The organism is Actinokineospora globicatena, from assembly GCF_024171945.1.
In the GTDB taxonomy this organism is placed as follows: Bacteria; Actinomycetota; Actinomycetes; order Mycobacteriales; family Pseudonocardiaceae; genus Actinokineospora; species Actinokineospora globicatena.
In genome coordinates, this window is the sequence record NZ_JAMTCR010000002.1 from 343356 (window position 1) to 458698 (window position 115343).

The window sequence follows — 115343 nt, forward strand, 5'->3', positions numbered from 1 at the left end:
ATGTTCCCCACTGTGAGCGAACACCGCTCGCGATCCGCCGTGGTGTAAAGGCAGCACCTTGGATTTTGGTTCCAATGGTTCAGGTTCGAATCCTGGCGGCGGAGCAAGTCACACCTGAGTCACTCTCCCAGAACAGCCCTGACTCAGCACCGAGCAGACGCGTACGAGGGGGTGCCGCGCCGCACGTGGACGACGAGCAGCGGGACCCAGGCGAACTGCCCGCGTTGGAGGAGCGCTCCGACGCCTGGCTGGTCGGGCGCGCACGGGAGCTGCTCGCGGTCATCCAGGTCAGCCCGATCGCCGAGCGGATCCGGCACACCGACGAGGTCGACCGGCTGCTCGCCGAGGCCCAGCACCGCGGTGAGCCGAGGATGGTCGCCCAGCTGCTGCGCTCCGCGGTCGCGGTCCGGGTGGTCAACAACGAGCTCGCCGACTCGGCGGAGCCCCTGCTCGACGAGATGCTCGCGCACACCCGCAGGCACGGCCTGGTGGTGCTGCAGGCCGACGCGCACGCGTTGCGCGGCCGCCGGTTGCTGCTGGCCGGTGCCGAGGACGCGGCGCTGACCGAGGCCGCCGTGGCGCTGGCCATGCTGGACGAGGACATCACCCCGGACGTGCTGCTCGGCGGCCGCAACTGGGACATGATCATGGCGGCCACGCTGATGGACATCGGCACCGTGCTCACCCAGCTCGGCGTCTACGAGGTCGCCGACCAGGTGATGGCCAGGGCCAACAAGTGCATCCGGGCCAGCGCCGGGCCGCACCTGATCTCCGTGCACCTGATCAACCGGGCCCGGCTGCTGGTCGGCTGGGGACTGCGGCTCGAGCGCATCGGCGAGGACGAGCGGGCCGCCGAGCGGTTCGCCACCGCGGCGGCGATCGCGGTCGCGGTCGAGGCCCCGTTCCGCGAGTCGCTGTTCCCGCGCGACCCGAACCTCTCGGCCGCCGACCAGAACCCGATCATCGGCGCGGCACTGGCGCTGGCGCAGCCCTCCGGCGCGCACATCAACCGGCTGCAGCGGCTCTCGGCGTCGCTGCGGTACCCGCGCGAGTTGGTCATCGTCGCCGTGTCGCTCGCCAGGTGCCTGGAGCACGAGGGCCGCGAGGACGAGGCGGTCGAGGTGCTCGGCGAGGCGCGGTCGCGGATGTACCACGAGGCGGCCGAACCGACGCTGCGGTTGTGCTTGATCCGCGAGTACGCACGGCTTTCCGGCCCCGAGGGCGGCCAGCGCACCACCGGCGCGCTCGAGCACTACGCGACCGAGTTGGAGGCCCAACTCTGGGACATGCGCGAGTCCCGGATCGCGACGCTCAACACCCGCCGTGAGCACGAACGGCTTTCCCGCATGCACGGCGCCATCGCCCGGCAGGCCTTGCAGGACCCGTTGACCGGACTGCCGAACCGGCGCGCGCTCGACGAACGGCTGGAGACGCTCGCGGGGTCACCGGCCAACCACCCGCTCGCCGTGGCACTGGTCGACCTGGACGGTTTCAAGGGCGTCAACGACCGGATGTCGCACGCGGAGGGCGACGACGTGTTGCGCGTCGTGGCCAGCACGCTGCGCGATGCCTTGCGCGGCAGCGACATGGTGGCCCGCTACGGCGGCGACGAATTCATCGTATTGCTGCCCGGCGCGCCGCTCACCGCGGCCGAGGCGGCGCTGCGCAGGGCCCTGACCGCGGTCGCCGGTCTCCCGCACGACCTCTCGCACGGGGTTACGCTGTCCATCGGCGTGGTGTCCTTGCGTCCACAGGAGACCGCCGTCCGCGCGCTGGCCAGGGCCGACGCCGCGATGTACCAGGCCAAGCGGGGCGGCGGCAACGACATCGTCGCCATCCACGCGGGCGAGGGCGACGGCGGCACCGAGGACGCGAAACCGGACACCGACCGCGCGGACGGCGAGCGGCTGGACCCGGCGTGGGTGCTCCCGGAGACCACGTAGGATTCGGCACCGGTCGCCAGTCGTGCGCGCGATACCCCGCCGACGGCGGTCCCTTCCGCCTTGTCTCGCCAATGCTAGGGAGCGCGATGTCTACAACCTCCCCCGATCGTGCACGCCTGGGTCAGGTCACCTCCGTCATCCTGGCCGCCGGGGAGGGCACCCGGATGCGGTCGGCCACCCCGAAGGTGCTGCACCCGGTCGCGGGCAGGCCGCTGGTCGAGCACGCCGTGCGGGCGGCCGCCGGCCTGGACCCCGACCACCTGGTCGTGGTGCTCGGGCACGGCAGGACCGCCGTGGGCGCGCACCTGGGCGGGGTCGCCGACGCGCTCGGCCGGGAGGTGACCACCGCCGTGCAGGAGACCCAGGACGGCACCGGTCACGCGGTCGCCTGCGGGCTGGCCCCGCTCGGCGCGGTCACCGGCACCGTGCTGGTGACTTACGGTGACGTCCCGCTGCTGGACACCCCCACGCTGACCGCGCTGCTCGCCGAGCACGCCGAGCAGGGCAACGCGGTGACCGTGCTGACCGCGCGGGTGCCGGACCCCACCGGGTACGGCCGGATCGTGCGCGCCGAGGACGGCACCGTCGAGCGGATCGTCGAGCACAAGGACGCCACCGAGGCCCAGCACGCCATCGACGAGGTCAACTCCGGGGTCTACGCCTTCGACGCCGCGGTGCTGGTGGACGGGCTGGCGCGGCTCAAGACCGACAACTCCCAGGGCGAGCTGTACCTGACCGACGTGCTCGGCACCGCCCGCGCCGACGGCCGCCGGGTGGGCGCGCTGGTGTGCGCCGACCCGTGGCTGGTCGAGGGGGTCAACGACCGGGTGCAGCTGGCGAAGCTGGGCACCGAGCTCAACCGGCGCACGGTGGAGGCCTGGATGCGGGCCGGCGTGACCGTCGTCGACCCGGCCACCACCTGGATCGAGCTCGGCGTGACCCTCGGCCGCGACGCGCGGATCGAGCCGAACACGCAGCTGCGCGGCGCCACCACCGTCGGTGAGGGCGCCCTGGTCGGACCGGACACCACGCTGACCGACGTGGTCGTCGGCGACGGCGCGGAGGTCGTCCGCACGCACGGCTCCTCCGCCCTCATCGGCGACGGCGCGAGCGTCGGACCGTTCGCCTACCTGCGGCCCGGCACGAAGCTCGGCGCCCGGGGCAAGATCGGCACCTTCGTGGAGACCAAGAACGCCGACATCGGGGTGGGGTCGAAGGTCCCGCACCTGAGCTATGTGGGTGACGCCACGATCGGTGACCACAGCAACATCGGTGCGGCTAGCGTGTTCGTCAACTACGACGGGGTGAACAAGCACCACACAGTTGTCGGCTCCCACGTGCGCATGGGGTCGGACAACATGTACGTAGCGCCGGTCACCATCGGTGACGGCGCCTACAGCGGCGCCGGGACGGTCTTGCGCCGCGACGTGCCGCCGGGCGCGCTCGCGGTCTCGGGGACCCCCCAGCGCAACATCGAGAACTGGGTGGTGCGCCGCCGCCCGGGCACGGCAGCCGCGGACGCGGCGCAACGGGCACTCCCCGCCGACAGAACCAGCGAGGTCAACGGATGAGCTTCAAGGCCGGTACCCCCAAGAAGAACCTGATGCTGTTCTCCGGCCGGGCGCACCCGGAGCTGGCGGAGGAGGTCGCCAAGCACCTCAACGTCAGCATCACCCCGCAGTCGGCCTACGACTTCGCCAACGGCGAGATCTTCGTCCGGTTCGAGGAGTCGGTGCGCGGCTGCGATGCGTTCGTCATGCAGAGCGCCTGCGCCCCGATCAACCAGTGGGTCATGGAGCAGCTGCTCATGGTCGACGCGCTCAAGCGGGCCAGCGCCAAGCGGATCACCGTGATCATGCCGTTCTACCCGTACGCGCGGCAGGACAAGAAGCACAAGGGCCGCGAGCCGATCTCCGCGCGGCTCATCGCCGACCTGTTCAAGGTCGCGGGCGCCGACCGGATCATGACCGTGGACCTGCACACCGCGCAGATCCAGGGCTTCTTCGACGGCCCGGTCGACCACCTGTTCGCGCAGAACACGCTGGCCCGCTACATCAAGGACAACTACGCCACCGACAACATCGTGGTGGTCTCCCCGGACGCGGGCCGCACCAAGCTGGCCGAGAAGTGGGCCGACGACCTCGGCGGCGTGCCGATCGCCTTCATCCACAAGACCCGCGACCCGCTGCGGCCCAACGAGGTCGTCGCCAACCGGGTGGTCGGCGAGGTCGAGGGCAAGCTGTGCGTGGTCATCGACGACATGGTCGACACCGGCGGCACGATCGCCAAGGCGGTCCGCCAGCTGCTCGACGAGGGCGCAGCCGACGTGGTCATGGCCGCGACGCACGGCGTGCTCTCCGGCCCGGCCCGCGACCGGCTGCAGGGCAGCGGCGCGCGGGAGGTCATCTTCACCAACACGCTGCCCATCCCCGACGACAAGCGCTACCCCGGCATGACCGTGCTCTCGATCGCCCCGCTGCTGGCCCGCGCCATCCAGCAGGTGTTCGAGGACGGGTCGGTGACGTCGCTGTTCGACGGCGACGCCTGAGCGCACCGCGCGGCGGGGCGACCCCCGGGTTCGCCCCGCTGGTGACGCGTGCGTAAACTATTCGAGTTGCCTCGGCGAGGCGGGCATCGCGCCTGGCGTGATCGACGTGGCGGTTCGGTTCTTCGAACCGTGGCGTCTCACTGCCTCCCGTGCCCCTTGCCGCAGGCCACCCGCCCCGACTGTGAAGTCGCGCCCCCGCCGCACTGCTGATCGCAAGGAGAGCACCACCGTGTCCGAGGTACGTCTGGCCGCCGAACAGCGCACCGAGTTCGGTAAGGGCGCCGCGCGCCGCACCCGCCGTGCGGGCAAGATCCCCGCCGTGCTCTACGGACACGGTTCCGACCCCAAGCACCTGGCCCTGCCCGGCCTGGAGTTCGCCCGCGTCGTGCGCGAGCACGGCCAGAACGCGGTGCTGACCCTCAACATCGGCTCGGACACCGAGCTGGCGCTGACCAAGACGGTCACCACGCACCCGCTGAAGAACTACATCGAGCACGTCGACCTGCTGCTGGTCCAGCGCGGCGAGAAGGTCACCGTCGAGATCCCGATCGTGGTCACCGGCGACGCCGTGCCCGGCACCCTGGTCACCCAGGACCTCACCAGCCTGCTGATCGAGGTCGAGGCGCTGCACATCCCCGAGCAGGTCGAGCTCAGCATCCAGGGCGTCGAGGCGAGCACCCAGATCACCGCCGCCCAGGTCGAGCTGCCCAAGGGCGCCGTGCTGGTGACCGACCCGGAGGCCCTGGTCCTCGCGGTCAACCCGGCGCCGACCGCCGCGCAGCTCGAGGCCGAGCTGGACACCGAGGGCGCGGGCGTCGTCGAGGAGCCGAAGTCGAGCTCCACCGAGAGCTGATCCCCTACGCTTCCCCGGTGCCCCGGTCCCCCCGCTCAGGGTCCGGGGCACCGTGCTGTCGGCAGGTGCGCGAGGAGGGGACATGGCGGACGAGGCGCCGATGGTCGTGGTCGGCCTCGGCAACCCGGGGCCCAGGTACGAGGGCAACCGGCACAACATCGGCTTCCTGGTCGTCGACGAGCTCGCCGCCCGGGTCGGCGGCCGGTTCAAGGCGCACAAGGCGGGCGCCGAGGTGGTCGAGGGCAGGCTCGGCGACCAGCGGGTCGTGCTGGTCAAGCCGCGCTCCTTCATGAACCTCTCCGGCGGCCCGGTGGCGGGCGCGGCCAAGTTCTTCAAGGCGGGCCCCGACCGGATCACCGTGGTGCACGACGAGCTCGACCTGCCGTTCGGCACCGTCCGGCTCAAACTGGGCGGCGGCGACAACGGCCACAACGGACTGCGCTCGATCACCAAGTCGCTGGGCACCAAGGACTACTATCGGGTGCGCTTCGGCATCGGGCGCCCACCTGGCCGGATGGACCCAGCGGACTTCGTGCTGCGGGACTTCTCGACCACCGAGCGCAAGGAACTCGCGTTCGAGGTGGACACCTGCGCCGACGCGGTGGCCGCGCTGGTCGAGCAGGGCATCGAGGCGGCGCAGAACACCTTCCACGCGACCTGACGGAGGCCCCGGTTGTCCCTCACCCCCGACGCCGTGCGCGCGGTGACCTTCGACAAGGCCCCCTTCGGCAAGCGCGGCTACCACGAGGACCAGGTCGACGCGTTCCTGGACAAGGTCGAGGCCGCCCTGGAGGGCCGCGGCAAGCTGACCGTCACCGAGGTCCGCGAGGCCGAGTTCGACGCCGCCCCCCTGGTCAAGCGCGGCTACAACGAGGACCAGGTGGACGAGTTCCTGGACTCGGTCGCCGTCGAGTTGGAGGCCCGCGCGGCGGAGGACGCCCTCAAGGTCATCCCGGCCAACTCCGAGGCCCCGTACCTCCCCCTCCCACCCGCACCCCCCGGCACCCGCGGCTACCACCCCACCGACGTCGAGCGCCTGGCCCACCTCCTCGACCGAGCCGCCAACGAACACGGCGCAGGCCCCACCGCCGACCAGGTCGAAAACCTCCGCCTAGGCCTCTCCGCCTACCCCGGCCAGGGCTACCACCCCGACGCCGTGGACGCCATCAAATCCGCCTGGCTAACCGAACTCCGCCGCCGCCGCTAACCCCGCGCCGTTCAGCTCGGTCGGACCAGACGTGGAGAACTCGGGCTTTCCACAACGGCCGCCGCTCTCCCCCGCAGCCCGCCCTCACTACGCACCCACAGCCGGGCCGCCGCTCGCCCCTCTCCATCCTCACAGCCAAGCCAGCGCTCGCCCCGCGCCCGCAGACTGGCCGCCGCTCGCCCAGCTCTGTCTTACAGCGGGGCCACCGCTCCGTCCCCAACACCGGGGCCGCCACTAGTCCCCGCCACGCACCCCTCGGCCGGGCCGCCACCAGTGCCCCAGCGCACCCGCAGCCGGGCCGCCACCAGTCCCAGCTACGCACCCGCAGCCGGGGCCACCGCGCCCTCGCTCCGTCCTACAGCCGGGTGGTCACTCGCCCGCTGCGAATTGTGGCTTGGCCGCCGCCAACTCCGCTCCACACCCGCACCGCCGCGCTGCCTCACCAATCGCACCGCCAGCGATCAACCCATCACTGACCGATCCCTCGCCGTCCCAGCAACCCCAGCGACGCCGCCCCCACCATGTCCGACGCCGTCCCGGCCACGGCCACCCAGGCCCCCATCACACCTTCGGGCGAACCCCCTTGACGACCCCCGCCGCCCCACCACAACCTGGGCCCGGCCCCCACCCTCTCCGGGGGGCGTCCCTGGGCCAGTCTACCGGGACCCACCGACAGGCGATCTTGAAACGGGCCCCGGAGAGATCCACATGTGGATAACTTCTGTCACCCAGCAGAGGGAATTTGACGGCAGCAGCAACCACAGATCCCCAGGTCAGAGCCCCAAGCGCCGACGGCCAACACCCGTCCGACCCCAAGTCGCCCGAATCGGCGGGCGACCGGGGTGGACAAGGCGCTCAAGCGTCCACAGTGGACAGCGGATCAGCTCTCGGCCGACTTGATGGTCGCCGCCACCTGTTCGCCTGCCGCGGCGCGGCGGAGTTTGCCGGAGGGGGTCTTCGGGAGGGAGCCCGGCTTGAGGACCACGACGGCGACGGGGCGGGCGTTGACGGCCTCGAACACCCGGGCCGCGACGTCCTTTCGCAGCACCTTCACCGCCGTGTCGTCTTCGGCGAGGCGGGATTCGACGACCACGGCGAAGCGTTCGCGGCGGGAGCCCGCGTCGATGCGGACGGCGACCGCGTTCCCGGCCCGCACACCCTCCACAGTGGAGGCGGCGCGCTCGATGTCGGTCGGGTAGATGTTGCGGCCGCCGAGGATGATCACGTCCTTGCGGCGGCCGCAGATGACGATCTGGCCGTCGACGAGGTAGCCGATGTCGCCGGTGGCGAGCCAGCCGTCGGCGTCCTGGGTCGCGAGTGGACCGTCGACGGTCAGGTAGCCCGGGGTCACCGCCTCGCCGCGCAGGCGGATCTCGCCGACCTGGCGCTCGCCGAGCACCTCGCCGGTGGGCGACACGATCTCGGCCTCGATGCCGCGCAACGGCTTGCCCAGCACCGCGAACGCGCGCCCGGAGTCCACATCGGCCGGTACGGCGAGGTTGTCGGACTCCAGCTTCTCGGCGTCGACGTGGTCGAGCGTCAGCCCGGTGAACAGCGGCGCGAACGACACCGCCAGCGTGGCCTCGGCCATGCCGTACGCGGGGAAGACGCACTCCGCGCGGAGGCCGAACCGGGCGCCCTCCGAGGTGAACGAGAGCACCGCCTTCTCGTCGATCGGCTCGGCGCCGTTGAGCGCCAACCGCAGCGACGACAGGTCGTACTTGTCCTCGTCGTCCACTCCGGACAGCCTGCGGCCGAGCAGCGCGTAGGCGAAGTTGGGCGCGGCGGTGATGGTGCCGCCGTAGCGGGAGACCAGGTCGGCCCAGATCAGCGGGCCGCCGAGGAACTCGACCGGGGTGACCTTGACCAGCTCGATGCCCGCCGTCATCGGGACGGTCAGGAAGCCGACCATGCCCATGTCGTGGAACAGCGGCAGCCACGACACCATGACGTCGACCTCGGTGTCGATCTCGGCGGTGTCGACCATCGCGGTCAGGTTGGAGAACAGGTTGCCGTGGGTGATCCGCACGGCCTTGGGGTCGGCGGTGGAGCCGCTGGTGAGCTGCAGCAGCGCGGGCGCGTCCTCGCCGACCGGGACGACGTCGGCGAGCGGGTCGCCGGAGTCGAGGTCGGCCAGCCGCAGGTAGCCGATGCCGTGCTCGTCGAGCAGCGGGGCCAACTGGTCGAACGGCGCGCCGAGCAGCACCAGCTTGGAGTCGATCATGGTGAGCACGCGGACCGTGTCGTGCGCCCACTCGGCCAGGTCGGTGCGCGCGGTCGGCTGGTGCAGCATGGTGACGCTGCCGCCCGCCAGCCACACCGCCTGCACCGCGGGGGCGATGGCGACCGGCTCGGCGGCCAGCACCGCCACCGCGCCGTGCCTGCCGAGACCACCCGCGACCAGCGCGCCCGCCATCCGCAGCGCGCGCTCGTGCACCTGCCCCCAGGTGTGGCGGACGGCCTCCTTGGGCTCCCCGGTGGTGATGCCCTTGCGCTCGCCCCTGGTGCGCGCGGTGTCCAGCAGCATGTCGACGAACCGGCTCATACCGCCCAGCCTAGATCAAGGTTACTCCGCGGTATCGGCCAGTTCGAGCCACCGCTGCTCCAGCTCGTCCTTCGACGCCACCACCGACCGCAGCTCGGCGTCGAGTTCGAGCAGCTTGGCCGCGTCGGTGGCCGCCTCGGCGAGCGCGGCGTGCAGCTGGGACTCCTTCTTGTCCAGGTTCGCCACCTGGCGCTCCAGCCTGGCCAGCTCCTTCTGCGCCGCGCGCCGGTCGGCCGCGCTGGCCTTCACCGCGGTGACCTCGGCGGACGGCGCCAGGGCCTTGGCGGGGACCGCGGTGGCCAGCGCCGCGGTCCGCCGGGTGAGGTACTCCTCGATGCCGCCGATCAGCTGGGTGATCTTGCCGTCGCCGAACAGCGCCACGACCCGGTCGCAGACCCGTTCCACCAGGTAGCGGTCGTGGGAGACGACCACGATGGTGCCCGGCCACGAGTCGAGCAGGTCCTCCAGCTGCTGCAGGGTGTCGATGTCGAGGTCGTTGGTCGGTTCGTCGAGCAGCAGCACGTTCGGCTCGGCCATCAGCAGCCTGGCCAGCTGGAGCCTGCGCCGCTCGCCGCCGGACAGGTCGCCGACCGGGGTCCACTGCTTGTTCGCCGGGAACCCGAACCGCTCCGCCAGCTGCGACGCCGACAGGTCCTGCTTGCCGAGGGTGACCCGACGCGCGATCTCCTCGACCGCCTCTAGGACCCGCATCTGGGGCGGCAGCTCACGCAGCTCCTGCGTCAGGTGCGCCAACCGGACCGTCTGGCCCTGGATCCGCTTACCGGCAAGAGGCTCCGTGTCACCTGCCAGCAGCCGGAGCAAGGTGGTCTTACCCGAGCCGTTGACACCAACGAGGCCGACACGGTCACCGGGGCCGACACGCCAGGTCTCGCGGTCGAGGATCGGCTTGTCCCCCGCGCTGACCGACACGTCCTCCAACTCGACCACGGTCCGCCCGAGCCGCCGCTTGGCGAACGCGAGCAGCTCGACGTTGTCGCGCGGCGGCGGCACGTCGGCGATGAGGGCCTCGGCGGCGTCGATGCGGTAGCGCGGCTTCGACGTGCGGGCGGGGGCACCGCGGCGCAGCCACGCGAGCTCCTTGCGCGCGAGGTTGCGGCGCTTCTCCTCCAGCGTGTCGGCCACCCTGGCGCGCTCGGCCCTGGCGTAGATCCAGTCCGCGTACCCGCCGTCGTACTGCTCGACCTGGCCGCCGACGACCTCCCAGGTGCGGGTGCAGACGGTGTCGAGGAACCACCGGTCGTGCGTGACGACCACCAGCGCGGTGCCCCGAGCGATGAGGTGGTCGGCCAGCCAGCGCACACCCTCGACGTCGAGGTGGTTGGTCGGCTCGTCGAGCACCACCAGGTCCAGCTCGCGCACCAGGGTGGCGGCCAGCGCGACTCGGCGGCGCTCACCACCGGACATGGTGTCGACCGGGCTGTCCAGGCCGAGGGTGGTGATCTCCAGGCCGGTGAGGATGGACCGCGCTCTCGGGTCGGCGGCCCACTGGTGGTCCTCGGTGATCCCCAGTGGATCGAGCACGGCGTTGCGCACAGTGGACCCGGGCGCCAACTCCGTGCGCTGCGTCACCACCGCCATGCGCAGGTCGCGCAGCCGCGACACCCTGCCCTCGTCCGCGGGCTCTAGGCCTGTCAGCACCTCGAGCAAGGTGGTCTTACCGCCGCCGTTGAGCCCAACGACGCCGATGCGGTCACCGCGTCCTACACCGAGGGAAACCCCGTCCAGCAGCGGCCGCACACCGAAGCTCTTGCTGACGTTCTCCAGGTTGACCAGGTTGGTCATCTAGCCCCGCACTCCCCGCCATTCGCCGGACACACCGGGGGCAAGCGTATCCACCGTGGCCGGTGGTCGAGCGGGTGCGGGCCGTCACTTTCCCAGTTTTACCGAATATCGAGCGCATTCGGTTGACGACCGGCGGTGAGCGGTTCTGTTCCAGGGCAACCGTTCGGACACGCTCCGTGTGATTCTTTTGACCTGGTAACAAAATTCGACTAGTTACGACATAGAAGTTCGTCTGGAGGTCAAATGTCGTACGTGCGCCGGTTGGCGCGGTTCCCGGTCGCCGCTGTGACCGCGGGCCTGCTGCTCGCCGCCTGTTCGAGCGGGTCCGAGTCGTCGGAGGACACCACCGCCGCCCGGCTCGGTCGCCAGATCGAGATCCGCTCCAGCGGCAGCCCCACCCTGGCCACCCTCTGGCTGGACAGCGTCGTCGCCGTCGACTGCACGGAGCCGGGCAGCCTGCCGCCCAACAACGGCCACTACCTCGCCGCCACCATCGTGCTCAAGACCACGGAGCAGTACCAGCCCGACTCCGGCTGGTGGATGAGCGCGGGCGACTTCGCCACCGAGGACGCCGACGGCAAGACCACCGGCAAGGGCATCGTGACCTCCTGCCTCCCCGAGCACCGCTACCTCCCGGACGACTTCTACCTCTCCGACTCGGGCTACTACGGCGTCGTCCTCATCGACTCCGCCAGCGTCCACGGCACGCTGACCTACAAGCCCCACAACCTCCCCAACAACGCCACCGGCTGGCACTGGGACTACTAGCCCTCGCGCTCCCCGACCCCGCCGACGCCTCTAGCCGCTACCCGCTCAGGCCCGCCGAGGCTCCCAGCGTCAGCTGACCTGCCGCAGCCGCCACGCCTCGACCGCCGTTCAGGCCTCTTGGCCGCCACCACCATCCCAGCGTCGCGGCACCCTCTTGCCCCCGCGCCGTGGCCCCTCTACGCCCCACGGCCCCCACCCCACCCTCCTAACCCGCCACCCAACCGCGCCCTCTAACCCCCACCAGCCGCCCTTACCCCCACCCAGCCCCTTCACGCGCCCGCGCGGGAACCCCCTGCCCGGCCCCCACCCTCACCGGGGGGCGTCCCCAGTGCCAGTCTACCGGGACCCCGGGCGGCGACCCAGAGGTCAGCCGAGCCTGTGGACAACTCCGGGCGTTGTGGACAACGCGACCTGGGCGCGAGCCGGATCGAGCGGGGAAGTTCACCCGGCAGTGGAGTTGACCAGGGGATTCCTGGTGGCAGGCCGGGTCCCCGTAGGCTGGCCGGGTGCTCGCTGTCGTGCCTGCCCCGGTGACCGTCCGGGTGCCGTCGAAGGTCAACCTGCACCTCGCCGTGGGGGACCTGCGGCCGGACGGGTACCACGACCTCGCCACCGTGTTCCAGGCGTTGTCGTTGACCGACGAGGTGACCGTCGCCGTCGCCGACGAGCCGGGGGTCGAGGTGCACGGCGAGGGGGCGGACTCGGTGCCGACCGGCGCGAGCAACCTGGCCTGGCGGGCGGTGCAGGAGCTGGCCCGGCACGTCGGGCGGGACGCGGACGAGCCGAAGGTGCGCATCGTCATCCGCAAGGGCATCCCGGTGTCCGGTGGCATGGCCGGGGGCAGTGCGGACGCGGCGGCGACGCTGGTCGGTCTGGCGGCGCTCTGGCGGCTGGACATCGGTCGCGACGAGCTGGCCAAGGTCGCGGCGCGGCTGGGCAGTGACGTCCCGTTCGTGCTGCACGGCGGCACCGCGCTGGGCACCGGCCGGGGCGAGCAGCTGGTGCCCGTGCTGACCCGCCACACCTACCACTGGGTCCTGGCGTTCGACCGCCGCGGCCTGTCCACCCCCAAGGTCTACGGCGAGCTCGACCGCCTGCGCGCCGAGGGCGACCCGCCCCGCATCGGCGACGTCGAGCCGGTCCTGGAGGCCCTCGCCTCGGGTGACCCGCGCCAGCTGGCCCTGCTGCTGGGCAACGACCTGCAGGCCGCCTCGGTCTCGCTGCGCCCCGGCCTGCGCCGCACCCTCCGCGCGGGTGTCACGGCGGGTGCGCTGGCCGGGACCGTCTCCGGCTCCGGCCCCACGTGCGCGTTCCTCTGCGAGGACGCCGACGCCGCGCTGCGGGTGGCCGCCGAACTCTCCGGCGCGGGTGTCTGCCGCACGGTCCGCGTGGCGCACGGTCCCGTTCCCGGCGCCCGCGTCACCGCGACCGAGGAGCGACCCGTCCCCCCGGAAGCGCACGCCTGATTCACCCGCCCGGAATGGGTACGATCGCGAAATGCGACCTCTTCGGTATTCCATCAACGTCTCGCTCGACGGGTGTTGCGATCACCAGGCGATGGCGGCGGACGAGGAATTGCACCGGCACGCGGTGGAGAACCTGGCCCGGGCGGACGCGCTCCTGTTCGGCCGGGTGACCTACGAGATGATGGAATCGGCGTTCCGGGCGCCCGGCGGCAGGCCTGAGTGGACGGAGCCGTTCGCCAGGACGATCAGCGCGGCCCGGAAGTACGTCGTGTCGACCACGCTGGACCAGGTCGACTGGAACGCGGAACTGGTGCGCGGGGACCTGGGTGCGGCGGTCCGGCGGCTCAAGGAGGAACCGGGCGACGGGTTGTTCGTCGGGGGCGTGACGCTCCCGATGGAGTTGGCGGAGTTGGGGTTGATCGACGAGTACGAGTTCGTCGTGCACCCCAGGATCGTCGGTCACGGGCGGACGTTGTTCGCGGGGTTGTCGCAGTACGTCGATTTGCGGCTAGTGAGTCGCTTCGAATTCAGTTCCGGTGCCGTCGCGATGAGTTACGAGCCGCGCACGTAATCAGGCGGCCCCACACAAGAAATCGCCCGGTCTCGTAGTAGGAGACCGGGCGATTCCAGCGAAGGGATCAGGCAGCGACCGTCCGCGCCAGGCCGACCTGGGGGCGCACGACGCCGCCGCGCTCGGCGATCCAGGTCAGCGACTGGTCGGCCCAACCGCCGTTCACGCCGAGCAGGAAGCGGGCAACCGGGGTCTCGCCGACGCGGGTCAGGCCGCCGCCGATGACCGAGATGGTGCTGCCGAAGCGGGCGGTGGCCTCCGGCAGCAGCGCGCCGACGGCGGCGAAGCCGATCAGGACGACCTCCGCGACCCGGTCGTACCCGGCGGTCGCACCCTTGGGGACGTCGATCGAGGGCAGCAGGGTCCGCGCGACCTGGCTGGCCGAGTCCTGCACCAGCGACAGCAGGTTCCCGCTCTCGGTGACCTTGCCATCCTCGAGCAGCACCACGTCGTCGGCGATCCGGCGGACGACCCCGGCGTCGCTGGTCACGACCAGGACCGTCGCGCCCAGTTCGGCGCGCGCCCGGTCGAGCACGGTCAGCACACCGGCGGCGCCGTCGGAGTCGAGCGAGCGGGTCGGGTCGTCGGCGAGCAGCAGCCCCGGGTCACCCACGAGTGCGCGGGCGACCTCGACGCGGGCGCGCTGGCCGTCGGTCAGCGTGTCGGGGTAGCGGGCGGCCTTGTCGGTGAGGCCGATGAGGTCGAGCAGCTTGCCGACCTTCTCGCGGCGCTGCGGGCCGTCGACGCCCGCCTGCTCGAGCGGGAGCGCGATGTTGCCCGCGGCGGTGCGCTGCGGCAGCAGGTCCCCCTGGGTGACGACGCCGATGCGGCGGCGGGCTGCCCTGAGTCTGCGCGGGTCGAGGGCCGCGGTGTTGAAGCCGTCGACCCGGATGACGCCGCTGTCGGGGCGCTCCTGCAGGGCGACGAGGCGGGCGAGGGTGGACTTGCCTGAACCGGAGGGCCCCACCACCCCGGTGATGGTGCCGGTGGGCACGTCCAGGGTGACGTCATCGATGGCGACGACGGGGCCGGTGTTGCCCCAGAAGGACTTGCTGAGGTTCTCGACGGTGATCACGGTGCTTAACTCCAAGCGGGCGCGACGGCAGACCAGAAGTCCACAGAGGACAGTCTGGTTCCGGGAGGGGTGGTGCGAGAGACGTGGTGCTACGCGAAGATCAGCGGGCTACGCACATCGGTCGACATGCCGTCACGGTTCGCCTGCACTGGTCGATGACCCGGCGTGTGGTGAGGATCTGCATCCGTTCTCACTCCTCCATCGCTCCTGGCGGTAGCACCTGCCCACGATGGGTGGTTGCTGCGGCGTCTACGAGCCAGGTCTCTCGGCCGCTCGGGATGGAATGCACCAAGAGTAGACCCGACCGGGACCGCCAAAAGCAAGCGTGTGAGGTCAAGTTGAGGTCCCGGGTTCGATACATCACACCGGGGGAGTAACGGCGGCGTGTTCGCGCTACTGCACCGGGGTGAACGCCTGGGCTATCCGGACGTAGTCGCCTACCGACAACTGCTCACCCCTGCGCGACGGGTCGACGCCCGCTGAGGTCAGCACCGCCTCGGCCCGCGCGGGCGATCCGGCCCAATCGGACAGTGCCGCGCGCAGCGTCTTGCGCCGTTGGGCGAACGCGGCGTCGACGACGGCGAACACCGCGGCGCGGTCGACGCCCTCAGGACTTGGCCGCCGGGTGAGAAAAACCAACGCCGAGTCCACATTGGGTACTGGCCAGAAGACCGCGCGCGAGACCGTCGCGACCCGACGCGACTCGGCGTACCACGCGATCTTGACGCTGGGCACGCCGTAGACCTTGCTGCCGGGCCCGGCCGCCATCCGGTCGGCCACCTCCGCCTGCACCATCACCAGCACGGTGCGCAGGCTCGGCAGCTCGGCGAGCAGGTGCAGCACGACCGGCACCGCGACGTTGTAGGGCAGGTTCGCCACGAGCGCGGTCGGTTCGGCGCCCAACTCCGCGCGGGTCACCCGCATCGCGTCGCCGAGCACAACGCTGAGGCGATCGGCCAACCCGGGCGCGCGCTCGGCGACCGTCCCGGGTAGACGGGCGGCCAGCACTGGATCGATCTCGACGGCCACCACCGCCGCGCACTCGGGCAGCAGCGCCAGGGTGAGCGAGCCGAGGCCGGGGCCGACCTCCAGCACCACGTCGTCGGCGCGCAGGTCCGCGGTGCTCGCGATGCGCCGGACGGTGTTGGGGTCGTGCACGAAGTTCTGGCCGAGCTTCTTGGTCGGCCGCACCCCGAGTTCGGCGGCGAGCCTGCGCACGTCCACCGGGCTGAGCAACGCCGAACCGGTCATTGCCGAGATGCTACTCGGGACCTGCGGCAATGCGCGCACCGGCCCGTTTCGCACCTATTCCGGAAATGGAAAAGGCCCCCTCCGGTAAAGGAGAGGGCCTTTCGCCGATGATTTAGCCGATCAGGTGGGGAGGCCGAGCTTGCGGGCGCAGCCGGGCCAGGCGGAGTAACCGCCGCGGGCGTCGCGGACCTTGGTCGCGATCGCGATCTGCTGCTCGCGGGTGGCCTGGTGCGGGTAGGCGGCGTACTGGCCGCCGCCGTTGGCGTCCCAGGTGCTCTTGTTGAACTGCAGGCCGCCGTAGTAGCCGTTGCCGGTGTTGATGGCCCAGTTCCCGGTGGCCTCGCACTGCGCGAGCCGGTCCCACGCCGAGCCGTCGGTGATGACCGGCTGCGGGGGCTTCTTGGTGCCGACCTTGACGACCTTGGGCTTGGCCTCGGTGAGCGTCTTCGCGCCGATCTCCTCGCGCTTGACGACCTTGCCGTCCTTCTCGGTGATCCGGTAGGTCACCATGCGCTCGCCGGGGGTACCGGGCTCGACCACGGTCTCCTTGCCCTTGTCCAGCTCCGGGTCGTCGACCTTCTCCACCGGCGGCGCGATGGGCTCGGCCTGGTTGATCACGGTCACCCCGGTCCGGCTGATCCGGATCTCGGCGCCACCGGCCAGCTTGAGGTCGGCGCCGGGCAGGATCGCGTCCTGCGGGCCGAGCGCGAGACCGCGCTCGCTGAGCAGCTCCGCGACGGTCACCGCGGTGGTGCGGACCGGGACACCGGCGTTGCCGCCGTCGTAGAGGGTGATCTCCTTGGCGGTCTTGATCTCGACCGCGATGCCCTCGAGCGGGACCTGGGCGTCGTTGCCGACGGAGACCCACGACCCGGCCACGGGGGCGCCCGCCTGGCGCAGGGCCTCGCCGACGGAGGTCGCGCGGACCCAGACGTCGCGCTGCTCGCCGTCGACCTTGAGGTGCAGCTGGCGGCCGCGCTGGAGCACGATCTTGCCGTCGTCGCCGATCTCGGCGCTCGGCGACGGGCTCAGCGAGTCGTGCGCGCCGACCGCGATGCCCTCTTCGGCCAGGACCTCGCCGACGGTGTCGGAGTAGGTGTTGACCTGCTTGGTCTGGCCGTCGACCTCGACGGTGACCGTGTTGTTCATCGCGATGGCCGCGCCGCCGCCACCGATCAGGGTGACCAGGACGGCCGCGATGGTGGCCTTGAGGAAGGTGCCCTTCCACCGCTTGACCGCGGCCATGAGGCCGGGGGCCGGGGCGTCGGCCTCGCCGACCTTGAGCGGCTGGGCGGCGACGGAGAGGTCATCGGGGATGACCGGCAGGACGGTGGTCTCGGCGTTGATGAGCCGGATGAGTTCGTCGACGTCGACACCGGCGGTGGCCATGATCTCGTCGGCCTGCGGGCCGAGGGCGTGGCGGACGTCGTGGTCGGTGATGCTCAGCGAGGACGAGTAGCCGTCGTCGAACTCGCGGCTGGTGTCGAGGAAGCCGACGGAGGCGAAGCCGGAGAATTCGGGCGCAGACTGACCATCGGGGAAGCTGGGGAGACTCGGGAACTCCGACTGCCACGCGGTGAAGTCGTCATCGAGCGTGGTCTTGTCCGCGAGCGTGACCGGGGTGAACCAGTCGGTGTCGGCGGAGAAGCTGTCGTGCCCAGGGCGGTCGGAACCGCCGGTCTGTTTACCGCTCACAGGGTCGTTTCCTCCAGAGGGCACCAGACCCGGCCGCGCCCCGCAGTGGATGTCGGTCCGGTCTGTCCACCGACGTCCACTCCCTCGCGTGCTCGGCCGCTCTCGCGCCTCGTGTGTGTCCGACGACCCGCAACCAGCCAACCCCGACGGTCAGCGCTGCTGCTCAGTCTGGCTCCGGGCCGACTCGGGGCTGGTGCCCCTAGTCGTACGGTCACGGGACAGTAACGGGGGCCGGGGGGTTGCGCAAACACATCCAGCGATCTCGTGAGTCCTGTCACACCCCCGGCCGCGTTCCGCCATCCCCCGATCATCGCAATCCTTCACCGTTCGGAAGGTCGGATGTCACGGTGCGCAACCGGAACACGCGGTCAGCGGTCCCGGACACCGCGCTCGCCAACTCGGCGACGTCGTCCCCGCGCAGTGCCGCGAGGTCTCGGAGTGTGTAAGCGGCGCAGTACGGCTCGTTGGGCCTACCGCGGAAGGGATGGGGGGTGAGGAACGGGGCGTCGGTCTCGACCAAGAGCTGATCCGCGGGCGTGAACGCCGCCGCTTCGCGCAAGGGGGCCGCGTTGCGGAAGGTCACCGGGCCCGCGAAGGAAAGGACGAACCCGTGCTCCACGCACGCCTTCGCGAACTCCAGATCACCGGAGAAGCAGTGGAAGACGACCGTCTCCGGGGCGCCCTCCTCGGTGAGGACCTTGAGGATGTCCGCGTGCGCGTCGCGGTCGTGGATCATCAGCGGCTTGCCGACGCGCTTGGCGAGGTCGATGTGCCAGCGGAACGCCTCGTGCTGGGCCGCGGGCGGGCTGTAGTCCCAGTAGTAGTCCAAACCGGTCTCGCCCACGGCGACCACGCGCGGCTGTTGAGCCAACCGCTCGATCTCCGCCTTATCCGCGTCAGTGAACTCTGCCGTGCGCGTGGGGTGGATAGCGACAGCGGCGAAGACACGGCTATCCCACGTGGACGCCTCTGCGGCCCACCTCGCCGAGGCGAGGTCATCTGCGACGGTGATGACCCTGTCCACACCGGCCGACTCGGCGCGGTCGAGCATTGTGGACACGTCGTCGGCATCCTTGGCGCCGCAGGCATCCAGGTGGGTGTGGGCGTCGACCACCGGTGCCGGGAGTGGCTCCGGCACCGGTGGTCGCTCACCCTTGCGCGGTGTCACGCGATCGGTGCCCACTCGGGACCGGTCTCGCCGAGCTTCGGGTCGAGCTTGGCGAACAGCGGCTCCGGCTTGGTCAACGGCTTGCCGACCTCGATGTCCACCGACTCCCACGCGGCCTGCTCGCCCGCGTAGTCACCGGTGAGCACGGGGTAAGAGATGGACGGGTCGTCCAGGTCGTCGACCTCGCGCAGTTCCGGTTGTGCTGCCCACACGCCCTTACCGCCGAGCAGCTCGTGCACCTTCTGCGCCGAGTGCGGGAGGAACGGGGTAAGAAGCGTGTTCGCGTCAGAGACCACCTGCAACGCGGTGTGCAAGATGGTGTCGCGGCGCTCGGGGTCGTCCTTGCGCTTCCACGGCTCTTCGTCGGACAGGTACTTGTTCGCTGCCGCGACGACCCGCATGGCCTCAGAGGACGCTGCCTTGAACCGGGACCGGCGCAGGTTGTCGCCCACGGTCGCGAACGCGGCCTTGGCGAGCGCCTTGAGCTCGGCGTCCGCGGCGGTGGGCGCGACCGGGGCGGGGATGGCGCCGACGTTCTTGTGCGCCATCGACACCGACCGGTTGACCAGGTTGCCCCACTCGTTGGCCAGCTCGAAGTTGGTCCGGCGGATGAACTCGTCCCAGGTGAAGTCGGTGTCCTGGTTCTCCGGGCCCGCGGCGGAGATGAAGTAGCGCAGCGAGTCGGGGCCGAACTCCTTGAGGAAGTCGCCGACGTAGATGACCGTGCCGCGCGAGGTGGAGAACTTCGACCCGCTCATGGTCAGGAACTCGCTGGAGACGACCTCGGTCGGCAGGTTCAGCGTGTCGAACGCGCCCGGGGTGCCGCCCTTGTCGCCCGCGCCGTTCTGCCCGAGCAGCAGCGACGGCCAGATCAGCGAGTGGAAGACGATGTTGTCCTTGCCCATGAAGTAGTAGGCCTGGGCCGGGTCGGTCCAGAACTCCTTCCAGGCGTCGGCGTCGCCGGTGCGGCGGGCCCACTCGACGCTGGCCGACAGGTAGCCGATGACCGCGTCGAACCAGACGTAGAACCGCTTCATCGGCGCGTCCCGCCAGCCGTCGAGCGGGACCGGGATGCCCCAGTCCAGGTCGCGGGTGATCGGCCGGGGGCGCAGGTCGTCGAGCAGGTTCTGGCTGAACTTGAGCACGTTCGGGCGCCACTCGGTGCGGGTGGACAGCCACGAGCCGAGCGACTCGGTGAACGCGGGCAGGTCGAGGAAAAGGTGCTCGGTCTCGATGAACTTCGGCACCTCGCCGTTGATCCGGGACCGGGGGTTCTTCAGGTCGACCGGGTCGAGCTGGTTGCCGCAGTTGTCGCACTGGTCGCCGCGCGCGCCGTCGAAACCGCAGATCGGGCAGGTGCCCTCGATGTAGCGGTCAGGCAGCGTGCGACCGGTCGAGGGGCTGATGGCGCCCATCTGGACCTTGGACTGCACGTAGCCGTTGCGCCATAGAGCGAGGAACAGGTCCTGCACGACCTTGTAGTGGTTGCCGGTCGTGGTGCGGGTGAACAGGTCGTAGGACAGGCCGAGGCCCTGGAGGTCCTCGGCGATGACCCGGTTGTACTTGTCGACGAGCTGGCGGGTGGTCAGCCCCTCCTTCTCGGCCTGGACGAGGATCGGCGTGCCGTGCTCGTCGGTGCCGCTGACCATGAGCACGCGGTGGCCGGACATGCGCATGTAGCGGGAGAACACGTCCGAAGGGACACCGAATCCGGACACGTGACCGATATGGCGGGGGCCGTTGGCGTAGGGCCAGGCCACCGCGGTCAACACGGGGGCGCTCATGGGCCAGTAGCGTACGGAGGCGCTCGGCGCCAGGGCCGTCGGGTTGCGCGTGACCACTTCGGGGTGCTCGGGAGGCGGGTATGTCGGCCACTCGGATGCTGGTGCTCGGCCTGGCCTTCTGGGCCGGGAAGGCGCACGGGTACCAGATCAGGGCCGAGCTGCAGAGCTGGCGGGCCGACAGCTGGGCGCGGATCAAGCCGGGGTCCCTCTACCACGCGCTGCGCAAGGCGGTCGCCGACGGACTGCTGGTGGACGCGCCGGAGCAGGGGGACGGCGGGCCGGACCGCACGGTCTACAGCATCACCCCGGCGGGCCGCGAGGAGCTGACCAGGCTGGTCCGGTCGGGGCTGTCGACGCCGGGTGACCCGTGGATGCTCAACGCGGCGATCGCGATGCTGCCGACGCTGGAGCGCGCGGACGCGATCACGCAGGTGAACTCCCGGATCGAGGCGCTGGTGGTGCAGCGCCGCGAGATGGAGGAGTGGTGCTTCGGCGGTCCGCCGATCAAGCCGGAGCACGTCACCGAGCAGGCGCAGCTGTGGTTGGCGCAGCTCGTCGCCGATCTCGAGTGGGCCCGCAAGCTCGTGGTGAAGCTGGCGGCGGGTGCCTACGACATGCGGGTCGGGGACGCGCCGCCGAGTATTCAAAGTTGACTAGTGCCGCTCGGGTGGCGCATGCTGCGCACCAGGTAGTCAAATTTGACTAGAGGGGTGGGCATGATCGAGGCACACGGCCTCGCCCGGAGCTTCCGGGCCAGGGGCAAGGAGATCGCCGCGGTGCGCGGGGTCGATCTCGACGTGGCGGCCGGGGAACTCGTCGGGTTCCTCGGGCCGAACGGCGCGGGGAAGACCACGACGCTGCGGATGCTGACGACGTTGCTGCGGCCGATGGCGGGCCGGGCGGTCGTGGCGGGCCGGGACCTGGCCGCCGATCCGGTCGGGGTGCGCCGCCGGATCGGCTACGTCGCGCAGGGCGGGGGGACGATCCCGGAGTCCAGGGTGCTGGAGGACCTGGTCATGCAGGGTCGCCTGCACGGGATGGGCAAGGCGGACGCGACCGCGCAGGCCCGCGCGGTCGGTGAGCGGCTGGACCTGGGCGAGCTGCTGGAGCGCCCGGTCAAGTCCCTCTCCGGCGGGCAGCGGCGCAGGCTCGACATCGCGTTGGGCCTGGTGCACCGGCCGGACCTGGTGTTCCTGGACGAACCGACCTCCGCGCTCGACCCGCGCAGTCGAGCGAACGTCTGGGAGCACATCCGGGCACTACGCGCGGACCTGGGAACCACGGTGTTCCTGACGACGCATTACCTAGACGAAGCGGACGCGTTGTGCGACCGGGTGCTCGTTATCGACAACGGCGAGATCGTCGCCACCGGCTCCCCCGCCGAACTGAAGGCGAAGGTGTCCGGGGACTTGGTGTCGGTAGGAGTGCCGGAGTTGGCTCTTAGCCGTACGGCGGAGATCGCGGGACGCATCGCTGGCGGTGACGCGGTGTCTACTAGCGACAACACTGTCGAGTTCCGCGTCCCGCGTGGGGATCTAGCGCTACCTGAGCTGCTGCGCGCGCTCGACGCCGCTGGCATCAGCACCACTTCACTGCGTGTCCACCAACCGACGCTGGACGACGTCTTCCTCACCCTGACCGGTAGGACCATCCGCGACGCCGAGGAGGCCGAAGTTGCTGCGTGAAACCTGGCTCGTCTTCTCCCAGGCGATGCGGCTGTCGCTGCGCAACCCCGCGTGGGCCGTGATCGGCGTGATGCAGCCGCTCCTCTACCTCTTCTTCTTCGGTCCCCTCCTGGAGCGGATGACCGCGAACACCCCCGGCTTCCCGCCCGGCACGTCGTGGCAGATCCTCACCCCGGCCCTGATCGTGCAGCTGGCCCTCTTCGGCGCATCGTTCGTCGGGTTCGGGTTGCTCGCCGAGCTGCGGATGGGGGTGGTCGAACGGATGCAGGTCACCCCGGCCAGCAGGCTCGCGTTGCTGCTCGGGCGGGTCCTGCGGGACGCGGTGCAGACCCTGGCCCAAGCGGTGCTGATCCTGATCCTGGCGTTCACCGTGTTCGACCTCCGCGCCTCAGTGGGGGCGGTACTGCTGACTCTGGTGATGGTCGCCTGCTTGTCGCTAGCGCTGTCCTCGTGCTCTTACGCGCTGGCGTTGAGCTTGCGCAACGAGGAGGCGTTCCCGGCGATCCTCAACACCGTGCTGATGCCGATCTTCCTGCTGTCCGGCATCTTCGTCCCGATCACGCAGGGCCTCGCCCCGGATTGGCTCTACACGCTGTCGCGGTGGAACCCGTTCGCGCACGTGGTCGACGCCGAGAGGGCGTCGTTCCGCGGCGAGTTCACCACCGACGCCCTGCTCACCGGGTCGGTCGTGCTGTTCGTGATGACCGCGTTGAGCCTCTACTGGGGCGCGCGGACGTTCCGCCGGGAAAGCGCCTAGGACAGCTCTGCCCGCATGAGGTAGACGTTGTAGGACTGCCAGAGCGACATCGTGAAGTAGATGACCGGGCCGTGCGCCGACGCTGGGTGGAAGAACCCGCCATAGAGACCGGGGTAGTCCCGACTCGTGGCGACAGCCCTACCTTCGCTCCACGGCCCGGTCAGGGTCTTGGCGCTCCGCAGCACTATGGCGCCCAGCGCTTCATCCAGGTGGAGTGCGAGCCAGCATCCAAAGTGGACCGAGTAGATGACCGACAGCTCGGCAACGTTGCCCTGCATCACCGGTACGGCGCGGAACTCGTCACGCGGATACCAACCGGCGCCGTTCCAGTAGTCGTACGCACGCCTGTCTAAGACGTCGTCCTTGGCGACCCGGGCGAGACTGGCACTCCCCCAACGACCGTTGGGTGTGCCTAAGAGGTAGAGGTAGTCCTCCCCGAGCGCGAAAGCCCCTAGCTGGAAGGGGTGATCGTGCTCGGCCCGGTTGATCCACCTAGCACTCTCGGACTTGTCCCACGTCTCACCGCCGTCGGTCGAGACAGCGATACCGCTGTAGTTGGTCCTCCAGCGGCCCTTGGAACCCCAAGCGCGCACGGACATGTAGTGCAGGTAGTGCGTATCGCCGATGGCCACCCCCGAGCAGGGGATGACTGTCTCCTCGTCGATGCGCGGATCGCGGTCGAGCACCTGCCTGGCCTGACCGCTCGGCCCGGTGATGACACTGTCGAACCGCAGGCCGTTGTCGAGGTCGCGGTCGGTGGACACGGCGAGGAAGTTGCACCGCCAGTCGCTGCCCTCGCGCGGCCCGGCACCGTCGCCGCACCAACCCTGGCCGTAGGTGTCGCCGAAGAGCACGAACGTCCGACCGGCGGCGTCGGCCCACATGAGGCCGAGGTCGGTGGCGTGCACCCCGAACCGGCGGGCGGTGTCGTTGGCCGAGTCGTGGCCGGTGATCTTGGCGACCAGCGTGGTGCCGATCGGGAGGGTCATGCTCGACTCACCGCCGCGTCGTAGAGGGCCTTCTTGCTCACCCCCGTCGCCGCGGAGACCTCGGCCGCGGCGTCCTTGAGCCGGGTGCCCTCGGCCGCCAACGCCCTGACCCGCCCGACGAGGGTGTCCAGGTCCAGTGTGCGGGGCTCGGCGCCCGCCAGCACGACGGTGATCTCCCCGCGCACGCCCTCGCGCGCCCACGCGGCCAACTCGGCGAGGGTCCCGCGCTTGACCTCCTCGTAGGACTTGGTCAGCTCCCGGCACACCGCCGCGCGCCGCTCACCGCCCAGGACGTCCACGGCGTCCGCGAGGAGGTCGTCGATGCGGTGCGGCGCCTCGAAGAACACGGCGGTCCGCGGCTCGTCGGTCAGGTTCGCCAGCCACTTGCGCCGCTCCCCCGACTTCCGCGGCGCGAAGCCCTCGAAGCAGAACCGGTCACAAGGCAGCCCCGATAGCGCCAACGCCGTCGTTACCGCTGACGGGCCCGGTAGGCACGTGATCGGCAATTCGGCCTCTACGCACGCGACGACCAACCGGTACCCGGGGTCGGACACGCTGGGCATCCCAGCGTCGGTGATCAGCAGGACGGTCTGCCCGTCGCGGATAGCGTCAACGAGCCCCGGCGCGCGGCTGGCCTCAACAGCGTCGTAGAAGCTCACGATGCGGCCCGCCATCGTCACGCCTAGAGCCGCGGCCAACGCCCGCGCGCGCCGTGTGTCCTCTGCGGCGATGACGTCGGCACTGCCCAGCGCCTCGACCAGCCGGGCCGACGCGTCGCCGATCTCGCCGAGCGGTGTCCCCGCCAGCACCAACCTGCCGGTCACCTGTGGAGCCCGGTCGGCAGGACGCTCTGGTCCCGCAGGAACTGGTAGGCGGGGACGCGCCACTTGACCCGCTTGGCCGCGCTGCGCGACATCCAGTCGTCGTTGTGCTCGACCAGGCCGGTGGTGAAGTACAGGGTCCCGCGCTTGCGCTCGACGAGGTCGACCCACCGGAACGTGACCCGCACGCCGTTGCCCTCCAGCACGCAGTGCTCGTCGCTGACCAGCAGCCGACGCGACCGGAGGGTGAACACGGCCAACAACGCCATGGTGGCGGGGAGGACGACCAGACCGGAGCCCACCTCCTGGCGGACGACGAAGTGGCCGAGCGCACCGGCGGCAGCGGCGACGAGGGCGATCCCCAGGATGATCTCCCAGCGCGCGCGGTATGTGGTGAACACCAGGCGAGGGTACCCGCGCGCGACCTCCCGGCACGGGCCCTCGGTGATCACCCGGACCCGACGCCCACCCCCGGCGCCTCGGCGAGAGCGCTGATCATCTCGGCCGACGCCGCCGCCGACAGCGCGATCCCGTCGACGCGCTGCCACACCCGCCGGTGGGTCAGCACGGACTCCTCGTCGTCGAGGAACAGCGACCGGGAGCGGTGCTCGGTGTGCACGAGGGCGCGCCCCTGCTCGAAGTCCATCAGCAGGAACGCGCCGTCCAGCCCGGGGTGCGCGCCGACCGCGTCCGGGACCACCCGGATCTCCACGTGCGGCCTGCGGATGACCTCCGCGAGGTGGCGCAGCTGGGCGGCGGCGATGGCCGGGCCGCCGACCGGGATCCGCAGCGCCTGCTCGCCGATGAGCACGTGCAGCGCGGGCGGGTGCTCCCGGCTGAGGATGCCCTGCCGCGCCAACCGGGCACCGACCTTGACGTCGAGCTCGGCGTCGCCCGGCGGCTCCGGCGCGGTGCCGCGGATGGCGGCCCTGGCGTAGTCGGCGGTCTGCAGCAGGTCCGGCACGAGGTGGGCGTGCAGGACCCGCAGAGCCACCGCCTTGGACTCCCAGTCGATGAGGGTCTGCCACTGCTCGGGCAGGCCGCGCCCGTGCACCTGCAGCCACCCCGGCTCGGCGGCGCGCCGGACCAGGTCGAGGATCTCGGCCTGGCGCGGCTCGGGCACCCGGTAGAGGCCGAGCATCGCCTGCACGTCGCCGAGCCGCAGCCCGCTGCTGCCGGTCTCGACCCGGCTGACCTTGGCCTGCGACAGGCCGAGCCGGGCGCCGACCTCGCCGGTGGTGAACCCGGCCTGTTTGCGCAGCCTGCGCAGCTCACCCGCGACCTGTCGCGACCTGATGGTCGGCCGTCCTGGAGGCACCGCGTACCCCGTCCGTCACGCCAGCGTCCCTGTACGACAACGGCTGATGATCCTCTTGTACCGCCCCTGAACTGGGCAAACAACTACACGATCAGCTGATTCCCAGATCACGGCGCGACACCGGCGTAACCCGATCGCGGAACTTCCGACGCGGATCGCACACCGGGGCGCCTACGATCTCCCCCCGTGAGCGCCCTGGTAGCCGACGACGAGGCCAGCCGAACACCGTCACCCGAAACGGTGACCCCGGCCGCCGACCCCACCGAGGTCACGCGCGCGCGGCTGCTGGGTGCGCCGATGCCAACCGACCGGCTGCGCGGCTGGCTGGTCACCGCGTTCATCGGGCTGATCGCGGGCATCGTCCGGTTCCAGAACCTGGGCTGGCCGACCGACCAGGGCACCCCGGTCTTCGACGAGAAGCACTACGTGCCGCAGGCGTGGCAGATGCTGCGCAACGGGGGGTACGAGGACAACCCCGGCTACGAGGTCACGGTGCACCCCCCGTTCGGGAAGACGCTGATCTCGATCGGCGAGTACCTGTTCGGCTACAACGGCTGGGGCTGGCGGTTCACCGCGGCCGTGGCAGGCGTGCTGATGGTCGTGCTCGTGGTCCGCATCGCCCGCAGGCTGACCAGGTCCACCCTGCTCGGCGGGGTCGCGGGCGTCCTGCTCATCGCCGACGGGGTCTCGCACCTGCAGTCGCGGATGGGCATGCTCGACATCTTCCAGGCGTTCTTCGTGCTCGCCGCCTTCGCCTGCCTGCTGCTCGACCGGGACCTGGTGCGCCAGCGGCTGGCCCGCGCGGTCGAGGACGGCTGGATCTCGGCTTCGCCGCTCGGCCCCCGGCTCGGGGTCCGCTGGTGGCGCATCTCCGGCGGTGTCCTGCTCGGCCTCGCCTGCGGGGTCAAGTGGTCCGGCCTGTACTTCATGGCGGGCTACGGCCTGCTCACGGTGATCTTCGACCTGACCGCCCGGCGCGCGGCCGGGGTGCGCAGCCCCTGGTGGGGCACCATCGCCAGGGACCTGGTCCCGGCGCTGTGGGCGTTCGTCGGCGTCGCGCTGCTGGCCTACCTGGCCACTTGGTCGCCGTGGTTCGGCAGCGAGACCGGCATCGACCGGCACCTGGTCGCCACCACCGGCAGCGACCCGGTGTCGGTGATCAAGGGCGCGCTGGGGTCGCTGCTGGAGTACCACCAGAAGGTGCTGACCTTCCACGAGGGCCTGGTGACCAAGGCCGAGTCGCAGCACCCGTGGGAGTCGAAGCCGTGGACGTGGCCGATGAGCCTGCGGCCGATGCTCTACTACTACGAGGGCAACACGACCGCCTGCGGCGAGTCCAAGTGCGTCTCGGCCACGATGCTGATCGGCACCCCGGCGCTGTGGTGGCTCTCGCTGCCGATGCTCGGCTGGGGCCTGTGGCGGATGTTCAGCAAGTTCGACTGGCGCTACGGCGCGGTCGTCACCGCCTACCTGGCCGGGTACCTGCCCTGGTTCCTCAACCTCGACCGGCAGATGTACTTCTTCTACGCCACCCCGATGGCGGCGTTCCTGGTGCTCGGCATCACGCTGACGCTCGGGCACCTGCTGGGGAAGGCGGGCGACGGACCGGAACGCCGTCGCACCGGTCTGCTCGCCCTCGCCCTCTACGTCGGCCTGGTGGTGGCGAACTTCGCCTGGCTGTGGCCGATCCTCAACGGGGACTCGATCACCGAGTGGCGCTGGCAGGCCGAACTCTGGCTGCCGTCCTGGCGCTGACCGCTTCCCGTGCCCGGGTGGGTGCCGCCGAGCGCAGTTCGGCGGCGACCCTGAGCAGGTCGCGGTCCTCGGCGTCGGTGCTCCCGGCCAGCCGGGAACGGGGGGTCGTGGCGGTGCGGACGTGGTTGCGGTCGAGCCCCAGCACCAGCAGGGCGAGCAGTGTGACCAGCACAAACGCGGTTGTCATGGCACTAAGTTTGCGATGAGGAAGTTACTGCCAACAGTGGCAGTTCTGACCTTGTGCAACAAAATCCTGCCAGTTACGCTGCGGTCATGCTGAGGACCGTGACCGCTGTGCTGATCGACGGCGTTGCCCCGTTCGAGTTCGGCGTGCTGTGCGAGGTGTTCGGCACCGACCGCACCGACGACGGGGTCCCGCCGATCGAGTTCCGGGTGTGCGGCGAGGTCGCGGGCGCCCCGGTCCGCACCAGCGTCGGCGTCACCATCACGCCCACGCTCGGCCTGGAGGCCCTCGACGGCGCCGACCTCGTCGCCGTCCCCGCCACCAGGATCCGCGACGGCTACCCGCAGGCCGTGCTGGCCGCCCTGCGCGCCGCCAACCGCGGCGGCGGCACCCTCCTCTCGGAGTGCAGCGGCGCCTTCGTCCTGGGTGCCGCCGGCCTGCTCGACGACCGCGCCTGCACCACCCACTGGCGCCACGTCGACGAGTTCGCCACCCGCTTCCCCCGCGCCAACCTCAACCCCGACGTCCTCTTCGTCGACGACGGCAACATCATCACCAGCGCGGGCACCGCCTCCGGCATCGACGCCTGCCTCCACGTCGTCCGCCGAGAACTCGGCGCCGCCGCCGCCACCGCCATAGCCCGCCGCATGGTCGTCCCCCCACAACGCGAAGGCGGCCAACGCCAGTACGTCGACACCCCCATCCCCGAGTGCACCAGCGACAGCCTCCAACCAGTCCTCACCTGGATGCTCGAAACCCTCACCGACGACCACACCGTCGCCGCCCTCGCCGCCCGCGCCCGCATGTCCGAACGCAGCTTCGCCCGCCACTTCGTCGCCGAAACCGGCACCACCCCCCACAAATGGCTCTCCGCCCAACGAATCCTCCACGCCCGCCGGTTGCTGGAACAGACCCCCATGTCGGTGGACGAGATCGCCCGGGAATGCGGATTCGGCAGCGCGGCGCTGCTACGACACCATTTTCAGCGGCTGGTTGGGGTGCCGCCGAAGGATTATCGGCGGACTTTTGCTAACCAGTCTGTTTGATGGGGGTGCTCGCTGGGGCTGGGAGCTGGGTTATCCACAGGGGGCTCAGTTGTCCACAGGCTCAACTTTCAGCCTCTCTGGGCTTGCGTTCCCTTGGGTAGGCTGTGCATTCGGGGGTCTTTGGGGCAGGTTGATCTTGGGGGCCGTGGTTGGCAGGGCGTTGAGCTGGGGGAAGTCCGGGTTTCGTGGCCTCCGCTGCGCTGCGGGAAACGCCTCGCCTGCGGCATCGGACTGACGCGAGTTTCGAGCAGAGCTAGATGGGGCGAACTTGTTTTGCGTGGGGCCCCGAGACCACCCGTGGCAGGACCGCAAAGCCGAGGCCGAAAAGCATGGCCCTGTCCGCTACCGACGCTACGGGTGGTCCTCCCCCACACAAAACAAGTCCACCCCATCGAGCCAGCCTGGCACCAGCGCCTTCGTGGAGCGGTGATCGGCCAACGTCGCTGGCAGGTGGTCTTGGGCCAACGTCGTCGAGGACGATGACCTGGCACCGGTCATGAGGGGGCTGGGTGGCCTCCGGCTGCGTGAACTCGTCCTGGGTTAGCGCATGGGGCGGGTTCGGTCGGCTTGTTCGATGGCGCTGCGGCGGACTATTTGGGTTACGGGGCCGGTTTCGGTGTGGCCTTCGCGGGAGAGCCAGTCGCTTAGTTCGCGGGCTACGGCGTTGAGGGTTGGCCTGCGGGCGGGTTCGGAGTCCAGGGAGGCCGTGAGGATTCGGCGGTGGGCGCTGCGCAGGGGGAGTTCTGTGAGCGGGTCGCCCTTGGCGGCGGCCATCAGGGCGGCCATGGCGTTGTCGCGGCTGCCGCGGGGTGGTTTGCCGGTGAGCGCGTAGCTCACCGTTGCCGCGAGTTGCCAGGCGTCGGAGGCGGGGGTGGCGTTGGCGCCCGCGGCGGTTTCCGAGGCGAGGAAGTCGGGGGTGCCGACCATCATGCCGGTGGCCGTCAGCGTCGAGTCGCCCTTGGAGCGGGCGATGCCGAAGTCGATCAGGTGGGCGTTGCCGTTCGGGTCGATGATGATGTTCGACGGCTTCACGTCGCGGTGCAGGACGCCCTTGGCGTGCGCGGCCGAGAGGGCACCCGCCATGGTGATCCACAGCCGGGCGACGGCGACGTCGTCGAGCGGGCCGCCCCTGGCGACGCGGTCGGCGAGCGGCTGGCCCTCGATGTACTCCATGACCAGCCCGAGGCCGTCCGGCTCGGCGACGATGTCGTAGACGCGCACGCAGTTCGGGTGGTGCACGGCGGCGAGCGCGCGGGCCTCGCGCAGCATCCGCTCCTCGGTCTCGGCGTCCGGCGCGTGCGCCATCTTCACCGCGACCGTGCGGTCGAGCTGGGTGTCGACGGCGAGCCAGACGGTGCCGAAGCCGCCTTGGCCGAGCGCGCGCACCTTGCGGAACCGGCTGCCCGACGGCTTGACCGGCGGGGGCGGCGGGGTGGCGCCGCGCGGGCTGAACGGCAGCGGACCCGGGTCCGCGGCGAGCTTGCCGAGTGCGGCGCGGTCGGGCTCCGGCTCGCGCAGCGTCGGGTTGGGCAGCGGCGGCGGCGCGTACGGCGGTGGCTGCCGGACCGACGGCTGCTGCTGGCCCTGACCCGGCGGCACGTACTTGGGGACCGGCGGGGGCGGCACGTACGGCGGCGGTTTCTGCTGCCCGTGCTGCTGGCTGTGCTGCGCCTGCGGTTGCCCCTGGCTGTGCTGCTGCGCCGGGCCGACCTGCTGGCCCTGGCTGTGCTGCTGCCCCTGGCCGTGTTGCGAGCTGTGCGGCGGCGGTCCTGCCGCGTCCGGCTTCTGGTAGTTGCGCTCGACCGAGGACCAACTCGGCGGTCCGATGACGTACACAGGTACCAACCCCAAGATGCTGATCGGCAGGAAGCCGAGCCACAGGTGCGCCGCGGTGTTCGCCTCGACCGGCAGGCTCAACACGGCCATGATCGCGAACGGGACCCAGATGAGCCTGCTCGGCCACTTCGGCCCCCGGCGCATCGCGGCGCGGGCCTGCAGGATCACGAACAGCAGGCAGACGGCGGGCACGACGACGAGCGCGCCGATGCGCAGCAGGTACATGGGCCAGGTCTCGTACGGGTGGAACAGGACCTCGTACCCGTTGGCCCTACCGCCGAGGTATGCGTTCTGCGGTCCGACCCAGCAGGTGCCCTCCTGGAACGACCGCATCTCCTCGGCAGTGAACGTCACCGCGCCGTCGCCGGTGAAGACGCTGCGGTAAGCGCTACCGACGCCGTTGAAGAGCAGCCACGGCAGCAGGAACGCGCTCACCCCGCCGACGACGCCGAACACCGTCAGCGTCACCGGGTTGTAGGTGTTGCCGGTGAACTTGCGGACCAGCGCGATGATCACCGTGCCGAGCACCGGCAGCAGCGCGATCAGCGCGCCAGCCGTGCTGGTCGCCCACACCCAGTCACCGGGGCAGATGCCCGGGCCGAAGATGCTGTGCGCGAAGGACAGCAGTGAAGCAGCCAGCTCCAGCACCGCGTCCACCAGCTCCTCTCTCCTCAGGCCTGCCCCGGCGGATCACCGTCCAGGGTAGTTGGCCGTGACCGGCGACCCGGTCGGTTATCCACAGGACGTCACAGACCGCACCGAGGTTGTGGTGGCGCTGAACACCGATCCCACCCCGCGCGCCCGGATCCCGGCGACCAGTCTATCGCCGACCGCGCGGGCGCCATCGGGGCCGGAAACCCGGTACGACGGGTGGCGAGGTGGTCGGGGTGGCAGGGTGAGGCGCACGGCAGGCGAGCGGAGGGTCCCACGGATGGAACGCAGACCGGTGGCGTCCACGAGCATCGCGGCCATCGGCTACGACGCCGACCGGCGCGTCCTGGAGGTCGAGTTCCACAACGGCGGCGTCTACCAGTACCTGGACGTGCCCAAGAAGGTCTACTGGCAGTTCGCGTCCGCGCCCAGCCTCGGCGCCTTCCTCAACCACGAGATCAAGGACCGCTACAGCGCGCGGGAAGTCGACTAAGAGCCCCTGAACAGCACAAGAGGCCCCGATGACGCGGTTGTCACCGGGGCCTCTTGTCGAAGTTCTATTCGGCCTGCGCGGAAGCCACCTGAGCGCGGACCTCGTCCATGTCGACGGCCTGCACCTGCGTGATCAGGTCCTCCAGCGCCGGGGCGGGCAGCGCGCCGGGCTGCGCGTAGAGCACGACACCGTCGCGGACGGCCATCAGCGTGGGGATGGAGGCGATGTTGAACGCCTGCGCGAGCTGCGGCTGCGCCTCGGTGTCGACCTTGGCGAAGACGATCTCGTCCCACTTCTCCGACGCGGCGTCGAAGACCGGGGCGAACTGGCGGCACGGGCCGCACCAGGCTGCCCAGAAGTCGACCAGCACGGTACCGCCACCGCCCACGACCTCGTCGAAGTTCTCGGCGGTCAGTTCCACCGTTGCCACGTGGCCTCCTCATTCCGGGTTTGCCTACCGGCGTACAGCCCTACCAACGAGCCTGCCCCGGCAAACATTCCCGGGGTAGTTCCCTACCCCGGCGCCCCCAAACGCGAACGCACCGCGGTCAGCGCCCGATCGTAGTGGGAGTCCTCGCGAGTGAGGAGGCTGTCGTGGTTGGCAGCCCTACCGAGCGCGTTCAGCTCGAACACCAACTGGTCCACGTCCGCTACCTCCGCCATGTGGCCCTCTTCGACGCACTCGGCGACCAACCTGGCCAGGAGTTCGTTCCACACCCGGCTCCACCTGACGACAACGTCGTGCACCTTGCCGTCGCGCGCGTCGAACTCGGCTGTGACCGCGGAGAAGAAGCACCCTCCTACGAACACCCGCGCGCGGGAGAAGTCCATCCACCGGTCGAACAGCGCGAGTAGGCGCGGTTTGCCGCGGGGTGCTTGGAAGGCGGGGCGCAGTACGTGCTCGGTGAAGACCTCTTCGGCGAACGAGATGGTCGCCAGTTGCAGGTCTTCCTTAGAGCCGAAGTGGGCGAAGATGCCGCTCTTGCTCAGTTGCAGGTCGGCGGCGAGCCTGCCCAGGGTCAACCCTTCGAGCCCGTCGACGGTGGCGATGTCCACCGCGCGGGCGAGGGTGATGCGGCGGGTGTGGACGCCGCGGGCGTGTCGTCCGTCCATGGAAAACAATCTAGACGGTCGTGCGGGCATCTGACACTATCTGACCGATCGTTCGTATAACTTTCTGGAGGACCCGCGTGGACGTCAGGGACTTGGACCGCCGCGCCATCGAGGCGACCGGCCGGATCGTCGACACCCTCACCGACGAGCAGTTGGCCGCGCCGACGCCGTGCCCGCGGTGGCAGGTGCGAGACGTGGTGGCGCACATGGCCGACAACAAGCGGCGACTGCTGACCGCCCTCACCGGCAGCGCGCCAGAGCCGGGTGACGACGTGCGGGGAGACTTCCGCATCGCCGCCACAGCGCTTACCGCCGCGTTCACCGAAGACAGCCTGCTCACCGCCTCTTACGAGTTGCTTGGCATTGAGTACAACGCCGCGGTGGCCCTGTTTGTGCACTTCGCCGACACACTTGTTCACGGTTGGGACATCGGTACCGCTATCGGCCAAGATGTCCGCCTACCGGAAGACCTCGTCCAAGCGGCCCTCAAGGGCATCTCGCGTTGGCCCGACGACGGCACCATCTGGGGCAAGGACGGCCTCTTCGGCGAGAAGCTGCCCGTCGCCGAAGACGCGACACCGCAAGAGAAGCTGCTCGCTACTACCGGCCGCTCTCCACAGTGGACACCGGCAAGTACGTCGTGACCGTGACAGAGCCAGTTACAGCTACCGGCTCAGACAAGGCTCTTACCTTGGCCGCGATATCTTCGGCCTCGGAGTGAAAGGCTGTCGGCCCCATCCCCACCAGGGCAGCGGCATCGCGGTGCGGTAGCGCCATCGGGAACTCGCAGAGAACTCGGTGCTCTTCGGTGAAGTACGGCGCGAGCCTCGCAGAGACCTGGTCGCTCTTGTCAGCCGCGACCGTCAGCATGTCCACGGCAGACACAAGCTCACCTAGGTGTCGCTCCGTTGGCGCTACCACAACGAGTTTGCCATGAGGGTGCAGGATTCGGTTCAACTCCACCGGATTGCGCGGAGCGAACACGTTCAGCACCAGGCCAGTTGACTCTGTCTTGATCGGTAAGTCCTGCCAGGCGTCGCAGAGGACCGCACCAAGGCGCGCGTGCGCCCGAGCGGCCCTCTTCAGAGCCGGTTTAGCAGCGTCAACGGCAATCCCTGCGCGGTCCGGGCGCGCGTCGAGCACAGCAGCCAGGTAGTGCCCAATGCCTGCGCCGATATCGGTGACACAACCGGGACCAGGCTCGATAGCAACGAGTTCACGGACGATCGGGTCGTAGTGGCCCGCACCGAGAAACGTGGTGCGGGCGTCGATCATGGCGGCAGTGTCACCGGTGAAGCTCGTCGGCGCGCGCAGCAGGCTGACATAGCCCTGTCTCGCAACGTCGAAAGTGTGCCGGTTAGGGCAATGCAGGGAGGTGCCGGACAACTCGAGGTCGTCGCCGCAGTGCGGGCAGACCAGGTACGGCAGTACGTCGGCGAGCACGCTAGGCGCGCAGGTCGGCCAGCGCCGACTCGATGGCCCGGTGGAAGGTCGGGTACGCGTAGATCATGCGACGGAGCTGGTCGACCGGCACGCGCGCGTGCACAGCGAGAACCAACGCGCCCAGTACCTCGCCGCCGGTCGGACCTGCCGAGGTAGCGCCAACGAGCACTCCCGTGTCGGCATCCTCGATCAGCTTGATGAGCCCTTCGGCCTTGTGCAAGAACCCTCGGGTCGACGAGGACAACTGGGTGATACCGACGCGGACGTTGATCCCGGCGGCGCGCGCGCCAGCCTCAGTCAGGCCTACCGAGCCGATTTCGGGGTCAGTAAAGGTAACCCTGGGAACCGCGTGGTACTCGGCTCCAGGGGCTTCCTCACCGAGGATGTCCGCGGCCGCGATCGCTGCCTGGTACATGGACATGTGCGTGAAGGCGCCCTTGCCGGTGATGTCACCGATGGCCCACAGCCCGTCAGCGGCACGCATGTGCTCGTCGACCGCGACGCCGCGGGCCGACTCGTCCAGCCCGTAGGAACCGACGCCCAGGTCAGCCAGGTCGGACTTGCGACCGGCGGCGACGAGCACCTGTGCGGCGCTGATCGGGTCGGCGCCGTCGAGTTCGACGGTGAAGCGCTGGCCGTCGTGCCGGACCGAGGTGATCTTGGCCCCGGTCCGCACCTGGATGCCCTCGGCGGCGAACCGCTCCGCCAGCAGCGCGCTCGCCTCGGGCTCGTCGAGCGGGAGCAGCCGGTCGTTGGACTGCAGGAGGGTCACCTCGGCCCCGAACCGGGCGAACACCTGCGCGAACTCACACCCGACCGGGCCGCCGCCGATCACGACGAGCGACTCGGGCACGGCGGTCGCGCTGACGGCCTCCCGGTTCGTCCACAGCGGGGTGTCGGCCAGGCCGGGCACCGGGGGCACGGCCGGGTCGGTGCCCGGGTTGAGGACGATGCCGCGGCTGGCCCGGATGACCTGGTCACCCACAACGAGGACGCCCGGTCCGGTGATCCTGGCCCGGCCGCGCAGGACCTGGACGCCCGCGCCGACCAGCCGGTCGACGGCGGCCTGGTCGTTCCAGTCGGTGGTGATCTCGTCGCGCACCCGGGCGGCGACCTTGCCCCAGTCCGGGACCACCTGCGCGGTGCCTGCGAACTCCGGCACCCGACGAGCCTCGGCGAGCACGTCGGCGGCGCGGATCATGCCCTTGGTCGGCACACACGCGTAGTACGGGCACTCGCCGCCGACCAACCGGGACTCGATGCCCACCACCGATAGCCCTGCCGTGGCGAGTCGGCTGGCCACGGCCTCTCCGCCGGGTCCAAGCCCGACGACAGCGACATCAACCGCCAACTCAGCCACGTCAACCAACTCCTCGACTCTCGCCTGGCACTACCTCAGCACGGACCGACCGGCCACGCAGAGCCGGGTCGACACCAGCCAACAGGATCACGATGGGCGCGGCTACCAACGCCGCTAGGAGATAAGAGTTGCCGAGCAGCACATCCGCCGCGTTCCAGCTCAGCTCGCTCTTAGCGCCACTCGGCACCATCCTGAACTGCCACCCGGTAAAGACGATGCCGATCGCGAGCAGCCCCACCACGTTGCTCTTCGCGACGAGGTAGCCAACCAGCGGTACGACCCACACCCAGTGGTGAGTCCAAGACACAGGGCTGACGAGCAGGCCGGTCACTGCGGTCACCAGCAACGCACCGAGGTCATCCCCTTGACGATAGAGGCGACGAACCACCACTGCCGCTAGACCGACGGCAATGACCGCCGTGGTCGCGTACAGGAACAGCGCGCCCCTGTCTTCGCCGGTGAGTCGCTGGAAGATCCCGTTGAGCGACTGGTTGCCGATCCACGAGTTCGTCGTCGCGTCGTTGCCGTCGATAAGGGCCTTGGTCCAGAACCAGAGGGTGTCGAGCGGTAGGACTACTGCCGCCGCGAGGTTGAGCGCGAGAAACGTCGCCGTCGCGCGCGCTGCGTCCGCCCAGCGCCGGGTCAACGCGAGATGCGCGATGAAGATGAGCGGGGTGAGCTTGACCGCCGCCGCGATGCCGATGAGGACTCCGGACCCCTTACGGCCCCGCAGCAGCAGGACGTCTGCCATGACCATCGCCACGAGCAGCAAGTTGACCTGCCCTAGCCCTAGGGTCCGCCACACCGGCTCTAGAGCCAGGGTTGCCAGCAAGAGGGCACCGAAGCGCCAGCCTGTCCGCGCGCGTTGCGGGAGGCTCTCGTGCAGGACGAAACCCAGCGCGAGCGCGGATAGAGCTGCCAGGACACCCCAGCCCAACTGGGAAGGCACCATCGTCAAAGGCAAGAACAGCAGCCCGGCGATCGGCGGGTAAGTGAATGGCAGCGACGGTGCCCACCACTCGCCTGTCGTAAGAGGCGCGTAGAGCGAGTCGCCATGCAGGAGCGTCAACGCGCCCGCACGATAGACAGAGCTATCGACTCCTAACCCTCGTCCGTTGAACCAGCAAGCGACAGCAATCAGGACCAGTCCAGCCGCGACTGCCGTCGCCGCGAGCGGCACTCGGCGCGCAACCCCCATGGCGTCACCCTAATGGAGCAGCTCACCGGCCCGCTCGCAATCGCCTGATCCGGTCCGCGGTCGCCGGGTGGCTGGCCAGTGCGCGGACCCGCAGCGGGCGCCGCACGGCGTGCTCGGCCGCCAACCAGCCGGACAGCACGTTCACCAGGTCGGGCCCGTAGCCGAACCCGGCGGCGGTGGCGTCGGCGCGGTACTCCCCCAGCCGCCGCGACCAGGCGAGCAGCGGGCTGAGCAGCGGCATCAGCAACAACCACGGGTTCAGCGCGATCAGCCCGGCGAGCAGGACGAGCGAGAGCAGCGCCACCGCGAGCGCGGCGGCCGCGGCCCCGAACCGGGACACCGCCTTGCCGACCGCGAGCACGACCCGCATGGCCGTGGTGACCAGCCAGATCGCCCCCTGCGCGGGCAGTTCGTACCACCAGGCCAGCAGCGACGCCCGGGAGTGGCCAGCGAGGTGGTGACCGAGTTCGTGCGCCAGGATCGCCTCCAACGCCCTCGGCGGTAGCTCCAACGCCCGCCGCGTCACCGCGAGCGTCCGCCCCCCGGCCGCGAACGCGTTCAACTCCTTGGACTGCTCAACCCACAGCGTGTACCGCGAACTGTCGACCTGGGCCGCCACACACACCGACTGCCACAACGGCCGCAGCTTCGACAGCTCCACCGTCGTCGGCGGCCGCATGTCGAACATCAGCCTCGCCAGCAACGACTCCACCGAGGGCACGAACGTCACCGCCCCCGACAACACCCACACGCCCACCACGACCCACACCACCCAGCCCGTGGCCCAGATCAACCCCGCCACAAGCCCCACGACGACCAGGCTGCTCACAAACCCCGGCAGCCCGAACACCACCCCCATGACCACCGAGGCATCAACCCGCCGACGCCCCCGAGCCCCCGCCCCCCGCGGAATCCAGGTCCCCTCCACCACACCTCACCAAGATCGTCCTCCCCCCACCCTGACCCCCCACCCCACCCTTGTCCACCCCCCACCCCACCGACCCCCACCCAATGCGACGGCCAAGGCCAAGCGAGTTCTCACCCCACCAGGCCCTCGCCACTCTGGCACCACAATGCACGGCCAAAGGCCAAGCGAGTTCACCTAGTCGGCACCCCAATGCGACGGCCGAAGGCCGAGCGAGCCCCCAGAGTTCCATCTGCCAGGCCAGCGACCCCGCTACGTGCTCGTCCCTCGCACTACGCGCCCCCGCGCGCTCCGCGCACTACCCACCATCGCACCGTGGGCGACAGCCCTATTAGTTACATACTTTGATGCGATGACCGAAGGTCGAGCGAACCCCGCTGGTTCCGGCGCCGACCGCACCGTGGGGGTCTGGGGGGTCGCCCCCTAGATACAACGCGAAACGCAAACAGCTCATGCTCTCAATGAGCATGAGCTGCCTATGCGTGGAGCTGCGGGGAATCGAACCCCGGACCTTCTCGATGCGAACGAGACGCGCTACCAACTGCGCTACAGCCCCTTGTTCGTGCTCGCAGAGCTTAGCAGGGTGCGAGCACGGGTCCGCGCACCGGGGGGCTACTCACCGACGGCTCGGCGGTAGGTGTGGTGTGCGGGTTCGCCGAGTTCGTCGAACCAGGGGTCTTCGTCGTCGAGTTCGACGACGACGGCGCCGGGGTGGATCGAGCGGGTGGGGATGGTGGTCACGTGGTCGTGGTCCTCGGCGGGGCGGGCGTGGGAGCGGCGGGGGGCGTTGCTCATCCGGGCGGCGCGGCGTTCGCGGATCTCCTGCTCGATCCGGACCTGCCTGCGCAGGTAGCTCAGGTAGGCGACGAGGGTCAGGTCGACGACGCCGTGCAGCCACCAGAACAGGGGCTCGACGAGACCGGCCACGGCGCCGGTGGCGATCGCGGCGAGCAGCATCAGGAGCACGATGCGCTGGCGGAAGCCGTACTTCGCACGGGCGGCGCGGGCGGCGGCCTCGGGGTCGTAGCCGCCGCGGCCCGGCCGGTAGCGGCGGGGCTCGGCCTGCTCGTCCTCGGGGTCGACGTCGAACTCGTCCAGGGTGTCGAGGGTGTCGTGCGGGTCGTCGTCGACGGACTCGTCCGCGGCGACCTCGTCCTCGGGGGCGTCAGCGCTGTGCGACCCGGCGCGCACCACGCGCGCGGCGAGGGCGGTGTCGGTGGTCCTGGCGATCTCCTGGCGCTTGCGCACGACCATCGGGACCAGCACGACGAGCCACGCCACCACCAGTCCGACCACGATCAACGAGCTCGGCATGTCCCGTCACCTCCCCCTCGCTAGTGCTCCGGCGTTCGCCACGTTAGTCACAACAGTCACACCCGTGGCGGAGGCGCGCCGACCCCAGAGGTCCACGCCCACCCGATCGGGTAGTTCGCTTGTGGACCGTTCCCCGTAACGGCCGTGATCAAACTTTGCGCGCGAAAACGTGAATCCACTTACGCGGAGCGGGCTTTCCCGGCCGCGACCAGCAGCGGTACCAGGCCGGTCGGAGTGTCCTCTGTGGTCAGCGCGAGGCACTGGTGATCGCGCCAGGCGCCCGCGACGTCGAGGTACCTGCGGAACAGGCCCTCGTACCGGAAACCGAGCTTGGCCAGCACCCGGAGGCTCGCCGCGTTCTCCGGTCGCACCGTCGCCTCGACGCGGTGCAGGCCCGCGGTGGTGAAGCAGTGGTCGACGACTAGAGCCGCCGCCGCGGTCGCGACGCCTCCCCCCACGATGTCCGCCGCGACCCAGTAACCGACCCACGCCGAGCACAACGACCCGCGGATGACGTTGCCCACAGTCACCTGACCCGCGAACTGCCCGTCGACGGTGATGACGAACGGCAGCGACATGCCGCGTTTCCCCAGTGCACGCAAGGTGGACCACTGCGCGAACCACGCGCCGGGTGCGTTCCGCTCCGCCCACGTACCGGGAACGGTTGGCTCCCACTGCTCGAGGTAGGCCTGATCGCGCAACCTGATCCGGCTCCACGCGCGCCCGTCGGTGATCCTCGGCACCCGGAGCTCGACGACGCCCGCGGGCACGTGCAAGGGCCCCAGGCGGGCGGGCCACCCGGGATGGCGGCCGACCGCGTACGGGCTAGCCACGCTGGGCGAGGAACAGAACCTGGACCCCCTCGCCGACGGAGACCTCGGTGGTGTCCTCGTCGACCAGGATCAGGCAGTTGGCCTCAGCGAGCGAGGCGAGCAAGTGCGAGCCAGACAGGCCCAACGGCTGCACCATGTACTCGCCGTTGCCCTCATCGCGCAGGAGTTGGCCGCGCAGGTACCCGCGCCGCGACTTGGTCGACGTGATCGGCGACAAGAGCCTCGCCTGCACCACTCGGCGGTGGGGGTTGCGTTTGCCCTGTGCGGCGCGGATGAGCGGGCGAACCATCACCTCGAACACGACTAGAGCGCTCATCGGGTTACCTGGCAGCAAGAAGGTCGGGACCGCGTCGGGGCCGAGCCTGCCGAAGCCCTGCACGGAACCGGGGTGCATAGCGACCCTGGTCAGGTCTATCTCGCCGAGTTCGCGCAGTGCGGACCGGACTTCGTGCGAGAGGTCGCCGCCCGCGCCACCGGCGATGACCACGATCTCGGACAGCAGGAGCCTGCTCTCCACGGTCTCGCGCAACCGCCTGGTGTCGGTGGAGACGATGCCGACTCGGATCACGTCCGCGCCCGCGTCCCGCCCGGCAGCGGCGAGTGCGTAGGAGTTGACGTCATAGACCTGGCCTTGACCGGGGGTGCGGTCGATGTCGACGAGCTCATCGCCAAGGGAGATGACCGACACCCGCGGCCTCGGGTAGACCAAGACCTTGGAACGGCCTACCGCGGCAAGTAGGCCTACCTGCGCCGAGCCGATGACAGAGCCACGCCGCACGGCAACGTCACCGGTCTGCACGTCCTCACCGGTCCGTCGCACGTATGCGGCCGAGGGCACGGGCTGGTTGATGGTGACCCTGGCGTGGTGGCCGTCGGTGTAGTTGTTTGGCACCACGGCGTCGGCCAGGGTGGGAAGCGGCGCGCCTGTCGCCACGCGCACCGCCTGCCCTGGTTGGAGCCTTCGGGGTTGCCTCGACCCGGATGCGATCTCACCGACGACCGGCAGCACTACCGGCTCGGTTCCCGCCGCCTGGGTGTCGACGCTGCGCACCGCGTACCCGTCAACGGCGGCTTGGTCGAACCCGGGGAGGGCGCGCTCGGCCACGACCTCCTCGGCGCAGAGCAGCCCCTGCGCCTCGGAGATGGCGACCCGCACGGGTGCGGGCCGGACCGCGGCCGCCAGCGCCCTGGCGAGTTGCTCGTCGACTGACCTCATCCGGTTTACCTTGGTTCCGTCCGCTGTTGCCGTCTACTCGGAGCCGACGCGATCGCGCAGCCACGCGCGCAAGCCAGGCCCATACTCCGGGTGCTCGAGGGCGAAGTCCACGGCGGCGCGCAGGAACCCGCCGGGATTGCCCAGGTCATGCCGTCCGCCCCGGTGGACGACGACGTGCACCGGGTGTCCCTCGGAGATCAACAGCGCGATCGCGTCGGTGAGCTGGAGCTCGCCACCCGCGCCCGGGGTGATCCGCTTGAGCGCGTCGAAGATCGCCCGATCGAGCAAGTAGCGACCCGCCGCGGCGAAGGTCGAAGGCGCCTCGGCGGCCGGGGGCTTCTCGACCATCCCGTTGACCTTCTTGACGTCATCGTCGTCGGTGGCCTCAACGTCGAAGACACCGTAAGCGGAGATCTCTTCGCGCGGGATGTCGAAGGCGCACAGGACTGTGCCGCCCTTCTCTTCGCGAACCTTGGCCATGCGGGCCAGGACGCCGGTCGGTAGCACCAAGTCGTCCGGCAGCAGCACCGCGACGGCCTCGTCCTCGGGGCGGAGGTTGGGCTCCGCGCAGCCGACGGCGTGACCGAGGCCGAGTGCCTGCTCCTGGATGGCGGTCTCTACCGCGATCAGGTTGGGAGCACGGCGGATCTTCTCCAGCAGCTCTGTCTTACCTCGATCCTCAAGGGTCTTCTCCAGCTCAGGACGAGGCTGGAAGTACTGGGCGACAGACTCCTTGCCCGGCGAGGTGACGATGATCAGCCGGGTCGCTCCCGCCTCGGCGGCCTCCTTGGCGACGTACTCGATGCCGGGGGTGTCCACCACCGGCAGCAACTCCTTGGGGACGGCCTTGGTCGTGGGCAGGAACCTGGTGCCCAACCCCGCCGCGGGCACGATGGCGGCGGTGAATGCGGTCGACGCGCTCATGGACATGCAGCCTAACCTCGTCATGTGGCCGGGCCCGGTAATGATCTCGACGCGACGCGCGCGTGGACCAAGGACCAGTGGCGCCGGGCGCTGCTCGCCGAGCGGCGCCGGGTGCCCGCGAGCGTCCGGTTCGCGGAGGCGATGCAGCTGACCACGCTGCTGACCAGCGGCAGGGTGGTCGGTCGCGGCCAGACGTTGTGCGCGTACGTGCCGATCGGGTCCGAGCCGGGTTCGGTGCAGATGCTCGATGAGGTTGCCGACCACGGGGTGCGGATACTGCTACCGATCGTGTCCGGGGCGGGACCGCTGGACTGGGGTTGGTACGACGGGCGGGAGTACCTGCGCCCGGGTCCCTTCGGGCTGCTGCAGCCCATAGGGGAACGGTTGGGGGAGACCGCGCTGCGGATCGCGGACGTGGTGCTGGTGCCCGCGCTCGCCGTAGACCGCGACGGCACCCGTCTCGGGCGTGGGGCGGGGTACTACGACCGGTCGCTGTCTCTCACGGCCCCCGGTACGCCGTTGGTCGCGGTGGTGCGCGATCCGGAGTTGTTCGACCGACTGCCGTCAGAACCGCACGACGTGACCGTCACCGGAGTGTTGACGCCGGGTCGTGGGCTGCTGCGGTTGCGCTGACCGGCGGCGACCGCGTGTGACCTTGAACGGGAACATTTGCGCCGCACGCACGCGTTACCCCAGAATCGGTTGGCACTCTTGCTGACCGAGTGCCAGATGCGACGAGGAGCCCAGTCCGTGCCCACGTACCAGTACGCCTGTACGGCATGCGAGCACCGCTTCGAGGCGGTGCAGTCGTTCACCGACGCCGCGCTGTCCGAGTGCCCGGAGTGCACCGGACGACTGCGCAAGCTCTACGGGTCGGTCGGGGTCGTCTTCAAGGGCAGCGGCTTCTACCGCAACGACAGCCGGTCCGGGTCGTCGAGCGGGTCGACCGCCCCGGCCGCGAAGACCGAGACCGCGGCGAAGTCCGAGTCGACCAAGACCGAGTCGACCGCCAAGACCGAGTCGAAGTCGGACACGTCGAGCGGCTCGAAGCCCGCCGCCAAGTCGGACAGCACGGCGGCCAAGGCCTCCTGAGTTATCCACAAGGCCCGGGACTGTCCACAGGACACGTCCCGGGCTTTCGTGCTGCCGTGACTTCCTCCTAGCGTGGTGGTCGGACCCCGTCTGACCAGGAGGAACACATGACCAGGGCACGCATGCCACACCCGTTGACCGCGCGCAGGGCGCTCGCCGGGGCGCTGGTGCTCGCCGCTGTCGCGCTCGCCATCCGACCGTCCCCGACCGACACCTCGGTGCCGGTCCTCGTCGCGGCGCGGCCACTCGCCCCGGGCGTCGCGCTGGCGGCCCCGGACGTGAAGGTCGTGCGGGCGCCACCGGACCTCCGACCACCCGCGGCGCTGTCCGATCCGGGTCAGGCCGTGGCCCGGGTGCCCGCAGGAGCCATCGGCGAGGGTGAGGCGATCACGCAGGTCCGGCTCGTCGGGGCGGACAACCTGGCGGCGACGGTGGGCCCGGACGGCGCGGCGGTGCCGGTGCGGCTGTCCGACGACGGCGTGGCGGACCTGCTGTACCCGGGGGTGCTGGTCGACGTGATCACCAGCGAGCGGGTCGTGCTGGCCAGGGACGCCGCGGTGCTGACGGTGCGGCCGTCCGACGCAGGGGCGCTCGTGCTACTCGCCTTACCCAGGTCCGAGGCCGCGGAGGTGGCCGCGGCGGCGTTGCGCGATCCGGTTGCGGTTACGCTCCGGTAGCCATCGCCCCCGGACGGTGACGCACCGTCCACCACAGAAATCGGAGCGCAGCGGTGTTCAAGGGCTTCAAGGACTTCCTGATGCGCGGGAACGTCATCGACCTCTCGGTCGCCGTCATCATCGGCGCCGCCTTCACCACCATCGTCACCTCGTTCACCGACGGCCTGATCAAGCCGTTGATCAACTCGGCTGGCGGGACGAAGGCGGCCGAGGGCCTCGGCTTCCGGATCATCGGCGGCAACCCGTCCACCTTCCTCGACTTCGGCGCCGTGATCAACGCCGCGATCAACTTCCTGATCGTGGCCGCGATCGTCTACTTCGTGATCGTGCTCCCGGTCAAGCACATCCAGGAGCGCCGCAAGCGTGGCGAGGAGCCCGGCCCCGCCGAGCCCACCGACGTCGAACTCCTCACCGAGATCCGCGACCTGCTCCGCCAGCAGCAAACCCGCTGACCACCCCGCGCGAGCGCGCTGCGCCCACCCACCGCAGCGCGCCACCGCGACCTACCAGCGTTCACCAGCCCCAGACCGCACCGCCGGTCTTGCCCCTGAAGGAGGCTCAAGCACCAAGAGAATCAACCGCCCAAGAATCGGCCCACCGCTCCCCCGACGTGCTCACTCACCACAGGGGCCACCGGCCTACTTCTGGGGCCACTGACCACGCCTGCCCGTCTCCCGAGCAACGCGCGGACACCGCCTCGTCACGACGCCTCACGCAGGCGGCGGACCACGAACCTCTTGGGACCTGCTCGCCCGCCACGGGGATGCCAGCCACGGAGACCTGCTTGGCACCGGGTGTCGTGAGGCTGTCTGGCACAGCCGCGCCGCCTTCGCCGCAGCACTACGCCGTATTGCATCGGCCGAGAGCGATTTCAGCTCTCATGCGGGCCCATGCGGCTCAGCCGCCGTGGTGGGGTGGGCGGTTGTGGAGGTACCAGTCTTCTGGTGGGGGTGGGGTGGGGTCGCGTTCGTCGGCGGTGGTGTCGGGGAGGACGTCGCCGAAGATTTCGTCCAGGGTGGGGCGGCGGCGCTTGGGGGGTGGCGTCGCGGGTGGGGGTGGGGTGGGGGGTGTCGGCACTGACGTCCTAGTTGGTGTCGAGACCGGAGAGCTCGCCGATCACGTAGGGGACGAGGGCCGACAGGGTCGCCATGCCGTCGCGGACGGCGCTCCGTGAGCCTGCGAGGTTCACCACCAGGGTGCTGCCGGAGACACCGACCAAGCCGCGGGAGACGCCCGCGTCGACGGCGCCCGCGGCGAGGCCGGACGAGCGCAGGGCCTCGGCGATGCCGGGGATCGGGCGGTCGAGCACGCCCTGGGTGGCGTCGGGGGTGACGTCGCGGGGGGAGACGCCGGTGCCGCCGACGGTGACCACCAGGTCGGCGCCGCCGATGACGGCGGTGTTGAGCGCGTTGCGGATCGCCACGGTCTCGCCCTCGACGGTGACCACGCCGTCGACGATGAAGCCTGCTTCCTCGAGGAGCTCGGTCACCAGGGGGCCGACGGTGTCGTCGTGCTCGCCGTGGGCCACGCGGTCGTCGACGATCACGATCAGAGCCCGGCCAAGCCGCTGCGCGCTGCGTTCCATGTGTGCCACCGTAGTCGGATCAACGCGGTGGAGCCGCTGGAGGTCTGGCCTCGACGACGACTGTTCACCACCGCTGCGGCCCTCAGCGCGCGGCCAGTGGCAACCGGACCTCGAAGCAGCAGCCGGGGCCCTCGTTGCGGGCCGAGATCCGGCCACTGTGCGCCTCCACGAGTCCCTTCGCGATGGCCAGACCGAGGCCCGCGCCCGAGGTCGGTGCCGGGGTCCTGGCGGGAGCCCCGCGGAAGGCGACGTCGAACAGGCGCGGGAGGTCGGCGGCCGGGATGCCGCCGCAGCCGTCGGTGACCGCGAGGACGGCCGACCCGCCGTGCACGCCGACCTGCACCGCCACGGTGCCGTCCGGCGGGGTGTGCCGGATGGCGTTGGCGACCAGGTTGCCGACCACCCTGGCCAGCTCCGGGTCGCTGCCGAGCACCACCGGCCACTCGGTCGCCTCGGCGAGCACCCGGACCCGCTTGCGCTCGGCGACCGGCCCCTGGGCGGCGAGGGTGTCGCTGACGACGTCGTGCAGCGGCACCTCGGTCATGGTCAGGCTGAGCGCGCCCGCGGTGATCCTGGACAACTCGAACAGGTCGTCGACCATGGCCGAGAGCCTGCGGGTCTCGGCGTCGATCCGGGCGGCGTACCCGGCGACCTCCGGTGGCGAGGACACCACGCCGTCGGCCAGCGCCTCGGCCATGGCCTGGATCCCGGCCAGCGGGGTGCGCAGGTCGTGGCTGATCCACGCGACCAGTTCCCGCCGGGACGCCTCGACCGCGCGTTCGCGGCTCCTGGCCTCCCGCTCCCACAGCCCGAGCGCGGCGGTGCGGCGGCCGAGCAGGACCGCGACCGGCACCGTCACCACCGCGACCAGCAGGCTCACCAGCAGGGTCGTGGTCAGCGTGTCGGTGAACACGAACCCGCTGATGCCGACCAGGCCGCCGACGAGCGCGACCACGGGCACCAGCACGAGGACGGTCATGCTGGTGGCCAGGGCCCGGTCGCGCAGCCAGTGCAGCAGCAGCGCGCCGAGCAGGACGACCGGTAGCACCAGGCCGAGCGCCAGCGGCAGGATGCGCAGCAGCTGGGCCGCCATCTGCCAGAACGTCTCATCGGGGTGGATCACCGGTCGACCCCGTCGTAGCGGTAGCCGACGCCCCAGACGGTGCTGATCCGGCTCGGCGCGGCCGGGACCCGCTCCACCTTCTCCCTGAGCCGTCGCACGTGGACGGTCACAGTGGACTGGTCGCCGAAGTCCCAGCCCCAGACCCTGGCCAGCAGCTCGGCGCGGGTGAAGGCCTCCCCCGGGTGGGACATGAGGAACTCGAGCAGGTCGAACTCGCGCCCGGTCAGCGCCAGCTCGACGCCCGCGAGGGTGGCGGTGCGCGCCGTGCCGTCGAGCCGCAGGTCGCCGTCGTGCAGCTCCCGCGCGGTCGGGCGGGGCGCGGCCCGGCGCAGCACGGACTGGACGCGCAGGGCGAGCTCGCGCGGGCTGAACGGCTTGGTCACGTAGTCGTCAGCGCCCAGTCGCAGGCCCGCGATCCGGTTCTCCTCCTCGCCGAGCGCGGTCAGCATGATCACCGGGATGGCGCCGCGCAGCCGCCTGCACACCTCGACGCCGTCGATGCCGGGGAGCATCAGGTCGAGCACGACCAGGTCGGGCCGGTCGGCGTCGACCAGGCGCAGCGCGTCCTCACCGGTCCCGGCGAGCACCACGTGGTGGCCGTCGCGTTCCAGGTACCTGCGCACCACGTCGGACACGGTCACGTCGTCGTCCACCACGAGCACCCGCCCGGTGGCCATCTGCGCTGGTTGCACGCCCCCATGGTCGCCGACCGGGGCGCCGTGCGTCAGGGACCGTCAGCGAAAGGTAAGAACTAGGCGAAGCTCACCGAGAGCAGGAACGCCAGGTACAGGCCCACGGCGACCATGGCGGTCCGGTTGAGCACGATCCGCTCGGCGCGCACCGCGTACTCCAGGCACACCATGCCCAGCACCACCCACACCGCCGGGTGTGCCCAGTGGACCAGGAACGCGTGCGTGCCGGACAACCCCTCGGTGCGCACGGTCAGCACTGTCGCCTGCAGCACGGCCACCCCGACGCAGACCACGGCGGCCAGCAGGCCTAACGGCAACCGCACGGGACCGCTCAGCGAGTCCCGGAACCTGCGCAGCGTCGACGCCATAGCCCCATTGTCACGCCTGCGACCCCGCCGTGTCGCGGTAGATCGCCTGCTACTAGATCACAATTGGAGATCCTGCCGCTTTCTTGGAACCAATTGTGCCGCTGTCACCAAGCAAAGTGCACCACGCAATCGCGCTACGCCCTTGCGCGCCCACCCCGGGTGATCGGACGGGGGCGGATGGAGCATCGGGAGCATACCCCTCGGCCGACCGTCCACTACAGCTGGTGACCAAACCGACCACGGAGAGACAGCGCGTCCGCCTGCGACAACACCGGCGGCAGGCTCGAGTGGACAGACCCCGGGAGCGCGACCGGAACTGGGAACGCTACCAGTCCCGTGCATCCACCCCGCGCGTCCGCGCGGCACCCCCTAAGCCCCGGAACCGAATTCACTGAATTCAAAGATCTCCTTTCCACTGACAACTCCGCCCCGATCAACAAACAGTCCCGCGGCAAACACGAAAAGTAATCTCGATAGCGCGAACTACCTATGCCCGAACACCGGCGGGCCACAGCAATAGCCCTCGACCCTGGTGGTGCAAGACGGGGTGCCACCACCCGCCCTCACCCCGGACGACGCTGGAGGACCACGTGGCCTGACCTGTGACCGAGGGCTGGGCGATGGGCCGCAGGGTCGACGTTGCTGGCCGACCCGATGTGCGCCGTACCCGATCGCGATCAACGCGGCCGCTGTCCGCACAAGGCGCGCTAGGTCCCAGCCCGGCCGTGAACGGGCCCAGGAATGCCGGAAGCCGCACGCGGGTGGTGAGGGGTCTCCATCCGCGTGCGGCTTGGCGTTGGGCTCCTGAAGGAGAAGCCCGGTCCGGTTCGGGGGCAACGAACCGGAGTTGGTCTCGGGCGCGGGCGCCCGAGCGACTCAGGGGTCGGTCGACGTCTGGACGACGGATCTGCCCCAGAACCCCCGACCGACGAGGTCCGGCCGCCCTGCCGGACCGGACGCCGGATCCGGCCCGCCCGACGCTGCTGGAGCGACGGCGGACCGGACCACGGTGTCGGGGTGGTTGGTCTCGGGCGCGGGCGCCCGAGCGTTGTGGGGTTACTCGATGGGGCGGATCAGAACGGTGGTCTCGGGCGAGTGGGCACCCAGGCTGGGGCGGTCATCCGGTCTCCACGGGTTGGCCGCCCAGGGTGGCCTGGCTGGTCTTGTCGCCTGCGAGGGTCAGGGTGACCTTGTCGCCGGGTGCCTGCGAGCGGACCGCGGCCACCAACGCGTCGGCGGTGTCGATGCGGCGGTCGTTGAGCTTGGTGACGACGTCGCCCGGCTTGAGTCCCGCCTGCTCGCCCGCGCCGCCGGAGACGACCTCGGCGATGAGCGCCCCACCGTCGTCGGCGTCGCGCACCGAGACTCCGAGCACGGTCTGGGTGGCCTTGCCGGTCTTGACGATCTCGTCGGCGGTGCGGCGGGCCTGGTCGATCGGGATGGCGAAGCCGATGCCGACCGAGCCGCCGCTGCCCGACGCGCTGCTCTGCGGGCTGTAGATGGCCGAGTTGATGCCGATGACCTGGCCCTGCATGTTGACCAGCGGACCGCCGGAGTTGCCCGGGTTGATGGCGGCGTCGGTCTGGATGGCGTCCATGACCGTGGCCTGGCTGCCGCCCTCACCGCCTGCGCGGGTCGGCCGGTGCAGCGAGCTGACGATGCCCGAGGTGACCGTGCCGGACAGCTCGAACGGCGAGCCGATGGCCACCACCGCCTGCCCGACCCGCAGGTCGTCGGAGCGGCCGAGCTCGCTCACCTGGAGGTTGTCGACGCCCTGCGCCTTGACCACGGCCACGTCCGATGTCGGGTCGCGGCCGACGATGGTGGCCGTCGCGGTGCGGCCGTCCTGGAACACGGCCTGGATCTGCCCACCGGCGGCGGCGCCCTCGATCACGTGGTTGTTGGTCACGATGTAGCCGTCGCTGCTGATCACGAAGCCGGACCCCTCCCCTGCGGAGGACCGGCCGCGCACCTGCAGCTGCACCACGGTCGGCAGCACCTTCTGCGCCACCGACTCGACCGAGCCCGCCGGGGCCGCGGTCTGCTTGGCGGGCGGCGCGGCCTCCAGCGCGTTCTGCACCGGCGACCGCGCGTCCGACGCGATCAACCCGCCCGCGACACCCGCGCCACCCCCGACGACCAGCGCGAGCACCGCCACCCCGACCACGAACCCGATCCGCCGCGGCTCCCGACGCGGCTGCGGGTACTGCTGGGTGCCCTGGTGCGGCCCACTCGGGGGCCAGTTGTACTGCTGCTGCGCGGCACCGGCTGGCCACTCGGCCTGCTGGGTCGCGCCTGCCTGGGGCTGGGCCTGCCACGAACCCGACTGCGCGCCGGGCTGCTGCGGCGCGGACCACTCGGACCGCGCGCCCGCGGGCTGCCACCCGCCACGCTGGTCCGCGGGCCACTGCGCCGCGCCCGTCTCCCACTGCTGCTGCGCGGACGACGGGACCTGCTCGGCGGTACCGGTACCCGGCGCGGTGGGGCCCTGCTCCCCACGCGCCGGGGTACCGGCCTCCACCCGAGCGGATCCCTGCTCCGCGGCTTGGTGCGCCGCCCACTGCCCGGCCACCGGTGCCCCGGCGACCTCCGACGACGTCTGTCCAGAAGTACCGGCACCCGGCGCGGCGGGGCCCTGCTCCCCTTGCGCCGGGATGCCGGTCTCCTCCTGAGCGGAACCCGGTTCCGCGAGCTGGTGCGGGGTGGCCTGCGGCCGACCCCAGTGGTGTTCGGCCGCTGGCGGCTCGGTGCCGCCAGCGGTCTGGTCGGAGGTGCCAGTACCCAGCGCGGTGGGGCCCTGCTCCCCGCGCGCCGGGGTACCGGCCTCCGCCCGGGTGGGGCCCTGTTCCCCACTCGGTGTCCGGTCACCCGACGGCTGCGCGGCGCCGGTGGCGGCCTGCGCTGACCAGGGACTGATCTGTCCGGCCTGCTCGTCGGGGTTGTTCTCGGTCATGTGAACCACCTTGGCCGTCGTGACTGAGAAGCACCTGAGACAGTCCTGTGCGGAACCCGTGTTTCCGGCTCAGCCGCCGTAGCGGGTGGGCGCGGCGCGGAGTCGGGCCGCTTGGTCCTCGGGCGTGACGTCGTTGATCCAGACCGCCATGCCGGACTCAGAACCCGCCAGGTACTTCAGCTTGTCCGCTGTTCGCAGCGTAGAGAAGACCTCTAGGTGCAGCCACGCGAACTCGCGGCCGACGCTGACCGGGGCCTGGTGCCACGCGGCGATGTAAGGCAGTTCTCGGTCGTAGAGACCGTCCAGCTTGCCAAGCACTGTCAGATAGAGGCTCGCGAAGTCGTCGCGTTCGGCTGAGGTGAGCGCGGGCAGGTCGGGGACATGCCGGTGAGGCACGAGGTACACCTCTATGGGCCAACGCGCGGCGGCGGGCACGTAGGCGGTCCAGTGCTCGGAGGACGCGACGATCCTGCTGCCGTCCGCCTGTTCGTGCGCGAGAACGTCGCCGAGTATTGGCCCGCCGCGCGCTTGGGCGACAGCCAGCATTTTCTCCGTGCGGGGTGTCACGAACGGGTAGCCGTAGATCTGCCCGTGCGGGTGGCTCAGGGTCACGCCGATCTCGTCGCCGCGGTTCTCGAACGGGAAGACCTGTTCGACACCAGGTAGTGCTGACAGTGCTGCTGTTCGGTCAGCCCACACGTCGACGATCGTGCGCACGCGCGCAGGGCTCAGTTGGCCGAACGACACGTTGTGGTCGTCGGTGAAGCAAACGACCTCGCACCGGCCGACACCTGGCGCACGCGGGACGAGTCCCGGCTCGAACTCCCCGACCGCGTGCTGGGCGAGTGACGGGAAGCGGTTCTCGAAGACGACCACGTCGTAACTCGCCTCGGGGACCTCGGTCGGCTGGTCCGGCACGGACGGACACAGTGGACACAACCCGGCAGGCGGCTTGTAGGTGCGCGTCTGTCGGTGGGCGGCGATGACCACCCACTCGCCGGTGAGCGGGTCCCGGCGGATCTGCGAGGTGCTCTCGGCGGGCGGCAGGTCGCGGGTGTCCGCGGCGACCCTGGCCGGTGCGCCCGGCGTGTCGTCGAAGTAGATGATCTCGCGGCCATCGGCGAGCCGGGCTGCTGTGCGCCTCACACCTCGGCCTCGACGTATTCCTCGAGCTCTGGCAGCGGCTCGGCGACGACCAACTGGCCGACCTTGGCGCGCAGCAGGGCGACGGCGTCCTCGGGGAGCCCGTCGTCGGTGATCAGCACATCCGCCTCCTCCAGCGCGGCCACCGTGGAGATGCCGACGACACCCCACTTGGTGTGGTCGGCGATGACCACCAGCCGCTGCCCCGCTTCGACCAGCGCGCGGTCGGTCTCGCTCTCGTTGATGTTCGGCGTGGTGAAACCGGGGCCCTCGGCCATGCCGTGCACGCCGAGGAAGACCATGTCCAGGTGCAGTGACCGGAGTGTTCGCACCGCGACAGGGCCAACGAGCGCGTCGGTCGCGGTCCGCACGCCGCCAGTCAGCACTACCGTGCAGTCCCGCCGCCCGGCGCGCAGCACGTCGGCGACCTTGATGGAGTTGGTGACAACGGTCAGGTCGGGTACCTCGTCCAAGAACCTGGCGAAGGTCCACGTCGTAGTGCCCGCGGAGATCCCGATAGCGGTACCGGGGCGGATGAGCGACGCGGCGTGCGCGGAGATGGCTTCCTTCTCCTGCAGCGAGCGGACGGTCTTGAAGCCGGGCTCGCGCGAGGGCCCCACGGCGGCGGTGGCACCGCCGTAGACCTTCTCCACGAGGCCGCGTTTGGCCAGCACGTCCAGGTCCCGGCGGATGGTCATGTCGGACACGCCGAGCCGGGCAACCAGGGCGTGCACCTGGACGGCGCCGGTGCGCCGGATCTCCTCCAGGATCAGTTCCTGACGCTGACGTGCGAGCACAACACAATTCTACGCAGTCAAACGAGCGGTTCTGTTTGTCCGCGATGCCGTCTTACCCCAGTCGGATCAGTCTGTCCTGCCGGGTAGGCGCATGGCCATTAGCGCGCCGCCGTCGGCAGACCTACCAGCGAACACAGATCCACCATGCCGTTCCGCGGCTTGTTTCACGATCGCCAGGCCCAAACCGGATCCCGGGAGCGTGCGGGCTTCCTCCGAGCGGTAGAACCGGTCGAACACGTGCGGGAGGTCCTCGTCGTTGATTCCCTCGCCCGCGTCAGCAACTTGCAGGAAGGCGTAACCGTCACCCGTTGGCGTCAACTCCACCCGGACAACACCACCTGGCGGACTGAACTTCACCGCGTTGTCCAACAGGTTGAGCACAGCGCGTTCGAGCGAGGCGGCGTGCCCCACGAGGTGCCACGGCTGTAGTCGCACGTCGAACTGCACGTGGCTGGAGCGTCTACGGGCGCGGTCGAGCGCCTGCTCGACGACCTCCACAAGCTCCACGTGCTCCTGCACCGCGGGCGCGGCGTCTTCCCTGGCCAGCTCGACCAAGTCGCCGATGAGCTGGGTGAGCTCGTCGAGCTGGGCGCGCAGGTCGTCCTGGATCTCGGCGCGGTCCTGCGCGGACAGGTTCGGCGCGCCGGGGGCCTCCGAGGCGAGCATCAGCTCGAGGTTGGTGCGCAGCGAGGTGAGTGGCGTCCGCAGCTCGTGCCCGGCGTCGGCCACGAGCCTGCGTTGTCGTTCTTGGGCTTCCGCGACCGCGCCGAGCATGGTGTTGAAGCTGTCGGTGAGCCGGGACAGCTCGTCGTCCCCGGCAACCGGGATAGGCCTGAGTTCACCGGTCCTGGTCACGCGCTCGGCTGCGGCGGTAAGGCGCTGCACCGGTCTTAGGCTGCCGCGCGCGACTGCGGTACCCGCTAAGGCAGCGACGATGATCCCGGAGCCGCCAATGACGATAAGAACCACCGCGAGCTTGCTCAGCGTGCTCTTCGTCGACTCGAGCGGCTGGGCGAGCACGAGCGCGGTGCCGTCCAGGAACGGGTACTGCACGGCGAGCACGCGGGCGTCCGTCGACTGGTCGGTGCGGACCCACTCGGTCTTGGCCCCGGCGGCGACCTTGAGCTCCTCGGGGCCGACCGGCGGGCGGATCACCGGGCGGTTGATGGCCGACGCGCCGCTCTCGTCGATCACGTCGAACTTGATGTCCGAGAGCTCCAGGAAGATCCGCGGGATCTCGGTGCGGCCCTCGGCCACGACCTGGGTGTTGTTGACCAGCGCGGCGGCGCGCTCGTGCAGGTTGTCGTCGACCTGCGTGTAGAGGCCCCGGTACACGGTGATGTACGCGCCGAGGGACACCAGGGCGACCGCTCCGCCGACGCAGAACGCGGCCAACAAGGTGATGCGGGAGCGCAGGGACACACGCTGGGTAGCGCGGTCCCCGACGTGGATGTCAGTCATCAGGGTGGGGTCTCACGCAGCACGTAGCCGACACCGCGGACGGTGTGGATCAGCCGCGGCTCGCCGTCCGCCTCGGTCTTGCGGCGCAGGTACCCGACGTAGACCTCGAGCGCGTTGCCGGAGGTCGGGAAGTCGTAGCCCCACACCTCCTCCAGGATCCGGCCGCGGGTGAGCACCTGCTTCGGGTGCGAGAGCAGCAGCTCGAGCAGGGCGAACTCGGTGCGGGTGAGGCTGATCTGGCGCTCGCCCCTGCGCACCTCGCGGGTGCCCGGGTCCATCTCCAGGTCGGCGAAGCCCAGGGTGGGCGCGGTGCTGGTCGTCTGCTCGTGGGCGGCCCTGCGCAGCAGCGCGCGCAGCCGGGCCAGCAGCTCCTCCAGCGCGAACGGCTTGGGCAGGTAGTCGTCAGCGCCCGCGTCCAGGCCTGCCACCCGGTCGGAGACCAGGTCGCGCGCGGTGAGCACGAGGATGGGCAGGTCGTCGCCGACGCCGCGCAGGCGCCTGCAGACCTCCAGGCCGTCGAGCCGGGGCATCATCACGTCGAGCACCATGGCGTCGGGGCGGTCGACCTCGTCACCGCCGGTGCCGAGGACGGCCTCCAACGCCTGCTGGCCGTCGCTGGCGAGGTCTACCTGGTAGCCGTTGAACTGCAACGACCGCCGTAGGGACTCGCGCACGGCCCGGTCGTCGTCGACTACCAGAATGCGCATGCGGCTAGTGTTCACTGTGCTGCTGAGACGCGCCTGAGAGTTCACCTCTCAAGGCCCCTAGCGACTGGCGCGTTCCATTGCCGCCAGAGTGCGATCAGCCGGACAGCGGTAACGATCGTCGCTCCTACTACCGCGACTAGAGCCGCTGACCAGCCCGCTTTGGCTCCGACGACAACTACGACGGCTCCGGCCAGCGCGGCGAGCGCGTAGATCTCGCGCCGCAAAACTAGGGGTATCTCACGGAGTAGGAGATCGCGTAGGGCGCCACCGCCGATGCCTGCGGTCATGCCGATCAGGCAGGCGGTGTAGGCGGGTACGCCGGTGTTGAGCGCGGTAGCAGTACCGGAAACGGTGAACAGCCCTAGGCCAATCGCGTCGGCTAGCAGTACCGCTCGCCTTAGCTTCGCCACCTGCGGGTGGAAACCGAAGACGCCTAGCGCTGCCCCGACTGGGACGACCAGGTAGGTCCAGGTCGTGAGGCTGGTCGGCGGGTGGATGCCCAGCAGGACGTCTCGGAGGATGCCGCCGCCTAGAGCTGTGGTGAGCCCTAGGACGACGACACCGAAGAGGTCTAGTCGCGCTCTGACCGCCGCCAACGCCCCGGATGCCGCGAACACGGCCAGGCCGATGAGTTCAAGGACGATGAGCAGCACAAACGCGCAGAGTAGTACTCAGAACGTTTCGGCTAGGTGGACCGGGTGCGGCGCGCCGGTAAGCCTGTCGAGCGCTATCGCCGCCTCTTGTGGCCCGGTCAGCAGCCCTGCCTTTCGGAGGGAGGCCGCTGTCGCCGAGCCCGCGTACCAGGGACCGAGCGCGCGGGCCGTCAACTGCACTTCACCGTTGCCGCCCGGCTCTGCGGTGACCACGCCGTCCTCGTGGATCAGGCGCCACCGTCCGGCCTGCCAGGGTGCGTGCTCGTCGGTGATCTCTATGTCCACGCTGAAGGGCTTAGACGCGGCCACGGCAGGCCAACCTCGCGCGGCTACCGCTACCGGGAGATCGACGACGCGCAGCATGAAGTCGTGGACCTCCAGCCCGCGCTGGAGACGACCGGGAACCGTGAGGTCGAGCAAGGCGTGGTCGACGAAGCGGAGGTTGGCGTCGGTGATCCCGCCCGACCAGCTGCCGAGTTGCCGGAGGAGCGCGTGCGCGGTGTCGAGGTCCTCAGCGACCAAGTCGAAGACGCGCAAACGCTTGCCATCGGGGCGACCAGCGGAAAGGTAACCACGTAGACCGTCAGGTCCCGGCGCGACGGTGACCACGTCGAGTTCGAGGATGCGCGAGAGGTCGAACGCGGGCGTCGCGCGGTCGAGCATGCCGTCGACGGTTGACGCTGTCTTCAGGTAGCAGGCGTGGATGGCGCTGAGGTCGGCTTCGGTCGCGGGGCGGACGGCGACGTCTGATCGCGGGGTGCCCGCTAGCTCCGACAACGTCACCAACGCGGTCTGCATGGTGCCGACGTGTTCCCAGCCGTGACGGCGGTAGGGCGGGATCACGTACGGGTAGAGCGTGGAGATCCCTTGGCCCTGTTCACGCATCAGCGCTAGAGCGTCGACGAGCAGTCGGCCCGCGACACCGCTACCGCGCGCGTGGGGCGCTACCGACACGCTCGCGACGCCACCCATCGGCACAGCCCTACCGCCGAAGAACTGCCGGTAGTTCCAGACGCGCAAGAAGCCAGCCAGCCCTGAGTCGTCGTGCGCGACTAGAGCGCTCGATCCACCTGGCGACTGGCCAGTGTCCGGCGGAGGTTCGTGAGGGCCGCCGAACGACAAGCGCCGCAAGCGGTAAGTGGCTTCGTAGTCGCTGTCGACGTAAGGGCGGATGACTACCACGAGAAGAACCCTTGCCCTGTCTTGCGCCCTAGCTCCCCACGAGCGACCTTGTCGCGCAACAACCGCGGCGGCTCGAACCTAGGGCCGAGTTCACGCGCGAGGTGCTCGGCGATGGATAGCCGCACGTCAAGACCAACGAGATCGGTCAAGCGCAACGGACCCATAGGCCAGGCGTAGCCAAGACGCATACCGGTGTCGATGTCCTCGGCCGACGCGACGCCCTCTTCGACCATCCGGATGGCCTCCAGACCCACCACAAGCCCCAGCCGGGACGTGGCGAACCCCGGCGAGTCCCGGACCTGGATGACGGTCTTGCCCAGCGCCTCGGCCCACCCGCGCACGGTGTCCACGGTCGTCGGGGCGATGCCGGGGTGCAGGACCAGTTCCACCAGCGCCTGGACCGGCACGGGGTTGAAGAAGTGCATGCCGATGAGCCGCTCACCCGGCAGGCCGTCGGACAACTCGGTGATCGACAACGACGAGGTGTTCGACGCGAGCACCGCGTCCGGGCACTGCCGCGCCGCGGCACCGAACACGGCGCGCTTGAGCTCCATCCGCTCCGGCACGGCCTCGACGACCAGGGCGGTCTCCGGCGGCAGCGCGCCGAGGTCTTCCACTGTGGACAGCCGACCGAGCAGCTCGGCCGCGGTCCCGTCGAGCTTGCCGCGCTCCTCCGCCTTGTTCAGCGACGCCGCGACGTTGCCCACCCCGATGGCGGCACGCTCGGCGTCAGCCTCAGCGAGCACGACAGTGCTACCGGCGGCGAGGAAGACGTGCGCGATGCCCGCCCCCATGGTGCCGCCGCCCACTACGGCAACCGTGCCAGGAACGCTCACTGCGCCACCTCGGCGGCGAACATGGCGACCAGGTCGAGGCCACCGATCTCCGACAGGTTCGACCCCGCCGCCTGCCACTCCGGCGACTGGAGCGCGGTCCTCAACGCGGCCTCGTCGGCGAAGTACATCTCCGCCACCAGGTAGGGCTCGCTCTCGCCGAGGAAACCGGGGACGAAGACGCGCTGGACCTTGGCGACCTCCCACCGCACCAACCCGGGCGTCTTCTCGATGAGCGGCAGGTGGCTGCCGAAGTACTTCCCGTCGAAGTCCTCAGGTTCATCCGGCCGGCGGTACAGTGCGATGTACTTGATCACGGAACGGCTCCAGGGTTGTTCGACCACGGTGGACATTGGGCACCATAGTGAGTGTGCGGATCATCTTGCTGCGGCACGGCGAGAGCCTGGGCAACATCGACGAGCTGGCCTACTGCCGCATACCCGACCACGCCCTCCCCCTGACCCCCCGTGGCGAGGCGCAAGCACGCGCCGAGGGCACGCGTTTGCGTGCCCTGCTCACGGGCCGACCAGTAGCCGCTTACATCAGTCCGTACGTGCGCACGATGCGCACGTTTGAGTTGTTAGGTCTACCGGTAGAACGGCGTGTGCAAGAGCCCCGGTTGCGCGAGCAGGACTGGGGAAACCTGCAGGACCCGGTAGAACAACAGGTCCAGAAGCAGAAACGCCACGAGTTCGGCCACTTCTTCTACCGGCTCGCGCACGGCGAGTCGGGCGCGGACGTGGACGACCGGGTCGCCAGCTTCCTCTCGGAGCTAGAGGCGCGCGTGGAGCACGACCCCAGTCACCCGGACACGGCGCTGGTGGTGTCGCACGGGCTGACGATGCGGTTGCTGTGCAGGCGGATGTTCTCGTGGAGCATCGAGCTGTTCGAGTCGTTGTCGAACCCGCCGCACTGCGACCACAGGGTCCTGACGCACGAGGATGGCAAATGGACGCTGGACCGGCCGTTCGCGCAGTGGCGGGATTCACCGGATTCGACCACCCAGCTCTAGTCACCCCAACCGGTCCGACCTGCCACTACTCCGTTCGGTGCCCGACGCGGCCTGCTTGTAGCCTGGCCGTCACTGTGTCGTAGACCACGAACGGCCCGCCGTTCGACGAGCAGGTCGGGGACGGTGTGGGGCACGACGGCCAAGGGGCGACCGAGGCGTTGCTGGCGGACCAGGAGGTCCGCCTGCTCATCGACGCCGGGCGGGCCAACGAGGCCAACTCGCTGTTCGACCAGCTGCTGGCCAAGGTCCCGCCCGATCTCGACCCGTGGACCAGGGCGGCGATCCTGACCAGGCGGGCGGTCGCGGCGTGGCGGCTCAAGCGGATCCCGCTCGCCCTCGAGCTGGCCGCCGAGGGCTGGAGCGATATCGACGCGGAGAAGCCGACCGGGTCGTACGCGGCGGACACCCTGGGTCGGTTGGGGTACCTGCTGGATGGGATCGGCCACCGGCGGGCCGCGCTGGAAATCAGTCGAGTGTCGGTTGAGGTCGCCCGAACAGGTGAAGACCGGGACATCCTCGCTCACTGCCTGCAGGGCTTGGCGGGCACGCTGAACTTCCGCGCCTGCGAGCTGCCGCCGGAACTGGCGGAGGCGACCTTCCGCGAGGCCATCCCGCTGTTCGAGGAGGGCCTCAGCCTGGCGACCGAGGGCCGCATCCACATCGCCCTCCTGGCCGCCTACGGTGCCGCGCTGGCCGGGGTCGGCGAGCTGTTCCGCGCCGAGAAGACGGCCAACGAGGCGCTGACGCTGGCCGCGCGGCAGGACAACCGGTGGGCGCGGTCGGTCGGCAACTGGGTGCTGTCCATGGTCCGCAGGCGGCAGGGGCGGCTCGACCACGCGACCGGGTTCGGCCGGATCGCCGTCGACGAGGCCGAGCGGATCAACGACGCTTCCCTGCTGCAGCGGTACTCGCAGGACCTGGCCGACATCTGCCACGAGAACGGTGACCCTATCGGCGAGGCAGAGGCTCTACGGCGCAACATCTCCGCGCGGCAGACAGCGATCGAGACGCTGCAAGAGGGGCTCGGTCAGGCGCTAGAGCAGCGTCGCCTCGCGATCCGCGCACAACGCCTGGCCACGGCAGCGCAAGAGTTGGCGACTCGTGATCCGCTGACAGGCCTGTCGAACCGGCTGGGTCTCGAACGCAGCGCGCAGGGGATCTTGGACCGGGCAACGGCGTCAGGCCGGATCCCGTGGCTTGTCCTGATCGACGTCGACTGGTTCAAGGGGGTCAACGACGCGGCCGGGCACGCTGCGGGCGACGCGGCGCTGCGGGAGGTCGCGCAGCTCCTGCGGGCCGAGTGCCGCGGAGGTGACTTGATCGCGCGGTGGGCTGGGGACGAGTTCGTAGTGCTGCTGACCGACGCGGTGACCGATCACTCGGAAGGCCGCACCAGCCCGGTAGGCGTAGCTGTCGCGGAACGAATCCGGATGGCGGTTGACCAACACGACTGGACCGCCGTACTCGGGGTTACCCAGCGACCCACAGTCAGCGTTGGAGTCGCGACTGGGCACGACACCCTGGAGCGCTTGTTCGCCAACGCCGATGTCGCGCTCTATCGCGCGAAACGACACGGCCGCAACCGGGTCGAGGTCTACACGCCGTCCGAGGACTACGCGATCAAGCCGCCTCGGTAGGCCACTAACGCCGCCTGCACTCGGTTAACCGCACCGATCTTGCCTAAGACAGCCGACACGTAGCCCTTAACGGTCGCTTCGGACAGGTGCAACTGCTGGCCGATCTCGGCGTTCGACATCCCGTGTCCCACCAAGCCGACGACTTCCAGCTCACGGTCGGACAGCATCGACAGCAACTGTCGTGCGGGCTCAGCGGCGCGCGCGCCGTCGGCGACAGTGGTAACCACACGCGCGGCGACCTTCGGGTCTAGGACGGCGCCACCGGTCGCGAGGTCCCGTACGGCCTTGATGATGTGCGCGGGTTCGGTGTCCTTGAGCAGGAACCCGTTCGCGCCGATACGCAGCGCCTCACGCACGTACTCGTCAACATCGAACGTGGTCAGCATCGACACGGCGGGCGGCTCAGGTAGCGCCATCAGAGCGCGCAGGGCGTCGAGCCCGTCGCAGGTGTTCATCCGGATGTCCAGGAGCACGACGGCTGGTCTGTGCAACCTGGCCAGGTCCGCGACGTGCACACCGTCGTCGCACTCGGCGACGACCTCGATGTCACCCGCGCTCGACAGGATCGTCCGCAGACCTGACCGGATCAGGTCCTCGTCGTCCGCGATGAGCACTTTGATCACAGGCGCCTCCCGACCGACGTCACTCCATCACCAAATACCGGTGCATGCGGTGAGATTCTACCGTGCCGTAGGACTCCACACGTGACAGCTATGACTAACGCGCAAAGGTGGGGCCCCGAGCACGGAGACCCCACCTTTGGCCTAGATCAGGAAGCGCGAAGAGCGTCCCGCAGCCTTACCTTGGCGCCGCTGCGGGTGACCGCGTTGCGGTAGATGCGGCCAGAAAGCCACACCAGGCCCGGGATAAGAGCGACGACTAGCACTACCGCGAGCCCCGCCTCCCACGCCGGGACGCCACCCATCGCCAAGCGCATCGGCATCAGCGTCGGGGCGAACAGCGGCACCATCGAGAGGACCTCGACCAGCTTGTTGCCCGGGTCCGACGGCAGGATCGAGATGCCCAGGACGTACCCGAGGATCACGAACATCAGCGGCGGCGTGATCACCCCACCGATGTCCTCCTGGCGCGACACCAGGGCACCGAGCGCGGCGAACACCAGCGAGTAGGCGAAGAAGCCGAGCAGGAACCACACCACCAGCCAGACCACGGTGCTGACGGCGGCCGACACCGAGATGGTCAACACCCCGGTCGCCAGGCCCGCGGTGATCCCGGCCCCGCCGATCACCGCCATCTGCACCAGGCCGACCACGCCGATGCCGACCACCTTGCCCAGCATCAGCTGCCACGGCCGGATGGTGGCCAGCAGCAGCTCGACCACCCGGCTGGACTTCTCCTCGACCACGCCCTGGGCAACCGACTGGCCGTTGATCAGCAGCGACATGTAGATCAGGATCCCGGCGATCATGCCGATGACCAGCTGCTGGCCGTTGTAGTCGTAGGGCGGCTCCAGCGGCCGGACCTCGGCCTTGGCGCCGGCGACCTCCTGGCTGACCCTGGCCGGGTCGCCGCCGAGATCGCTGATCTCCTGGTTGAGCGCGAGCTGCCCGGCCAGCACGTTGAGCGTGTTGCGCAGCTTGTCGTCGATCTCCTTCTTCACGACCACGACGATCTTGCCGCCGTCGCCGACCAGCAGGGCGTCCAGCTCGCCGTTGTCGACCTGCGCCCGACCCGCGGCCTCGTCGACCTGGCGGGTGTCGATGGTCTGGCCGATGGCGGTGGCCGTCGCCTTGAGCGGGGCCTCCAGCGCGACCGAGCCGCCGGACACGCCGACCGTGGCGTCCGAACCGCCGGAGACGAACTTCATCACCAGGGTGAAGCCGACCAGCAGGAGCAGGGTGGCCGCGGTCGTGATGACGAACGCCTTGGACTTGAGCCGGGTGTTGATCTCGCGGCCCGCGACCAGGCCGACCGCCTCCCAGTCGCCGACCCGCACATCGGGTACCGAGCTCATGCCGCCACCGCCTCGGTGTGCTCCGACACGACGTTGCGGAACAGCTCGGTCAGCGACTGCCCGCGCCTGCTGAACTCGGTGACCGGGCCGGTCGCCAGCGCCGCGCGCAGGATCGCCTGGTCGTCGACCGCGGGGCCCAGCTCGAACACGGTCTTGGTGCCCACCCGCTCCTTGACGGTGACCCCGGGCAGCGCGTCGGCCCACCCCGGCGGCGCTTGTGGAGCGTCGACCACCAGGTGCTCGGTCCCGCCCGCCCGCAACGCCTCGACGGTGTCGCAGGCCACCATGTGTCCACTCCGGACGATCCCGACCCGGTGGCACAACCGCTCCACCAGGTCCAACTGGTGGCTGGAGAACACCACCGGCACCCCCTCGGCCGCCTTGTCCAGCAGCACCTTGCTCATCACGTCCACCGCGACCGGGTCCAACCCGGAGAACGGCTCGTCCAGCACCAGGATCGACGGGTCGTGCACCAGCGCCGCCGCCAGCTGCACCCGCTGCTGGTTGCCCAGGCTCAACTTCTGCACCTCGTCATCGCGCCGCGCGGCCACCCCCAACCGCTCGGTCCACTCGTCCACCGACCGGCGCGCCCGCTCGGTGGACAGACCGTGCAACCGGGCCAGGTAGACCAGCTGCTCGGCGACCTTCATCTTCGGGTACAGACCGCGCTCCTCGGGCATGTACCCGATGTGCCGCCGCGTCTCCAGCGTGATCGGCTCCCCCGCCCACCGCACCACCCCGGCGTCCGCCGCCAACACCCCCAGCGCGATCCGCATCGTGGTCGTCTTCCCGGCCCCGTTCGACCCGACGAACCCGAACAACTCCCCCGCGTTCACCTGGAACGTCATCTCGCGCAACGCCACGACATCCCCGTACCGCTTCGAGACCCCGTCGATCTCCAGCCGCCGCTCAGCCACCCCGACTCCCTCCTCCACAGCCCGTACCAGGAGTATCCTGCCCACACTCCAAGCGGACCGACATCCGGTATCGCCCCTAGTGGACCACCCACCCCCCTCCCCGAACGTCCACCCAGAGGACGACCCCAGCACCACCCCTCCGACCGACCCGGTAGGGTGTCCGCTGCCAGCCCTCGTAGCTCAGGGGATAGAGCATCGGTTTCCTAAACCGTGCGTCGCAGGTTCGAATCCTGCCGGGGGCACTCGCTCTGGGCGAAGTGTGTTCGCGGAAGGCGCGAACCGGGTCGCTCGTCATTTTCTTCTGGGGTGCGACCCCAGACCCGCCCGGAGGGCTTCGCCCCCGGACCCCCCAACCTGGTGGCGCGAACCGGGTCGCTCGCCATTTCCTCTGGGGTGCGACCCCAGACCCGCCCGGAGGGCTTCGCCCCCGGACCCCCGACCTGGTGGCGCGGAGCGGGGTGTGTGTCAGTTCCCTGGGGGAAGCCAGACCGCTGTGTGGGTGCTGGATTTGGGTGCGCCGGGGCGTTTGCTTGGGGCACGGTGTGGTTCTTGGGGATGATCGCGGTTTTGTACAAGTGCCCGCACACGGTCGATGACGGAACTGCGGGTGCGCTATTTGTCGTCGGTGGACATTCGCGTTCCGGTGGGTGTCGCTGAAGCGATGCAGGGCGGGGGTGCCGCCCGGGGTGGGGTGGGCGGGCTGGGCTAGCCTCGGGGGAGACGTTGCGCCGCTGGGGTGAGTGGGGGCGTTGGAGCCACCTTTCGCCGGGTGGGATTGGGCCTTGGCTGGAGTGATCCGGTCAGGGCCTGATCTTTTTTGGGGGGTGAGAGGGAAAGGAGAGGGTGGGATTTTTGGCGGATCTGAGGGTTAATATTAGCCGTAGCTACTGGCGGGGTGGAGGGGGAATGTGGGGGCGCTACCCTCGGGCGCCTGCGTCTAGGGTGGAGGAATCCGGTGGAGGAAGACTGGGCCGCGGTTGCCGCTGTGGTCAACGAGAAGATGGTGGCGCTGGGGCTCAATCAGCAGGAACTGATTCGGCGGTCGCAGCTGTCCAAGGGGACCATTCGGGAAATCCAGTACAACCTCGGGGACCGCAAACGGAGTCCGCTGACGTTGGAGGCGCTGTCGACGGCGCTGGAGTTGCACCCGCAGCACCTGGTCGCGGTGCTGGAGCACCGGTCGCCGCCGCGGGCGGGGGAGCCCGCAGCGAAGTCGGCCGACGACCTGCCGGGGTACCTGGAACTGATCGTGCACCTGCTGCGCGACATCAACGGCAAGATTGACGTCATCGACGTGCACACCAGCCGGATCGAGCAGCTGGAAAAGGACGTCCGCGTGGTGCTCGAGCATTTCCGCCAGCAGGCGAAAGGCCCGGACTCCCCGGCGGAGTAGCGCTCACCGATCGCGGATCTCGACCTCCGGGTACCGCTTGACCTCGCGGTCGAACAACGCCGTCGGGGTGCCGCGGAGCCAGCAGTCCACGAACGCGCGGACGTAGGCGCGCTGCAACTCCACAGCACGAGCGGGGCTCACGGTCCCGAACATCTCCGCGAAGAGATCGGCGGGCAGCGCGCGCAGACCGCCCGGCTCGATGAAGTACGGCGCGTCCGTGAAGCTGTAGTGCCCCATGGTGTTCGCGGCGAGGTGGCGTCCCCAGACCTGTTGCGCGGACGCCCATTCGGTCCACGAGTCGAAATGCCACGCGCCGGTCAGCAGAAGTGCGGGCACCGGAACCGCCGCGACCGGCGACGGAAGGCCACCGTCGAGGTTGAGCGCCGCGCGAATCCGGCGATCCGTCCTAGCCGCCTGGAAGGCGGTCGCACCGCCAGCCGAGTGACCGACGGCGGCGATTCGACTCGGGTCGACCAAACGGCGGCGGAGGAGTTCCGTCAGGACCGAGCTGAGATCGTCCGCGCGGACCTGGATCGCGGCGGCGATGTCCTCCTCCGGCGGCATGCTGTGCGAGATGACGCGCCCATCGGGGAAGCGGACCGCGGCGGCCTCGTAGGTGTGGTCGACGGAGGCGACGAGGTACCCGTGGCTGGCCAGGTCCTCCGCGAGCGCCGTGGCGGTCACGCGCGAACCGGCGTACCCGTGGCTGAACAGCACCAGGGGCAACCGAACCGGGATGCCGGGCGCGTCCTGCAGCGCGTTGGGCGTGATCACCCGCAACGAGTCGAGCGGCGCGCCGAGTGCGGACTCGAGCGACCGGGTGACCGCGACGTCGGCGTAAGCGGCTCGCGCACCGCGGGTGGTCAACGTGGGGTACCACAACTGGACCATCAGTTCCCGCGGTCGCGGCGACGGGGCCCACGGGTCCACTCTGGACTGATCGACGACGTGCACCGCCGTCGTGCCGACCGGCAGCACCCCGGTCGGACGGGCCAGCCGGACGACCGGGGTGGCACCCGCCGGGGCCACGAGCGCGACCTGGGCGCACACCAGGGCGAGGAGCAGACCGACCACGCGTGACCTCATGGCGGCAGGCTAGCGACCACTGACCTCTTTGGTCTAGACCTATGCGCCGCGCTCCGGTGCGATCAGGACGCCAGGTGCAGCGTGGCGGTGAAGACCGGCGCGGTCGGCGAACCGCACCGCTGGGTGATCTCGGCGTCGAACGCGGTGAGCCTGCCGGTGTCCGGGTCGCGCTCCAGGGTGGTGATGGTGAACTCGGCGACGTCGAGCCCGCACGCGAGGCCGTCCCTGATCACCACGATGCCGGTGTTCTCCGGGTGCTGGTACCGGTTGGTCACGCCGGTGTAGGTGCCCGGCGACAGCGGCGCCCCGTCAGCACCGGAGAGCTCGATGGCCAACCAGGTCCAGCCCTGGCCCGGGCCGCGGTACTTGTCACCGTCGAACTTGATGACGTTGTCGTGCTCCCAGATCCGGACCTCCTGGTCCGGTGTCTCCCAGGTGTCGCTGTACCCGTTGACCGGGAAGGCACCCGCCGCACCGTCGAAGCTGATGCTCACCCCCGGGTCCGCCCCTGCGGGCAGGACACCCACCAACACCGCCGCGACAGCCCCCAGAACGACCGCGCCCATGGCACTCCCCCTCGTCGCCCACCCCCGACGGGCAGGACAACCCCAACCCTGCCGGGAGAACCGGCGGGATCGGGTGGAGCAAGTGGGGAGGAACGGTGTGCGAACGCCACCCGTTCGGCGGTAGCGCTAGTAGTCGCCCTTGCCGCGCTTCTTGGAGTTCAGCACGTTGTTGTGCCGGTACGCCTCGGCGGTGGTGGGCGAGTTCGACGGGATCGGCTCGGTGAACGACCGGATCAGGTTGACCACCGCCTGGCGCTGCTCCTCGGTCAGCCGCATGACCAACTCGCGGACCTCGGTGACCGTCGCCGTCGGCCGACCCGCGCGGGCTGGCTCGTACTTGGTCGGGTCCAGGTTGGCCAGCCGCAGCGCCTCGCTGGGTTCGAGGTCCACGGCGAGCGCGGCGTTGATCACCGTGTCCGCCTTGGGGCGGAACGGCTTGCGGTCGGCGCGCCGCCCGCTCTCCAACTGCTGCCACGAGGTGCGCGAGAACCGGGCCTTCTGCGCCGCGTCCTCCTGCGACCAGCCCTTATCGTCGCGCGCACGGCGCAGCAGTTCCCCGAGTGGCCAAGAGTTGGTGTCTTCGCCGTCCCGACCGGTCATGGCGCAGATGATCCCGCATGCCAAGCGCCGTGACGACAGCGAAACGCCCTTCCGCGCGTGTTGCCTATTGTTTCGTAAATGTAGTCACACACTGTGTCTACTGTGGACTGTGCGTGGTGCGGCCGGGCACGTCGTCGGCACCGGCCCCACCTGTGGGGAACGGCCACACGGGGTGCTCGGCGGCATCGCGCACCCCCCGCCTGGGCCGCGCTGTCAACCGGATCCCAGCCGCCAGACCCACCGCGAACAGCACCGGGAGCACCGCGGCACGCTGGTGATCCACCGCGCGCCAGACGCCAAGACCCGTGAGCACCAGACCGACCGCGATCACGGAGCACAGCGCGTGCGGGGTCCAGGACCTCGCACCGCTGCGGGATTTGACGACCCGCGCGACGGTCCGCGGATCGGTCACCGGCACGAGCCACCGCTGCCCCGCGCCCTCGACGCGCAGCACCGGACCGGCGGGCACGTCGACCGCGCTGCCGTTGGGCAACGACCAGGTGATCGGGTGCGCGAGTTCACCGGGTTGGACCAACTCCAGTCGCTCACAGGGGATCGCCAGGTGCGCGGTGTTCGTGCCGACGGGTGGTGCGGGCAGCCGATCGAGCACCAGCCGGTCCGGTTGGACCAGCAACCGCGCCCGCCCACGCCGCGCGGGCGCCACCTCCATCCACGCGGGTGGCTCGCGGGTGACCAGGTACGCGGCGACCCGCGCCAGTGCCCACGCCACCGCGAGCAGCCCGACCGCCTCGCCGATGATCGCCAGCCGATCCGGCTCGGGCTGACCGCGATCCGGGTCCCGCAACGAGACCACCGCCACCGCGACCATCGCCGCCGCGGGGAAGCTCGTGCCCAGGACCGCCGCCCACGGCCAGCGGCGCGGGGTGGTCGAGGTGCACACCAGCGCCCCCACGCCGAGCCCGATCACCCCGAGGTACCACCCGGCGGACATCCCGGCGAGCAACACCACCGGCACGCCCACGGTGGCGGCAACCAGCGACAACACGGCCAACAACCAACGGACCCGCATCCAAGCCCTCCCCAGCGCCGAGATCCCCCGTGCCGAGACGTCCTGGCACCGGGGAGGTTGCCCTGGCGCCGGGCGGCGGGCGGTCACCCGATCGGTGGCATTGTGCGCCGCGGTCGCGGGGTCGGTGATCCGGTCCGAGGGGGTGCCGGTCGCGTCGGGCTTGATTGAGTGCATGCCATTCGGGCTGGTCACGAGGGTGCGCGGGCCCGGAACGCGGTCCGCGCGGCGCCGACCTTGTCGTCGCATGTCAGGCACCTGGTTCTCGTACCCTGCGAGGTAGTCGTGAGGAACCGTCACCAGCCGAGGAGTGTGGCCGACCGATGTCGACACCGCACCGACCGCCGATCACCGCTGCCGTGCGGGCGGAGGCCAAGTCAGCGCCGAACAGTTGGCTGCCGGTCACCGCCGAGGACGGGCAGGTCGCGGGCCGGTACCTGGTGGACGACAACGGCGAGCTCACCGACGAGTTCGTCCCCAACCCGCGCTACCGCCCCCGCTGGTCCCCACCGATCACCGCCGACATGCGCTCCCACGCCCTCGGCCACCCCGGCGGCTGGGTCGAGGTCATCGACCCCTCGCACACCGCCCCCGACAACCCCGACTGGTCCGTGGTCGGCCGCTACCCCGTCGACGCCTGGGGCGGGGTGATCGCCGAGTTCCAACCCAACCCCCACTACCGCCCCTCCCCCGTCGCCCTCGGCTGGCCCGCCCCCCGCTCGGAAGCCGAAGCCGTGCTGCAACTCGCCCACACGGGACAGATCGAATACCGGGAAGCCGTGATCGCGGTCCTCGCGGCGACGTTGGTGTTGCCCGCTGATCCGGACCGGCCGCCACGGACTCGGCTGGTGCTGCGGGATCGGGTGGTGGACGCGTTCGTCACGGAGGACGCGGTGCCGCCGGACTGGCCGCAGCACTGGCAGAAGTTCAGCGGGGTGGAGATCGCGATCCTGATCGACCGGCTGGCGGATCAGGCTGGGGGGCCGCCGGATCTGCTGCTGCACGCGGCACCGGATCTGCAGGTACGGATTCCTGGGCCGGTGTTGATTGAGGCATTGCGGTTGGTGGCTGGGTAGGGGAATTGCTATGGCTTTTGTGGGTTGCTCTGGGGGGTGTGAGTTGTCCACAAGGGGTTGAGTTGTCCACAGGGCCTACTTTCAGCCTCTCCAGCCGTTGCGTCCCCTAGGTAGGCTGTGTATTCGGGGGACTTTGAGGCGGGTTGATCTTGGCGGCCGTGGGCGGCAGTGCGTTGAGCTGGGGGAAGTCCGGGTCTCGGGCCTCCGCTGCGCTGCGGTAGACGGCTCGCCTTCGGCATTGCAGTGAGGCGCGAGTTTCGAGCGAAGCTCGATGGGGCGAACTCATTTTGTGCGGGGCCCCTGAACCACCCTGGGAAGGGCTAAAAGCAGGGGGCCACAGAGCGGCCCTCCCCTGCCCCTGACGACGCTACGGGTGGTCCTCCCCCACACAAACAAGTCCACCCCATCGAGCCGGCCTGGCACCAGCGACTCGGGTGGAGCGAGGGGAGGCCAACGTCGTTGGGGCTTGGCCAGTTTCAGGTGGTGGGCTGGGATTGGGCGTGGGGACTTGGTGGGGTGTGGAGGGGCCATGGGACCGGGCCGGGTGGGGCGCGGGGATGCGTTGGGTGCGGGAGGTGGTGGGGCGTGGAGGGGCGATGCGCTCGGGGTGGTGGGGCGCGGGGGCGAGAGTTGGCTGGGTTTGGTGGGGCGGGGGCCGTAAGGGGGTGGGAGGAAGGGGTGGTTAGGCGAATCGGGTTGGTTGGGGGGTGGGGGTGGGAAGTGTTAGTCGGTGGGGGGTTCGGGGGTTTGGGCGAGGGTGGCCAGGTGGGATAGGGCGGCGGCCAGGGTGGGGAGGGGTGGGGAGGCCAGAGCTAGGCGGATGGCTTGTGGGGGTGTGGTGGGAGGGACGGCGAAGGAGGCGGCGGGGGTTAGGGAGATGCCTGCGCGGGCAGCGGTGGCTATGAAGGTGTCGGGGCGCCAGTGGGGTGGGAGGTGCCACCAGGCGTGGTAGGAGCGGGGGTCCGATTGGATGGCGAAGCCTGCTAGGTGGTGGGACAGGAGGGCTTGGCGGGTTTGGGCGTCGGCGCGTTTGTCGGTGCGGAGGCGGGTGGCGGTGCCGTCGGTGGTCCAGGTGGTCATGGCGGTCATGGCGACGTGTTGGGGGGACCAGCTGCCGGAGCGGATGGCGGTCAGGACGGCGGGGCGCAGGGGTGGGGAGGTCACGGCGAAGCCGAGGCTCAGGCCGGGGGCGATGCGCTTGGACAGGCTGTCGACGAGGACCGCGCGGGGCACGAGTGGCCACAGTGGAGGGTCGTCGTGGAGGAAGCTGTAGATGGCGTCCTCGATCAGTGGGATGTCCTTGAAGCACAAGAGGTCCGCGATCGCCAGTCGACGCTCAGGACCCATCGAGATGCCGAGCGGGTTGTGCAGGGTCGGTTGCAAGTAGACTGCGCTCAGCGACCCCGCCGCAGACAATGCCGACGGGGTAACGCCTTCGCCATCTGTCTCAAGTGGAACAAGGACGACACCGAGGCGGGCGGCAATGCCCTTGACCACCGCGTAAGTCATGTCCTCCACCCCGAGTCGCTCCCCCGGTGCGACCAAAGCCGCGATAGCGCCCGCGATCGCCTGACGTCCGTTGCCCGCGAAGAGGATGTCCTCCGGCTGCGGTGACCACCCGCCGCGGGCGAGCAAGGAAGCGGCAGCGGCCCGCGCCACCGGAGTCCCAGCGACACCAACCGCCCGCAGTGCTTCGGCGAAGACGTCGGGGCGCAGCACCGCGCGCAGGCTTTCGGCGATCACGGCGGTGTGTTCCGGCAGGACCGGGAAGTTCAGCTCCAGGTCGACCGGGGCGCCGCTGGGTTCGGCCAGGGTCGATTCCGCCACCGAGGGTGCCGCGCGGACGTAAGTGCCCCGGCCGACCTCGCCGATAACCAGCCCGCGTCGGACGAGTTCGGCGTACACGCGGGACGCCGTGGAGACCGCGATGCCGTGGTCGCGGGCGAAGCGGCGTTGGGTGGGCAGGCGGGTGCCCGCGCCGAGCTTGCCGCTGGTGATGTCGCGGGCGATCCGGTCGGCGACCGTGCGGAAGTCCATCATTGCTCCGAGGGCATTGTTTTCATTGCTCCGATATAGTGCCCCGGATACGGTGGCGGGGACAAGGAGGCCCCATGCTGCTGCTCGTCCACGGCCACCCGTTCGACCACACGATGTGGCACCCCCAACTGGCCCGGTTCGACGCCGTCGCCCCCGACCTGCGCGGGTACGGCGCGGCGGAACCGGCGCGTGGCGTGACCCCGATGAGCGCCTTCGCCGACGACCTCGCCGCGATCGCGCCGGGTGAGGTGGTCCTCTGCGGACTGTCCATGGGCGGCCAGGTCGCCATGGAGTTCCACCGGCGGTACCCCGAGCGCGTGCGGGCGCTGATCCTCGCCGACACGACGGCCCGCGCCGAGACGCCCGACTCGCGGCAGGACCGCCTGGACATGGCCGACCGGTTGAGTCGCGAAGGGATGGAGCCTTACGCGCGCGAGGTTCTATGGAAGATGGTCTCCCCCGGCAACGACGCGGCCGCGGAGCACGTGCTCAAGATGATGCTGTCAGCGCCACCGGAAGGTGCGGCCGCCGCGCAGCGTGGACGGGCAGATAGGCCTGACTACCGCGAATCACTGCGCGCACACCCTGTGCCCACTCTGGTCGTAGTCGGCAGCGAGGACGTCTACACCCCGCTAGACGAGGTGAAGCTCATCCCGGCGACGCACGTGGTGGAGATCCGCGGCGCCGCGCACCTGCCCAACCTGGAGCGGCCGGAGGAGTTCAACGACGCCGTCGCGGGATTCCTGGCGACCCTCTGAGACACGCGTCTCGTTGTCGTGCCGGAAAGCGCTTACCTACTGTCCAGTACATGGCGTTGGAGCACGCGATCCTGGTCGCGTTGAGCGAACGGGCCGGTACCGGCTACGAACTGGCCAGGGGCTTCGACCGCTACGGCGGCGACTTCTGGCAGGCGACCCACCAGCAGATCTACCGGGTGCTCAACCGGATGGCCGACGGCGGTTGGGTGGCCGCCGAGCACGTCGCGCAGACCGGGCGGCCGGACAAGAAGGTCTACACCGTCACCGACGCCGGGCGGGTCGAGCTGGCGCGGTGGCTGGCCGAGCCCGCGCAACCCACCCACCCGCGCGACGACTTGGCAGTGAAGATCCGCGGCGCCTCCTTCGGCGACCCGGCGGCGGTGCTGGCCGAGGTCGAGCGGCACCGCGCGCACCACGCCGAGCGGCTTGCCGGGTACGAGGCCGTCGAGCGCCGCGAGTTCGCCGACCCGGCCGCGCTCACGGGTCACCGCCTGCACCAGTACCTCACCCTGCGCGGCGGCATCACCACCGAGCGCGGTCTGGTCGGCTGGTACGACGAGGTCCGCACGGCCCTGCGCCGCGACAGCGCGACCTGATCACCGCCGGGCCAGCACCTCCGCGCGGACCCGGTCTGCGGCGGCAGCCGGGTCCTCGTGCTCCCAGACCCGCACCACCAGCCAGCCCGCCTCGGCGAGCCGGTCGTCGGTGTCGCGGTCGCGGCGCCGGTTGGTCTCGATCTTGTCGCGCCAGAACGCCGCGTTGCGCTTGGGCCACGTGGCGTGCTCGGGGCAGCCGTGCCAGAAGCAGCCGTCGACGAAGACGGCGACCCTGGCGCGCGGGAAGACGACATCCGCTTCTCTACGCACCGTGCGTACCGGCCGCTGGTGCACCCGGTAGCGCAGGCCACGGGCGTGCAAGGCCTTGCGCAGGGCGATCTCGATCCCGGTGTCCCGAGCCCGCTGCCTGCTCATCCGCAGCCTGGTGGCCGCCGTCGAGTCCACCCGACCCCCATCTCCAGCACCTGTTTCCGCAGGTACGGATAAAGTTCCGTACCCCTACGGATACCGACCCTGATTGTTCCTCACCGGGCGTCACTCGAAAGTGACCTGCAGCGAACCGCCGCCGTCCCTGCCTAGAGGCGAGCGTTCCTGATCCGGAAAGGAACCATCGTGAAACGAACACCACGGTCCTGGGGTCTGATGGCTCTGGCCGCGGCCACGGTGTTGGTGCCGCTCGGCGCCACCATCGCGAACGCGGCGCAGTCGACCGCCGGTGCCCCGGCGAACGCCCCTGCCGCGAGCTACCTGGGTGACAACGTCCCCGCCAACATTGGCGATGCCACCCCCTCGTTCGTTGGCGGCACGGACGCCACCGTGAGCGAGTTCCCGGGCATCATCGCTGGCATCCGCGCAGGTGGCACTCGTCCCCAGGGCCAGACCTGCACCGGTACCGTCGTCGCGCCCCGCAAGATCCTCATCGCCGCGCACTGCGCCGACGCCGCGGGCGACAAGTCGTTCGTCTACGGCCTCGACGACCTCAAGGACTACAACAACGGCTCCGGGTCCGGGTTCGCCGTCAAGGCGGTCAGCTACAAGAAGCACCCGAAGTACGTCAACTTCGACCAGGGCTACGACGTCGCCGTCGTGACCGTGGACAAGGACATCGCGCTCAAGGGTGGTGCGGCGTTCCCGGCGTTCGCCACCTCGGCCGACGCGGGTGGCGCTGCCCCCGGCAAGACCGGCCAGGGCTTCGGCTACGGCAAGAAGGACTTCAACGACAACTCCGCCGACGTCACCCTGGACAAGGCGAGCCTGCCGATCGTCAACGGCGACTCCGTCTGCCAGGGCGTCGGCGCCGGGTTCAAGTCCGCTTACATGATCTGCGCGGGCTACTCCGACGGCCGGATCACCATCCTGCCCGGCGACAGCGGTGGCCCGCTGATCGTCAACAACAAGATCTACGGCGTCGCGTCCTGGAGCCGGTCGGACTTCAAGTGGTACAGCGTCTACGGCCGCCTCGACAACGAGATGGGCGACTGGGTCAAGTCGGAGGTCGGCACCGTCGACCCGCCGACCGGTGACTTCGGCGTCAGCGTGACCCCGAGCAGCGGCTCCGTCGCCGCAGGCAAGTACCTGTCCGCCACCGTCAACACCACCGCGGGTTCCGGCGGTGCCGAGAACGCGACGCTGTCGGCCTCCGGCCTGCCCAGCGGCGTGCAGGCGGTCTTCCAGCCGACCTCGGTGACCACCGGCGGTTCGGCGAAGCTGACCTTCGACGCCAGTGCCTCGGCGCCGAACGGCACCTACGAGGTCACCATCACCGCGAGCACCTCCAGCGGCAAGACGGCCTCGGGCAAGTACTCGCTGACCATCACCGGCGGCGGCGAGCCGCCCGTCGGTGACTTCACCCTCTCGGCCTCGCCGAGCAGCGTGAAGGCGGCCAAGGGCAAGTACATCTCCACCACCATCAGCTCCGCCGGTGGCAGCCGCGGCCAGACCATCAACCTGACCGCCTCCGGTGTCCCGACCGGTGTGAAGGCCGTCTTCCAGCCGACCTCGGTCACCGCTGGTGGTTCGTCCAAGCTGACCCTCGACGTGTCGTCCACCGCGGTGGCGGGCACCTCGAACATCACCGTCACCGGCACCGATGCCAACGGCAAGACGGCCACCACCTCGGTCTCGCTGACCGTGGAGGGCACCACCGAGCCGCCGACCGGTGACGTCACCGTCACCGCGACCCCGTCCTCGGGCAGCGGCTGGGCGGGCCAGCTCGTGCAGACCTCGGTCAAGGCCAGCGGCGGGACCGGCAGCCTGCGGCTGACCGCGACCGGCGCCCCGACCGGCACCCAGGTCACGTTCAACCCGGCGACCATCGCCCAGAACGGCACCAGCAACGTCTGGTTCTTCACCAACTTCCAGACCCCGGTCGGCACCTACCCGATCACCATCACGGCCACCTCGGCCGACGGGAAGACCGGCAAGACCACGTTCACGCTGACCGTCACCCGCTTCGGTGCGTTCAACGCGGGCACCGCAAGGATCCCCAGCTGATCACCTGACTGGCCAGGGACGGCAGGCCCCCACCCGGGGGTCTGCCGTCCTTGCCGTTTTTTCCGTGGGAGGTACCAATGCAGCCATTCCGCATCGGCGACCCAGTGCCGCTGGAGACGTTCCCGACGGTGCTCTCGGGCGCCATCGAGCGCAGCGGGCTGAGCCTGGAGCACCTGCAGCGCAAGCTCGCCAACGAGGGGATCCGGGTCAGCCTGTCCACCCTCAGCTACTGGCGCCGCGGCCGCACCCGACCCGAGCGACCGGAGTCGCTGCGGGCGGTGGAGGTCATCGAGGAGGTGCTGAAGCTGCCGCACGGGTACCTGGTGGCCCTCCTGGGGCCCCGCAAGCCCCGTGGGCGGTGGGTGGCCAGGGGCGGGCTCGTGCGGCCGCACGAGTCGTTGTGGGACAGCACGAACGGCCTCGCCCCGGTGCTCTCCGAGCTCTCGGAGCCCGCGCCGGGTGAACTGACCTACCTGAGCGTGCACGACCAGCACTTCCTGGACCACAACGGCCGCGACGTCCGCACCAGGGTCCGGATGCTCATCCGGTCCGAAGTGGACCACCTGCGGTCGATGGTCGTGCTGCACCGCGCCGAGGAGACGGACCGGGCCCTGCCCGCCATCCTCACCGGCTCCGGTTGCGCTGTCGGCCGGGTGCGCCCGGTTACCGCCAGCCGCTTCACGGTGGCGGAGGTGCTGTTCGACCGTTCGTTGTCAGCAGGGCAAACCGCGGTGTTCGAGTACGAGGTGCGCTGGTTCGGGCAGGCCCGTTCCAGCCGCTTCTCCCGTGGCTCGCGCCGCGCGTTCCGGGACTACCTGGCCGAGGTGAACTTCCACCCGTCGACGCTGCCGACGTCCTGCTATGCGTACGCGCAGGAGTCGGCGGAGGAGCCGGAGGTGCACCGGGAGACGCTGGAGCCGGGCTCTTACGGCGGCGTCCACACGGCGGTACAGGGCTCGGAGTCGGCCATCCACGGCATCAGGTGGACCTGGTAACCGCGGCGGCCCCTCGAACTGACTGACCATCCGCGACGGTCGTCAGCTGGGAGGCGAGGGGCGGCCGTTGCCCACTTTCCCTTCATAGCAAGGCACAGGCGCAGCGGGAGTTCACCTGAACCCCGCTGCTTTGCCATGTCCCGAGCTACTTGCCCCACCACGAGCGAGAACCCCGGAGCCGTATGGGCCTCCGGGGTTCTCGCTGTAGGGCTACGGCAGCCTTAGACCGTGAGGGTCCAGGTGTCGATGTTGCCCGTGTCGTAGGTGTAGATGTCGGTCACCTGCAGCTTCCAGGTGCCGTTGCGGTTCTCCGCCGAGGCGTCCACCGTGAAGGTCTGGTGGATGCCGGTGGCGGAGCTGGCGCCACCCGCGCGCTGCAGGCTGTAGGCCTGGCCGGACGGGCCGATCAGCAGGACGTTCAGGTCACCGGTGTAGGTGTGGTTGATGTCGACCTTCACCGAGGTGGTGGTCGGCGCCTTGCCGGTGCAGTTGGCGATGGTCACCGAGGAGGAGACCGCGGAGCCGCCGTCGGGGATGGTGACGTCGTCGCCGTTGGTGCCCGGACCGCAGGTCGGGTCCGGGTCCGGGCCGGGGCCGCCGGTGATGAAGCCGCTGTAGAGCAGCTTGTTCGGCGAGCCGGAGCCCGGGTTGGTGACCTTGCCGCTGGTGGCGTTGTTCACCAGCGCGTCGCGCAGCGCCTGCGGGCTGGCCGACGGGTTGGCCGACAGGTACAGCGCCGCGACGCCCGCGACGTGCGGGGTGGCCATCGAGGTGCCGGACATGTTGGTGGCGCTGCCGTTGAGGCCGAGCGAGGTGATGCCGTCACCCGGGGCGAAGATGTCGGTGCACGTGCCGTAGTTCGAGAACGAGGCACGCGCGTCGTTCGACGAGGTCGCGTTGACGGTGATCAGCGCGGCAACCTTGGCGGGACCGGTGGAGCAGGCGTCGGTCGAGCTGTTGCCCGAGGCGACGGCCATCTGGACACCGGAGTTGACCATGCCCGCGAGCGCGTCGTTGCCGAGGTCGGCGGTGTCGAAGGTCCACGAGGCGTTGACCACCGCGGGCTTCTGCGCGTTGGCGGTGATCCACTCGATGGCCTTGACACCGGCGGAGTCCGGGCCGTTGCCGGTGCAGCTGGTGCCGAGCATGCGGACCGAGACCAGCTTGACCTTCTTGGCCACGCCGTAGGTCTTGGAGCCGATGGTGCCCGACACGTGCGTGCCGTGCCCGGAGCAGTCCTGGCCGTTCTGGCCGTCCTCGATGAAGTCGGCGCCAACGGAGGCGCGCCCCTCGAAGTCGGCCAGCCCGGTCTTGATGCCGGTGTCGGTGACGTAGACGGTCACGTTCGACGCGCCACCGCTGGGGTAGTTGTACTTCTTGTCCAGCGGCAGGTTCGCCTGGTCGACTCGGTCCAAGCCCCAGGTGGGGTTGTCCTGGACGTCGAGCGCCTTGGCCGTGCCGTCCTGGTAGACCTTCTTGACCGCGGGGTCGGCGGCGAGCTGGCGGGCCTTGGTGTCGCTGAGGCCCTTCACCTGGAAGCCCTGCATGGACTTGGAGAACACGTAGTCCAGGTTGCCGCCGTACTTCTGGACCAGGGCGCTGGAGGCGGCCTGGATGCTGGCGGCGGACGCGGCTGCGGTCGGCTTCAGGGAGACGATGAAGCTGTTGCCCGCGGCGGGCTGCTTGGCCCGCACGAAGTCGGCTTCCGCGGCGGTCGCCGGGGTGGCCACAGCCACCAGGGCGGCGGCCACAGCCGCGGCACCGAACGCCGCGAGCACGACGCGCCCGCGAGTGGATCGTTGCATGATGAGGAGGTCCTTCCACGATGGTCGACAGCCGTGCGCGCACGGCCGAACAGGGTGTTCGCCCTTCATGGACCGGGCACCCGGCGCTTGGAGTCGCACCGCGCGCCGGGTGCCCGGGGTCTCGCGCTGCCGCCGGGGACCGGCGGCCACTGGAACGCCTTAGAAGGTCAGGGTCCAGGTGTCGATGGTGCCGACGTCGTAGGTCATCACGTCGGTGACCTGGAGCTTCCAGGTCCCGTTGCGGTTCTCCGCGGAGGCGTCGACGGTGAAGGTCTCGTGGATGCCTGCGGCGGAGCTGGCGCCACGGGCCTTCTTCAGGTTGTAGGTCGCGCCCGACGGGCCGATCAGGTCGACGACCAGGTCACCGGTGTAGGTGTGGTTGATGTCGACCTTGACCTTGGTGCCGGTCGAGGCCTTGCCGGTGCAGTTGGACACCGTCACCGGGGAGTTCACCGCGGTGCTGGTGTCCGGGATGGACACGTCGGCGCCGTTGGTGACCGCGTCGCAGGTGCCCGGCTCGGGGTCGGGGTTGCCGCCGCCGATGAAGCTGACGTTGAGCAGCTTGTTGGGCGAGCCCTTGAGGTCGGTGATCTTGCCGGAGGTGGCGTTGTTCACCAGCGCGTCGCGGACCTGGGCCGGGGTGGCCGAGGGGTTCGCCGACAGGTAGAGCGCGGCAGCGCCTGCCACGTGCGGGGTGGCCATCGAGGTGCCGTTCATCGTCGCCGTGCTGCCACCGTTCTTGGTGGACAGGATGGCCGAGCCGGGGGCGAAGATGTCCAGGCAGGTGCCGTAGTTGGACTCCAACGAGCCCGCGGTCCAGATGGAGCGCTTGTCGGCGTTGTCGCTGGCGCCGACGGTGATCGCCTCGGGGACGCGCGCCGGGCTGGTGTTGCAGGCGTCGCCCGCGTTGTTGCCCGCCGCGAGGGCGAAGGTCACGCCTGCGGAGATGCCGCGCTTGATCGCGTTGTCGACCGAGGTGTCCGCGCCGCCGCCGAGGCTCATGTTGGCCACAGCGGGCTTCTTGGCGTTCTGCGCCACCCAGTCGATGCCCTTGATGATGACCGAGTACGCGCCGTTGCCGGAGCAGTCGAGCACGCGGACCGCGACCAGGTTGACCTTCTTGGCCACGCCGTAGGTGTTCGAGCCGACGGTGCCCGCCACGTGCGTGCCGTGGCCCTGGCAGTCCGAGGCGTCGGCGTCGTTGTCGATGAAGTCGTAGCCGTCCTTGGCGCGACCCTCGAACTCGGTGTGCGCCTTGTAGATGCCGGTGTCCAGGATGTACGCGGTCACGTTGGAGGCCGTGTTGGCGTAGGTGTACTTCTGGTCCAGCGGCAGGTTCGTCTGGTCGATGCGGTCCAGACCCCAGGTCGGGTTGGTCTGCGTGTCCGACATCCGGGCGACGCCGTCCTGCTGGACGTAGGCCACCGACGGGTCGGCGGCGAGCCGCTTGGCGGCGGCCTCGTCCAGCTTCACCGCGAAGCCGCGCAGCGAGGCGACGTAGGTGTTGCTGACCTTGCCGCCGTGCTTGCGGGCGAGGTCGAGCGCCTTGGCGTTGGTGGTCGGCGCGTCGGAGGCGCCGTCCTTGAACACCACGATGTAGCTGCCCGCGATGGGCTGCGCGGCGCTCAGGATCGAGCCGGTGGCCTGCTGGGCCGCCGCGGGACTGGTCACCGCGGCCACGACGGCCAGCGCCGTCGCGCCCGCAGCCACCCCGGCTACGACAACCCGACTGGTCTTGCGATCAAGTCGCATCTGGGCTTCTCCATTCCGCTCCTCCGGGTGGTGGGCACCACCCAGGGGTGTGGCTGCCTGGCAGGGTTGGTAACTGACAGCCACTTGCGGATCACCATCGAGGGGCGCGGCAGGACGAACAATCCGGATATCGGTACGTAGGGATACCCGTCTTTCACCTAAGATCAACTTCTCAGTCCGTGACATCATGGAGTTTCAGATCACGGGCAGGCCGCCTAGGCTCGCCAAAACCCCATCGGGTGCGGTAGCGGACACGTCGGTTGGGAGGGGTGTTGATGAGCCGGACACCGAGGCCGGGCGTGCGGCGCCAGGACGCGACCGGACTGATGCGGACCAGCTCGCCGGTGCTGGTCGGCCGGGGTGACCAGCTCGGCGCGCTGCTGGCCGCCGTGCCGAGGCAGCCCGCGGTGATCATGATCGAGGGCGAGGCCGGTGTCGGGAAATCGCGCCTGGTGCGCGAACTGCTCGACTCCGAGCTCGGTCCGATGGCCGTCCTCATGGGCTACTGCCAACCCGTCGGCGAGCCGTTCCCGTACGGGGCCGTGCTGGAGGCGCTGCGCGACGCGACCGACCGGTTGGCCCGCAACCACCCGAGGCTGAGCCCGGTGGCGGGCGTGATCGGACCGCTGCTGCCCGAACTCGCCGAGTACCTGCCCGAGCCGCCCGCGCCGACCGGCGACCCGCGCACGGAGCGGCACCGGTTGTTCCGCGCCATGCGCGAGTTGATCAGCGTGCTCGGCCCGGTCCTGCTCGTGGTGGAGGACCTGCACTGGGCCGACGACGGTTCCCGGCAGCTGCTGCGGTTCCTGATGGGCGACCCGCCCGCCAATCTGTCCATTGTGGTCACTTACCGGCGCGAGGACGTGCCGGGCGGGGTGCCGCTGGGGTCGGCGTACCGGCCGCCGAGCGGGATCACCAGCGTGCTGCTCGAGCTCGGTCCGCTCGACGTGGACGAGGTGCGGGCGCTGACCTCGGCGATCCTCGACGAGGAGGCCGTGTCGGCGGAGTTCGCCACGAAGCTGCACGAGCGCACCGCGGGCATCCCGTTCGTGGTCGAGGAGACGCTGCGGGCGCTGCGCAACCCGGCTGGCGCGGTGCACGCCGACGGCGCCACCGCGCGCAGGCTGCTGGACAACGTGGACGTTCCGGTGCTGCTGCGCGACGCGATGGCCGAGCGGTTGGCGGCGCTCCCGACGACCGCGACCCGGCTCGCCCAGGCGGCCGCCGTGCTGGGTGTCCCTGCCCCGGCCGAGCTGCTCGGCGAGGTCGCCGCGATCGGCGAGAGCCGGGTGCGCGCCGCGCTGACGCACGCGTTGACCGGGCACGTGCTGCACGAGGTCGACTCGGGCCGCTACGGGTTCCGCCACGCCCTGGCCCAGCAGGCCGTCTACGACACGCTCAGCGGCCCGGACCGCCAGCAGCTGCACAACCGGGCCATCGAAGCGCTCGACCAGGTCGAGCCCCGGCCGCTGGTGCAGCTCGCCGAGCACAGCGAGCGCGCGGGTCGCACCGCGGCGTGGTTGCACTACGGCGAGGCCGCCGCCGACCGGGCCGCCGAGATCGGCGACGCGGGCACGGGGACGGCGCTGCTGCAGCGGTTGCTGGTGGAGCCGACGGTCCCCGCGGCCGATGTGGACCGTCTGGCGATCAAGCTCGGGCAGGTCGCGCACCTGGGGCTCGACCAGCACGACCCGACCGAGGCGCTGGAGCGGCTGCTGTCGGACCGGCGGCTGTCCACGCCCGCGCGCGGCGAGGTGCGGCTCTACCGGGGGCTGCTGCTGGTGCGGCAGGCCGGTGGCGTCGAGGAGGCGCGCTCGGAGATCGAGATGGCGATCGCGGACCTGACCGAGCGGCCGGACCTGGCCGCCAAGGGCGCCGCGGTGCTCGGCCAGCCGTTCATGGGGATGACCCCGATGCGCGAGTTCGAACCGTGGCTGGCGCGCACCGACCGCTACCGCGAGGCCACCGACGACAACGAGCTGCGGATCTCGCTGATGGCCAACGAGATGGGCTCCAAGCTGCACACCGGGGACCCGTCCGTGCTGGCCAACCTGGACCGGTTGCCCGACACCGTGTCCACGCCGGGCGAGCAGCGGCAGCTGGCCCGCGCGCACTGCAACCTGGCCGACGCGTGCACCTCGACCGGGCACTTCCGGTTGGCCAACGACCTGCTGCGCAGCGGCCTGCGGTACGCGGCCGAGTGCGGGGCGCCGTTCGTGGTGAGCACCGCGCGGGCGACCAAGGCCCGGCTGGACTGGCTGACCGGCGAGTGGGACGGGCTGGCCGAGCGGGCCGGGCGGCTGCTCGACGAGTACCGGGACCTGTTCCCGGTCGCCAGCGAGCTGTGCCTGGTGCTGGGGTCGTTGGCGATGGCGCGCGGCGAGTGGGCCGAGGCGACCAGCTACCTGACCGAGACCGGCGCGTTCGTGCCGGAGGAGTCGATCGCGCCGGTGGCCATCGCGGGTTGCGCGGCGCTGGCGACCACCATGCTCTCGCAGGACGAGGTCACCCGCGCCTGCGTCGACGTCGACCGCGGTGTGGGGATCCTGCGCACCAAGGGGGTCTGGGCCTGGGCGACCGAGCTGGGCCCGGTGGCGGTCGCCGCCTTCCTGGCCGCGGGCCGGGAGATGGACGCGGAGAACCTGATCGAGGACGTCGCGGCCGGGATCGAGGGCAGGGACGCGCCGATGTCGGTGGCCGCGCTCGCCCAGTGCCGCGGCCGCCTCGCCGAGGCACGCGGCCAGTTGGACGTGGCGGTGTCGCACTACCGCGAGGCAGTGGACCGCTACGAGCGGTTGCCCGCGCCGTACTTCGCCGCGCTGGTCGCCGAGCGGGAGGCGATCTGCCTGCTGCCCAGCGACAACGACAAGGCGACCGAGATCCTCTCCACGCTGGTGGACACCTTCGACACCCTCGGCGCCACCCGCGACGCGGCCCGGTGCAGGCACCTGCTGCGCGGCATGGGCGGCGGCAAGCCGTCACGGCGCGGCAGGCGCGGGTACGGCAACGAGCTGTCGCCGCGCGAGCAGGAGGTCGCGCGGCTGCTGGCGGCGGGCCACACGAACCGCGAGATCGCCGACGTGCTGTTCCTGTCGCCGCGCACCGTCGAGCAGCACGCGGCCAGAGTCCTGCGCAAGCTCGGCGTGTCCTCGCGCGCGGAACTGCAAGCCGAGGACTTGGGCTGAATCTCTCCCGCCACCCGCCCCCTCGTCCCCGCCCGGCATCGTGCCCGACTTGGTCGTTCGTCTCGCGTGCGTGCCGAGTCGGTGCGGGTGGAGTCCTGCACGGGGGCGGAAACACGAGAAGGACCGTCCGGGGGTGGACGGTCCTCCTCGTCGGAACCCGACGGCGGGCGAGCGGCCCCCTGCATCAAGGACCTCGCCAGACCACGCCAGGCGGTGCCGAGCGCCTGGGTGGGCGCCGCGGGTCCCGGGGTGCGTGGCTCGAGTGACCACGTGGCCGGGGGACCTCGGGCGGGGGAGTGACGAGGGCGTGGGCGCCGCTCCCCCGACTTCCCGAGGTTGGCCCGGGGGCCTGGTGGGCCCGCCGTGCTTGCTGTGAACAGTGCCGGGGGCGGCCCCGGCGAACAATCCCGGCATGGCTAGGTAGGGATACTTATCTTTTGACCTGCGGCGGCGGTAATCGAATGGGAAATATCCGGTAACGGGAACCCACCTCCGCAGCCTTGTGGGGCGCGAAGCGGGCGGGCCACCATCCAACTGCACAGCCATGCGCACTGGTCGTGAGGGCACCTTCGGGTTCGTCCGGCGCGCGCGGTCGTCGAACCCGATTACCCACCTCCAGTGCCCCAGGGCACTCCCTGTAGGAGGGCCTACGCGTGAAGCGCAAACGCCTGTCCGTAGCGGTAGGGGCGCTCGCCGCCCTTGCCGTGATCTTGTCAACCACCCCGGGTGCCTCGGCCAAGCCCGACACCGCCGAGACCAGGACCTCGGCCGAGTACGCCGTGGTCGGGGTCAAGACCCACCAGGAACGCAGCTCCATCGCCAAGACCGGCGCCGCCGTCAACGGCGTCGAGGACAGCAGGCTGCTCATCACCGCGACCCCGGACGAGGTCGCCAAGATCCGCAAGCTCGGCTACCGGGTGGACGCCCAGGACGCCGCCGCGATCTCGGCCGACCGCGGCGCGGCCGCCCCCGCCGACTTCCCCAGCGCGGACTCGAACTACCACAACTACGCCGAGATGACCGCGGTCATCAACAAGGCGGTCACCGACCACCCGGGCATCATCACCAAGCAGGTCGTCGGCAAGACCTACGAGAACCGCGACATCTTCGCGATCAAGATCTCGGACAACGCCGCGACCGACGAGGACGAGCCCGAGGTCCTGTTCACCGCGCACCAGCACGCGCGCGAGCACCTGACCGTCGAGATGGCGGTGTACCTGATCAACCTGCTGACCGACAGCTACACCTCCGACGCCAAGATCAAGGGTCTTGTGGACAGCCGCGAGATCTGGATCATCCCGGACGTCAACCCCGACGGCGGCGAGTTCGACATCAGCACCGGCTCCTACAAGAGCTGGCGCAAGAACCGGCAGCCGAACTCCGGCTCGTCCAACGTCGGCACCGACCTCAACCGCAACTGGGACTACAAGTGGGGCTGCTGCAACGGCTCCTCGGGTACCACCAGCAGTGAGACCTACCGCGGCCCGTCCGCGGCGAGCTCGCCCGAGGTCAAGGCGCTGCAGAACTTCGTCGGCAGCCGCGTCGTCGGCGGCAAGCAGCAGATCTCGGTGGGCATCGACTTCCACACCTACTCCGAGCTGGTGCTCTGGCCCTACGGCTGGACCTACGACGACACCGCCCCCGGCCTGACCTCCGAGGACCAGCGGGTGTTCTCCACCATCGGCAAGGCGATGGCGGCCAAGAACAACTACACCCCCGAGCAGTCCTCGGACCTCTACATCACCGACGGGTCGATCGACGACTACCTGTGGGGCGTGCACAAGATCTACGGCTACACCTTCGAGATGTACCCGACCGGCACCGCCGGTGGCGGCTTCTACCCGCCCGACGAGGTCATCGCGCGCGAGACGGCGCGCAACAAGGAGGCCGTGCTCCTGCTGCTCGACTACGCCGACTGCCCGAAGCGCTCCATCGGCGGGACCTGCGGCACCACGCCGCCGGACCCGGGCGGCAAGGTCTTCGAGAACACCAACGACGTCACCATCCCGGACGCGGGCGCGGCGATCACCAGCGACATCGCGGTGACCGGCGTGACCGGCAACGCCCCGGCGACGCTCAAGGTCGACGTCAACATCGTGCACACCTACCGCGGTGACCTCGTCATCGACCTGGTCGCGCCGGACGGCTCCGCCTATCGGCTGAAGAACTCGTCCACCAGCGACTCGGCGGACAACGTGATCGCCACCTACACCGTGAACGCCTCGACCGAGGTCGCCAACGGCACGTGGAAGCTCAAGGTGCAGGACACCTACCGGGCGGACACCGGCTACATCAACAGCTGGAAGCTGACCTTCTAGACGGTCCACCCCTGCTGGACCACGCCCCGGGGCCGAGCGCCACGCCCGGCCCCGGGGCACCCGCGGGCGGCTCGCGCCCCGCCGAGAGCGCAGAGCCATGTCCGCACTCCACTACGGACAGTGCCCGCCCAGCTACCCGATCCCCTCACCACCCCGTTCGTCCGTCCACTGTGGAATCCAGTGGGCGGTCGCGAGTCGATTCCACGCCCTGCAGCGGCACAACCGGGTGCCGCGTGGACACGAGAGGACACTTCGTGAGGAAGCTCAGCACTCTGCGCAAGGCCATGGCGGTCATCGTCGGGACGGTGGCGGCCGCGGCCATCGCCGTGCCCGCGTCGGCGGCCCCGCCCAGCCCCACCGGCGAGTTCGGTCCCGCCGTCGTCGGCGGTACCCGCGCCGCCCAAGGCGAGTTCCCCTTCATGGTCCGGCTGTCGATGGGCTGCGGTGGCGCGATGTACGCCGACAACCTCGTGCTGACCGCGGCGCACTGCGTCAACGGCACCGGCAACAACACCAGCATCACCGCCACCTACGGCGTGGTCGACCTGCAGAGCTCGTCGCGGGTCACCCGGACCTCGAAGTACGTCTACCGCAACCCCGGCTACTCGACCTCCGCCGGTGGCGACTGGGCGCTGATCCAGCTGTCGAGCCCGATCACCGGCGCGGCGAAGCTCCCCATCGCCACGACCACCGCCTACGACTCGGGCACCTTCACCATCGCGGGCTGGGGCGCGGCGTCCGAGGGCGGCGCGCAGCAGCGCTACCTGCTCAAGGCGACCGTCCCGTTCGTCTCGGACACCTCGTGCAAGACCCCGTACCCGAGCCTGAAGGCGGCGGTGGAGATCTGCGCCGGCTACACCCAGGGCGGCACCGACACCTGCCAGGGTGACTCGGGCGGCCCGATGTTCCGCCGCGACAACGCCAACAACTGGGTCCAGGTCGGCATCGTGTCCTACGGCCGCGGCTGCGCGCGCCCGAACTACCCCGGCGTGTACGCCCAGGTGAGCGCCCTGTCCTCGGCCATCGCGGCCAAGGCACGGGAGCTCGGCGCCTGAGCACTGCCAGGTAACCTGCGAAGTTGCTCCGTTCGCCCCGGGTGTGCACTACACCCGGGGCGGACTCATTTGTCACAATTGCCAGATATCGGTTCCGCCGCGCCTCTGGCCCCGCGCACGGGGTTGGCGGCAAGATACGGGCCAAGTTACCGCTAGGTAGACGGCAGGAGTCAGCTCAGCCGCGCTGCCTGACGTGCGCCGGAGGAGAGCTATGCGCGAGTTCGCCGTACCCCCAGTCGCCAAGCGTGAGGTTGCGGGTGGGCTCGCCGACCTGGTCTACGACAACGCGGAGCTGGGCCCAGCCGACATCGCCTTCCGGCGCAAGCAGGGCGCGGGCTGGCAGGACGTGACCGCGACCCGGTTCGCCGAGGAGGTCACCGAGCTGGCCAGGGGCCTGGTCGGCGCGGGCATCGGTGCCGGTGACCGGGTCGCGATCCTGGCCGCCACCCGCTACGAGTGGACCCTGCTCGACTTCGCGATCTGGGCCGCGGGCGCGGTGCCGGTGCCGATCTACGTGACCTCGTCGGCCGAGCAGATCCAGTGGATCCTGTCGGACTCCGGCTCGGTCGCGGTCGTCGTGGAGACCGACGAGCACCTCGGAAGGCTCAACAGCGTCCGCGAGCTGCTGCCGGACCTGCACCACGTGTGGCGGATCGACAACCTCGACGAGATCACCACCGCGGGCGCCGACGTCGACGCGGCCGAGATCCACCGCAGGCGCGCCGCGGTGTCCGCAGACGACGTGGCCACGATCATCTACACCTCGGGCACCACCGGCCAGCCCAAGGGCTGCGTGCTGACCCACGACAACTTCTTCGCCGAGTGCGGCTACGGCGCCGAGGTGCTCGCCGAGCTGTTCCACGGCCGCGGCCAGGACCAGGCGGCCAAGACGCTGCTGTTCCTGCCGATCGCGCACGTGTTCGGCCGGATGGTGGAGGTGGGCTGCGTGTACGCGCGCTGCACCATGGGCCACAGCGCGGACGTCAAGCAGGTCATGGTGGACCTGGCCTCGTTCCAGCCGACCTTCATCCTGTCGGTGCCGTACGTGTTCGAGAAGGTCTACAACGGAGCGCGGCAGAAGGCGCACACGGCGGGCAAGGGCAAGATCTTCGACGCCGCCGCGGCCACCGCGATCGCGTTCAGCGAGGCCGACGGCAAGGCGGGCATCGGGCTCAAGCTCAAGCACCTGGTGTTCGACAAGCTGGTCTACGGCAAGCTGCGCGCCGCGATGGGCGGCAGCACGAAGTACGCCATCTCCGGCGGCGCGGCGCTGGGCGCCCGGCTCACCCACTTCTTCCGCGGCGTCGGCCTGGTCGTGCTGGAGGGCTACGGGCTGACCGAGACCACGGCGGCGTCGGCGGTCAACACCCCGCAGCACCTGCGGCCGGGCACGGTCGGCCGTCCGCTGCCGGGCACCACGGTGCGCATCGACGAGGACGGCGAGATCCTGCTCAAGGGCGAGCAGGTGTTCCGCCGGTACTGGAACAACGAGGCCTCGACCGCCGAGGTGATCGACGGCGACGGCTGGTTCCACACCGGTGACCTGGGTGAGCTCGACGCCGACGGCTTCCTGAAGATCACCGGGCGGAAGAAGGAGATCCTGGTGACCAGCGGCGGCAAGAACGTCGCCCCGGCCGTCATCGAGGACCGGATCGCCGCGCACCCGCTGGTCGGGCAGGCCATGGTGGTCGGCGACGGGCAGAAGTACATCGCCGCGCTGATCACCGTGGACCCGGACTACTTCACCTACTGGAAGTCGACCGCGGGCAAGCCCGCCGGGGCCACGATCGCCGACCTGGTCGACGACCCGGACCTGCTCGCCGAGATCCAGAAGGCGGTCGACGAGGGCAACGCGGCGGTGTCGACGGCGGAGTCGGTGCGCAAGTTCAAGCTGCTTGCCGCGGAGTTCACCCCGGAGACCGGCCACCTGACGCCCTCGCTCAAGCTCAAGCGCCGGGTCATCATGCGCGACTTCGGGGCCGAGGTGGACAAGCTCTACTCGTGAGCGCGGTTCACGTCGGGCTCCTTGGGCCCTACTCGCGGGAGCGGATGGCGTCTAGCATGGCCGCCACCCTTCCCGCGAGAGGTAGGCCATGGGACGACACTCGTCGCCCAGGCGACCGAAATGGGGCTTCCGCTCGACCGCGCTGCTCCTGGTCGTCCTGCTGGCACTCGTGGTGGGCGGTTGGTTCGCCTTGGACACGGTCCGCGATCGCGCGACCACGGCGAGCTGTGCTCCGGCAGCGCTGACTGTCGCCGTCACCCCTGACCTGGCCCCGATAGTCCAGACAGCGGCGAACAGGATCAACGACTCCTGCACGCAGGTTCAGGTATCGCCCTACGAGTCGGGTGCTGTCGCTGAGGCTCTTATCGTCTCCGACGGCACCCAACTCCCGGACGTCTGGCTGCCGGAGTCGACCCTGTGGCTGCGCCGCGCCCACCAGAAGGGCGCGTGGAACGTCGAGTTGAGCGGCACCCCGGTGGCGTCAACACCCGTAGTCCTCGCCATGACGGAGGAGATCGCGGCGGGTCTCGGGTGGCCAGGCATCAAGCCGACATGGGCGCAGGCTCTAGAGGCCAACCCGGTGGGTATCTCCGACCCCTCTCGAGACCCTTCGGGCTTGTCGGCCCTCTTAGGCGTACGCACCACTATGGCCGCGGTCGCGGACCCAGCAGCGGCTGCCACGACGTCACTGCGCAAGCTGGCGCAGAACACCCTCCCCCAGACCTCGGACCTCTATGCGCGTCTGCCGGGCACGAACAGCCCGTCGGCTCCGCTGAGCGTCTTTCCCACTCCGGAAAGCACCCTCTTACGCCACAACGCAAGCAACACCGCGTTCCCTCTCGTGGCCTCTTACGCCGATGTGCCGTCGCTGGACTACCCGTTCACAGTGTTACCCAACGCATCGCAGGCAGCACTGCCTGTGGCGCAACGCCTTCTAGCGGAACTCGGCAAGCCCGAGTCGATGACCGCCCTGGGCGATGCGGGTTTCCGCGGCCCCGATGGCACTGTCCTGCGCGACCGCTCTGCCGACGGTCGGACCACAATCGACTCCCGAGCCCCGGTTCCCCTGCCGCCGACGGACGACGTCGACCAGTTGCTCAACCAGTGGGCCGGGATCAACCTGAGTTCCCGCATGCAGGTCTTGCTCGACGTCTCCGGCTCCATGGCCGAACCCGTCCCCGGCACCGGCCTGGACCGCATGGCGGTCACCATCAAAGCGGCCGAGACCGGCATCGGCCTGTTCCGGCCCACGACGAAGTTCGGCATGTGGCTGTTCGCCACCAAGCTCGACGGGGCCAAGGACTACCAGGAACTGCTCCCCGTCCTCCCCGTGACCGAGCAGCTCAACACCGGCGCCCTGGACAAGCTGCGCGGCGTCAAGGCCATCAAGGGCGGCGCCACCGGCCTGTACGACAGCGTGCTGGCGGCCTACCAGTCCGGTCGCGACAACTGGGAACCCGGGCGGATCAACCTGGTCGTGGTGCTGACCGACGGCGAGAACGAGGACCCGGACGGCATCAGCCGGTCGCAACTGCTGGAGGAACTGGGGAAGCTGCAGGACCCCCGGCGACCGCTCCAGCTGATCGGCATCGGCATCGGCCCGGACGCCGACCTGGCCGAACTGCAGGCCATCACCAGCGCCACCGGCGGCCAAGCCTTCGTCACCCCCGACCCCACCAAGATCGGCGCCATCTTCTACAAAGCCCTGAGCGGCCTGCTCTGCCAACCCCCGGCCTGCACCGGCTGAGTTGTCCACAAGCCCCATCACCGTCCACAGCCACGACTTTCACCCGCAGCCCCAGCACCCCACGCCCGTAAGCTGGATTTCGGGGCTGCTCTGAACGGGCGGCTAAGAATCCGACCTCGGTGGCTTGCGTGCGTCGGCCTCGAGTTCCTCGATGAACTCGGTCCAGAACCGCTCCACGGTGCGTTCGATCCGGATGCCGAGTTCCAGGGACTTCACCTGCCAGCGGTCGGCGTGCTCGGCGATCTGGCTGTAGAGGGCCTGGTACCCGTCGGCGCGGGACTTGTGGCTGGCGCGGCGGGTGTCGGCGAGGTGTGCGAGGTCGCCGGGGCCCGCGAAGGTGGCGAAGAAGAGCTTGAGCAGGCCGAGGTCGCGGACCTCGGTCTCGTCCGGGGTGGGGGCGGCGAGCCACTCCTGGAGGGCGTGGTGGCCCTCGTCGGTGATGGAGTAGGTGCGCTTGCGCCTGCCGCCCTCCTCCTCGGTGACGGTGAGCAGTCCCGCCTCGGCGAGGCGCGCGGGCTCGTCGTAGAGCTGGGAGTGGGCGAACGCCCAGAAGTTGCCGATGGTGAGGCCGACCCGCTGCTTGAGGTCGTAGCTCGTCGCCGGGCCGTGGGCGAGCATGCCCAGCACCACGTAAGAGGTGGGGTTGAGCTTGCGGGACTCGCGGGGCAGGGCGGCACCTCCACGGTGTCAGGTCCGGACGCCAAGACCTTACCTAGCAGGGTGAACCGGTGTCCCCGTTCGGCGGTACCCGGGACGCCGGATGGGCGTCCCGGGGCGATGACCGGCTCAGTCCAGGTGCTTGACGTCGAGCTCGCCGTGTGCGTGGGCGGCGCGCAGGACCTTCTTGTCGAACTTGCCGACGCTGGTCTTGGGGACCTCCGCGACGAAGGTCCAGTTCTCCGGGAGCTGCCACTTGGCGACCTTCGTGCCGAGGAACTCGCGCAGCTCTTCCGCGGTCGCGGTGGCGCCCGGCCGCAGCACGACCGACACGAGCGGGCGCTCGTCCCAGCGCGGGTCGGGGATGCCGATGACCGCGGCCTCGGCGACGGCGGGGTGCGCCATCACGTGGTTCTCCAGCTCCACCGAGGAAATCCACTCGCCGCCGGACTTGATGATGTCCTTGGAGCGGTCGGTGAGGGTGAGGAAACCGTCCGGGGTCAGGGTGCCGACGTCACCGGTGCGCAGCCAGCCGTCGACGAACTTGGCGGCGTCCTCCGGCTCCGGCTTGTAGTAGGCGCCCGCGATCCACGGTCCGCGGACCTCCAGCTCGCCGACGCTTTCCCCGTCCCACGGCACTTCCCGGCCGTCGTCGCCGACCAGCCGCGCGCTGACACCGGCGGGCAGGCGGCCCTGGGTGTAGCGGTAGCGCCAGGTCTCCTCCTCGGAGATCTCCACCGGTGGACGGCTGAGCGTGCCCAGCGGCGAGGTCTCGGTCATCCCCCACGCGTGCACGATGTAGAGCCCGTACTTCTCGGAGAACGCGTGCATCATCGCGGGCGGGCAGGCCGCGCCGCCGACGACGACCTCGCGCAACGACGACAGGTCTACCGGGTTCTGGTCGAGGTACGAGAGAACGCCCTGCCAGATGGTCGGGACGGCGGCGGACTGCGTCGGCTTGAGCGTGGCGATCATCCGCGCCAGCGGTTCCGGCTGCAGGAACCGGTCCGGCATGATCAGCGACGCGCCGGTCATGAACGCGGCGTACGGGATGCCCCAGGACATCGCGTGGAACTGGGGCACGATCACCAGGGTGCGGTCGGCCGAGGAGATCTGCATCCCGTCGGGCATGCACACCTGCATCGAATGCAGCCAGATCGACCGGTGCGAGTACACGACACCCTTGGGATTACCGGTGGTGCCTGAGGTGTAACACATCGCAGCGGCGGCGCGCTCGTCCACCTCGGGCCAGTCGAACTCGCCGGAAGCGTTGTCCAGCAAGTCAGCGTAAGAGTGCACGGTGATGTGATCCGGCGCGGTCACCGCGTCCGTCGGTCCATTGGCGACGATGACGTGCTGGACGGTGGGGCACCCGGGCAGGATCTTCGACAGCAGCGGGGCGATCGAGGCGTCCACGATGATGGCGTGGTCCTCGGCGTGGTTGACGATGTAGGTCAACTGCTCGGGGAACAGCCGGACGTTGAGCGTGTGCAGGACCGCGCCCATGGCGGGGACGGCCAGGTACGCGGTCAGGTGCTCCTGGTTGTTCCACATGAACGTGGCGACCCGCTGGTCGCCGTCGACGCCGAGCGCGCGCAGGGCGTTGGCCAGCTTCGCCGCCTGGGTGCCGACCTCGGCGAAGCTCGCCGTGCGCCCCTCGGTGCCCGCCCACGTGGTGACCGTCGCGGTGGCGTGCACCTTGGCGCCGTGGCGCAGCAGCGTGGCGATGGACAGGTGGCCGTCCTGCATCGTGCTCAACATCGGTGGTAGCTCCCTGGGGGCGGAGTTGACGGATAGGGCCCCGACTCGCACCCGGCGACTTACTCGCCGGTAGGACCCGACGATAGTGCTTTCCCGCGTCGCGCGACACGGGGGAAACTGTCCAATTTGGTGAGTTGATCATGCTGTCACGCTGCGTCGCTGGCCCAGCGCGGGCGCGCTGAACAAGACCTTTGCGCGTGTCGGGGGTATGTTGCCCTCCGAGGTGTCGTTTACTGGTGAAAGGCATCCGGTCCCCGGGTCGCACGGTGCGACCGGGGCGGGTTACGCATTCCGCGTCGGTCACCGTCGGTAGCCGGGATGCCCGTGAACCACAGCTGACCCGCCGCTGCCGCGGTCGGGTGAAGAGGGAAAGGACTAGCACGTTGGCTCTGCCCACGTTGACTCCCGAGCAGCGGGCCGATGCGCTCGCCAAGGCAGCCGAGGCCCGCAAGGCCCGGTCCGAGCTGCTGGCGCAGATCAAGTCCGGTGAGCGGACCATCGCGTCGGTGCTCGGCAAGGCCAAGGACGACAAGACCATCGGCAAGACCAAGGTGGCCGCCCTGCTCAAGGCCGTCCCCGGTCTCGGCGCGGTCAAGGTGGCCGCCCTGCTCGAGCAGGCCGGGATCGACCCGGACCGCCGCGCAGCGGGCCTCGGCGACCGCCAGCGCTCCGCGCTCATCGACGCGCTGAACTAGCTCGACCAGCTCGAACCACGACCGCGGGTGGGTGCCGTTCTCGGCGCCCACCCGCGGTTTTTTCGTGGCCAACGCCATAGCGGCACCGACGGGTCCACCGGCCGCCCGCTGGGCATGATGGAGGGATGGATGGTGGTCCGGCAGCGCTGGTCGAGGGGTACCGACCCGGGTCGTTCGTGCTGGCGGCGCCCGGGGTGACGGTGGCGGCCGAGGGCACCAGGGCGGTCGTGGCGGAGACCGACCCGGACGAGCTCGCCGCGCTGGTCACCAAGCAGCTGGTCGACACCGGGGCCCCGGTCGCGGTCGGCGCCATCCCGTTCAGCCAGGACACCCGCTCGCACGTGGTCGTGCCTGAGTCCGCTCGTCGGCTCGGCGGCGTGCACCCGTACCGGCCGTCGCTGGCGCAGTGGGCACCGTCCCGTCCGGACACCACCGACGTCCCGGACGCGGCGGGGTACCGGCGGGCGGTCGCGGCGGCGGTGAGTGCGCTGCGTGCTGACGACGGGTTGCGCAAAGTGGTGCTCGCGAGGTCGTCGCGGCTGCTGTTCGACGAGCCGGTGCGGGTCGCGGAGCTGCTCGCGGGGCTCACCGCGACCAACCCACTCGGGTACACCTTCGCGGCCGGGCTGCCCGACGGGTCGACGCTGCTCGGCGCCAGCCCGGAGTTGCTGCTGGAGCGCTCGGGCAGCCGGGTGGTGTCCAACCCGCTCGCGGGGTCCCTCCCCCGTGGGGGTGAACCGTCCGCCGATCGGGCGAACGCCGCGGCGCTGCTGGCCTCGGCGAAGAACCAGGCCGAGCACGGCGTGGTGGTCGAGTCGGTGGTGGAGGTGCTGCGGCCGTTCTGCCGGAACCTGGCCGTCGAGGGTCCGTCGCTGGTCGGGACGCCGACGATGTGGCACCTGTCGACCAGGGTCAGCGGGGAGCTGGTCGACCGGGACGTGTCGTCGCTGCGGCTGGCGGCCGCGCTGCACCCGACCCCGGCGGTCTGCGGGACGCCGACCTCCGCCGCGCGGGCCGCGATCGCCGAGCTCGAACCGTTCGACCGGGGCTTCTACAGCGGCGCCGTCGGCTGGTGCACGGCCGACGGCGACGGGCAGTGGGTGCTGGCGATCCGCTGCGCGCAGGTGAGCGGCCGGGAGATGCGGCTGTTCGCGGGCGCCGGGATCATGCCGGACTCGGACCCGGAAGCCGAGCTCGCCGAGACCCAGGCGAAGCTGCGCACCCTGTTGCAGGCCATGGGCCTGTGACCGGGCGGCACCAAGCCAACGGCCGGTAGGAAAGAGCTTCACGACCGGCTACAGTCGGGCGGTGGGCGCCCCGACGATCATGTCGCCGCTGCCTCCCGAGCTGCGTGACCTGGCCGAAGCCCAGCTCGCGAGAGTGGTGGAACTGGCGGACGAGCTCGCCGTAGAGCTCAGCGCCAAGGAGATGTCGTACCGCGAGGTCAACGCGGTCGCCCCCGCCGAGCTGCGCAAGGTGTGCGAGGTCAACCTGCGGCACGCGTTCACGGCGTTCATCGCCGGCGGCGAGGTCGCGTTGGAGGCGGCACGCAAGACCGGCCGTGCCCAAGCACGGCAGGGCATCCCGCTCTCGGCAGTACTACGCGCGTTCCGGATCGCGGGCACGTTCACCTACGAGGCGTTGATGGAGCGGGCGATACCGCCTGGTCTTCTTACGCCCGAACAGTTGTTGCCGATAAGCGCGACGGTGTGGCGCATCATCGACTCGTTCTCTGACGCTATCGCCACTGCTTACAGCGATTTCGAGGCCGACTCCGCCCGGCAAGACAGGGCCGCCGTAGCGGAAGCGTTGCTAGAGGGGCGGTTGTCGCACGAGTCGGAGTATGAAGAGGCCGCTCGCGCGTTAGGGCTACCGGTGAACGGCCCGTACGTCGTCACCGTTGGCGCTACCCTGTTTCCTTCGCACTGGCAGCATGTTGCGCACAACCTGGGAACGATCGTGTTGGTGCCACGCGGAGATCTGTCTATCGTGCGGCAGTCACTATCGAGCGCCGTGGGTGTTAGTCCGGTGGTGTCGTTGCGGCACTTGCCGTGGGCGGTGCAACGGGCCCGGATCGCGTTGCGCTGTCTAGCACCGGGCGAGACCGGGGTGGTGGTGTTCGGTGACCGCGCAGTGACGAGTCTGGTAGCCGGGTCCCCGAAGATCGCGGGTGAGCTCTCACGCTTGGTGCTGGGCAAGCTGTTGGCGCTACCGGTGAGCGAACGCGACGTACTGATCCGGACTCTAGTCGCGTGGTTCGAAGTCGACGGGTCAGCCAAAGAGGCCGGGGAGCGGCTGTTCGTGCACCCGAACACAGTGCGGTATCGGATTCGCCGCGTGCAGGAGCTGACCGGACGGGATCAGGCACGACCACGAGATGGTGCGGAACTCCTCTTAGCCGTAGAGGCCGCTCGTTTGGCCAAGTGAGGCACAGCCCCCGCGACACGGCGCGTGTGTCGCGAGGGCTGTTCGGCATCTGGCCTCGGGAGGCTCGTCCGCCGGCGACCGGTCAAGCGGCCACCACGGCAGCATGCCTCATAGCGCCGAGCGCACCGCGTCCGCGATCGACTTCGGCTCGCGGCCGATGAGCTTGCCCAGGTCAGGCCGGACCTCGCTGAGCGCGCCCCGGCTGATGTTGACCTGGATGTCGGCGAGCAGCTCGGCGAGGAACCCCGGCAGGCCCACCGCGGCCAGGTTGGCCGCCAGCTCGGGCCCCGGCACGCTGACGTGCGCCAGCGGCTTGCCGGTGAGGTCGGCCGCGAGCGCTGCCAGCTCGTCGAAGCTCCACGCGGCGGTACCGGTCAGCTCGTAGGCCGCGCCGTCGTGCCCCTCGGTGGTGACCACGATCGCGGCGGCCAGGGCCAGGTCGTCGCGGCTGGCGGAGGCGACCCGGCCCTCCCCCGTGGCCGTGACGAGCGTGCCGCGCTCCAGCGCCTGCGGGAGCCCGCCGAGGTAGTTCTCGTGGTACATCCCGTTGCGCAGGAAGGTGTAGGGCACGCCGCTGGCCTTGATGCGCTCCTCGGTGCCCGCGTGCACCTTGGCCAGCTCGAGCGGGGAGGTCGTGGCGTCGGTGACGCTGGTGTAGACGATCCGGCCGACACCGGCGCGGACCGCGGCGTCGACGGCGGCGTTCTGGCCGATCAGGCGGATCGCGTCCGGGCCGTTGGCGGACACCAGGAGCAGGGTGTCGACACCGTCGAAGCGCAGCGTCTCCGGGGCGTCGAAATCGCCCTCGCGGACCTCGACGCCGCGTTCGGCCAGGTCAGCGGCCTTGCTCGCATCGCGGACGGAGACCGCGAGCTCGGCGGCGGGCACCCGGTCGAGCAGGTGGCGCACGGCAAGGCCGCCGAACTGTCCGGTCGCCCCGGTCACCAGGATGGTCATGTGGTTCTCCCTCGTCACGATGATGCGCTCACCGTATGAGAGGTACTAACTTCTGGTAAGTACCTACCTCAACGTCCTATACTTACCCCAACGAAAGAGTCCTGTTGAGGAGCGTGCGGCGGATGAGCGAGATGGTGCAGGACACATCGTTCGACGTGTTCGACCCGAACTGCCCGGGGCGCGCGGTCATGGAGCACATCGCCAGCCGCTGGGGCGTGCTGGTGCTCGGGGTCCTCCTCAGCGGGACGCAGCGGTTCAGCGAACTCCGTCGAGCGGTCGGTGGGGTAAGCGAGAAGATGCTCGCCCAGACCCTCCAGGCGCTAGAGCGGGACGGGCTCATCCACCGCGAAGTGCACCCGGTTATCCCACCGCGCGTCGACTACTCCCTCACCGACCTAGGCCTACCCATGGCCGAGCAGGTGCGTGGCCTCTATCGCCTCATCGAGTCCAGCACCGAAGGGATCCTGTCCGCGCAAGCCGCCTACGACGAGCGCAAGATCGCTCGGTGAGCTCGTTCAGCGACGCTGACTACCCGGCCTTTCCGTATCCGGGCGCGCGCCCGGCGTTCTCTTACGTCCACGACGACGGTGGCGGGTGGCGGCTAGAGGCGGATCAGGCGGCGTTATCCGGTTGGCGCGTCGACGGTGAGGACCTCGATCGGTGGTTGGCCGACCGCGACTGGAGTCCGCTGGTGAATCGGATTCCGGTGCTGGCGTATGGCTCGAACCCTTGTCCTTCCAAGATTGCATGGTTGAAGTCCACACTTGGACTCACCGGTGCCGTTGTCGTGCTGCGCGCGCGGTGCACGGACATCGCGGCCGTGTGGGCGACCGGTCTACGCGTCGTGGATGACCAGCGGCCGGTAGTGCTAGCTGCCGTACCCGGGGCTGTTGAGGACCACGCCGTTCTTATGCTCACGCCCGAGCAGGTGGCGGTGCTCGACGTCTGCGAGGGCAGGGGTGAGCGGTACGAGTTGGCGATGGTGTCAACGGGGCAGGTGACGCTAACGGACAACGGTGCCGTCTTCGACCGCGTACCCGCTTACGTCGGCTTGGCGGACGTCCGCAAACCCTTGCTGGTAAACGGTTCTCCGGTCCGCTGCGCCGATGTCCCCCAATCGGTGGCGGTGGGCATGACGGGTGGGGCTGCCACCACGGACGGTCTGGTGACGCATCCCATCAAGGGTTCTCCGGCAGACCTGGATGTCGGTGTTGCCCGGTCTGCGGCACGGCCGCCCGGCGTCCGTCGCCGCCCGATGGGGTGAAGGATTCCCATTGCGCCCCAACGGTTCCCGCAGGCGCGGTATGACAGTGCCCTCACCAGAGGGAGAAGCACCATGTGGGGGACCTTGTTCAGCGCGGCCACGCTCAGCGCCGCCGCGCTCACCACCGGGCTGGCGGCCCCAGCGCAGGCAGCCACGATCAACCAGTGCACCGGCCAGCACCTGACCGGCGTGATCCGCGACGTCGAACCGGGGGCGGGCCAGCGCTACGCCACCCTGCGCGTCCGCAACGCCTCAACCACCGCGTGCCTGCTCAACGGCTACGGCACCCTGCAACTCACCAACGCGGCAGGCAGACCCAACCCGACCAGAACCACCCGAATAGACCCCGGCAGGGTTCGCCTACGCCTCAACCCAGGCGACATCGCCGACAAGAAGCTCCACTGGACCGTAATCCCCGGCTCCGGCGAACCCGACCAGTGCCAACCCCCGTCGACCGCGCTCAAGGTCACCCCACCCGGCTCCCGCACCGCCGTGACCGTGGCTTTCACCTTCGGCTCAATCTGCCAAGGCGGCTGGATCGAACACAGCGCGTTCCACGCCCCATGACCGAGTGGTGGGCCAACGGTGCCGTCCCACCGCAGGCCCACCACAACCCCGATCCCTGTGGGAGCATCCCCACAACCCACAACACCCAACGGGAGCGTCACACCCACTCAGCGTCGTAGGTAGTTACTTTCTACCCGCCATCCCCACCGTGTAAACCTCCCCGCGCGAATCAGCCGGGGTGAACGGGCGTCAGTTCGAGTCGGGCATGATCAGCCCCGGTTCTACCAGGTAGACCGAGGACAGGAGAGCGGCGGCACACCGCAACGCCAGCCGCGCTGCGTTCTCGTCGACCGTTTCGACCCCGCGGATCACCCCGTCGGCCGTGCGCAAGAAGCCCATGCCGATCATGGCCAACTGGCGCGAGATCACCCCGTCCGCGGCGAACCGCTCCAGGGCATCAAGAGGTTCGGCGCCCGGCAGGGCTCGTCGCGCGAACACCGCCTCGAAAAGCCCCTTCACCAGGTAGACGACAGCCTCGTACGACCGCCGCTCGAACGCCGCACCCGCCGCCTCGAAGTTCCGCACGACGTCATCGGGGATGTGCAACGCGAACGGGTTCGAGGCACTGGACAGACCGTTGTAGATGTTGACGACACCGTGTTCGACATGGGCGTTCACGATGGAGTCGCCCGGAGCCCGCAAGGTCGCCCCGCCCAACTCGGCGGTCAACTGGTCAACCTGGTCGTCCAGTTCAAGCCGCTCGCTGCCGACCAGGTCGTACAACTTCCCGAACCGCTCTCGATCCCCTTCCAGCGCGGACACCACATCCGCCACCACCGGCCACCCGGCGAGCCGCCGTCCGCTGAGGAGGTCACTCACGACCGACAGGCTGCGATTGGCACGTCCGGCCACCTCCCGGTACGAGGGAGTCCCCGCGCGCAGGTACAACTCCCGCAGTTCGCGGAGCAAGCGCGACACACCCGGCGATCGGTCGTCTTCAGCGGCCACGTTCCCCACGTCCCCTCGTCGTTGCTGCGATGATCACATCACGATACTCTGTTCGAGAACGTTCGAGGACGTCCGAGAGGGGATCTCGTGGTCGACTGGCGTCTACTTGTACTCGGTCTGGCTTTCGTAGTGGTCGCGTGGGTTTGTCACCGCCGAGCCCAGTGGGTTCAGCCGCTGACCGCAGCAGCGGCCGTGACCGCCTTGGTCGCTTGTGTCCTGTTCTTGGATCTCCCGCTGGTGCGATCGTAGGTCTCGGCCGGGGCCGTTTTCTCGCCCATGCCCGCCCGCTGGGGCTAGCCGCGACGGGTGGGCATGGGCGAAGCTCCACGGCATGAGCGAGCAGGCGGATCCGTTGGCCCAGATCACCCTGACGCCGCGGGGGTTCGCGGGGGTGTTGGCGGTGTTGGCGCTTGTCACCGGGTTGGTGCTGGCGATCGTGCCGGTCAGTGTCGCGCATCCGGCTAACAACGGGTCGGTGAGCTGCGGAAACACCTTCGGCGGGGTGGAGAGCGGTGCGCTGGCTGAGGGGCTGGGCAAGCCGGAGCGGGCCGAGGTTGTGCAGTACGTCGACATGTGTGAGCGGGCGATCGGCAATCGCGGGGAGTACGCCGTGTTCCTGTTCTTCGGGGGTCTGATCGCCGGGTTGGGGTTGGGGGTGGTGCGGCGGGTCAAACCAGCTTCTCCGGGTTCAGCACACCCGACGGGTCCAGTTCTGCCTTGATCGCACGCAGCACGTCTACGCCTAGAGGCCCGATCTCCGAGGCAAGGTAAGGGGCGTGGTCGACACCCACGGCGTGGTGGTGCGTGATGGTGCCTAGACCCACGATGGCCTCACTGGCCGCCTGCTTCGCGCGGCGCCACTGGCCTACCGGGTCGTCCGTGTCGCGCGGGACAAGAGTGGTGAAGTACAGCGAGGCGCCGGTCTCGTAAGAGTGCGAGATGTGGCAAGCGACGATGGGTCGCCGACCGTCCGTGGTGAGTGACCGCAGCAAGGCCTCCCGTACGGCCTCGCGCAGGTCCCCCAGCTTCGACCAGTACGTCGCCGTCTCCAGGGTCTCGACGCACATCCCGACGTCCATCAGCGCGTCCCGCTGCCGGGGCCCGGAGAACCGCCCGTGCCGCCACCGCTCCCCCGCGCGCACGCCGAGCCGCACAGCCTCGCCCACCAGCCGCAACGTCGCCCGGCGGCGGGTCAGCAGCTCGTCCTTGGTCGCGCCCTCCCACCCGATGACCAGCAGACTGGGTTCCGCGACGCCGCGCGCCCTCAGGTAGCCCCGCACCGCCGCCGACTTCCAGCCACCGGACAGGGTCAGCGCGACCTCGGTCTCCTGCGGGTCCGACAGCCGGGTGACCGTGCCGAGCACGCCGCCCTGGGCCAGCGCCCGGACGATCTCCGCGCCCGCGGCGAAGCCGTCGACGACGAACCCCTCGTACCGCTCCCACGCGGGCGCGGGCCGCACCCGGACAGTGACCTCGGTGATCACGCCGAACAGGCCCTCGCTGCCGATCGCGAGTTGCCGCAGGTCCGGCCCGGCGGCCGAGGCGGGTGAGACACCCAGCCGCCAGTCGCCGCGCGGAGTGGCCAGCCGGACGCCCTCGACCATGTCCTCGAAGCGCCCGTAGCCCGCGGAGGCCTGGCCGGAGGACCTGGTCGCGGCGAACCCGCCCAGGGTCGCCCGCTCGTAGGACTGCGGGAAGTGCCCGAGGGTCAGCCCGTGCGCGGCGAGCATGCGCTCCGCTTCCGGTGCCACGACCCCGGCCTGGAACACCGCGAGCCGCGAGACCGGGTCGACCGACACGAGCTTGTCCAGCCGCGCGAGGTCGAGCACGACCACCGCGACCTTGTCCCCGCGCAGCGCGGAAACCCCGCCGACGACGGACGTGCCGCCGCCGAAGGGGACGATCCCGACGCCGTGTGACGCGCAAGCACTGACGACCTCGCGCACCTCGTCCGGGTCGCCGGGAACCACCACCGCGTCGGGTACGGGCAGCTCACCGGCACCGCGCCGGGCCAAGAGGTCCACATAGGACAGACCGCCCGCGCGGCCGAGCCGGTCCTCGCGCTCGACCAGCACGTGCGCTGCCCCGACAATGTCGGCCAGGACGGTCCGCACCAGCGCGGGCAGCCCCGACTCGGGCACCGGCAGGCCGGAGTCAGGCGCGACGGGAGTGTCCACGGGGGTCAGCCCGGTTCTCGCGCTCAACCACCTGCTCGCGTGCGCGGGCAGCGCGGCGTCGGCGGCACCGGAGGGGGTCCAGCCGCCGCGGACCCGGTGGTCGAGGTGGTCCACAGGCACGTTCACGAATAGAGTGTGACACATGACGTTGAAACGTCACATGCCTTCGCCCAGTCGGGTGGACGACGACGTCCTCTTGGACGCCGCGCGCGACTGCGTGCTCGCAAGGGGGGTGCGCCGCACGACGTTGACCGACGTCGCGCGGGGTGCGGGCGTGAGCCGGATGACGCTGTACCGGCGGTTCCCGGACGTGCGCAGCCTGCTCGGGGCTCTGATGACCCGCGAGTTCGGCGCGCTGCTCGCCCGCACCAACGGCTCGGCCGACGGCTCGCACGCCAGGGCCCGGCTGGTCGCGGGCGCGGTCGCCGGGGCGCGCGCGATCGTCGCCGACCCGCTGATGCGCAGCGTCCTGGACCGCGACGGCGAACTCGTGCTGCCGTACGTGGTGCAGCGGCTGGGCAGCACCCAGCACATCGCCGAGCAGTTCTTATTGGCGCAGCTGCTCGCGGGCCACGAGGACGGTTCGGTGCGCGCGGGTGACCCGGCGGTGCAGGCGCGCGCCCTGCTGCTGGTCGTGCAGTCCTTCGTGCTCTCGCACGGCCCGGCCACCACCGACATCGACCCAGCCGCCCTGTTCGGCGAGCTGGCCCACCTGCTCGACGCCAGCCTGAGACCGGAGCCGACATGAGCACGTCCTCCCTGAACGCCGAACGCCGCGCGGCCGACCTGGCCGCCATCACCGCGGGCGAGGTCGTCGACGTCCTGGTCATCGGTGGCGGGGTCACCGGCGCGGGGGTCGCGCTCGACGCGGCCGCGCGCGGGCTGTCCGTCGCCCTGGTCGAGGCCGAGGACCTGGCGTTCGGGACCTCCCGCTGGTCGAGCAAGCTCGTGCACGGCGGCCTGCGCTACCTCGCAAAGGGCGATGTCGGGCTGGCGCACGAGAGCGCCGTGGAGCGCGGCGTGCTGATGACCACCACCGCGCCGCACCTGACCCGCACGCTGCCCCAGCTCATCCCGCTGCACCCGCCGGTCTCCGGGCGCGACGCCGCGCTGGCGTACACCGGCCTGGTCGCCGGGGACGGCCTGCGCCGCGCCACCCGCACCCCGACCGACCTGCTGCCCAGCCCGCGCCGGGTCTCGGCCGCCGAGGCACGGGCCCTGGCCCCCGGCCTGCGCGCGGCCGGTCTGCGCGGCGGCCTGTTGTCCTTCGACGGTCAGCTCACGGATGACGCCCGCTTGGTCGTCGCGCTGGCCAGGACGGCGGCGGGTCTCGGCGCGCGGATCATCACCAGGGCCAAGGTGACCGGCGTGGCACCGGACTCCGTCGAGGTCGTGGACGGTCTGACCGGGGAGGTGACCCTGGTCCGGTCCCGGGTCGTGGTCAACGCGACCGGGGTGTGGGCGGGCACGCTCATGCCCTCGGTGCGGCTGCGGCCCTCGCGCGGGTCGCACCTGGTGGTCGACGCGGGCGCGGTCGGCTGCGGTGCGACGTCGCTGACGGTGCCGATCCCCGGGTCGTTCGGCCGGTTCGCCCTCGTGCTGCCGCAGGACGACGGTCGCGTCTACATCGGACTGACCGATGAGCCGGTCGACGAGATCCCGGACGTGCCAACGGTTCCCGAGTCCGATGTGGACTTCTTGCTCGACGTCGCCTCATCGGTGCTGGAACGGCGGTTGACCCGCGCGGACGTCCTGGGTTCGTTCGCCGGGCTGCGGCCGCTGGTCGACCTGCCGAGCGCGGCCGGGCGCAGCGCGGACCTGTCCCGCCACCACGCGGTGCTGACGGAGGGCAAGGTCGTCACGGTGGTCGGCGGCAAGCTCACCACCTACCGCCGCATGGCCGCCGACGCCGTCGACGCCGCCACCGACCTCGCGGGCCTGTCCGCCGGACCATCCCGGACCCGCACCCTGCCCCTGGTCGGCGCCGCGCCCCGCACCCGACTGTCCACACTAGACGCCCCCCGCCGCCTGGTCGAGCGCTACGGGACCGAGGCACCCACCATCGCCGCGATGGGCCTGCTCGACCCGGACCTCGGCCGCGAGATCGCCGCGGGCATCACCGCCGCCGAAGTGATCTGGTCCGTCCGCCACGAAGGCGCCCTCACCCCCGACGACGTCCTCCACCGCCGCACCCGCATCGCCCTGGTGACCCGCGACGCCGAAACCGCCCGCCCCGCCGTCACCGACCTGGTGACCCGCACCCTCCGCGGCCTCGTCCCCCAGTAACGGCAGCGGTCAAGCAACGGCGGCGGTCAAGAAAGGGCGACTGACCAGCGGCAGCAGTCCAGCACGGCGGTTGCCCAGCACGGGCAGTTGCCCAGCGTGGCGGTGTCCGGCAGCGGCGGTTGCCCAGCAGCGGCAGTTATCCACAAGGGCCCGAGTTATCCACAGTTTTTTGCCGTCACCCCTTCGGGGGAGGGGGTCCCTGTAGACTGGGCCTGGGGACGCCCCCCGGGACAGGGTGGGGGCCCGGGTTCACGGGGGCGGCCTCCGGAACGGTGGCCGCGAGGGCGTGGAAGCCCGGGTCGAGGCGGGCGAGAAGGTCTACAACAGACAGTCACGCGAGCATGCTTCGGTTGCTGCCGCAAGAAAGAGCCACCGGGTCCAGGGCCGAGGCAAACTGTCCACAACGGACTTGACCGGCTGCCCGAAAGAAAGAACCGCCGCCGCCCGGGCACGGGCGGCGGCGGTTCGTCTGTGGGGAGACCGCTAGTGCTGGGTGATCACCGCGGGGCCCTGTTGGCCGAAGGCGCCCTGGAGGGCGTCGAGTAGGGAGCCCCACTCGGCCAGGAAGTAGCGGACACCGGCGAGCATGTTGTCGACGGGCTTCCAGATGTCGTCGTAGCCGGGGATCTTGTGCTGGTCGAACACCGGGTCCGGCAGCTGGCAGATGCCCTTGGGCGGGAACCCGTTGGCGGCGTTGGGGTCCTGCAGGTTGACCGCGTGCGGGTTGCCGCCGGAGGTGCGGTCGACGATCTGGGCGATCTGCTCGGGGTTGATCTTGGCGGGGTCCACCCCGTGGTTGATCAGGACCTCGACCGCCGCGCCGATCCAGCGGGCCCGGTCGACCAGGGACGCCGGGGCGCCGGCGGTGGGCGGCGGGCCGCTCGGGCCCCAGTTGGGGGTCCCGGTGGAGCCGGTGGGCAGCTTCACCTCGGACGTGTGGCCGGGCAGCGTGCTGGGGGTGTACGTGCCGGGCTGGCGCTGCACACCGCCGGGGAGCTGCTGGTAGCCGCCGTAGTTCGGGTTGCCTGCCGACTGGCCGTAGGTGGGTTGGCCGGTCGGGGTTCCGGAGGGCTGCTGGTAGCCCCCGTAGCCCGGCACGGCGCCCTGGCCGTAGTTGGCCGCGTTCGTGGTCGACCCCGGCAGCGGCTGGTAGCCGCCGTAGCCCGGTACCGCGCCCTGGCCGTAGTTGGCGTTGTTGGTGACGCCGTTGGGGTTGGTGTAGTTCGACCCGGCAGCCGAGGTCAGCGTGTTGGTGTTGACCGTGGGGGCCTGGGTGGTGGTCGCGCTCGGCGAGGTGTTCGCCTTGCCGCCGATGGTCGCCAGCAGCTGCTTGACGGCCTTGGCCAGCGCGACGATCTTCTGCACCGTCTGCATGATCTTCTGCAGCGAGGAGACGAACTTCTGCACCTTGCTGAGGATCTTCTGCGCGGTCTGCACCGCCTGCGCCACCGAGCGGGCGATGCCCTCGGCGATGCTGGCGCCGAAGCTCAGCCAGGCCTTGGCCAGCGCCTCGATGATGATCTGGATGACCTTCTGCACGCACTGGTTGATGAAGTCCAGCACGGCCTTGCGCACCTCGGCGAGCAGCTTGCCCGCGCCGTCGATGGCCTTGCCGACGCCCTTGCTGACCTCGGCGAGCGCGTCGAGCCCCTCGGCCTGGGTCGCGGCGGCGCGGCGGTAGGCGTCACCGGCGGAGCCCTGCCAGTTGCAGGTCTGGCTGCGCACGGCCTCGCGGTACTTCTGCGCGGACCCGATCAGCTGGTCGCCCGCCCTCACCCAGCCCTGGGCGCTGTTGATGATCGAGTTCGCGTCGCCGAGGAGCTTGTCGAACGGCTCCTTGAGGAACTTGATGTGGTTGATGATCCAGCCGAAGCCCGCGCTCGCGCACGCGCCGAGCGGGTCGCCCGCGATGTTGATGACGTCCATCGCGACGTTGGTGATCTGCAGGCCCGCGTCGAGCCAGTCACCGCGCTCGATGGCCGACTTGGCGCCCTTGATGTCGTTGTTGAGCGCCGTGGCCGCCTGCCCGCCGGTGGACTGCCCAGCCGTGGTCGTGCTCGTGGTGGTCACTTACAGCCTCCCGCCGAAAGTCGCCGCGTTGCCCAGGTCGATGCGCTCGTAGTCGCGGGCGACGTCCTCGAGCCCCTTACGGACGTCGTCCATCGCGGTCGCCACCTTCTGGATGCCCTGCAGGACGTCCCCGCAGGCGGCCATGATCGCGGTGGCGAAGAACTGGCCGATCATCCCGTACGCGGCGCCCGAGATCGACTGCGTCGCCCCGGTCGCCGACTGCACCTGCGCGGCGCAGGTCGCGACGGTGCTCGCGTGCGCGCGCATCTCCGCCACGTTGACGTTGAACCCTGTACCCATGGAATCCGCCTTGAGGTCTAGTGCACGACTTCGGGGGGGTTGTCGAAGTAGTCGTCGTCGGAGCGCTTGGCGCGCGGCTTGGCGGCCACCGGCCCGTCCGCGGCGTCACCCGAGTAGCCCTGCGGCAGGAAGGACTTGACCACGTCGAGCGCCGACGAGTCCCCGACCAGCTCCTCCATCGCCGCGACCACCCTGGCGCCCGCGTCCCGCTGCGCCTGCCTGGTGACCTCCAGGATCACCCTGGCCAGCTGCTCCGGCTCCAGTTCGCGCACGCCCGGCCGCAGCACCAGGTCCGTGGTGACCCCGGCGGCGGACACCCGGACGGTGACATCGCCATCGGCCGACGTCGCGCTGCCCCCCACCTCCCGCAGCGCCTTCTCCGCCTTCTGCGCGCTGGCCGCGGTCCGCTGCAGCGTCTCGTCGTACTGCGCGAGCCACTGTTCAGGGTTCATCGCCACACCACTTCCCTGGTCCTGCCTGGAGCATCCGCCTGTCGTTGGACGGAGCATCGCGCGTTCGGTTCCGCGCCGGGCGCCAATCGGCCAACTCGTTTGCAGGCGCACCCGACCAGCGGGTAACCGGCGGCGGCCGACCCGGGATACTGGGGGTCGGGAGGTGGGCGATGCTCCAGGTCGACGGGGTCACCAAGCGCTACGGCGACGTGCTCGCCTGCGACCGGGTGTCCTTCGACGTCGGCGCGGGTGAGCTGTTCGGCTTCGTCGGCGGCAACGGTGCTGGTAAGACCACCACCATGCGCATCGTGCTCGGCGTGCTGGCCCCCGACGCGGGCGAGGTCCGCTTCCGCGGCGCCCCGGTCGACCACGCCGCGCGCCGCCGGTTCGGCTACCTGCCCGAGGAGCGCGGCCTCTACCCGCGGATGCGGGTGCTCGACCAGCTCGTCTACCTCGCCGAGCTGCACGGCGCGGACACGAACGCCGCACACCGGGCGGCCGAACACTGGATCGCCCGGCTGGGGCTGCGCGGCCACCGTGACACCGAGGTGCAGCGGCTGAGCCTGGGCAACCAGCAGCGCGTGCAACTGGCGGCGGCCCTGGTGCACGACCCGCTGGTGCTGGTGCTCGACGAGCCGTTCTCCGGGCTGGACCCGCTCGCGGTGGACGTCCTGGTGGAGGTGCTGCGCGAGCAGGCGGCGGCCGGGGTGCCGGTGGTGTTCTCCAGCCACCAGCTCGACCTGGTCGAGCGGCTGTGCGACCGGGTCGGGATCATCACCGCGGGCCGGGTGGTGGCCAGCGGGACGGTCGAGCAGCTGCGCGCGGGCACCGGCAGCACCCTGGTGGTCGACGCGCCAGCCGCCCCGGCCGGGTGGGCCGCGGGGCTGCCCGGGGTCACCGTGCTTGGCGTCCACAACGGACAGACCAGGCTGCGCGTCGCCCCCGGCACCGACGACCAGCCGATCCTCGCCGCCGCGCTGGCCACCGGCCCGGTGCGCGGCTTCACCCACCAGCACCCGACGCTGGCCGAGCTGTACCGCGACGTGGTGGGGGTCCGGTGAGCCCGGGGCACACGGTGTGGCTGGTCGCCAGGCGCGAGCTGCGCACCCGGCTGCGCGCCAAGTCGTTCCTGGTCGGGACCGCGGTGTCGATCGCCGTGCTGATCGGCTTCGTGCTGCTGCAGAGCACCCTGTTCGGCGGCGAGCGGGTCACCAGGGTTGGGCTGTCCGGCCAGGCGACGGCGATCTCCGCCCCGCTGACCGAGGAGGCCCGCTCGCGCGGCTTCGAGGTGCGGATCAGCACCGTCCGCGACCCGGCCACCGGCGAGTCCGCCATCACCGACGGCGAACTCGACGCCCTGGTCACCGGCACCCCGGCCGCCCTGCACGTGGTGGTCGACGAGTCGCTGGACGAGAACCTGCGCCGCGCGCTGAACACCCTGGTGCAGAGCGAGGTCCTGCGCGCCCAGCTCGCCGCCGTCGAGGAGCTCGACCCGGACCAGGTCCTGGCCACGGTCGCTGACGCCACGGTGGACGTGCGCTCCCTGCGTGCCCCGGACCCGACCCACGACCAGCGCCTCGCGTTGGCGCTGGTGATCGTCGCGCTGCTGTACCTGTCGCTGCTGCTGTACGGGACGATGGTCGCCCAGGGGGTCGTGGAGGAGAAGTCCAGCCGGGTCGTGGAGGTCCTGCTCGCCACCGTGCGGCCGTGGGAACTGCTCGCGGGCAAGGTCGTCGGCCTTGGCTTGGTGGGCTTGGCGCAACTGACCGTGGTCGGCGGGGTCGGCGTCGTGCTGGCGGCGGTGACGGACGTGCTGACGATCCCGGGGGTGGCCCTGGGCACGCTGCTGTGGGGACTTCTCTGGTACCTGCTCGGCTACCTGTTCTACGCCACGGTCTTCGCGGCGGCGGGATCTCTCGTGTCGCGGCAGGAGGAGACCCAGTCTGTTCTGCTGCCGATCACCTCGGTCCTGGTGCTGGCCTTCGTCCTCGGCTTCGGCCTCCTCGCCCGCCTCCCCAACTCCAGCGCGACGGCAGTCCTCTCGGTGCTGCCACCGTTCGCCCCGATCCTGCTCCCGGGCCGCTTGGCACTGGGGACGGCCACGGCGTGGGAGGTGGTGGTCGCCATCGTGCTGATGCTGACCTCCGTCGCGGCCCTCACCTGGCTGGCGGGCCGCATCTACGCCAAGGCCGTCCTGCGCACGGGGCCCCGACTTCCACTGCGCGACGCACTTCGCAAGGGGGCACCGTGATCGAGGGCGGGCAGGTCTACCTGCGAGCGTGGGTGGATGGCGTGCAGCGGCACGCTCCGGGCTCGGGGCAGGCGCGATCGTGGGTGGACATGCCCGCCTGGGAACGCGCCAGCACCACGGCGGTGTACGAGATGGTGCGCGCCTTCGTCGAAGCCGGTGGCACGGACCGGTTGAGTCGAGTCCAGAAGGGACAGTTCGTGCACCTGTGCTGGTTGGCACAGGTGCACAAACACCTGGACTCCCCCACCACCGCCGACTGGGCCTCACTCCCCACCTGGCACCAGGAAACCAACACCGACATCTTCGACCACATCGAAGACCTCATCCTGGGTCGGCACTAGCTCTTGCGGCTAGTGCCGGGTCACTTGATTTTGCCGTAGCGCTCCAGGGCTACTTCGCGTTCGTGTTTGTGGTCGACGATGGGGGCGGGGTAGTCCTTGACGTCGGGGGGTTGGTGGGCTTTTTTGCCGGGGACGTCGCGGAGTTCGGGGATGTAGCGGCGGACGTAGTCGCCGGTGGGGTCGAACTTCTCGCCTTGGGTGGTGGGGTTGAAGACGCGGAAGTAGGGGGCGGCGTCAGTGCCGGAGCCCGCGGTCCACTGCCAGCCGTGCTGGTTCGAGGCGAGGTCGCCGTCGACGAGGTGGCGCATGAAGTGGCGGGCGCCCCACCACCACGGGACGTGCAGGTCCTTGACCAGGAAGCTGGCGACGATCATCCGGACCCGGTTGTGCATCCAGCCCTCGGCCAGCAGCTGGCGCATCCCGGCGTCGACGATCGGGTAGCCGGTCTCGCCGCGGCACCAGGCGTCGAAGCGGTCCTGGGCGGCGGCGTCGGTGTCGTGGGTGATGGCGTCGAACTTGCGGTTGTAGTTCTCGCGCGCGGTTTCCGGGCGGTGCCACAGGACGTCGGCGTAGAAGTCGCGCCACGCCAGTTCGTTGCGGTAGGTCTGGGCACCTTCGGAGTGACCGAGGTCGGCGAGCAGGGTGCGCGGGTGGACGCACCCCCAGCGCAGGTACGGCGACATGCGGCTGGTCCCGTCGACGTCGGGCCGGTCGCGGTCGCGTTTGTAGTGCTCGACGTCGAACTCGGCCCACACCTCGTGCGCGGCCTCCTCCCCCGCCGCGGGCAGTTCCGCCGCCACCGCCGGGTCGTCGGGGATCTTGACCCGGCGCGGCCCACCGTCCTTGTCGGACGGGTCCACCCAGTCCACTGTGGACGCGTCGGTGTCGGCGGGCTTGCGCCACCCGTGGTCCAGCCAGGCGCGGCCGTACGGCGTGAACACCCGGTACGGCTCGCCGTCCGCCTTCGTCACCCGCCCCGGCGCCACCGCGTACGGCGACCCGGTGCGCACGAAGTCGACCTCCAGCGCCTTCTCCACCGCGGCGTCCCGCTCGCGCCCGTACGGACCGAAGTCCGCCGACACGTGCACCGACCCGGCCCCCACCGCCTGGACCACGCGCGGCACCACGTCGACCGGGTCCCCGCGCACCACCAGCAGCCTGCCGCCGAGTTGCTCGTCGAGATCCCGCAAGCACCGGTACATGAACGCCAACCGGGGCCCGCCCGACGGCTCCGTCAGCCGCTCGTCGAGCACGAACAACCCCAGGGCGCTCGACCCCCGCTCCGCCGCCGCCAACAACGCCGGATGATCCCCAGTCCGCAGATCACGCCGAAACCACACCACCGACTCAGCCACGGCGCGCAACGCTACTCACCCTCAGGCCCACCTGCCGGACAACACCACCCGATCAGGTCAGGCCCGCCTTCGGTGAATAGCAAAGCGGCGCCGCCCCAGGGACGACGCCGCTTTCATGGAGTTGGGGTCAGCGCTCGGTGAGCGACTTGTACTCGCGCTCGGTGTGGCCGGTGTAGACCTGGCGCGGGCGGCCGATCTTGGTGGCCGGGTCGTTCATCATCTCGCGCCAGTGGGCGATCCAGCCGGGGAGTCGGCCCAGGGCGAACAGGACGGTGAAGAACTTGGTGGGGAAGCCCATCGCGCGGTAGATCAAGCCGGTGTAGAAGTCCACGTTCGGGTAGAGCTTGCGCTGGATGAAGTAGTCGTCGGCGAGCGCGTGCTCCTCGAGCTGCTTGGCGATGTCCAGCAGCGAGTCGTCACCGCCGAGCTTGCCGAGGATCTCGTCCGCGGTCTTCTTGATGATGGCGGCGCGCGGGTCGTAGTTCTTGTAGACGCGGTGACCGAAGCCCATGAGCTTCACCCCGTCTTCCTTGTTCTTGACCTTCTTGACGAACGAGTCGACGTCGCCGCCGGAGTCGCGGATGCCTTCGAGCATCTCGAGGACCGCGCTGTTGGCGCCACCGTGCAACGGGCCGAACAAGGCGTTGATGCCCGCGGAGACGCTCGCGAACAGGTTGGCCTCAGAGGAACCCACGAGCCGCACCGTGGAGGTGGAGCAGTTCTGCTCGTGGTCGGCGTGCAGGATGAACAGCAGGTCGAGCGCGCGGACCAGGGCCGGGTCCAGGTCGTAGTTCTCGGCGGGGAACCCGAAGGTCATCCGCAGGAAGTTCTCCACCAGGCCAAGGGAGTTGTCCGGGTAGAGGAACGGCTGGCCGACGGACTTCTTGTAGGCGTAGGCCGCGATCGTGGGCAGCTTCGCCAGCAGCCGGATCGTGGAGATCTCCACGTGGTGGGAGTCGAACGGCTTGAGGCTGTCCTGGTAGAAGGTGGACAGCGCCGAGACCGCCGAGGACAGCACGGGCATCGGGTGCGCGTCGCGCGGGAAGCCGTCGAAGAACCGCTTGAGGTCCTCGTGCAGCAGCGTGTGCCTGCTGATCTTGTGGGTGAAGTCGTCGAGCTCGGCCTGGCTGGGCAGCTCGCCGTAGATGAGCAGGTAGCTGACCTCGCTGAAGGTCGAGTGCTCGGCGAGCTGTTCGATCGGGTAGCCGCGGTAGCGCAGGATGCCCGCGTCGCCGTCGATGTAGGTGATGGCCGAGGAGCAGGAAGCGGTGTTGACGAAGCCGGGGTCCAGGGTGACCAGACCCGTCTTGGCCAGCAGCTTGCCCAGGTCGACACCTGATGTGCCTTCGGTTGCGGCCTCGATCGCCATCTCGTGCTCGCCGCCGGGGTAACGGAGGGCGGCGGTCTGCTCGGTGCCGGTGGGCACAGCGGTCCCGTCGGGCATGCAAGTACCTCTCACACTCGGGCAGGGCGGCGGGTACGGCCGAGCCGGAACGGCCCTGGTCGGGTGCGATCACACGCAGCACCGCCCCATTGGGGTCCTGAGCTTCCTACGCTAGTGCTCCGCGCGCATTACGGACAGCCGTGGCCGGGACCCGCGGGCACGGTTGGGACACGTATCACAGGCGAACTCAGGCCCGCGCCGGATCGATGCCGGGCGGGACCCGGTTCAGGCCGACGAGCAGCAGGTCGGCCAGCGCGGTGAACGCGGCGCCGTCGGAGACCTTGGCGCGCTTGCCCAACACCCCGGTCTGGATCCCCTCGATGATCCACCCGGCCATCTCGGCGACCAGGTTGGCGTGCACGTCGCGGAACAGGCCCTCGGTGACCCCCTCGCGGATGAACTCGCCGATGCGCTCGGCGGCGGCGTTGGCGTTGCGCTCGTAGACCGCCCGTGTGGGTGCGAAAGCGGCCACGTCCGCGGTGAACTTCGGCGACGCGAGCGCCATCTCGGTCGCGGCGCCCTCGAGGTAGGCGGCGATGCGCTCCCGTGCGTCACCGGCGAGTGCGACGCGCTTCTCGACGCGTTCGGTCGCGCACCGGAAGAAGTGGCCGACGACCTTGCGGGCTAACTGCTCCTTGCTGGGCGCCAGCGCGTAGAGCGTGGACTTGGAGCAGCGCAGCCGGGCGGCGAAGTCGTCCAGGGTGGCGTCGGCGAAACCCTCGGCCAGGAACAGGCCCAGCAACTCCTCCAGGAGTGCCGCCTGCCGCGCCGTGGGGTTCCGCCGTGTCATACCTCCAGCGTATCGACAGCCCGGACCGCGAAACAGTACTCTTAGCCGTCCTGTAGTACTGATTTCGGTATCACCGGAGGCCGGACCCATGCCTGCCGAGCGCCTGCTGCCCGACACGGAGTCGGAGGACCTGCTCAAGCTCACCCGCGAGATCGCCCGCGACGAGCTCGCGCCACTGGCCGCCGAGCACGAGGAGCTGGGCCGGTTCCCGCGCGAGCAGTTCCGGCTGCTGGGCCGCAGCGGCCTGCTCGGCCTGCCGTACCCGGAGAAGTGGGGTGGCTCCGCGCTGCCCTACGAGGTGTACCTGCAGGTGCTGGAGGAGGTCGCCAGCGCCTGGATGTCGGTCGGCGTCGGCCTGTCGGTGCACACCATGTCCTGCTACGCGCTGGCCGAGCACGGCACCGACGAGCAGCGGGCGCGCTGGCTGCCGGACATGCTCGGCGGCGACCTGCTCGGCGCCTACGCCCTGTCCGAGAGCCAGGCCGGGTCCGACGCCGCCGCGCTGAGCACCCGGGCCCGCCCCGACGGCGACGACTACGTGGTCAACGGCACCAAGGCGTGGATCACCCACGGCGGCCAGGCGGACTTCTACACGACCATGGTCCGCACCTCCGACGACGGCAGCAGGGGCATCAGCTGCCTGCTGGTCGACGCCGCCACGCCCGGTCTCGGGTTCGGCGCGCCGGAGAAGAAGATGGGTCTGACCGGCTCGACCACCACCCAGGTGCGGTTCGAGGACGCGCGGGTGGGCACCGGCCGGCTGCTCGGCGCCGAGGGCCAGGGCTTCAAGATCGCGCTGACCGCGCTGAACTCCGGGCGCCTCGGCATCGCGGCGTGCGCGGTCGGGTTGGCGCAGGCGGCGCTGGACGAGGCGGTGGCCTACGCCAAGCAGCGCAGCCAGTTCGGCCGGGCGGTGATCGAGTTCCAGGGCATCGAGTTCCTGCTGGCCGACATGGCCGCGGCGGTCGAGTCGTCGCGGGCGACCTACCTGGAGGCGGCCCGGCGGCGCGACCGCGGGCTGCCGTTCCTGCGCCAGGCCTCGATCGCCAAGCTGGTCGCCACCGACGCCGCGATGCGGGTCACCACGGACGCGGTCCAGGTGCTCGGCGGCGCCGGGTACACCCGCGATTTCCCAGTAGAGCGGTACCTGCGGGAGGCCAAAGTCCCGCAAATCTTCGAAGGGACCAACCAGATCCAGCGGATGGTCATCGCCCGGCAGCTGCGTGGTCACTGATTCCGCCACCCGGCGGCGAACCGGCAGGTCGTAAGCGCCGGGGTGGGAAAACGGCGAAAACCCGCTCGGACGAGCCCATCACGTCGTGCACCCCGTCGACGATGCTGTTTCCATGGGGAAACACTGCCGGTCGCGTGGACGAGGGTGATCAATGAGCCAGCCGCTCCTTGCCGAGCACGTCGTCGACATCCTGACCAGGCTGGTGACCCACCGCGTTGACGGGGCGAGCAGGCGGGCCGCCGACACCCTCTCCGACGCCGTCATCGGCCGATTACGCCGGATCCGCCGGGCGGCGGTGTTCGACCTGTTCGAGGCCGACCCGCACGCGCCTGGGCACCGGCGGACCCTGGTCGACCTGCTCAACTCCGAGTTCGCGCACGACCAGGGCTTCCGCGAGGCGGTGGCCGGGCTGGCGGCCGCGGCCGGGGCGCCCGCGCCGCAGGAGGAGGCGCCCAAGCGCGACCCGAGGCCCTCGAAGCGGGTGCTGCTCGGCGCGGGGGCGGCGGTCGCCGCGATCGCCCTGACCCTGGGCGGGCGCGCGCTGTACCTGCAGATCTCCGAGGCAGCGGAACTGGACGGCACGACGCCGTGCCGCACATTCTGGGCGTTGAAAGAACCGGAGCAGCGCGGATTGTTGGTGCGCGCCTATGAAACGCACGGGCAAAAGCGGCGCACCGACGACCCCTACCTGGTGGCCCGTGTTCTCTACGCTTGTGGACAAAACCCGGAGAACACGGTGGACCAGATCATCACCGCCGACTCGTTGCGCGAGTAGTCGCGTGTGGACACCGGTCACCCCAGGGTGACCGGTGCCGCCGCTCAGCCCCGGTAGTACGGGTCCTTGGTCTCGCCGAGGCCGGTCTCGGCGTTGAAGGTGTAGACCTCGCGACCGTCGACGAACACCCGGGTCGCCCGGCTCATCACGTCGAGCGGGTCACCGGACCAGATGACGACGTCGGCGTCGAGGCCCGGCCGCAGCGCGCCGACCCGGTCGCCGATGCCCATCATCTCGGCGGGGTTGGCGGTGATCGACCGCAGCCCGACCTCGGGGTCCAGCCCCTCCTTGACCGCCAGGGTGACCTGGTGCACCAGGAAGTTGATCGGCACCACCGGGTGGTCGGTGGTGATCGCGATCCGCACCCCGGCCCTGGCCAGGATGCCCGGGTTGCGCAGGGTGCGCTGGCGCAGCTCGACCTTCACCCGGCTGGTGAACAGCGGCCCGATGACCACCGGCACGTCGCGCTCGGCGATGAGGTCGGCGATGAGGTGCGCCTCGGTGCCGTGGTTGAGCACCAGCCGGTAGCCGAACTCGTCGGCCAGCCGCAGCGCGGTGGCGATGTCGTCGGCGCGGTGCGCGTGCTGGCACCACGGCAGGTCGCCGTCGAGCACGCTGACCAGCGCCTCGTGGGTCAGGTCGCGCTCGAAGGGCTGGTTCTCGGCGCGCGCGTGGTCGCGGCGGGCCTTGTAGTCCTGCGCCTTGGTCAGCGCCTCGCGGATGATGGCGGCCACGCCGAGCCGGGTGGACGGCATGACCTTCTTGTCCCCGTAGACCCGCTTGGGGTTCTCG

107 protein-coding genes, 3 tRNA genes and 1 riboswitch (1 of these 111 only partly in view) are annotated in these 115343 nt (G+C 70.2%); of the genes, 49 read left to right on the plus strand and 61 right to left on the minus strand.

Annotation, left to right across the window (positions count from 1 at the left end; translation table 11 throughout):
• Positions 1-33 precede the first annotated feature (33 nt).
• The 7 genes from LV79_RS01595 to LV79_RS01630 all read left to right on the plus strand — a co-directional run bounded on the left by LV79_RS01595 (position 34) and on the right by LV79_RS01630 (position 6551).
• Positions 34-104 (plus strand) — tRNA-Gln (locus tag LV79_RS01595).
• Between the two features lie 81 nt (positions 105-185).
• Positions 186-1943, plus strand: coding sequence for a GGDEF domain-containing protein (locus LV79_RS01600; RefSeq protein WP_253831401.1), 1758 nt, complete (start codon positions 186-188; stop codon positions 1941-1943).
• Positions 1944-2029: 86 nt separating this feature from the next.
• Entirely contained in the window at positions 2030-3514 is a 1485-nt protein-coding gene (gene glmU / locus LV79_RS01605; RefSeq protein ID WP_253831402.1) for a bifunctional UDP-N-acetylglucosamine diphosphorylase/glucosamine-1-phosphate N-acetyltransferase GlmU, read from the plus strand.
• Positions 3511-4491, plus strand: coding sequence for a ribose-phosphate diphosphokinase (locus LV79_RS01610; RefSeq protein WP_253831403.1), 981 nt, complete (start codon positions 3511-3513; stop codon positions 4489-4491). The genes glmU and LV79_RS01610 overlap by 4 nt, the downstream gene beginning before the upstream one ends.
• A gap of 229 nt (positions 4492-4720) precedes the next feature.
• Positions 4721-5344 (plus strand): 50S ribosomal protein L25/general stress protein Ctc, encoded by a 624-nt coding sequence (locus LV79_RS01615; protein WP_253831404.1) that lies wholly within the window; start codon positions 4721-4723, stop codon positions 5342-5344.
• An 82-nt stretch (positions 5345-5426) separates the two neighbouring features.
• Positions 5427-6005 carry an aminoacyl-tRNA hydrolase gene (gene pth / locus LV79_RS01620; RefSeq protein ID WP_253831405.1) on the plus strand — a complete coding sequence of 193 codons (579 nt, stop codon included), beginning with the start codon at positions 5427-5429 and terminating at the stop codon, positions 6003-6005.
• A 12-nt stretch (positions 6006-6017) separates the two neighbouring features.
• Positions 6018-6551: a DivIVA domain-containing protein gene (locus tag LV79_RS01630; protein ID WP_285470573.1), complete on the plus strand. Its 534-nt coding sequence runs from the start codon at positions 6018-6020 to the stop codon at positions 6549-6551.
• Positions 6552-7431: 880 nt separating this feature from the next.
• On the opposite strand, the gene LV79_RS01635 is transcribed toward LV79_RS01630, so the two are convergent.
• Together LV79_RS01635 and LV79_RS01640 are read right to left on the minus strand one after the other, a co-directional pair.
• Positions 7432-9096, minus strand: coding sequence for a fatty acyl-AMP ligase (locus tag LV79_RS01635; RefSeq protein ID WP_253831406.1), 1665 nt, complete (start codon positions 9094-9096; stop codon positions 7432-7434).
• A gap of 21 nt (positions 9097-9117) precedes the next feature.
• Positions 9118-10899 carry an ABC-F family ATP-binding cassette domain-containing protein gene (locus tag LV79_RS01640; protein ID WP_253831407.1) on the minus strand — a complete coding sequence of 594 codons (1782 nt, stop codon included), beginning with the start codon at positions 10897-10899 and terminating at the stop codon, positions 9118-9120.
• Positions 10900-11142: 243 nt separating this feature from the next.
• On the opposite strand from LV79_RS01640, the gene LV79_RS01645 reads away from it, so the two are divergent.
• From LV79_RS01645 to LV79_RS01655, 3 genes are all read left to right on the plus strand, one after another.
• Positions 11143-11667 carry a hypothetical protein gene (locus LV79_RS01645; protein WP_253831408.1) on the plus strand — a complete coding sequence of 175 codons (525 nt, stop codon included), beginning with the start codon at positions 11143-11145 and terminating at the stop codon, positions 11665-11667.
• A 506-nt stretch (positions 11668-12173) separates the two neighbouring features.
• The gene (locus LV79_RS01650; RefSeq protein ID WP_253831409.1) at positions 12174-13133 is read left to right on the plus strand and encodes a 4-(cytidine 5'-diphospho)-2-C-methyl-D-erythritol kinase; all 960 of its coding nucleotides are present in this window, start codon (positions 12174-12176) and stop codon (positions 13131-13133) included.
• Positions 13134-13164: 31 nt separating this feature from the next.
• Positions 13165-13704 carry a dihydrofolate reductase family protein gene (locus LV79_RS01655; protein ID WP_253831410.1) on the plus strand — a complete coding sequence of 180 codons (540 nt, stop codon included), beginning with the start codon at positions 13165-13167 and terminating at the stop codon, positions 13702-13704.
• A gap of 67 nt (positions 13705-13771) precedes the next feature.
• On the opposite strand, the gene LV79_RS01660 is transcribed toward LV79_RS01655, so the two are convergent.
• From LV79_RS01660 to metG, 5 genes are all read right to left on the minus strand, one after another.
• Positions 13772-14779, minus strand: a complete 1008-nt coding sequence (locus LV79_RS01660; protein ID WP_253831411.1) for a methionine ABC transporter ATP-binding protein — start codon at positions 14777-14779, stop codon at positions 13772-13774.
• Between the two features lie 195 nt (positions 14780-14974).
• Positions 14975-15064, minus strand: a riboswitch (SAM riboswitch).
• Positions 15065-15172: 108 nt separating this feature from the next.
• The gene (gene rsmA / locus LV79_RS01665; protein WP_253831412.1) at positions 15173-16030 is read right to left on the minus strand and encodes a 16S rRNA (adenine(1518)-N(6)/adenine(1519)-N(6))-dimethyltransferase RsmA; all 858 of its coding nucleotides are present in this window, start codon (positions 16028-16030) and stop codon (positions 15173-15175) included.
• A gap of 120 nt (positions 16031-16150) precedes the next feature.
• Entirely contained in the window at positions 16151-17725 is a 1575-nt protein-coding gene (locus tag LV79_RS01670; protein WP_253831413.1) for a resuscitation-promoting factor, read from the minus strand.
• Positions 17726-18032: 307 nt separating this feature from the next.
• The gene (locus LV79_RS01675; protein ID WP_253831414.1) at positions 18033-18893 is read right to left on the minus strand and encodes a TatD family hydrolase; all 861 of its coding nucleotides are present in this window, start codon (positions 18891-18893) and stop codon (positions 18033-18035) included.
• Positions 18890-20677, minus strand: a complete 1788-nt coding sequence (gene metG / locus LV79_RS01680) for a methionine--tRNA ligase (RefSeq protein ID WP_253831415.1) — start codon at positions 20675-20677, stop codon at positions 18890-18892. Before metG ends, LV79_RS01675 begins: the two co-directional genes overlap by 4 nt.
• A gap of 80 nt (positions 20678-20757) precedes the next feature.
• Between metG and LV79_RS01685 the strand changes: the two genes are divergently transcribed.
• From LV79_RS01685 to LV79_RS01695, 3 genes are all read left to right on the plus strand, one after another.
• Positions 20758-21330 carry a PadR family transcriptional regulator gene (locus tag LV79_RS01685; RefSeq protein WP_253831416.1) on the plus strand — a complete coding sequence of 191 codons (573 nt, stop codon included), beginning with the start codon at positions 20758-20760 and terminating at the stop codon, positions 21328-21330.
• A gap of 63 nt (positions 21331-21393) precedes the next feature.
• Positions 21394-22362 (plus strand): ATP-binding cassette domain-containing protein, encoded by a 969-nt coding sequence (locus tag LV79_RS01690; RefSeq protein WP_253831417.1) that lies wholly within the window; start codon positions 21394-21396, stop codon positions 22360-22362.
• The gene (locus LV79_RS01695; protein ID WP_253831418.1) at positions 22352-23119 is read left to right on the plus strand and encodes an ABC transporter permease; all 768 of its coding nucleotides are present in this window, start codon (positions 22352-22354) and stop codon (positions 23117-23119) included. The genes LV79_RS01690 and LV79_RS01695 overlap by 11 nt, the downstream gene beginning before the upstream one ends.
• Here LV79_RS01695 and LV79_RS01700 read toward each other — a convergent pair.
• The 4 genes from LV79_RS01700 to LV79_RS01715 are packed head-to-tail and all read right to left on the minus strand — an operon-like array spanning position 23116 to position 26247.
• On the minus strand, positions 23116-24108 hold the full coding sequence (locus LV79_RS01700; RefSeq protein WP_253831419.1) for a glycoside hydrolase family 183 protein: 993 nt from the start codon (positions 24106-24108) through the stop codon (positions 23116-23118). The two genes, LV79_RS01695 and LV79_RS01700, sit on opposite strands and share 4 nt — an antisense overlap.
• Positions 24105-24932 (minus strand): 16S rRNA (cytidine(1402)-2'-O)-methyltransferase, encoded by an 828-nt coding sequence (rsmI, locus tag LV79_RS01705; protein WP_253831420.1) that lies wholly within the window; start codon positions 24930-24932, stop codon positions 24105-24107. The genes LV79_RS01700 and rsmI overlap by 4 nt, the downstream gene beginning before the upstream one ends.
• Complete coding sequence (locus tag LV79_RS01710; RefSeq protein WP_253831421.1) at positions 24929-25330, minus strand: hypothetical protein; 402 nt, start codon at positions 25328-25330, stop codon at positions 24929-24931. Before LV79_RS01710 ends, rsmI begins: the two co-directional genes overlap by 4 nt.
• Positions 25331-25377: 47 nt before the next feature.
• Positions 25378-26247 (minus strand): helix-turn-helix domain-containing protein, encoded by an 870-nt coding sequence (locus tag LV79_RS01715; protein ID WP_253831422.1) that lies wholly within the window; start codon positions 26245-26247, stop codon positions 25378-25380.
• A gap of 186 nt (positions 26248-26433) precedes the next feature.
• On the opposite strand from LV79_RS01715, the gene LV79_RS01720 reads away from it, so the two are divergent.
• Complete coding sequence (locus LV79_RS01720; RefSeq protein WP_372495248.1) at positions 26434-28002, plus strand: dolichyl-phosphate-mannose--protein mannosyltransferase; 1569 nt, start codon at positions 26434-26436, stop codon at positions 28000-28002.
• Here LV79_RS01720 and LV79_RS01725 read toward each other — a convergent pair.
• Complete coding sequence (locus tag LV79_RS01725) at positions 27953-28189, minus strand: hypothetical protein (protein ID WP_253831423.1); 237 nt, start codon at positions 28187-28189, stop codon at positions 27953-27955. The genes LV79_RS01720 and LV79_RS01725 overlap by 50 nt on opposite strands.
• An 86-nt stretch (positions 28190-28275) precedes the next feature.
• Between LV79_RS01725 and LV79_RS01730 the strand changes: the two genes are divergently transcribed.
• Positions 28276-29232, plus strand: coding sequence for a GlxA family transcriptional regulator (locus tag LV79_RS01730; protein WP_253831424.1), 957 nt, complete (start codon positions 28276-28278; stop codon positions 29230-29232).
• Between the two features lie 540 nt (positions 29233-29772).
• Here LV79_RS01730 and LV79_RS01735 read toward each other — a convergent pair.
• Positions 29773-31725 (minus strand): serine/threonine-protein kinase, encoded by a 1953-nt coding sequence (locus LV79_RS01735; RefSeq protein ID WP_253831425.1) that lies wholly within the window; start codon positions 31723-31725, stop codon positions 29773-29775.
• A 274-nt stretch (positions 31726-31999) separates the two neighbouring features.
• Between LV79_RS01735 and LV79_RS01740 the strand changes: the two genes are divergently transcribed.
• Positions 32000-32212: a KTSC domain-containing protein gene (locus tag LV79_RS01740; RefSeq protein WP_253831426.1), complete on the plus strand. Its 213-nt coding sequence runs from the start codon at positions 32000-32002 to the stop codon at positions 32210-32212.
• Positions 32213-32276: 64 nt separating this feature from the next.
• Here LV79_RS01740 and trxA read toward each other — a convergent pair whose 3' ends face one another.
• Together trxA and LV79_RS01750 are read right to left on the minus strand one after the other, a co-directional pair.
• Positions 32277-32642, minus strand: a complete 366-nt coding sequence (trxA, locus tag LV79_RS01745; RefSeq protein WP_253831427.1) for a thioredoxin — start codon at positions 32640-32642, stop codon at positions 32277-32279.
• A gap of 83 nt (positions 32643-32725) precedes the next feature.
• Positions 32726-33325: a TetR/AcrR family transcriptional regulator gene (locus LV79_RS01750; protein WP_253831428.1), complete on the minus strand. Its 600-nt coding sequence runs from the start codon at positions 33323-33325 to the stop codon at positions 32726-32728.
• 77 nt (positions 33326-33402) lie between these two features.
• Between LV79_RS01750 and LV79_RS01755 the strand changes: the two genes are divergently transcribed.
• The gene (locus LV79_RS01755) at positions 33403-33969 is read left to right on the plus strand and encodes a TIGR03086 family metal-binding protein (RefSeq protein ID WP_253831429.1); all 567 of its coding nucleotides are present in this window, start codon (positions 33403-33405) and stop codon (positions 33967-33969) included.
• Here LV79_RS01755 and LV79_RS01760 read toward each other — a convergent pair.
• The 9 genes from LV79_RS01760 to LV79_RS01805 form a co-directional block, all read right to left on the minus strand.
• On the minus strand, positions 33926-34768 hold the full coding sequence (locus tag LV79_RS01760; protein WP_253831430.1) for a putative RNA methyltransferase: 843 nt from the start codon (positions 34766-34768) through the stop codon (positions 33926-33928). The genes LV79_RS01755 and LV79_RS01760 overlap by 44 nt on opposite strands.
• 1 nt (position 34769) lies before the next feature.
• Positions 34770-36128: a dihydrolipoyl dehydrogenase family protein gene (locus tag LV79_RS01765; RefSeq protein WP_253831431.1), complete on the minus strand. Its 1359-nt coding sequence runs from the start codon at positions 36126-36128 to the stop codon at positions 34770-34772.
• Position 36129: 1 nt separating this feature from the next.
• On the minus strand, positions 36130-37197 hold the full coding sequence (locus LV79_RS01770; RefSeq protein ID WP_253831432.1) for a glycosyltransferase 87 family protein: 1068 nt from the start codon (positions 37195-37197) through the stop codon (positions 36130-36132).
• Positions 37198-37348: 151 nt separating this feature from the next.
• Positions 37349-38185: a M48 family metalloprotease gene (locus tag LV79_RS01775; protein WP_285470589.1), complete on the minus strand. Its 837-nt coding sequence runs from the start codon at positions 38183-38185 to the stop codon at positions 37349-37351.
• 549 nt (positions 38186-38734) lie between these two features.
• Positions 38735-38807, minus strand: a tRNA-Ala gene (locus LV79_RS01785).
• 56 nt (positions 38808-38863) lie between these two features.
• Complete coding sequence (sepX, locus tag LV79_RS01790) at positions 38864-39565, minus strand: divisome protein SepX/GlpR (protein WP_253831434.1); 702 nt, start codon at positions 39563-39565, stop codon at positions 38864-38866.
• A gap of 179 nt (positions 39566-39744) precedes the next feature.
• A complete protein-coding gene (locus tag LV79_RS01795; RefSeq protein WP_253831435.1) occupies positions 39745-40398 on the minus strand; it encodes a GNAT family N-acetyltransferase in 654 nt (217 codons plus the stop codon).
• Positions 40391-41614, minus strand: a complete 1224-nt coding sequence (gene glp / locus LV79_RS01800; RefSeq protein ID WP_253831436.1) for a molybdotransferase-like divisome protein Glp — start codon at positions 41612-41614, stop codon at positions 40391-40393. Before glp ends, LV79_RS01795 begins: the two co-directional genes overlap by 8 nt.
• Positions 41615-41647: 33 nt before the next feature.
• Positions 41648-42538: a UTP--glucose-1-phosphate uridylyltransferase gene (locus tag LV79_RS01805; RefSeq protein ID WP_372495249.1), complete on the minus strand. Its 891-nt coding sequence runs from the start codon at positions 42536-42538 to the stop codon at positions 41648-41650.
• Between the two features lie 24 nt (positions 42539-42562).
• On the opposite strand from LV79_RS01805, the gene LV79_RS01810 reads away from it, so the two are divergent.
• From LV79_RS01810 to mscL, 4 genes are all read left to right on the plus strand, one after another.
• Entirely contained in the window at positions 42563-43171 is a 609-nt protein-coding gene (locus tag LV79_RS01810) for a 5-formyltetrahydrofolate cyclo-ligase (protein WP_285470577.1), read from the plus strand.
• Positions 43172-43288: 117 nt separating this feature from the next.
• Entirely contained in the window at positions 43289-43630 is a 342-nt protein-coding gene (locus tag LV79_RS01815; protein WP_253831438.1) for an FmdB family zinc ribbon protein, read from the plus strand.
• A gap of 107 nt (positions 43631-43737) precedes the next feature.
• Positions 43738-44307, plus strand: a complete 570-nt coding sequence (locus tag LV79_RS01820) for an SAF domain-containing protein (protein ID WP_253831439.1) — start codon at positions 43738-43740, stop codon at positions 44305-44307.
• Positions 44308-44360: 53 nt separating this feature from the next.
• Positions 44361-44759, plus strand: coding sequence for a large-conductance mechanosensitive channel protein MscL (gene mscL, locus LV79_RS01825; RefSeq protein ID WP_253831440.1), 399 nt, complete (start codon positions 44361-44363; stop codon positions 44757-44759).
• Between the two features lie 445 nt (positions 44760-45204).
• Here the strand turns inward: mscL and LV79_RS01830 are convergent, their stop codons facing one another.
• The 14 genes from LV79_RS01830 to LV79_RS01895 all read right to left on the minus strand — a co-directional run bounded on the left by LV79_RS01830 (position 45205) and on the right by LV79_RS01895 (position 58121).
• Positions 45205-45384 (minus strand): hypothetical protein, encoded by a 180-nt coding sequence (locus tag LV79_RS01830; RefSeq protein WP_253831441.1) that lies wholly within the window; start codon positions 45382-45384, stop codon positions 45205-45207.
• Between the two features lie 7 nt (positions 45385-45391).
• Positions 45392-45892 carry a MogA/MoaB family molybdenum cofactor biosynthesis protein gene (locus LV79_RS01835; protein WP_121388655.1) on the minus strand — a complete coding sequence of 167 codons (501 nt, stop codon included), beginning with the start codon at positions 45890-45892 and terminating at the stop codon, positions 45392-45394.
• Positions 45893-45974: 82 nt separating this feature from the next.
• Complete coding sequence (locus tag LV79_RS01840; RefSeq protein WP_253831442.1) at positions 45975-47015, minus strand: sensor histidine kinase; 1041 nt, start codon at positions 47013-47015, stop codon at positions 45975-45977.
• Complete coding sequence (locus LV79_RS01845) at positions 47012-47692, minus strand: response regulator transcription factor (RefSeq protein ID WP_253835673.1); 681 nt, start codon at positions 47690-47692, stop codon at positions 47012-47014. Before LV79_RS01845 ends, LV79_RS01840 begins: the two co-directional genes overlap by 4 nt.
• 74 nt (positions 47693-47766) lie before the next feature.
• Positions 47767-48075: a hypothetical protein gene (locus tag LV79_RS01850; RefSeq protein ID WP_253831443.1), complete on the minus strand. Its 309-nt coding sequence runs from the start codon at positions 48073-48075 to the stop codon at positions 47767-47769.
• Between the two features lie 1117 nt (positions 48076-49192).
• Positions 49193-50596 (minus strand): S1C family serine protease, encoded by a 1404-nt coding sequence (locus tag LV79_RS01855; RefSeq protein ID WP_253835675.1) that lies wholly within the window; start codon positions 50594-50596, stop codon positions 49193-49195.
• 501 nt (positions 50597-51097) lie between these two features.
• A complete protein-coding gene (gene galT / locus LV79_RS01860) occupies positions 51098-52174 on the minus strand; it encodes a galactose-1-phosphate uridylyltransferase (RefSeq protein ID WP_253831444.1) in 1077 nt (358 codons plus the stop codon).
• A complete protein-coding gene (locus LV79_RS01865; RefSeq protein ID WP_253831445.1) occupies positions 52171-52968 on the minus strand; it encodes a DeoR/GlpR family DNA-binding transcription regulator in 798 nt (265 codons plus the stop codon). The genes galT and LV79_RS01865 overlap by 4 nt, the downstream gene beginning before the upstream one ends.
• A 66-nt stretch (positions 52969-53034) precedes the next feature.
• Positions 53035-54429, minus strand: coding sequence for a HAMP domain-containing sensor histidine kinase (locus LV79_RS01870; protein WP_253831446.1), 1395 nt, complete (start codon positions 54427-54429; stop codon positions 53035-53037).
• Complete coding sequence (locus LV79_RS01875) at positions 54429-55136, minus strand: response regulator transcription factor (protein ID WP_253831447.1); 708 nt, start codon at positions 55134-55136, stop codon at positions 54429-54431. The genes LV79_RS01870 and LV79_RS01875 overlap by 1 nt, the downstream gene beginning before the upstream one ends.
• 41 nt (positions 55137-55177) lie before the next feature.
• Complete coding sequence (locus LV79_RS01880) at positions 55178-55789, minus strand: trimeric intracellular cation channel family protein (protein ID WP_253831448.1); 612 nt, start codon at positions 55787-55789, stop codon at positions 55178-55180.
• Positions 55790-55807: 18 nt separating this feature from the next.
• A complete protein-coding gene (locus LV79_RS34320; protein ID WP_253831449.1) occupies positions 55808-56971 on the minus strand; it encodes a GNAT family N-acetyltransferase in 1164 nt (387 codons plus the stop codon).
• On the minus strand, positions 56965-57807 hold the full coding sequence (locus LV79_RS01890) for a 3-hydroxyacyl-CoA dehydrogenase family protein (RefSeq protein WP_285470583.1): 843 nt from the start codon (positions 57805-57807) through the stop codon (positions 56965-56967). Before LV79_RS01890 ends, LV79_RS34320 begins: the two co-directional genes overlap by 7 nt.
• Positions 57804-58121 (minus strand): EthD family reductase, encoded by a 318-nt coding sequence (locus LV79_RS01895; RefSeq protein WP_253831450.1) that lies wholly within the window; start codon positions 58119-58121, stop codon positions 57804-57806. Before LV79_RS01895 ends, LV79_RS01890 begins: the two co-directional genes overlap by 4 nt.
• Before the next feature lie 53 nt (positions 58122-58174).
• Here LV79_RS01895 and LV79_RS01900 point away from each other — a divergent pair, with 53 nt between their 5' ends.
• Entirely contained in the window at positions 58175-58816 is a 642-nt protein-coding gene (locus LV79_RS01900; RefSeq protein ID WP_253831451.1) for a histidine phosphatase family protein, read from the plus strand.
• 125 nt (positions 58817-58941) lie between these two features.
• Entirely contained in the window at positions 58942-60453 is a 1512-nt protein-coding gene (locus LV79_RS01905; protein ID WP_253831452.1) for a GGDEF domain-containing protein, read from the plus strand.
• Here LV79_RS01905 and LV79_RS01910 read toward each other — a convergent pair.
• From LV79_RS01910 to LV79_RS01920, 3 genes are all read right to left on the minus strand, one after another.
• The gene (locus LV79_RS01910) at positions 60429-61076 is read right to left on the minus strand and encodes a response regulator (protein ID WP_253831453.1); all 648 of its coding nucleotides are present in this window, start codon (positions 61074-61076) and stop codon (positions 60429-60431) included. The two genes, LV79_RS01905 and LV79_RS01910, sit on opposite strands and share 25 nt — an antisense overlap.
• A 146-nt stretch (positions 61077-61222) precedes the next feature.
• Positions 61223-62428, minus strand: a complete 1206-nt coding sequence (locus LV79_RS01915; protein ID WP_253831454.1) for an ABC transporter permease — start codon at positions 62426-62428, stop codon at positions 61223-61225.
• Positions 62425-63345 (minus strand): ABC transporter ATP-binding protein, encoded by a 921-nt coding sequence (locus tag LV79_RS01920; protein ID WP_253831455.1) that lies wholly within the window; start codon positions 63343-63345, stop codon positions 62425-62427. Before LV79_RS01920 ends, LV79_RS01915 begins: the two co-directional genes overlap by 4 nt.
• 169 nt (positions 63346-63514) lie before the next feature.
• On the opposite strand from LV79_RS01920, the gene LV79_RS01925 reads away from it, so the two are divergent.
• Both LV79_RS01925 and LV79_RS01930 read left to right on the plus strand, forming a co-directional pair.
• Positions 63515-63587 (plus strand) — tRNA-Arg (locus LV79_RS01925).
• A gap of 713 nt (positions 63588-64300) precedes the next feature.
• Positions 64301-64738, plus strand: coding sequence for a transcriptional regulator (locus tag LV79_RS01930; RefSeq protein WP_253831456.1), 438 nt, complete (start codon positions 64301-64303; stop codon positions 64736-64738).
• Between the two features lie 3 nt (positions 64739-64741).
• On the opposite strand, the gene LV79_RS01935 is transcribed toward LV79_RS01930, so the two are convergent.
• The 4 genes from LV79_RS01935 to LV79_RS01950 form a co-directional block, all read right to left on the minus strand.
• The gene (locus tag LV79_RS01935; protein ID WP_253831457.1) at positions 64742-65824 is read right to left on the minus strand and encodes an alpha/beta hydrolase family protein; all 1083 of its coding nucleotides are present in this window, start codon (positions 65822-65824) and stop codon (positions 64742-64744) included.
• A gap of 62 nt (positions 65825-65886) precedes the next feature.
• Positions 65887-66390 (minus strand): hypothetical protein, encoded by a 504-nt coding sequence (locus tag LV79_RS01940; protein WP_253831458.1) that lies wholly within the window; start codon positions 66388-66390, stop codon positions 65887-65889.
• A gap of 126 nt (positions 66391-66516) precedes the next feature.
• The gene (locus tag LV79_RS01945) at positions 66517-66990 is read right to left on the minus strand and encodes a helix-turn-helix domain-containing protein (protein WP_253831459.1); all 474 of its coding nucleotides are present in this window, start codon (positions 66988-66990) and stop codon (positions 66517-66519) included.
• 97 nt (positions 66991-67087) lie between these two features.
• On the minus strand, positions 67088-68020 hold the full coding sequence (locus LV79_RS01950) for a hypothetical protein (RefSeq protein WP_253831460.1): 933 nt from the start codon (positions 68018-68020) through the stop codon (positions 67088-67090).
• A 320-nt stretch (positions 68021-68340) separates the two neighbouring features.
• On the opposite strand from LV79_RS01950, the gene LV79_RS01955 reads away from it, so the two are divergent.
• Positions 68341-69093, plus strand: coding sequence for a type VII secretion system-associated protein (locus tag LV79_RS01955; protein ID WP_253831461.1), 753 nt, complete (start codon positions 68341-68343; stop codon positions 69091-69093).
• A gap of 723 nt (positions 69094-69816) precedes the next feature.
• Here LV79_RS01955 and LV79_RS01960 read toward each other — a convergent pair.
• Positions 69817-71130 (minus strand): aminotransferase-like domain-containing protein, encoded by a 1314-nt coding sequence (locus tag LV79_RS01960; RefSeq protein WP_253831462.1) that lies wholly within the window; start codon positions 71128-71130, stop codon positions 69817-69819.
• Between the two features lie 74 nt (positions 71131-71204).
• On the opposite strand from LV79_RS01960, the gene LV79_RS01965 reads away from it, so the two are divergent.
• Positions 71205-71888 (plus strand): alpha/beta fold hydrolase, encoded by a 684-nt coding sequence (locus LV79_RS01965; RefSeq protein WP_253831463.1) that lies wholly within the window; start codon positions 71205-71207, stop codon positions 71886-71888.
• 50 nt (positions 71889-71938) lie between these two features.
• Positions 71939-72484 carry a PadR family transcriptional regulator gene (locus LV79_RS01970; protein ID WP_253831464.1) on the plus strand — a complete coding sequence of 182 codons (546 nt, stop codon included), beginning with the start codon at positions 71939-71941 and terminating at the stop codon, positions 72482-72484.
• Here the strand turns inward: LV79_RS01970 and LV79_RS01975 are convergent, their stop codons facing one another.
• Positions 72485-72889: a very short patch repair endonuclease gene (locus LV79_RS01975; RefSeq protein WP_285469860.1), complete on the minus strand. Its 405-nt coding sequence runs from the start codon at positions 72887-72889 to the stop codon at positions 72485-72487.
• A 168-nt stretch (positions 72890-73057) separates the two neighbouring features.
• Here LV79_RS01975 and LV79_RS01980 point away from each other — a divergent pair, with 168 nt between their 5' ends.
• Entirely contained in the window at positions 73058-74938 is a 1881-nt protein-coding gene (locus LV79_RS01980; protein WP_253831465.1) for a trypsin-like serine protease, read from the plus strand.
• Between the two features lie 77 nt (positions 74939-75015).
• On the plus strand, positions 75016-75933 hold the full coding sequence (locus LV79_RS01985; RefSeq protein WP_253831466.1) for a helix-turn-helix domain-containing protein: 918 nt from the start codon (positions 75016-75018) through the stop codon (positions 75931-75933).
• Between the two features lie 221 nt (positions 75934-76154).
• Here the strand turns inward: LV79_RS01985 and LV79_RS01990 are convergent, their stop codons facing one another.
• On the minus strand, positions 76155-77738 hold the full coding sequence (locus LV79_RS01990; protein ID WP_253831467.1) for a S8 family serine peptidase: 1584 nt from the start codon (positions 77736-77738) through the stop codon (positions 76155-76157).
• A 159-nt stretch (positions 77739-77897) separates the two neighbouring features.
• Entirely contained in the window at positions 77898-79490 is a 1593-nt protein-coding gene (locus LV79_RS01995) for a S8 family peptidase (RefSeq protein WP_253831468.1), read from the minus strand.
• Between the two features lie 275 nt (positions 79491-79765).
• On the opposite strand from LV79_RS01995, the gene LV79_RS02000 reads away from it, so the two are divergent.
• From LV79_RS02000 to LV79_RS02020, 5 genes are all read left to right on the plus strand, one after another.
• Positions 79766-82675: an ATP-binding protein gene (locus tag LV79_RS02000; RefSeq protein ID WP_253831469.1), complete on the plus strand. Its 2910-nt coding sequence runs from the start codon at positions 79766-79768 to the stop codon at positions 82673-82675.
• 653 nt (positions 82676-83328) lie between these two features.
• Complete coding sequence (locus tag LV79_RS02005) at positions 83329-84993, plus strand: M14 family metallopeptidase (protein WP_253831470.1); 1665 nt, start codon at positions 83329-83331, stop codon at positions 84991-84993.
• Positions 84994-85277: 284 nt separating this feature from the next.
• Positions 85278-86048, plus strand: coding sequence for a S1 family peptidase (locus tag LV79_RS02010; protein ID WP_253835681.1), 771 nt, complete (start codon positions 85278-85280; stop codon positions 86046-86048).
• Positions 86049-86259: 211 nt separating this feature from the next.
• On the plus strand, positions 86260-88053 hold the full coding sequence (locus LV79_RS02015; protein WP_253831471.1) for an AMP-dependent synthetase/ligase: 1794 nt from the start codon (positions 86260-86262) through the stop codon (positions 88051-88053).
• 88 nt (positions 88054-88141) lie between these two features.
• On the plus strand, positions 88142-89800 hold the full coding sequence (locus tag LV79_RS02020) for a substrate-binding and VWA domain-containing protein (RefSeq protein WP_253831472.1): 1659 nt from the start codon (positions 88142-88144) through the stop codon (positions 89798-89800).
• Positions 89801-89902: 102 nt separating this feature from the next.
• On the opposite strand, the gene LV79_RS02025 is transcribed toward LV79_RS02020, so the two are convergent.
• Both LV79_RS02025 and LV79_RS02030 read right to left on the minus strand, forming a co-directional pair.
• Positions 89903-90418 carry a PadR family transcriptional regulator gene (locus LV79_RS02025; protein WP_253831473.1) on the minus strand — a complete coding sequence of 172 codons (516 nt, stop codon included), beginning with the start codon at positions 90416-90418 and terminating at the stop codon, positions 89903-89905.
• A 168-nt stretch (positions 90419-90586) separates the two neighbouring features.
• Positions 90587-92218: a long-chain fatty acid--CoA ligase gene (locus LV79_RS02030; RefSeq protein ID WP_253831474.1), complete on the minus strand. Its 1632-nt coding sequence runs from the start codon at positions 92216-92218 to the stop codon at positions 90587-90589.
• Positions 92219-92601: 383 nt separating this feature from the next.
• Between LV79_RS02030 and mihF the strand changes: the two genes are divergently transcribed.
• From mihF to LV79_RS02045, 3 genes are all read left to right on the plus strand, one after another.
• Positions 92602-92913 carry an integration host factor, actinobacterial type gene (gene mihF / locus LV79_RS02035; RefSeq protein ID WP_177215623.1) on the plus strand — a complete coding sequence of 104 codons (312 nt, stop codon included), beginning with the start codon at positions 92602-92604 and terminating at the stop codon, positions 92911-92913.
• 125 nt (positions 92914-93038) lie between these two features.
• Positions 93039-94160 (plus strand): isochorismate synthase, encoded by a 1122-nt coding sequence (locus LV79_RS02040; protein ID WP_253831475.1) that lies wholly within the window; start codon positions 93039-93041, stop codon positions 94158-94160.
• Positions 94161-94221: 61 nt separating this feature from the next.
• A complete protein-coding gene (locus tag LV79_RS02045) occupies positions 94222-95340 on the plus strand; it encodes a PucR family transcriptional regulator (protein ID WP_253831476.1) in 1119 nt (372 codons plus the stop codon).
• Positions 95341-95448: 108 nt separating this feature from the next.
• Here the strand turns inward: LV79_RS02045 and LV79_RS02050 are convergent, their stop codons facing one another.
• Positions 95449-96297: an SDR family oxidoreductase gene (locus LV79_RS02050; protein WP_253831477.1), complete on the minus strand. Its 849-nt coding sequence runs from the start codon at positions 96295-96297 to the stop codon at positions 95449-95451.
• 122 nt (positions 96298-96419) lie between these two features.
• On the opposite strand from LV79_RS02050, the gene LV79_RS02055 reads away from it, so the two are divergent.
• The 3 genes from LV79_RS02055 (at position 96420) to LV79_RS02065 (ending at position 98128) form a co-directional block, all read left to right on the plus strand.
• Entirely contained in the window at positions 96420-96806 is a 387-nt protein-coding gene (locus tag LV79_RS02055; RefSeq protein ID WP_253831478.1) for a winged helix-turn-helix transcriptional regulator, read from the plus strand.
• The gene (locus tag LV79_RS02060; protein ID WP_253831479.1) at positions 96803-97561 is read left to right on the plus strand and encodes a hypothetical protein; all 759 of its coding nucleotides are present in this window, start codon (positions 96803-96805) and stop codon (positions 97559-97561) included. Before LV79_RS02055 ends, LV79_RS02060 begins: the two co-directional genes overlap by 4 nt.
• A 72-nt stretch (positions 97562-97633) precedes the next feature.
• Positions 97634-98128 (plus strand): DUF4232 domain-containing protein, encoded by a 495-nt coding sequence (locus LV79_RS02065; RefSeq protein WP_253831480.1) that lies wholly within the window; start codon positions 97634-97636, stop codon positions 98126-98128.
• A gap of 189 nt (positions 98129-98317) precedes the next feature.
• On the opposite strand, the gene LV79_RS02070 is transcribed toward LV79_RS02065, so the two are convergent.
• Positions 98318-98947: a hypothetical protein gene (locus tag LV79_RS02070; protein ID WP_253831481.1), complete on the minus strand. Its 630-nt coding sequence runs from the start codon at positions 98945-98947 to the stop codon at positions 98318-98320.
• A gap of 460 nt (positions 98948-99407) precedes the next feature.
• Between LV79_RS02070 and LV79_RS02075 the strand changes: the two genes are divergently transcribed.
• A complete protein-coding gene (locus LV79_RS02075; protein WP_253831482.1) occupies positions 99408-99797 on the plus strand; it encodes a hypothetical protein in 390 nt (129 codons plus the stop codon).
• Here LV79_RS02075 and LV79_RS02080 read toward each other — a convergent pair.
• Positions 99745-101397, minus strand: a complete 1653-nt coding sequence (locus LV79_RS02080; RefSeq protein WP_253831483.1) for an FAD-binding oxidoreductase — start codon at positions 101395-101397, stop codon at positions 99745-99747. The genes LV79_RS02075 and LV79_RS02080 overlap by 53 nt on opposite strands.
• On the opposite strand from LV79_RS02080, the gene LV79_RS02085 reads away from it, so the two are divergent.
• The gene (locus LV79_RS02085; protein WP_253831484.1) at positions 101396-102001 is read left to right on the plus strand and encodes a TetR/AcrR family transcriptional regulator; all 606 of its coding nucleotides are present in this window, start codon (positions 101396-101398) and stop codon (positions 101999-102001) included. The two genes, LV79_RS02080 and LV79_RS02085, sit on opposite strands and share 2 nt — an antisense overlap.
• A complete protein-coding gene (locus LV79_RS02090) occupies positions 101998-103539 on the plus strand; it encodes a glycerol-3-phosphate dehydrogenase/oxidase (RefSeq protein ID WP_253831485.1) in 1542 nt (513 codons plus the stop codon). Before LV79_RS02085 ends, LV79_RS02090 begins: the two co-directional genes overlap by 4 nt.
• A 483-nt stretch (positions 103540-104022) precedes the next feature.
• Here LV79_RS02090 and LV79_RS02095 read toward each other — a convergent pair whose 3' ends face one another.
• Genes LV79_RS02095 through LV79_RS02105 form a run of 3 tightly spaced genes read right to left on the minus strand, consistent with a single transcriptional unit; the run spans position 104023 to position 106361 of the window.
• Positions 104023-105609, minus strand: coding sequence for a lysozyme family protein (locus LV79_RS02095; RefSeq protein ID WP_253831486.1), 1587 nt, complete (start codon positions 105607-105609; stop codon positions 104023-104025).
• Positions 105610-105909 carry a type VII secretion target gene (locus LV79_RS02100; protein WP_253831487.1) on the minus strand — a complete coding sequence of 100 codons (300 nt, stop codon included), beginning with the start codon at positions 105907-105909 and terminating at the stop codon, positions 105610-105612.
• A gap of 17 nt (positions 105910-105926) precedes the next feature.
• A complete protein-coding gene (locus tag LV79_RS02105; RefSeq protein WP_253831488.1) occupies positions 105927-106361 on the minus strand; it encodes a YbaB/EbfC family nucleoid-associated protein in 435 nt (144 codons plus the stop codon).
• A 170-nt stretch (positions 106362-106531) separates the two neighbouring features.
• On the opposite strand from LV79_RS02105, the gene LV79_RS02110 reads away from it, so the two are divergent.
• From LV79_RS02110 to LV79_RS02120, 3 genes are read left to right on the plus strand one after another with little or no spacing between them, the layout of a single operon-like run.
• On the plus strand, positions 106532-107422 hold the full coding sequence (locus tag LV79_RS02110) for an ABC transporter ATP-binding protein (RefSeq protein WP_253831489.1): 891 nt from the start codon (positions 106532-106534) through the stop codon (positions 107420-107422).
• On the plus strand, positions 107419-108612 hold the full coding sequence (locus LV79_RS02115; RefSeq protein ID WP_253831490.1) for an ABC transporter permease: 1194 nt from the start codon (positions 107419-107421) through the stop codon (positions 108610-108612). The genes LV79_RS02110 and LV79_RS02115 overlap by 4 nt, the downstream gene beginning before the upstream one ends.
• Entirely contained in the window at positions 108609-108953 is a 345-nt protein-coding gene (locus LV79_RS02120) for a hypothetical protein (RefSeq protein ID WP_253831491.1), read from the plus strand. The genes LV79_RS02115 and LV79_RS02120 overlap by 4 nt, the downstream gene beginning before the upstream one ends.
• Before the next feature lie 20 nt (positions 108954-108973).
• On the opposite strand, the gene LV79_RS02125 is transcribed toward LV79_RS02120, so the two are convergent.
• The 3 genes from LV79_RS02125 to LV79_RS02135 all read right to left on the minus strand — a co-directional run bounded on the left by LV79_RS02125 (position 108974) and on the right by LV79_RS02135 (position 112542).
• Entirely contained in the window at positions 108974-110317 is a 1344-nt protein-coding gene (locus LV79_RS02125; RefSeq protein WP_301320380.1) for a cryptochrome/photolyase family protein, read from the minus strand.
• 118 nt (positions 110318-110435) lie between these two features.
• The gene (locus LV79_RS02130; protein ID WP_253831493.1) at positions 110436-111752 is read right to left on the minus strand and encodes a citrate synthase; all 1317 of its coding nucleotides are present in this window, start codon (positions 111750-111752) and stop codon (positions 110436-110438) included.
• 187 nt (positions 111753-111939) lie between these two features.
• A complete protein-coding gene (locus tag LV79_RS02135) occupies positions 111940-112542 on the minus strand; it encodes a TetR/AcrR family transcriptional regulator (RefSeq protein WP_253831494.1) in 603 nt (200 codons plus the stop codon).
• Between the two features lie 88 nt (positions 112543-112630).
• On the opposite strand from LV79_RS02135, the gene LV79_RS02140 reads away from it, so the two are divergent.
• A complete protein-coding gene (locus tag LV79_RS02140) occupies positions 112631-113776 on the plus strand; it encodes an acyl-CoA dehydrogenase family protein (RefSeq protein ID WP_253831495.1) in 1146 nt (381 codons plus the stop codon).
• 151 nt (positions 113777-113927) lie between these two features.
• Positions 113928-114551, plus strand: coding sequence for a hypothetical protein (locus LV79_RS02145; RefSeq protein ID WP_253831496.1), 624 nt, complete (start codon positions 113928-113930; stop codon positions 114549-114551).
• A 44-nt stretch (positions 114552-114595) separates the two neighbouring features.
• Here the strand turns inward: LV79_RS02145 and LV79_RS02150 are convergent, their stop codons facing one another.
• Positions 114596-115343 carry the 3' portion of an amidohydrolase gene (locus LV79_RS02150; protein ID WP_253831497.1) on the minus strand. Its footprint extends 464 nt past the window's final position, so the window shows 748 of its 1212 coding nt (coding positions 465-1212); the start codon falls outside the window, past its right edge; the stop codon is at positions 114596-114598.

What these genes read in the sequence shown, in the direction of transcription:
- glmU (WP_253831402.1), top strand. Translation starts at nt 2,030, where the DNA reads ATGTCTACAACCTCCCCCGATCGTGCACGCCTGGGTCAGGTCACCTCC.
- LV79_RS01610 (WP_253831403.1), top strand. Translation starts at nt 3,511, where the DNA reads ATGAGCTTCAAGGCCGGTACCCCCAAGAAGAACCTGATGCTGTTCTCC.
- pth (WP_253831405.1), top strand. Translation starts at nt 5,427, where the DNA reads ATGGCGGACGAGGCGCCGATGGTCGTGGTCGGCCTCGGCAACCCGGGG.
- LV79_RS01635 (WP_253831406.1), bottom strand. Translation starts at nt 9,096, where the DNA reads ATGAGCCGGTTCGTCGACATGCTGCTGGACACCGCGCGCACCAGGGGC.
- LV79_RS01640 (WP_253831407.1), bottom strand. Translation starts at nt 10,899, where the DNA reads ATGACCAACCTGGTCAACCTGGAGAACGTCAGCAAGAGCTTCGGTGTG.
- LV79_RS01645 (WP_253831408.1), top strand. Translation starts at nt 11,143, where the DNA reads ATGTCGTACGTGCGCCGGTTGGCGCGGTTCCCGGTCGCCGCTGTGACC.
- LV79_RS01655 (WP_253831410.1), top strand. Translation starts at nt 13,165, where the DNA reads ATGCGACCTCTTCGGTATTCCATCAACGTCTCGCTCGACGGGTGTTGC.
- rsmA (WP_253831412.1), bottom strand. Translation starts at nt 16,030, where the DNA reads ATGACCGGTTCGGCGTTGCTCAGCCCGGTGGACGTGCGCAGGCTCGCC.
- metG (WP_253831415.1), bottom strand. Translation starts at nt 20,677, where the DNA reads ATGAGCGCCCCCGTGTTGACCGCGGTGGCCTGGCCCTACGCCAACGGC.
- LV79_RS01685 (WP_253831416.1), top strand. Translation starts at nt 20,758, where the DNA reads ATGTCGGCCACTCGGATGCTGGTGCTCGGCCTGGCCTTCTGGGCCGGG.
- LV79_RS01690 (WP_253831417.1), top strand. Translation starts at nt 21,394, where the DNA reads ATGATCGAGGCACACGGCCTCGCCCGGAGCTTCCGGGCCAGGGGCAAG.
- LV79_RS01700 (WP_253831419.1), bottom strand. Translation starts at nt 24,108, where the DNA reads ATGACCCTCCCGATCGGCACCACGCTGGTCGCCAAGATCACCGGCCAC.
- LV79_RS01725 (WP_253831423.1), bottom strand. Translation starts at nt 28,189, where the DNA reads ATGACAACCGCGTTTGTGCTGGTCACACTGCTCGCCCTGCTGGTGCTG.
- LV79_RS01730 (WP_253831424.1), top strand. Translation starts at nt 28,276, where the DNA reads ATGCTGAGGACCGTGACCGCTGTGCTGATCGACGGCGTTGCCCCGTTC.
- LV79_RS01740 (WP_253831426.1), top strand. Translation starts at nt 32,000, where the DNA reads ATGGAACGCAGACCGGTGGCGTCCACGAGCATCGCGGCCATCGGCTAC.
- LV79_RS01750 (WP_253831428.1), bottom strand. Translation starts at nt 33,325, where the DNA reads ATGGACGGACGACACGCCCGCGGCGTCCACACCCGCCGCATCACCCTC.
- LV79_RS01775 (WP_285470589.1), bottom strand. Translation starts at nt 38,185, where the DNA reads ATGGGGGTGGTGTTCGGGCTGCCGGGGTTTGTGAGCAGCCTGGTCGTC.
- sepX (WP_253831434.1), bottom strand. Translation starts at nt 39,565, where the DNA reads ATGCCGAGCTCGTTGATCGTGGTCGGACTGGTGGTGGCGTGGCTCGTC.
- glp (WP_253831436.1), bottom strand. Translation starts at nt 41,614, where the DNA reads ATGAGGTCAGTCGACGAGCAACTCGCCAGGGCGCTGGCGGCCGCGGTC.
- LV79_RS01805 (WP_372495249.1), bottom strand. Translation starts at nt 42,538, where the DNA reads ATGAGCGCGTCGACCGCATTCACCGCCGCCATCGTGCCCGCGGCGGGG.
- LV79_RS01820 (WP_253831439.1), top strand. Translation starts at nt 43,738, where the DNA reads ATGACCAGGGCACGCATGCCACACCCGTTGACCGCGCGCAGGGCGCTC.
- LV79_RS01835 (WP_121388655.1), bottom strand. Translation starts at nt 45,892, where the DNA reads ATGGAACGCAGCGCGCAGCGGCTTGGCCGGGCTCTGATCGTGATCGTC.
- LV79_RS01845 (WP_253835673.1), bottom strand. Translation starts at nt 47,692, where the DNA reads ATGGCCACCGGGCGGGTGCTCGTGGTGGACGACGACGTGACCGTGTCC.
- LV79_RS01850 (WP_253831443.1), bottom strand. Translation starts at nt 48,075, where the DNA reads ATGGCGTCGACGCTGCGCAGGTTCCGGGACTCGCTGAGCGGTCCCGTG.
- LV79_RS01870 (WP_253831446.1), bottom strand. Translation starts at nt 54,429, where the DNA reads ATGACTGACATCCACGTCGGGGACCGCGCTACCCAGCGTGTGTCCCTG.
- LV79_RS01875 (WP_253831447.1), bottom strand. Translation starts at nt 55,136, where the DNA reads ATGCGCATTCTGGTAGTCGACGACGACCGGGCCGTGCGCGAGTCCCTA.
- LV79_RS01915 (WP_253831454.1), bottom strand. Translation starts at nt 62,428, where the DNA reads ATGAGCTCGGTACCCGATGTGCGGGTCGGCGACTGGGAGGCGGTCGGC.
- LV79_RS01935 (WP_253831457.1), bottom strand. Translation starts at nt 65,824, where the DNA reads ATGAGGTCACGCGTGGTCGGTCTGCTCCTCGCCCTGGTGTGCGCCCAG.
- LV79_RS01940 (WP_253831458.1), bottom strand. Translation starts at nt 66,390, where the DNA reads ATGGGCGCGGTCGTTCTGGGGGCTGTCGCGGCGGTGTTGGTGGGTGTC.
- LV79_RS01945 (WP_253831459.1), bottom strand. Translation starts at nt 66,990, where the DNA reads ATGACCGGTCGGGACGGCGAAGACACCAACTCTTGGCCACTCGGGGAA.
- LV79_RS01950 (WP_253831460.1), bottom strand. Translation starts at nt 68,020, where the DNA reads ATGCGGGTCCGTTGGTTGTTGGCCGTGTTGTCGCTGGTTGCCGCCACC.
- LV79_RS01955 (WP_253831461.1), top strand. Translation starts at nt 68,341, where the DNA reads ATGTCGACACCGCACCGACCGCCGATCACCGCTGCCGTGCGGGCGGAG.
- LV79_RS01960 (WP_253831462.1), bottom strand. Translation starts at nt 71,130, where the DNA reads ATGGACTTCCGCACGGTCGCCGACCGGATCGCCCGCGACATCACCAGC.
- LV79_RS01965 (WP_253831463.1), top strand. Translation starts at nt 71,205, where the DNA reads ATGCTGCTGCTCGTCCACGGCCACCCGTTCGACCACACGATGTGGCAC.
- LV79_RS01970 (WP_253831464.1), top strand. Translation starts at nt 71,939, where the DNA reads ATGGCGTTGGAGCACGCGATCCTGGTCGCGTTGAGCGAACGGGCCGGT.
- LV79_RS01985 (WP_253831466.1), top strand. Translation starts at nt 75,016, where the DNA reads ATGCAGCCATTCCGCATCGGCGACCCAGTGCCGCTGGAGACGTTCCCG.
- LV79_RS01990 (WP_253831467.1), bottom strand. Translation starts at nt 77,738, where the DNA reads ATGCAACGATCCACTCGCGGGCGCGTCGTGCTCGCGGCGTTCGGTGCC.
- LV79_RS01995 (WP_253831468.1), bottom strand. Translation starts at nt 79,490, where the DNA reads ATGCGACTTGATCGCAAGACCAGTCGGGTTGTCGTAGCCGGGGTGGCT.
- LV79_RS02000 (WP_253831469.1), top strand. Translation starts at nt 79,766, where the DNA reads ATGAGCCGGACACCGAGGCCGGGCGTGCGGCGCCAGGACGCGACCGGA.
- LV79_RS02010 (WP_253835681.1), top strand. Translation starts at nt 85,278, where the DNA reads ATGGCGGTCATCGTCGGGACGGTGGCGGCCGCGGCCATCGCCGTGCCC.
- LV79_RS02015 (WP_253831471.1), top strand. Translation starts at nt 86,260, where the DNA reads ATGCGCGAGTTCGCCGTACCCCCAGTCGCCAAGCGTGAGGTTGCGGGT.
- LV79_RS02020 (WP_253831472.1), top strand. Translation starts at nt 88,142, where the DNA reads ATGGGACGACACTCGTCGCCCAGGCGACCGAAATGGGGCTTCCGCTCG.
- LV79_RS02025 (WP_253831473.1), bottom strand. Translation starts at nt 90,418, where the DNA reads ATGCTCGCCCACGGCCCGGCGACGAGCTACGACCTCAAGCAGCGGGTC.
- LV79_RS02030 (WP_253831474.1), bottom strand. Translation starts at nt 92,218, where the DNA reads ATGTTGAGCACGATGCAGGACGGCCACCTGTCCATCGCCACGCTGCTG.
- LV79_RS02040 (WP_253831475.1), top strand. Translation starts at nt 93,039, where the DNA reads ATGGATGGTGGTCCGGCAGCGCTGGTCGAGGGGTACCGACCCGGGTCG.
- LV79_RS02050 (WP_253831477.1), bottom strand. Translation starts at nt 96,297, where the DNA reads ATGACCATCCTGGTGACCGGGGCGACCGGACAGTTCGGCGGCCTTGCC.
- LV79_RS02055 (WP_253831478.1), top strand. Translation starts at nt 96,420, where the DNA reads ATGAGCGAGATGGTGCAGGACACATCGTTCGACGTGTTCGACCCGAAC.
- LV79_RS02065 (WP_253831480.1), top strand. Translation starts at nt 97,634, where the DNA reads ATGTGGGGGACCTTGTTCAGCGCGGCCACGCTCAGCGCCGCCGCGCTC.
- LV79_RS02075 (WP_253831482.1), top strand. Translation starts at nt 99,408, where the DNA reads ATGAGCGAGCAGGCGGATCCGTTGGCCCAGATCACCCTGACGCCGCGG.
- LV79_RS02085 (WP_253831484.1), top strand. Translation starts at nt 101,396, where the DNA reads ATGACGTTGAAACGTCACATGCCTTCGCCCAGTCGGGTGGACGACGAC.
- LV79_RS02080 (WP_253831483.1), bottom strand. Translation starts at nt 101,397, where the DNA reads ATGTGTCACACTCTATTCGTGAACGTGCCTGTGGACCACCTCGACCAC.
- LV79_RS02090 (WP_253831485.1), top strand. Translation starts at nt 101,998, where the DNA reads ATGAGCACGTCCTCCCTGAACGCCGAACGCCGCGCGGCCGACCTGGCC.
- LV79_RS02100 (WP_253831487.1), bottom strand. Translation starts at nt 105,909, where the DNA reads ATGGGTACAGGGTTCAACGTCAACGTGGCGGAGATGCGCGCGCACGCG.
- LV79_RS02105 (WP_253831488.1), bottom strand. Translation starts at nt 106,361, where the DNA reads ATGAACCCTGAACAGTGGCTCGCGCAGTACGACGAGACGCTGCAGCGG.
- LV79_RS02110 (WP_253831489.1), top strand. Translation starts at nt 106,532, where the DNA reads ATGCTCCAGGTCGACGGGGTCACCAAGCGCTACGGCGACGTGCTCGCC.
- LV79_RS02130 (WP_253831493.1), bottom strand. Translation starts at nt 111,752, where the DNA reads ATGCCCGACGGGACCGCTGTGCCCACCGGCACCGAGCAGACCGCCGCC.
- LV79_RS02135 (WP_253831494.1), bottom strand. Translation starts at nt 112,542, where the DNA reads ATGACACGGCGGAACCCCACGGCGCGGCAGGCGGCACTCCTGGAGGAG.
- LV79_RS02140 (WP_253831495.1), top strand. Translation starts at nt 112,631, where the DNA reads ATGCCTGCCGAGCGCCTGCTGCCCGACACGGAGTCGGAGGACCTGCTC.
- LV79_RS02145 (WP_253831496.1), top strand. Translation starts at nt 113,928, where the DNA reads ATGAGCCAGCCGCTCCTTGCCGAGCACGTCGTCGACATCCTGACCAGG.